This is a genomic window from Pseudomonas sp. IT-P12 (genome assembly GCF_949767465.1).
In the GTDB taxonomy this organism is placed as follows: Bacteria; Pseudomonadota; Gammaproteobacteria; order Pseudomonadales; family Pseudomonadaceae; genus Aquipseudomonas.
The window spans coordinates 168,464-282,482 of the sequence record NZ_CATKPY010000024.1 but is presented as its reverse complement, the minus strand read 5'-3'; the positions used below and the strand labels follow the sequence as shown (position 1 = coordinate 282,482).

At 61.4% G+C, this 114,019-nt stretch carries 104 protein-coding genes and 1 pseudogene (1 of these 105 only partly in view); 58 read left to right on the top strand and 47 right to left on the bottom strand.

Features of this window, described 5'->3' with window-relative positions:
* Positions 1–19: 19 nt before the first annotated feature.
* From ACM6IM_RS22195 to dadA, 8 genes are all read right to left on the bottom strand, one after another.
* On the bottom strand, positions 20–706 hold the full coding sequence (locus tag ACM6IM_RS22195; RefSeq protein ID WP_201191426.1) for a DUF2931 family protein: 687 nt from the start codon (positions 704–706) through the stop codon (positions 20–22).
* Complete coding sequence (tssI, locus tag ACM6IM_RS22190; RefSeq protein WP_414866317.1) at positions 699–4,085, bottom strand: type VI secretion system tip protein TssI/VgrG; 3,387 nt, start codon at positions 4,083–4,085, stop codon at positions 699–701. The genes ACM6IM_RS22195 and tssI overlap by 8 nt, the downstream gene beginning before the upstream one ends.
* A 291-nt stretch (positions 4,086–4,376) precedes the next feature.
* Positions 4,377–6,299, bottom strand: a complete 1,923-nt coding sequence (locus ACM6IM_RS22185) for an acetyl-CoA hydrolase/transferase C-terminal domain-containing protein (protein WP_414866316.1) — start codon at positions 6,297–6,299, stop codon at positions 4,377–4,379.
* Between the two features lie 165 nt (positions 6,300–6,464).
* The gene (locus tag ACM6IM_RS22180) at positions 6,465–6,875 is read right to left on the bottom strand and encodes a c-type cytochrome (RefSeq protein ID WP_414866433.1); all 411 of its coding nucleotides are present in this window, start codon (positions 6,873–6,875) and stop codon (positions 6,465–6,467) included.
* 181 nt (positions 6,876–7,056) lie between these two features.
* Entirely contained in the window at positions 7,057–7,605 is a 549-nt protein-coding gene (locus tag ACM6IM_RS22175) for a cupin domain-containing protein (protein WP_007947433.1), read from the bottom strand.
* Between the two features lie 129 nt (positions 7,606–7,734).
* Positions 7,735–8,808 carry an alanine racemase gene (gene alr / locus ACM6IM_RS22170; protein WP_192307104.1) on the bottom strand — a complete coding sequence of 358 codons (1,074 nt, stop codon included), beginning with the start codon at positions 8,806–8,808 and terminating at the stop codon, positions 7,735–7,737.
* 104 nt (positions 8,809–8,912) lie between these two features.
* Positions 8,913–9,266, bottom strand: a complete 354-nt coding sequence (locus tag ACM6IM_RS22165) for a RidA family protein (protein WP_192307105.1) — start codon at positions 9,264–9,266, stop codon at positions 8,913–8,915.
* Positions 9,238–10,542 (bottom strand): D-amino acid dehydrogenase, encoded by a 1,305-nt coding sequence (gene dadA / locus ACM6IM_RS22160; protein WP_192307106.1) that lies wholly within the window; start codon positions 10,540–10,542, stop codon positions 9,238–9,240. Before dadA ends, ACM6IM_RS22165 begins: the two co-directional genes overlap by 29 nt.
* 156 nt (positions 10,543–10,698) lie before the next feature.
* On the opposite strand from dadA, the gene ACM6IM_RS22155 reads away from it, so the two are divergent.
* Complete coding sequence (locus ACM6IM_RS22155; RefSeq protein ID WP_003177284.1) at positions 10,699–11,187, top strand: Lrp/AsnC ligand binding domain-containing protein; 489 nt, start codon at positions 10,699–10,701, stop codon at positions 11,185–11,187.
* 119 nt (positions 11,188–11,306) lie between these two features.
* On the opposite strand, the gene ACM6IM_RS22150 is transcribed toward ACM6IM_RS22155, so the two are convergent.
* Complete coding sequence (locus ACM6IM_RS22150) at positions 11,307–11,660, bottom strand: YkgJ family cysteine cluster protein (protein WP_414866315.1); 354 nt, start codon at positions 11,658–11,660, stop codon at positions 11,307–11,309.
* 148 nt (positions 11,661–11,808) lie between these two features.
* Here ACM6IM_RS22150 and ACM6IM_RS22145 point away from each other — a divergent pair, with 148 nt between their 5' ends.
* Positions 11,809–13,101, top strand: a complete 1,293-nt coding sequence (locus ACM6IM_RS22145; protein WP_414866314.1) for an NAD(P)/FAD-dependent oxidoreductase — start codon at positions 11,809–11,811, stop codon at positions 13,099–13,101.
* 135 nt (positions 13,102–13,236) lie between these two features.
* Here the strand turns inward: ACM6IM_RS22145 and ACM6IM_RS22140 are convergent, their stop codons facing one another.
* Positions 13,237–13,482, bottom strand: a complete 246-nt coding sequence (locus ACM6IM_RS22140) for a DUF1127 domain-containing protein (RefSeq protein ID WP_192307109.1) — start codon at positions 13,480–13,482, stop codon at positions 13,237–13,239.
* 178 nt (positions 13,483–13,660) lie between these two features.
* Here ACM6IM_RS22140 and ACM6IM_RS22135 point away from each other — a divergent pair, with 178 nt between their 5' ends.
* Together ACM6IM_RS22135 and ACM6IM_RS22130 are read left to right on the top strand one after the other, a co-directional pair.
* A complete protein-coding gene (locus ACM6IM_RS22135) occupies positions 13,661–15,094 on the top strand; it encodes a PLP-dependent aminotransferase family protein (RefSeq protein WP_192307110.1) in 1,434 nt (477 codons plus the stop codon).
* A 59-nt stretch (positions 15,095–15,153) separates the two neighbouring features.
* Positions 15,154–16,722 (top strand): phospholipase D family protein, encoded by a 1,569-nt coding sequence (locus ACM6IM_RS22130; protein ID WP_192307111.1) that lies wholly within the window; start codon positions 15,154–15,156, stop codon positions 16,720–16,722.
* Positions 16,723–16,771: 49 nt separating this feature from the next.
* On the opposite strand, the gene ACM6IM_RS22125 is transcribed toward ACM6IM_RS22130, so the two are convergent.
* Entirely contained in the window at positions 16,772–17,917 is a 1,146-nt protein-coding gene (locus ACM6IM_RS22125) for an MFS transporter (RefSeq protein WP_192307112.1), read from the bottom strand.
* A gap of 165 nt (positions 17,918–18,082) precedes the next feature.
* Positions 18,083–19,576, bottom strand: coding sequence for an aldehyde dehydrogenase (locus ACM6IM_RS22120; RefSeq protein ID WP_201191409.1), 1,494 nt, complete (start codon positions 19,574–19,576; stop codon positions 18,083–18,085).
* 236 nt (positions 19,577–19,812) lie between these two features.
* On the opposite strand from ACM6IM_RS22120, the gene ACM6IM_RS22115 reads away from it, so the two are divergent.
* Together ACM6IM_RS22115 and ACM6IM_RS22110 are read left to right on the top strand one after the other, a co-directional pair.
* Positions 19,813–20,193 carry a cupin domain-containing protein gene (locus tag ACM6IM_RS22115; RefSeq protein WP_371049718.1) on the top strand — a complete coding sequence of 127 codons (381 nt, stop codon included), beginning with the start codon at positions 19,813–19,815 and terminating at the stop codon, positions 20,191–20,193.
* Between the two features lie 90 nt (positions 20,194–20,283).
* The gene (locus ACM6IM_RS22110; protein WP_371049719.1) at positions 20,284–20,556 is read left to right on the top strand and encodes an I78 family peptidase inhibitor; all 273 of its coding nucleotides are present in this window, start codon (positions 20,284–20,286) and stop codon (positions 20,554–20,556) included.
* A gap of 93 nt (positions 20,557–20,649) precedes the next feature.
* Here the strand turns inward: ACM6IM_RS22110 and rpmG are convergent, their stop codons facing one another.
* Together rpmG and rpmB are read right to left on the bottom strand one after the other, a co-directional pair.
* Positions 20,650–20,805 (bottom strand): 50S ribosomal protein L33, encoded by a 156-nt coding sequence (rpmG, locus tag ACM6IM_RS22105; RefSeq protein ID WP_007894709.1) that lies wholly within the window; start codon positions 20,803–20,805, stop codon positions 20,650–20,652.
* Between the two features lie 11 nt (positions 20,806–20,816).
* Entirely contained in the window at positions 20,817–21,050 is a 234-nt protein-coding gene (gene rpmB, locus ACM6IM_RS22100; RefSeq protein ID WP_007894701.1) for a 50S ribosomal protein L28, read from the bottom strand.
* Positions 21,051–21,495: 445 nt separating this feature from the next.
* Between rpmB and ACM6IM_RS22095 the strand changes: the two genes are divergently transcribed.
* Entirely contained in the window at positions 21,496–23,082 is a 1,587-nt protein-coding gene (locus ACM6IM_RS22095) for an ABC transporter substrate-binding protein (RefSeq protein WP_414866313.1), read from the top strand.
* Between the two features lie 61 nt (positions 23,083–23,143).
* On the opposite strand, the gene radC is transcribed toward ACM6IM_RS22095, so the two are convergent.
* The gene (radC, locus tag ACM6IM_RS22090; RefSeq protein WP_192307116.1) at positions 23,144–23,818 is read right to left on the bottom strand and encodes a RadC family protein; all 675 of its coding nucleotides are present in this window, start codon (positions 23,816–23,818) and stop codon (positions 23,144–23,146) included.
* A 136-nt stretch (positions 23,819–23,954) separates the two neighbouring features.
* On the opposite strand from radC, the gene coaBC reads away from it, so the two are divergent.
* The 4 genes and pseudogenes from coaBC to argB all read left to right on the top strand — a co-directional run bounded on the left by coaBC (position 23,955) and on the right by argB (position 28,197).
* Positions 23,955–25,163 carry a bifunctional phosphopantothenoylcysteine decarboxylase/phosphopantothenate--cysteine ligase CoaBC gene (coaBC, locus tag ACM6IM_RS22085; RefSeq protein WP_192307374.1) on the top strand — a complete coding sequence of 403 codons (1,209 nt, stop codon included), beginning with the start codon at positions 23,955–23,957 and terminating at the stop codon, positions 25,161–25,163.
* Positions 25,164–25,167: 4 nt separating this feature from the next.
* Positions 25,168–25,623 carry a dUTP diphosphatase gene (gene dut, locus ACM6IM_RS22080; protein WP_414866312.1) on the top strand — a complete coding sequence of 152 codons (456 nt, stop codon included), beginning with the start codon at positions 25,168–25,170 and terminating at the stop codon, positions 25,621–25,623.
* Between the two features lie 277 nt (positions 25,624–25,900).
* Positions 25,901–27,274: pseudogene (locus ACM6IM_RS22075) on the top strand (phosphomannomutase/phosphoglucomutase); the annotation flags it as partial.
* Positions 27,275–27,291: 17 nt separating this feature from the next.
* The gene (gene argB, locus ACM6IM_RS22070) at positions 27,292–28,197 is read left to right on the top strand and encodes an acetylglutamate kinase (RefSeq protein ID WP_192307119.1); all 906 of its coding nucleotides are present in this window, start codon (positions 27,292–27,294) and stop codon (positions 28,195–28,197) included.
* An 87-nt stretch (positions 28,198–28,284) separates the two neighbouring features.
* Here argB and pyrE read toward each other — a convergent pair whose 3' ends face one another.
* Positions 28,285–28,929 carry an orotate phosphoribosyltransferase gene (pyrE, locus tag ACM6IM_RS22065; protein WP_192307120.1) on the bottom strand — a complete coding sequence of 215 codons (645 nt, stop codon included), beginning with the start codon at positions 28,927–28,929 and terminating at the stop codon, positions 28,285–28,287.
* 82 nt (positions 28,930–29,011) lie between these two features.
* Here pyrE and ACM6IM_RS22060 point away from each other — a divergent pair, with 82 nt between their 5' ends.
* A complete protein-coding gene (locus tag ACM6IM_RS22060) occupies positions 29,012–29,791 on the top strand; it encodes an exodeoxyribonuclease III (protein ID WP_192307121.1) in 780 nt (259 codons plus the stop codon).
* A gap of 71 nt (positions 29,792–29,862) precedes the next feature.
* Here ACM6IM_RS22060 and ACM6IM_RS22055 read toward each other — a convergent pair whose 3' ends face one another.
* Together ACM6IM_RS22055 and rph are read right to left on the bottom strand one after the other, a co-directional pair.
* Positions 29,863–30,231 carry a DUF4870 domain-containing protein gene (locus ACM6IM_RS22055; RefSeq protein WP_192307122.1) on the bottom strand — a complete coding sequence of 123 codons (369 nt, stop codon included), beginning with the start codon at positions 30,229–30,231 and terminating at the stop codon, positions 29,863–29,865.
* Between the two features lie 24 nt (positions 30,232–30,255).
* The gene (rph, locus tag ACM6IM_RS22050; RefSeq protein ID WP_150742910.1) at positions 30,256–30,978 is read right to left on the bottom strand and encodes a ribonuclease PH; all 723 of its coding nucleotides are present in this window, start codon (positions 30,976–30,978) and stop codon (positions 30,256–30,258) included.
* Positions 30,979–31,258: 280 nt separating this feature from the next.
* Here rph and ACM6IM_RS22045 point away from each other — a divergent pair, with 280 nt between their 5' ends.
* From ACM6IM_RS22045 to ACM6IM_RS22020, 6 genes are all read left to right on the top strand, one after another.
* Positions 31,259–32,122 carry a YicC/YloC family endoribonuclease gene (locus ACM6IM_RS22045; RefSeq protein ID WP_414866311.1) on the top strand — a complete coding sequence of 288 codons (864 nt, stop codon included), beginning with the start codon at positions 31,259–31,261 and terminating at the stop codon, positions 32,120–32,122.
* 12 nt (positions 32,123–32,134) lie between these two features.
* Positions 32,135–32,755 carry a guanylate kinase gene (gene gmk, locus ACM6IM_RS22040; protein ID WP_201191403.1) on the top strand — a complete coding sequence of 207 codons (621 nt, stop codon included), beginning with the start codon at positions 32,135–32,137 and terminating at the stop codon, positions 32,753–32,755.
* Between the two features lie 167 nt (positions 32,756–32,922).
* On the top strand, positions 32,923–33,186 hold the full coding sequence (gene rpoZ / locus ACM6IM_RS22035) for a DNA-directed RNA polymerase subunit omega (RefSeq protein WP_007921129.1): 264 nt from the start codon (positions 32,923–32,925) through the stop codon (positions 33,184–33,186).
* Positions 33,187–33,243: 57 nt separating this feature from the next.
* Positions 33,244–35,349, top strand: a complete 2,106-nt coding sequence (gene spoT / locus ACM6IM_RS22030; protein ID WP_192307125.1) for a bifunctional GTP diphosphokinase/guanosine-3',5'-bis pyrophosphate 3'-pyrophosphohydrolase — start codon at positions 33,244–33,246, stop codon at positions 35,347–35,349.
* Between the two features lie 36 nt (positions 35,350–35,385).
* Positions 35,386–35,766, top strand: coding sequence for a RidA family protein (locus ACM6IM_RS22025; protein ID WP_003229509.1), 381 nt, complete (start codon positions 35,386–35,388; stop codon positions 35,764–35,766).
* A gap of 69 nt (positions 35,767–35,835) precedes the next feature.
* Positions 35,836–36,576, top strand: coding sequence for a hypothetical protein (locus ACM6IM_RS22020; RefSeq protein WP_201191401.1), 741 nt, complete (start codon positions 35,836–35,838; stop codon positions 36,574–36,576).
* Positions 36,577–36,700: 124 nt separating this feature from the next.
* On the opposite strand, the gene ACM6IM_RS22015 is transcribed toward ACM6IM_RS22020, so the two are convergent.
* Positions 36,701–37,558, bottom strand: a complete 858-nt coding sequence (locus tag ACM6IM_RS22015; RefSeq protein ID WP_414866310.1) for an SDR family oxidoreductase — start codon at positions 37,556–37,558, stop codon at positions 36,701–36,703.
* A gap of 188 nt (positions 37,559–37,746) precedes the next feature.
* Between ACM6IM_RS22015 and exbB the strand changes: the two genes are divergently transcribed.
* The 6 genes from exbB to ACM6IM_RS21985 all read left to right on the top strand — a co-directional run bounded on the left by exbB (position 37,747) and on the right by ACM6IM_RS21985 (position 44,653).
* Positions 37,747–38,715: a tonB-system energizer ExbB gene (exbB, locus tag ACM6IM_RS22010; RefSeq protein WP_192307128.1), complete on the top strand. Its 969-nt coding sequence runs from the start codon at positions 37,747–37,749 to the stop codon at positions 38,713–38,715.
* Positions 38,716–38,721: 6 nt separating this feature from the next.
* The gene (exbD, locus tag ACM6IM_RS22005) at positions 38,722–39,150 is read left to right on the top strand and encodes a TonB system transport protein ExbD (protein WP_192307129.1); all 429 of its coding nucleotides are present in this window, start codon (positions 38,722–38,724) and stop codon (positions 39,148–39,150) included.
* The gene (locus ACM6IM_RS22000) at positions 39,147–39,893 is read left to right on the top strand and encodes an energy transducer TonB (protein WP_192307130.1); all 747 of its coding nucleotides are present in this window, start codon (positions 39,147–39,149) and stop codon (positions 39,891–39,893) included. Before exbD ends, ACM6IM_RS22000 begins: the two co-directional genes overlap by 4 nt.
* A 266-nt stretch (positions 39,894–40,159) precedes the next feature.
* Complete coding sequence (locus ACM6IM_RS21995; protein ID WP_192307131.1) at positions 40,160–41,089, top strand: hydrogen peroxide-inducible genes activator; 930 nt, start codon at positions 40,160–40,162, stop codon at positions 41,087–41,089.
* 9 nt (positions 41,090–41,098) lie between these two features.
* Positions 41,099–43,174: an ATP-dependent DNA helicase RecG gene (recG, locus tag ACM6IM_RS21990; protein ID WP_414866309.1), complete on the top strand. Its 2,076-nt coding sequence runs from the start codon at positions 41,099–41,101 to the stop codon at positions 43,172–43,174.
* Positions 43,175–43,252: 78 nt separating this feature from the next.
* Complete coding sequence (locus ACM6IM_RS21985) at positions 43,253–44,653, top strand: aminoacyl-tRNA deacylase and HDOD domain-containing protein (protein ID WP_192307133.1); 1,401 nt, start codon at positions 43,253–43,255, stop codon at positions 44,651–44,653.
* Between the two features lie 75 nt (positions 44,654–44,728).
* Here the strand turns inward: ACM6IM_RS21985 and ACM6IM_RS21980 are convergent, their stop codons facing one another.
* Positions 44,729–45,118, bottom strand: a complete 390-nt coding sequence (locus ACM6IM_RS21980; protein ID WP_192307135.1) for a helicase — start codon at positions 45,116–45,118, stop codon at positions 44,729–44,731.
* A 332-nt stretch (positions 45,119–45,450) separates the two neighbouring features.
* Between ACM6IM_RS21980 and ACM6IM_RS21975 the strand changes: the two genes are divergently transcribed.
* From ACM6IM_RS21975 to ACM6IM_RS21965, 3 genes are all read left to right on the top strand, one after another.
* Positions 45,451–45,849 (top strand): DUF6124 family protein, encoded by a 399-nt coding sequence (locus tag ACM6IM_RS21975; RefSeq protein ID WP_414866308.1) that lies wholly within the window; start codon positions 45,451–45,453, stop codon positions 45,847–45,849.
* 326 nt (positions 45,850–46,175) lie between these two features.
* Positions 46,176–46,556, top strand: coding sequence for a hypothetical protein (locus tag ACM6IM_RS21970; RefSeq protein ID WP_414866307.1), 381 nt, complete (start codon positions 46,176–46,178; stop codon positions 46,554–46,556).
* Between the two features lie 61 nt (positions 46,557–46,617).
* Complete coding sequence (locus tag ACM6IM_RS21965; protein ID WP_414866306.1) at positions 46,618–47,007, top strand: hypothetical protein; 390 nt, start codon at positions 46,618–46,620, stop codon at positions 47,005–47,007.
* Positions 47,008–47,215: 208 nt separating this feature from the next.
* On the opposite strand, the gene ACM6IM_RS21960 is transcribed toward ACM6IM_RS21965, so the two are convergent.
* From ACM6IM_RS21960 to ACM6IM_RS21950, 3 genes are all read right to left on the bottom strand, one after another.
* A complete protein-coding gene (locus ACM6IM_RS21960; protein ID WP_003213368.1) occupies positions 47,216–47,491 on the bottom strand; it encodes an HU family DNA-binding protein in 276 nt (91 codons plus the stop codon).
* A 192-nt stretch (positions 47,492–47,683) separates the two neighbouring features.
* Positions 47,684–48,832, bottom strand: coding sequence for an NAD(P)/FAD-dependent oxidoreductase (locus ACM6IM_RS21955; protein ID WP_414866305.1), 1,149 nt, complete (start codon positions 48,830–48,832; stop codon positions 47,684–47,686).
* A 20-nt stretch (positions 48,833–48,852) separates the two neighbouring features.
* On the bottom strand, positions 48,853–49,020 hold the full coding sequence (locus tag ACM6IM_RS21950; RefSeq protein ID WP_007954349.1) for a rubredoxin: 168 nt from the start codon (positions 49,018–49,020) through the stop codon (positions 48,853–48,855).
* 199 nt (positions 49,021–49,219) lie between these two features.
* On the opposite strand from ACM6IM_RS21950, the gene ACM6IM_RS21945 reads away from it, so the two are divergent.
* On the top strand, positions 49,220–49,771 hold the full coding sequence (locus ACM6IM_RS21945; protein ID WP_192307156.1) for a chorismate--pyruvate lyase family protein: 552 nt from the start codon (positions 49,220–49,222) through the stop codon (positions 49,769–49,771).
* A complete protein-coding gene (gene ubiA, locus ACM6IM_RS21940; protein WP_414866304.1) occupies positions 49,771–50,661 on the top strand; it encodes a 4-hydroxybenzoate octaprenyltransferase in 891 nt (296 codons plus the stop codon). The genes ACM6IM_RS21945 and ubiA overlap by 1 nt, the downstream gene beginning before the upstream one ends.
* A 144-nt stretch (positions 50,662–50,805) precedes the next feature.
* Here ubiA and ACM6IM_RS21935 read toward each other — a convergent pair whose 3' ends face one another.
* Entirely contained in the window at positions 50,806–51,198 is a 393-nt protein-coding gene (locus ACM6IM_RS21935; RefSeq protein ID WP_371049742.1) for a hypothetical protein, read from the bottom strand.
* 152 nt (positions 51,199–51,350) lie between these two features.
* On the opposite strand from ACM6IM_RS21935, the gene phoB reads away from it, so the two are divergent.
* The 3 genes from phoB to ACM6IM_RS21920 all read left to right on the top strand — a co-directional run bounded on the left by phoB (position 51,351) and on the right by ACM6IM_RS21920 (position 54,870).
* Complete coding sequence (phoB, locus tag ACM6IM_RS21930) at positions 51,351–52,040, top strand: phosphate regulon transcriptional regulator PhoB (protein ID WP_192307159.1); 690 nt, start codon at positions 51,351–51,353, stop codon at positions 52,038–52,040.
* Positions 52,041–52,120: 80 nt separating this feature from the next.
* Positions 52,121–53,407, top strand: coding sequence for a phosphate regulon sensor histidine kinase PhoR (gene phoR, locus ACM6IM_RS21925; RefSeq protein WP_263864721.1), 1,287 nt, complete (start codon positions 52,121–52,123; stop codon positions 53,405–53,407).
* 122 nt (positions 53,408–53,529) lie between these two features.
* Positions 53,530–54,870, top strand: coding sequence for a hemolysin family protein (locus ACM6IM_RS21920; RefSeq protein WP_192307161.1), 1,341 nt, complete (start codon positions 53,530–53,532; stop codon positions 54,868–54,870).
* A gap of 95 nt (positions 54,871–54,965) precedes the next feature.
* Here ACM6IM_RS21920 and ACM6IM_RS21915 read toward each other — a convergent pair whose 3' ends face one another.
* The 8 genes from ACM6IM_RS21915 to ACM6IM_RS21880 form a co-directional block, all read right to left on the bottom strand.
* A complete protein-coding gene (locus tag ACM6IM_RS21915; RefSeq protein WP_414866303.1) occupies positions 54,966–55,862 on the bottom strand; it encodes a peptidoglycan DD-metalloendopeptidase family protein in 897 nt (298 codons plus the stop codon).
* A 249-nt stretch (positions 55,863–56,111) separates the two neighbouring features.
* A complete protein-coding gene (locus ACM6IM_RS21910) occupies positions 56,112–57,050 on the bottom strand; it encodes a response regulator (protein WP_414866302.1) in 939 nt (312 codons plus the stop codon).
* A 166-nt stretch (positions 57,051–57,216) separates the two neighbouring features.
* A complete protein-coding gene (gene phoU, locus ACM6IM_RS21905) occupies positions 57,217–57,978 on the bottom strand; it encodes a phosphate signaling complex protein PhoU (protein ID WP_192307166.1) in 762 nt (253 codons plus the stop codon).
* A 72-nt stretch (positions 57,979–58,050) separates the two neighbouring features.
* Positions 58,051–58,884 (bottom strand): phosphate ABC transporter ATP-binding protein PstB, encoded by an 834-nt coding sequence (gene pstB, locus ACM6IM_RS21900; protein ID WP_414866301.1) that lies wholly within the window; start codon positions 58,882–58,884, stop codon positions 58,051–58,053.
* A 116-nt stretch (positions 58,885–59,000) separates the two neighbouring features.
* Positions 59,001–60,671, bottom strand: a complete 1,671-nt coding sequence (gene pstA / locus ACM6IM_RS21895; protein WP_192307168.1) for a phosphate ABC transporter permease PstA — start codon at positions 60,669–60,671, stop codon at positions 59,001–59,003.
* Between the two features lie 15 nt (positions 60,672–60,686).
* Complete coding sequence (locus ACM6IM_RS21890; protein WP_192307375.1) at positions 60,687–62,720, bottom strand: ABC transporter permease subunit; 2,034 nt, start codon at positions 62,718–62,720, stop codon at positions 60,687–60,689.
* A gap of 411 nt (positions 62,721–63,131) precedes the next feature.
* Entirely contained in the window at positions 63,132–64,130 is a 999-nt protein-coding gene (locus ACM6IM_RS21885) for a phosphate ABC transporter substrate-binding protein PstS family protein (protein ID WP_192307169.1), read from the bottom strand.
* Between the two features lie 143 nt (positions 64,131–64,273).
* Positions 64,274–65,572, bottom strand: a complete 1,299-nt coding sequence (locus tag ACM6IM_RS21880) for an MFS transporter (RefSeq protein ID WP_414866300.1) — start codon at positions 65,570–65,572, stop codon at positions 64,274–64,276.
* Between the two features lie 360 nt (positions 65,573–65,932).
* Here ACM6IM_RS21880 and ACM6IM_RS21875 point away from each other — a divergent pair, with 360 nt between their 5' ends.
* Positions 65,933–66,337: an acyl-CoA thioesterase gene (locus ACM6IM_RS21875; RefSeq protein WP_007896491.1), complete on the top strand. Its 405-nt coding sequence runs from the start codon at positions 65,933–65,935 to the stop codon at positions 66,335–66,337.
* A 56-nt stretch (positions 66,338–66,393) separates the two neighbouring features.
* A complete protein-coding gene (locus ACM6IM_RS21870) occupies positions 66,394–67,293 on the top strand; it encodes a D-hexose-6-phosphate mutarotase (RefSeq protein ID WP_414866299.1) in 900 nt (299 codons plus the stop codon).
* A gap of 132 nt (positions 67,294–67,425) precedes the next feature.
* Here ACM6IM_RS21870 and ACM6IM_RS21865 read toward each other — a convergent pair whose 3' ends face one another.
* The 4 genes from ACM6IM_RS21865 to purE form a co-directional block, all read right to left on the bottom strand.
* Positions 67,426–67,962: a DUF3299 domain-containing protein gene (locus tag ACM6IM_RS21865; protein WP_192307376.1), complete on the bottom strand. Its 537-nt coding sequence runs from the start codon at positions 67,960–67,962 to the stop codon at positions 67,426–67,428.
* 88 nt (positions 67,963–68,050) lie between these two features.
* A complete protein-coding gene (locus ACM6IM_RS21860; protein WP_201191337.1) occupies positions 68,051–68,296 on the bottom strand; it encodes a GlsB/YeaQ/YmgE family stress response membrane protein in 246 nt (81 codons plus the stop codon).
* Between the two features lie 108 nt (positions 68,297–68,404).
* Positions 68,405–69,487: a 5-(carboxyamino)imidazole ribonucleotide synthase gene (locus ACM6IM_RS21855; RefSeq protein WP_192307173.1), complete on the bottom strand. Its 1,083-nt coding sequence runs from the start codon at positions 69,485–69,487 to the stop codon at positions 68,405–68,407.
* Between the two features lie 11 nt (positions 69,488–69,498).
* Positions 69,499–69,990 carry a 5-(carboxyamino)imidazole ribonucleotide mutase gene (purE, locus tag ACM6IM_RS21850; RefSeq protein WP_192307174.1) on the bottom strand — a complete coding sequence of 164 codons (492 nt, stop codon included), beginning with the start codon at positions 69,988–69,990 and terminating at the stop codon, positions 69,499–69,501.
* A 412-nt stretch (positions 69,991–70,402) separates the two neighbouring features.
* Between purE and ACM6IM_RS21845 the strand changes: the two genes are divergently transcribed.
* Positions 70,403–70,993, top strand: a complete 591-nt coding sequence (locus tag ACM6IM_RS21845) for a hypothetical protein (protein ID WP_414866298.1) — start codon at positions 70,403–70,405, stop codon at positions 70,991–70,993.
* A 37-nt stretch (positions 70,994–71,030) separates the two neighbouring features.
* Here the strand turns inward: ACM6IM_RS21845 and ACM6IM_RS21840 are convergent, their stop codons facing one another.
* The gene (locus tag ACM6IM_RS21840) at positions 71,031–71,942 is read right to left on the bottom strand and encodes a LysR substrate-binding domain-containing protein (protein ID WP_414866297.1); all 912 of its coding nucleotides are present in this window, start codon (positions 71,940–71,942) and stop codon (positions 71,031–71,033) included.
* A gap of 180 nt (positions 71,943–72,122) precedes the next feature.
* Here ACM6IM_RS21840 and aspA point away from each other — a divergent pair, with 180 nt between their 5' ends.
* From aspA to ACM6IM_RS21810, 6 genes are all read left to right on the top strand, one after another.
* A complete protein-coding gene (aspA, locus tag ACM6IM_RS21835) occupies positions 72,123–73,547 on the top strand; it encodes an aspartate ammonia-lyase (protein WP_201191334.1) in 1,425 nt (474 codons plus the stop codon).
* A 385-nt stretch (positions 73,548–73,932) separates the two neighbouring features.
* Entirely contained in the window at positions 73,933–75,378 is a 1,446-nt protein-coding gene (locus ACM6IM_RS21830; RefSeq protein WP_414866296.1) for an alanine/glycine:cation symporter family protein, read from the top strand.
* Positions 75,379–75,492: 114 nt separating this feature from the next.
* The gene (locus ACM6IM_RS21825) at positions 75,493–76,497 is read left to right on the top strand and encodes an asparaginase (protein WP_414866295.1); all 1,005 of its coding nucleotides are present in this window, start codon (positions 75,493–75,495) and stop codon (positions 76,495–76,497) included.
* Between the two features lie 165 nt (positions 76,498–76,662).
* Complete coding sequence (locus ACM6IM_RS21820) at positions 76,663–77,655, top strand: AraC family transcriptional regulator (protein ID WP_201191331.1); 993 nt, start codon at positions 76,663–76,665, stop codon at positions 77,653–77,655.
* A gap of 236 nt (positions 77,656–77,891) precedes the next feature.
* Positions 77,892–78,929 (top strand): histone deacetylase family protein, encoded by a 1,038-nt coding sequence (locus ACM6IM_RS21815; RefSeq protein ID WP_414866294.1) that lies wholly within the window; start codon positions 77,892–77,894, stop codon positions 78,927–78,929.
* A 173-nt stretch (positions 78,930–79,102) separates the two neighbouring features.
* Positions 79,103–83,671 carry a hypothetical protein gene (locus ACM6IM_RS21810; RefSeq protein WP_414866293.1) on the top strand — a complete coding sequence of 1,523 codons (4,569 nt, stop codon included), beginning with the start codon at positions 79,103–79,105 and terminating at the stop codon, positions 83,669–83,671.
* Positions 83,672–83,683: 12 nt separating this feature from the next.
* Here the strand turns inward: ACM6IM_RS21810 and ACM6IM_RS21805 are convergent, their stop codons facing one another.
* Positions 83,684–85,219, bottom strand: a complete 1,536-nt coding sequence (locus tag ACM6IM_RS21805; protein ID WP_414866292.1) for a PLP-dependent aminotransferase family protein — start codon at positions 85,217–85,219, stop codon at positions 83,684–83,686.
* A 90-nt stretch (positions 85,220–85,309) separates the two neighbouring features.
* Between ACM6IM_RS21805 and ACM6IM_RS21800 the strand changes: the two genes are divergently transcribed.
* The 4 genes from ACM6IM_RS21800 (at position 85,310) to ACM6IM_RS21785 (ending at position 89,449) form a co-directional block, all read left to right on the top strand.
* Entirely contained in the window at positions 85,310–85,933 is a 624-nt protein-coding gene (locus tag ACM6IM_RS21800) for an FMN-binding negative transcriptional regulator (protein WP_414866291.1), read from the top strand.
* A gap of 9 nt (positions 85,934–85,942) precedes the next feature.
* Positions 85,943–86,389 (top strand): GNAT family N-acetyltransferase, encoded by a 447-nt coding sequence (locus tag ACM6IM_RS21795; protein WP_414866290.1) that lies wholly within the window; start codon positions 85,943–85,945, stop codon positions 86,387–86,389.
* Positions 86,390–86,406: 17 nt separating this feature from the next.
* On the top strand, positions 86,407–87,078 hold the full coding sequence (locus ACM6IM_RS21790) for a GNAT family N-acetyltransferase (protein WP_414866289.1): 672 nt from the start codon (positions 86,407–86,409) through the stop codon (positions 87,076–87,078).
* A gap of 241 nt (positions 87,079–87,319) precedes the next feature.
* The gene (locus tag ACM6IM_RS21785) at positions 87,320–89,449 is read left to right on the top strand and encodes an autotransporter domain-containing protein (RefSeq protein WP_414866288.1); all 2,130 of its coding nucleotides are present in this window, start codon (positions 87,320–87,322) and stop codon (positions 89,447–89,449) included.
* A 160-nt stretch (positions 89,450–89,609) separates the two neighbouring features.
* On the opposite strand, the gene oadA is transcribed toward ACM6IM_RS21785, so the two are convergent.
* Together oadA and ACM6IM_RS21775 are read right to left on the bottom strand one after the other, a co-directional pair.
* A complete protein-coding gene (oadA, locus tag ACM6IM_RS21780) occupies positions 89,610–91,418 on the bottom strand; it encodes a sodium-extruding oxaloacetate decarboxylase subunit alpha (RefSeq protein WP_192307188.1) in 1,809 nt (602 codons plus the stop codon).
* 11 nt (positions 91,419–91,429) lie between these two features.
* Positions 91,430–92,845: an acetyl-CoA carboxylase biotin carboxylase subunit gene (locus ACM6IM_RS21775; protein WP_096514169.1), complete on the bottom strand. Its 1,416-nt coding sequence runs from the start codon at positions 92,843–92,845 to the stop codon at positions 91,430–91,432.
* Positions 92,846–93,035: 190 nt separating this feature from the next.
* On the opposite strand from ACM6IM_RS21775, the gene ACM6IM_RS21770 reads away from it, so the two are divergent.
* Positions 93,036–93,998 carry a LysR family transcriptional regulator gene (locus ACM6IM_RS21770; protein WP_414866287.1) on the top strand — a complete coding sequence of 321 codons (963 nt, stop codon included), beginning with the start codon at positions 93,036–93,038 and terminating at the stop codon, positions 93,996–93,998.
* Here the strand turns inward: ACM6IM_RS21770 and ACM6IM_RS21765 are convergent.
* The 3 genes from ACM6IM_RS21765 to ACM6IM_RS21755 all read right to left on the bottom strand — a co-directional run bounded on the left by ACM6IM_RS21765 (position 93,940) and on the right by ACM6IM_RS21755 (position 98,259).
* The gene (locus ACM6IM_RS21765) at positions 93,940–94,149 is read right to left on the bottom strand and encodes a PA3496 family putative envelope integrity protein (RefSeq protein WP_201191322.1); all 210 of its coding nucleotides are present in this window, start codon (positions 94,147–94,149) and stop codon (positions 93,940–93,942) included. The genes ACM6IM_RS21770 and ACM6IM_RS21765 overlap by 59 nt on opposite strands.
* Before the next feature lie 170 nt (positions 94,150–94,319).
* Positions 94,320–95,186, bottom strand: a complete 867-nt coding sequence (gene hexR / locus ACM6IM_RS21760; protein ID WP_192307191.1) for a transcriptional regulator HexR — start codon at positions 95,184–95,186, stop codon at positions 94,320–94,322.
* A gap of 205 nt (positions 95,187–95,391) precedes the next feature.
* Positions 95,392–98,259 (bottom strand): EAL domain-containing protein, encoded by a 2,868-nt coding sequence (locus ACM6IM_RS21755; protein WP_414866286.1) that lies wholly within the window; start codon positions 98,257–98,259, stop codon positions 95,392–95,394.
* 257 nt (positions 98,260–98,516) lie between these two features.
* Between ACM6IM_RS21755 and uvrD the strand changes: the two genes are divergently transcribed.
* The 3 genes from uvrD (at position 98,517) to ACM6IM_RS21740 (ending at position 102,407) form a co-directional block, all read left to right on the top strand.
* Positions 98,517–100,700 carry a DNA helicase II gene (gene uvrD / locus ACM6IM_RS21750; protein ID WP_192307193.1) on the top strand — a complete coding sequence of 728 codons (2,184 nt, stop codon included), beginning with the start codon at positions 98,517–98,519 and terminating at the stop codon, positions 100,698–100,700.
* 280 nt (positions 100,701–100,980) lie between these two features.
* Complete coding sequence (locus ACM6IM_RS21745; RefSeq protein ID WP_192307194.1) at positions 100,981–101,850, top strand: Tim44 domain-containing protein; 870 nt, start codon at positions 100,981–100,983, stop codon at positions 101,848–101,850.
* A gap of 149 nt (positions 101,851–101,999) precedes the next feature.
* On the top strand, positions 102,000–102,407 hold the full coding sequence (locus tag ACM6IM_RS21740) for an SMI1/KNR4 family protein (protein ID WP_192307195.1): 408 nt from the start codon (positions 102,000–102,002) through the stop codon (positions 102,405–102,407).
* Between the two features lie 20 nt (positions 102,408–102,427).
* Here the strand turns inward: ACM6IM_RS21740 and ACM6IM_RS21735 are convergent, their stop codons facing one another.
* Positions 102,428–104,191, bottom strand: coding sequence for a cation:proton antiporter (locus ACM6IM_RS21735; protein ID WP_192307196.1), 1,764 nt, complete (start codon positions 104,189–104,191; stop codon positions 102,428–102,430).
* A 283-nt stretch (positions 104,192–104,474) separates the two neighbouring features.
* Here ACM6IM_RS21735 and ACM6IM_RS21730 point away from each other — a divergent pair, with 283 nt between their 5' ends.
* Positions 104,475–104,957, top strand: a complete 483-nt coding sequence (locus ACM6IM_RS21730; protein WP_414866285.1) for an acyl-CoA thioesterase — start codon at positions 104,475–104,477, stop codon at positions 104,955–104,957.
* Between the two features lie 111 nt (positions 104,958–105,068).
* Here ACM6IM_RS21730 and pdxY read toward each other — a convergent pair whose 3' ends face one another.
* The gene (gene pdxY / locus ACM6IM_RS21725) at positions 105,069–105,941 is read right to left on the bottom strand and encodes a pyridoxal kinase PdxY (RefSeq protein WP_192307198.1); all 873 of its coding nucleotides are present in this window, start codon (positions 105,939–105,941) and stop codon (positions 105,069–105,071) included.
* A gap of 117 nt (positions 105,942–106,058) precedes the next feature.
* Here pdxY and ACM6IM_RS21720 point away from each other — a divergent pair, with 117 nt between their 5' ends.
* A complete protein-coding gene (locus ACM6IM_RS21720; protein ID WP_414866284.1) occupies positions 106,059–106,472 on the top strand; it encodes a DUF3301 domain-containing protein in 414 nt (137 codons plus the stop codon).
* Here the strand turns inward: ACM6IM_RS21720 and ACM6IM_RS21715 are convergent.
* A complete protein-coding gene (locus ACM6IM_RS21715; RefSeq protein ID WP_414866283.1) occupies positions 106,469–107,434 on the bottom strand; it encodes a CobW family GTP-binding protein in 966 nt (321 codons plus the stop codon). The two genes, ACM6IM_RS21720 and ACM6IM_RS21715, sit on opposite strands and share 4 nt — an antisense overlap.
* A 27-nt stretch (positions 107,435–107,461) precedes the next feature.
* Here ACM6IM_RS21715 and ACM6IM_RS21710 point away from each other — a divergent pair, with 27 nt between their 5' ends.
* Entirely contained in the window at positions 107,462–107,818 is a 357-nt protein-coding gene (locus ACM6IM_RS21710; RefSeq protein WP_414866282.1) for an NADH:ubiquinone oxidoreductase, read from the top strand.
* Positions 107,819–107,842: 24 nt separating this feature from the next.
* Here the strand turns inward: ACM6IM_RS21710 and zigA are convergent, their stop codons facing one another.
* Complete coding sequence (zigA, locus tag ACM6IM_RS21705) at positions 107,843–109,051, bottom strand: zinc metallochaperone GTPase ZigA (RefSeq protein WP_414866281.1); 1,209 nt, start codon at positions 109,049–109,051, stop codon at positions 107,843–107,845.
* Positions 109,052–109,193: 142 nt separating this feature from the next.
* Between zigA and ACM6IM_RS21700 the strand changes: the two genes are divergently transcribed.
* From ACM6IM_RS21700 to ACM6IM_RS21675, 6 genes are all read left to right on the top strand, one after another.
* Positions 109,194–109,571, top strand: coding sequence for a glutamine synthetase (locus tag ACM6IM_RS21700; RefSeq protein WP_192307377.1), 378 nt, complete (start codon positions 109,194–109,196; stop codon positions 109,569–109,571).
* A gap of 190 nt (positions 109,572–109,761) precedes the next feature.
* Positions 109,762–110,658 (top strand): GTP cyclohydrolase FolE2, encoded by an 897-nt coding sequence (gene folE2 / locus ACM6IM_RS21695; protein WP_414866280.1) that lies wholly within the window; start codon positions 109,762–109,764, stop codon positions 110,656–110,658.
* The gene (locus tag ACM6IM_RS21690; protein ID WP_414866279.1) at positions 110,655–111,323 is read left to right on the top strand and encodes a metal ABC transporter ATP-binding protein; all 669 of its coding nucleotides are present in this window, start codon (positions 110,655–110,657) and stop codon (positions 111,321–111,323) included. Before folE2 ends, ACM6IM_RS21690 begins: the two co-directional genes overlap by 4 nt.
* A complete protein-coding gene (locus ACM6IM_RS21685; RefSeq protein ID WP_414866278.1) occupies positions 111,323–112,189 on the top strand; it encodes a metal ABC transporter permease in 867 nt (288 codons plus the stop codon). The genes ACM6IM_RS21690 and ACM6IM_RS21685 overlap by 1 nt, the downstream gene beginning before the upstream one ends.
* 11 nt (positions 112,190–112,200) lie before the next feature.
* The gene (locus tag ACM6IM_RS21680; protein ID WP_414866277.1) at positions 112,201–113,076 is read left to right on the top strand and encodes a metal ABC transporter substrate-binding protein; all 876 of its coding nucleotides are present in this window, start codon (positions 112,201–112,203) and stop codon (positions 113,074–113,076) included.
* Between the two features lie 149 nt (positions 113,077–113,225).
* Positions 113,226–114,019: the 5' portion of a His/Gly/Thr/Pro-type tRNA ligase C-terminal domain-containing protein gene (locus ACM6IM_RS21675; RefSeq protein ID WP_414866276.1), read on the top strand. It continues 112 nt past the right edge of the window; only the first 794 of its 906 coding nucleotides appear in the window; the start codon lies at positions 113,226–113,228; its stop codon lies beyond the right edge, outside the window.

Here is a 114,019-nt window from a genome sequence, read left to right as displayed (position 1 = left end):
TTCGGTAATGGTTCGAGAGCTACCAGGAGCCATAGGGAATACCGAACTTCTCGACGTAGGCTTTGGACTCTTCCAAAAGTGGGTAATAAGTTCCGCCTGATTGTCCCTCGTAGGGGCCTTTGGGATTGATTGTGCCCTGCACCCGAACAACCTCGGTGGACAGCAGACATTGGCCGCCCAGCCACACCTTGGCAATTCCGCCAGGTGCCAAGCCCACGATCAACATGTCCCGGTAATCCGTTATCCATTTACCATCCGCACGGCAATACGTTTTTTCACCTTGAAGCATGGTCTTGCGCGCCGATTCAGGGATCTCGATATACGCTTCATAGGTCTGCGGTTCGGCAATGGACTGCCAGCGTACATAGACCAGGCGAGGCAGGTCGGCATTCCTCACAAATCGACCTTTCCCTCCGGGATGCTCAGGCCATCCTTTTGGATCACCCTTGAAACGGGCCGGTATGCCTTTACTGAACGGCCGGGGATACATAGACGCGGGAATTCCCCTGCCCGCCCCCCGAAACACCCGCTCCTTGATATCCACGACATCCGCCGTTTCGATCCAAACATCCATGTAGTCCAGAGAAAAAAATCTGAGACTCCAATCGTCATACGGGAGTGATCGGTGGTCGGCAAAAGCGCATCCGCCCAACAGTGGGATCAGCAGCGCGAAACCTGATTTGAGTATCCATAGGCACTTACTCATTGGGGTGCACCACTCGTGCATAGTTTTCAGCGGGGCGGTCGATAAAGATGATGTCCAGGTCGCTGTTGTTCCAGCCTTTGGCAGCGTTCCAGTGGGCAGATAGATGGATGTAGCGTTCATAGAGCAACGCCTCTTCAGAGGTACTCAAGCCCGCATTGCGAGTTTCGCCCAGTGCGTAGGCCATGAGTTTTTGCGCAATGGTTCGCAGTTCCGCCGGCAACGCCAACCTAAGGTCTGCATCGTTTATAACGCGAAAAGGCACATCATTTTTTGCTGCCAGCTCACGCATGATGCGCAGATAAATCAACGCCAGATCGTTGCGCACCATGCGCCGGCTGTGGACTGCCGCGTAGACCGTTTTCGATCGGTATCGATCACCCTTGACGCTGCTGGCTGTCTCCAGCGACCAGGTTTTCACCTCCGGAGCAAGCCCGTACAGATGCAGTTGATCCCAAATTCGTCCAAGGTCGTACTGAGCCCGTCTGAAGGCGGAGGTGTCGGTAGAAGGCGTGTACAAGTCCACGTCACGGCTGCAATGCGGACGGCTGAGCAAGACCCGTTCCGTGATGTTCGGAATATAGCCGCCACCCAGGTCAGAGTGAGCACCTGGCAGCCTTATATCGGCTGCGCCGGCGCTGTTGAGCGAAAAGTTGTGGCGACGTTCGTCCTTCGCCACCAAATGCACGACCTTTTTTGCGATATCGGGCGCCAGGTACACATTGACGCCAGGGTTTATGGCGTCGTGGACGCTGAGATCACCGGCGGCAATACCCGCTACTGCGGCAGCCGTGTCGAAGATGCCGATAAAGTTGATGGACACATCCGTCTTACTGTGCCAACTAAAGCCCTCAGCGAAACCAGGAAAATCCTTCAGGGCCGAAGCCAGAACACTTTGGCCGCCCTTCATGACCTCATTCGCAAAGTGCCGTGCCGCGGCGGCTCCTCGACTGAAGCCGAAAATGTCGAACTCGATTCGCTCGATATAACGTCCCGGATTGCTTAGGCAAAATCGCTGAAGTTTGTCAGTCATTACTACGGGACTCTGCTTAACCCTCCCCAATACACCATGTTCACCCACCCCAGTCGCCTGTGAAAAAAGTGCATCCGCTTCGCCACTGCGGGTACCGATGCCATCCAGATACACCGAGATGTACCCTATGGTTTCTTCCTCAGCCAGTCGCCGCTGACTGTCATCGGTGTATAGCTCATGGAGCTTCGCCACGTTGCTCGTGTCATTGCCAAAGCTGTTATCCGGCGCACTGCCGTCACGGCCATACCCATTCTTCTCACAAAACCGCTGGATATCCTCAGCCTCTTCCACCAGATTCACATCCCGCGCATGACACCCGGCCACCATTTCACTGTTGAATCGGTTATTCCCGGTGCCATCAAAAAACACCCCGATGCGCAACGTGATGCCTTCCTGCTCGACTTCTTCCTCCTCTTCCTCCAGCTCATCCGATTCATCCGCTTTCGAGGCCAAAGGCTCAGGCGATGCAGGCGCCGGATTGGCAACGGTATTTGCGTCAGACGAGACCGGCAGTGCCTGTAGCGGCGCAACACCGGCCATTGGCGCGCCACCCTCGACGACAGGCACGCTGCTGAAAATTCCGGCGGCATTGATGACGAGGTGATGTCCCCCCGCCGTCAGCGTCAGGCTCATGCCCGCATCGATGACCACATCGGGCGCGGTGACGTGGGCCTGTTGACCGGCCTGGATCACCAGCGAGCCTGCGCAGGTGGTGCTGCTGTTGCCATCGATGGTGACCCACTCATCCGCGCCGATCACCGTGCTGCGCACGCCATGGGTGGTGTGCGACTCATCGCCCTTGATCAGGCAGTGGCTGTTATTGAGGATCAGTTGCTCGAGGTCACGTTGCGCACGCAGGTAGATTTTTTCCAGCCCGGCACGGTCTTCAATCGACAGCTCGTTGTAGCCACCGTTAGGCGGTGAACTGTGGCTGCGCAGTACCGTTCTGGTTTTGTTCTGGGGCAGTGAATGGGCAACGGGCATGACCTTGTTGGCCACGCAACCGATGATCAACGGTTGGTCAGGATCGCCTTCCTGGAAGGTCACCACCACTTCCATGCCGATGCGCGGGATCGTGACCGCGCCAAATCCGTCTCCCGCCCAGCTGGACGCCACCCGTAACCAGCAGCTGCTGTGCTCGCTGTTGTGCTCGGTCCGGTCCCAGTGAAACTCGACTTTCACGCGACCGTATTCATCGCAGTAAATCTCTTCGCCGGCCGGCCCGGTGACGCGGGCGGTCTGGCTGACCAGCGGGGGTCTTGGTACGGGCATCGGCGGCCGATAGCACACATCGCTGGGGATCGCGCTGAAACTGTTGCGGTAGCCCTGGGTAAAACCGTCGGGCGTTTTGTCGTCGCTGACAAAGGCTTCTTCCAGAGATTGGGGCTGCTTGCCGTGGTGCGTCACGCTGAGCAGCAGCCATAGATCGTTGTACGTTTTGCGCCGATGCTCGTTCAGGTCGAACAGATGACCACTGCGCAGCGTCGGTTGATTGCTTGTCCCCTCGGCCAACTCATAGTCACGGCGATGCCGCTCCAGCGCCTGGCGAACGAGCTGTTTGCCTTGCTTCTCCGTGTTCACGAGCAACAGATAGCGATAGTCCTCGAGCTCGGGGCGGAACGGCTCGGTGAAGCGATTTTCCAGCCGCCTGGTCGGGCGTTGCAGGTCGTAGTGGCGGCGCGTGACGGTGCTGGTGCGCGTTCTGAATCCTACGGCGAAACGGCTCACCACCGGATGTTCGGCGACCATGCCGGCGGCGTGTCGAAAAGGCGTGGCGCCCAGCTTCGGGAAAAACACCGGGTCTTCGGTGAACACCAGCAAATGCCCTTCAGGCGAATGCTGGTAATGCCATGCGATGCCGTCTTCGGCGCACAGGCGCTGGATGAATTCGAAGTCGCTTTCCCCGTACTGCGTGCAGTACTCGCGTTCGGCGCTGGTGCGGACATGAAAGGTAAATACATCCGTCTGCAGGCCATGCTGCTGGAGCACCTGAGTGACAATTTGCGGCACCGTCAGATGCTGAAAAATCCGTTGGTTGAAGCTGAACTGCAAATAGTGCAACGCGGGTACGAGCGCCAGGCGATAGTGGGTCAGGCGCGTGCCGGGGTCGCCTGCGACCACCTCTTCGATATGGCCATGAAGGCCTTCGCCATTCAGGCCGAATTGTAAAAACGCTGGTTGGCTGAGCAGGCTTTCCAGATCGAAATCGGGGTCTTCGCTGACCAGTTCAATGTGGATGGCATAGAGCTCACTGATGGCCTCGGTGCCTTTGAAACTCAGGACTTTGAAGTCGTGGTGAACGTTGGGGATGGTGAGTGTGAATTGGGGGGCATTGGCGGCTGCGAGCATGCGCTTATCCTTTTGCTTCTTCAGCTCATCCTTGAGCCGACAGATGAAGAGTTACGACGCTCCAGTCATGTGTAGCCTGAGCGCTTCGCAAGAGTCCGAAACGCTAGCAGCGAGGAAGGAATAATGATGTAGGAAGCGGCCCGAAGCAGCATGCGAAAGTTCTTGGATTGCTAAATGTTGCTGTAAACCGCGAAATTTGCTCCCACAGACGGTGTGTCATCCCCTGTTAATTTTGCCTGACACGCCGCCTTCGCGAGCAGGCTCGCTCCCACAGTCGTTTGGCGGTCGCCGTTATTGTGCGGTGGCCTTCAGACCCGTGAGCAACAACCGCTGAAACAGCTCCTCTTTCAGTCCTTCCGGATTCGTCAGCTGCATGCGCTGCAGATGCTGCGGATAGTGCGAGGCGTCGGGCGCATCCAGCGCAGCCTTGCCCAACTCCAGGATCTCCGTGAGTTTGAACTTGCTCTTCAGCCAGTTCAGCGCCCGCAACAGGTCCTGCTCTTCAGCCGTGAAATCGCAGCCCAGCGGATACTCCGGAAACAACCGCGGATGCCGAGTCTGAATCGCCTGCAAACGCTCCGGGGTGTTGTCGGCGAAACGCGGATCGAGGCGGAAGGTTTTTGGCAATTTGCCGGCATCCTGCGCCTGCTGGATCAGCCCGGGCTGGAACCGTGAGTCACTGATGCTCAACAAGGCCTCGATCACCGCCGCGTCGGTCTGGCCGCGCAAATCGGCAATGCCATACTCGGTGACCACGATGTCCCGCAGGTGCCGCGGGATCGTGCAATGGCCGTATTCCCAGACGATATTGGAACTGACTTCGCCGCCCGCTTCACGCCAGCTGCGCAGCAGCAGAATCGAGCGCGCACCTTCCAGTGCGTGGCCCTGGGCGACGAAGTTGTATTGCCCACCGACGCCACTGAGCACCCGCCCGTCTTCAAGCTGATCGGCCACCCCGGCGCCGAGCAGGGTCATGGTGAACACGGTGTTGATGAAGCGCGCATCGAGGCGCTGCAGGCGTTTGAGCTCCTCCTGACCGTACAACTCGTTGATATAGCTGATGCGGGTCATGTTGAATTCGAGCCGTTTACTCTGGGGTAGATCGCGCAGGCGCTCATAAAAACTGCGCGGGCCGAGGAAGAAACCACCGTGCACCGAGATGCCATCGGTTTGCGCCGATTCGTCCAGCGTGCCGGCATTGGCTTGTTGCTGTGTCGGCACGTCCGGGTAGACCTTGCGCCGCACGATGCCGGCATCGGCGAGCACCAGCAGGCCGTTGACGAACATTTCGCTGCAACCGTACAGGCCCTTGGCGAAGGGCTCCACGCCGCCCTCACGCTTGATCAGTTGCGCCCACTGGCTGAGGTTCACATCGTCCAGCAACGCCTTGTAGCCCTGGTTATCCGCCTGCCGGGCCAGCAACGCTGCGGTCAGGGCGTCACCCATGGCGCCGATGCCGATCTGCAAGGTCCCGCCATCGCGCACCAGGGTGCTGGCGTGCAGGCCGATCAAATGATCCTGAAACCCCACCGGCATGTTGGGCGTGGAGAACAGCGTGGTGCTGTCCTTCTCGTCGATCAGCAGGTCGAATGCGTCGATGCCGACCTCGGCGTCGCCGGGCATATAGGGCAAGTCGCTGTGCACCTGACCCACCAGCAACACGGTTTCCCCCGCGGCCCGGCGCTTGGCGATCATCGGCAACAGGTCGAGGGTGATGTCCGGGTTGCAGCTCAGGCTCAGGCGATCAGGGTGTTCGCCATGGCTGGCGAGCAACTGCGCCACCAGGTTCAAACCGGCGGCGTTGATATCCCGCGCGGCATGGCTGTAGTTGCTGCTCACGTAATCCTGCTGGGCCGTCTCACTGTGCAACAGGCTGCCGGGCTGCATGAAAAATTGCTGGACGCGAATGTTGGGGGGCAGGTTGTCCTTGCGCAGCCCCGCGAGAAAGTCCAGTTCCGGGTAGTCACCAAACACCCGCTCGATGAAGGGCTCAAGGAAGCGTTTCTGCAAACCGTCGCCCAGTGCAGGCCTGCCCAGGCAGAGCGCGGTGTAGATCGTCAGCTGCCGCTCGGGCAATTGCGCGACCCGTTGGTACAGCGCGTTGACGAAAGGGTTGGGTTTGCCCAGCCCCAGCGGCAGGCCCATGTGGATATGGGCCGGCAAACGTGCCAACACCTCATCGACCGCTTGCTCGATAGAACACAGCTGCACCATCTGATCCTCCCTTGGCGATTGGGCTTGGACCGAGCTTGCCGGGTCTTGGTTGCATTGAACAGCCCTGACCCGCCTGTGCGGGTACAAGCGCTCCTGCACGGGCGGTGTTGCAGCAGGCACAAAAAAGCCGCTCGAAAGCGGCTTTTTGCGCAAGAGACAGCCGTATTACAGGCCGGACATCTCTTTGATCGCGCCTTTCAGCTCGTCGTCGGAGCAGTCGGCGCAGGTGCCTTTAGGCGGCATGGCGTTGATGCCGGTAATGGCCTTGGCCAGGATGCCGTCGAGGCCGCCCTGGTGATCGGCACGCTCTTTCCAGGCGGCCTTGTCGCCGATTTTCGGCGCGCCCAGCAGGCCGGTGCCGTGGCAAGCGTTGCAGTGCTTGGCGATCACGTCTTTCGGTTCCTTGGCACCACCGCCACCCGTCGCGGCAGCGACTTCCATGCCCTTGCATTCCTGGCCTGTTACACAGACCTGGCCAACAGGCTCGATGCGCTTGGCGATGTCGTCATTGGTCGCAGCTTGAGCGCTGGCAGCCCATAGGGCCAATACGGTTGCTGGTACAGCCAGCATTTTCATAATTAGGTTCACGCGTTCACCCTCATGGTGGCTAGTCACGCCTACGGCCACGGTTCGCAGGCGGGCGCAAGTATAACGGTTAGCCCGTCGCACTGAAACAACCCCAAAGTCGAAGGGGTCTTGTTGCGCCACGGAAAAACCCATCGGGTGCCGCTGCCATGCTGGCAGGACGCCTCTTCTCTTAGAAATTCGCCGGTGTAGCTGCGCTGATTAGTCGCGCCGGTGCATCGAACGGATTACGGAAACGGTGCGGCTTGGTACTCTCAAAGTAGTAGCTATCGCCAGCTTCGAGCACAAAAGTTTCCAGGCCGACCACCAGCTCCAGCCGTCCTTCCACCAGAATGCCGGTTTCCTCGCCCTCATGGGTGAGCATCTCATCACCGGTATCGGCACCGGGTGGGTAGATTTCGTTGAGGAACGCGATGGCGCGGCTCGGGTGCGCCCGGCCGACCAGCTTCATGGTCACGGCGCCGTCGGAGATGTCGATCAGCTCGTTGGCCTTGTAGACGATCTGGGTCGGTTTTTCCTGCAGGATCTCTTCGGAAAAGAACTCGACCATGGACATGGGTATCCCGCCCAGGACCTTGCGCAGCGAACTGATCGAGGGGCTGACGCTGTTCTTCTCGATCATCGAAATGGTGCTGTTGGTGACGCCCGCGCGTTTGGCGAGTTCACGCTGCGAAAGACCTTTGAGCTTACGGATGGATTGCAGTCGTTCACCGACGTCCAAGGCTGGAGCCTCCAGGGAATCATGTTGTAGGAATATTGATCGTTATCATGGCGACAGCGTTCAGTATTTACAACACTTGGGCCCCAATCCCCTTCGGTGATACGCCTGGCATCCGGCGCTCGCTGTGCGTCAATCCCCGGAATAGAGCATCGGCACCCGGCGCAGATTGCAGAAAATCTGGTAAGGAATCGTGTCAGCCGCCGCCGCGACGTCGCTGGCCAGGATGTTTTTCCCCCACAGCTCCACGGTCGATCCCAGGCCGGCCTGCGGCACATCGGTCAAGTCGATACACAGCATGTCCATCGAGACCCGGCCGATCAGCCGGCTGCGCTGCCCGGCAACCAGCACCGGCGTGCCGGTCGGCGCCTGGCGCGGGTAGCCATCGGCGTAACCCATGGCCACCACCCCGACGCGCATCGGTTTGTCGGTGATGAATCGGGCTCCGTAGCCGATCGGCTCGCCGGCCGGCAGTTCGCGCACGCAGATCACTTTCGACTCGAGGGTCATCACCGGTTGCAGGCGCGATGCCACGGCGTTGGCTTCCTCGAACGGCGTGGCGCCGTAGAGCATGATGCCAGGACGCACCCAGTCACTGGGAATCTGCGGCCAACCGAGCACGGCCGGCGAGTTGCGCAGGCTGATCTCGGCCGCCAGGCCCTGACGCGCGGCTTCGAAAACAGCCACCTGGTCGGTGCTGGCCTGGCTGTGCAATTCATCGGCGCGGGCGAAGTGGCTCATCAGCACGATCTTCGCGACCTTGCCGCTCGCCAGCAGCCGTTGGTAACCCGCCTGATAATCCTTGGGGTGCAGACCGACCCGGTGCATGCCCGAATCGAGCTTCAACCAGACCGTAATGGGTTTGCTCAGCGCCGCTTTCTCGATGGCTTCGAGCTGCCACAGCGAATGCACCACACACCAGAAATCATGCTCGACGATCAGCGACAGCTCATCGGCTTCAAAAAAACCCTCCAGCAACAACACCGGTGCACGGATGCCCGCCGCGCGCAGCTCCAGCGCTTCTTCGATGCAGGCCACGGCAAACCCGTCCGCCTCGGCTTCCAGCGCTTGGGCGCACCGCACCGCGCCATGCCCGTAGGCATCCGCCTTGATCACAGCCAGGGCCTTGGCCCCGGTGGTTTCACGGGCGATCCGGTAGTTGTGACGCAGGGCTTGAAGGTCGATCAGGGCACGGGCTGGACGCATGGCGGCAGGCTTCTAGGCAGTCGTGGGAATAAAAACCGGCGCTGGCTGGCGGCGTTAACCGCCAACAGCACCGGGAGAGGGATCTTTGTGCGGGTTCGCAGCGTTCAGGGCAGCGCGGCGACCACGGACAGCTCGACCAGGATTTGCGGCTCGCACAGCTTCGCCTCAACGGTCGCGCGGGCCGGTGCAACACCTTTGGGCAGCCACGTGTCCCACACCGAGTTCATGCCGGCGAAGTGCGCGTCGATGTCCTTCAGGTAAATCGTCACCGAGAGCAAACGGCTTTTGTCCGTCCCGGCCAGATCGAGCATCCGCTCGATGTTGGCCAGGGTTTCGCGGGTTTGCTGCTCAATCCCGGCACTCATGTCGTCGCCGACTTGCCCTGCCAGATAAACGGTGCCGCTGTGGACAACGATCTGGCTCATGCGCTCATTGGTGAGCTGGCGCTGGATTGACATGCTTTGCGGACTCCTGGATTTTGCTGCCGTAACGGGAAATATCGAGGCCTTCGGCGCTGATCTGCGGGGTTTTCTTGGCCATCAGGTCGGCCAGCAAACGGCCGGAACCGCAGGCCATGGTCCAGCCGAGTGTGCCGTGACCGGTGTTCAGGAACAGGTTGCCGAACGGGGTCGCGCCAACGATCGGCGTGCCATCCGGGGTGGTCGGACGCAGGCCGGTCCAGAAACTGGCCTCGGCCAGATTGCCGCCCTGAGGATAAAGGTCGTTGACGATCATCTCCAGGGTTTCACGCCGACGCGGGTTAAGCGACAGGTCAAAACCGGCAATCTCCGCCATGCCGCCCACGCGGATGCGGTTGTCGAAACGGGTGATCGCGACCTTGTAGGTCTCGTCGAGAATGGTCGAGGTCGGGGCCATGGCCGGGTTGGTGATCGGCACGGTCAGCGAGTAACCCTTGAGCGGGTACACCGGCGCGCGGATGCCCAGCGGCTTGAGCAGTTGCGGCGAGTAGCTGCCCAGCGCCAGGACGTAACGGTCAGCGGTTTCCAGCTTGCCGTCGATCCACACACCGTTGATGCGATCACCGGCATAGTCGAGGCGCTGGATGTCCTGGCCGAAGCGGAACTCCACGCCCAGTTTCACCGCCATCTCGGCCAGGCGCGTGGTGAACATCTGGCAGTCGCCGGTCTGGTCGTTCGGCAGGCGCAGGGCGCCGGCGAGGATGTCGGTGACGCTGGCCAGCGCCGGTTCAACCCGGGCGATGCCTTCGCGATCGAGCAATTCGAAGGGAACGCCCGACTCTTTCAGGACGGCGATGTCTTTCGCCGCGCCATCGAGCTGGGCCTGGGTGCGGAACAATTGAGTCGTCCCGAGGCTGCGGCCTTCGTAGGCGATGCCGGTTTCGGCACGCAATTCGTCGAGGCAGTCGCGGCTGTACTCGGACAGGCGCACCATGCGCTCCTTGTTCACCGCGTAGCGGCTGGCGGTGCAGTTGCGCAGCATCTGCGCCATCCACAGGTATTGGTCGATATCGGCGGTGGCCTTGATCGCCAGCGGTGCGTGGCGCTGCAACAGCCACTTGATGGCCTTGAGCGGCACGCCCGGCGCGGCCCACGGCGAGGCATACCCCGGCGATACCTGCCCGGCGTTGGCGAAACTGGTCTCCATGGCGGCAGCCGGCTGACGGTCCACCACCACCACTTCGAACCCGGCACGCGCCAGATAGTAAGCACTGGTGGTGCCAATAACGCCGCTACCCAAGACCATAACGCGCATTTTCATATCCCTCATCGCGGCACGCCGCTGACGTTTGTTGTTCAGACCGTAGATGTGGGCAGTTTAAGAAAGATCAGCCAGTGCATTTCACTATATAAGCGCCTATATTTGGCGACAATTCTCGGCAAAAACGCTTTTTACGGAGGCGCATCCCCTATGCGTACCAACACCCAGACCAAACGCGAGCTGGACAAGATCGACCGCAACATCCTGCGGATCCTGCAGGCGGACGGGCGCATCTCCTTCACCGAGCTGGGGGAAAAGGTCGGCCTGTCGACCACGCCCTGCACCGAGCGGGTACGGCGCCTGGAACGCGAAGGGATCATCATGGGCTACAACGCCCGGCTCAATCCGCAGCACCTCAAGGGCAGCCTGCTGGTGTTCGTCGAGATCAGCCTCGACTACAAATCCGGGGATACCTTCGAAGAGTTCCGACGCGCCGTGCTGAAACTGCCCCACGTGCTGGAATGCCACCTGGTGTCAGGGGATTTCGACTACCTGGTGAAAGCACGGATTTCCGAGATGGCCTCGTACCGCAAACTGCTCGGCGACATCCTGCTCAAGCTGCCGCATGTGCGCGAGTCCAAGAGCTACATCGTGATGGAAGAGGTGAAGGAGAGCTTGAGTCTGCCGATTCCGGATTGAGGTTTGTGCGTTGCCTGTGATGGCCCCATCGCGAGCAGGCTCGCTCCCCCATTGGATGAGAGTACACCGATCAAATGTGGGAGCGAGCTTGCTCGCGAAGGCAGGCGACTCGGCTGCAGTCAGACAAGCACCTGCCGGTTCGAAGCCATGTACTCGAATACCTGCTTCTCGACCCGCGGATGAATCAGCTCCACCGGCCCTCGCCCATTCGGACATGGCAAGGTTTTGGTGGTGCCGAACAGCCGACAGATCAACGGCCGCTCGTCATACACGGTGCAGCCATTGGGGCCCAGGTGCACGCAGTTGAGTTCATCCATCGCCGCGTCCTGCTCGGCGCGCGTCTTGCGCGGCAGGCGGGCCATCTCTTCGGGCGAGGTGGTCACCGGTCCGCAACAGTCATGACAGCCGGGCACACACTCGAAAGTGGGAATCTGCTGACGCAGCGTGCGAATTTTCTGACTGTTACAACTCATCGAAGCACTGACCCCACAGCGGAATAGAGCGCGATTCTGCCGCATTGGCCACGATCCAGACAGCCATAACCGACCAATGTTGCCTGCGTCGAAAGGGCCGGCTTATGCTCCGTCAAATTTTCCAGGCACAAAAATCAGGATGACGCGCATGAATCCCCGTGCCCAGCACACAGCCTCGTACTACGCCGCCAGCAGCCTGCCGCAGCCCGATCACCCGGCGCTGGCAGGCGACGTGGTGGCCGATGTATGCGTGGTCGGCGGCGGGTTTTCCGGGCTGAACACCGCCCTCGAACTGGCCGAGCGCGGCTTCAGCGTGGTGCTGCTCGAGGCCCGCAAGGTGGGTTGGGGTGCCAGCGGGCGTAATGGCGGGCAACTGATTCGCGGCGTCGGCCATGGTCTCGACCAGTTCGCCAACGTCATCGGCACGGACGGCGTGCGTCAGATGAAACTCATGGGCCTGGAAGCGGTGGAGATCGTCCGGCAGCGCGTCGAACGGTTTCAGATCCCCTGCGACTTGACGTGGGGCTACTGCGACCTCGCCAACAAGCCCCGTGACCTGGAAGGCTTTGCCGAAGACGCCGAAGAACTGCGCGACCTCGGCTACCGCTACGAAACCCGGTTGCTGCAAGCCCATGAAATGCACACGGTGGTAGGTTCCGATCGCTATGTCGGCGGCCTGATCGACATGGGCTCCGGCCATCTGCATCCGCTGAACCTCGCACTGGGCGAAGCCGCCGCGGCGCAGCAGCTGGGTGTGAGGCTGTTCGAGCAATCGGCGGTGACCGGCATCGACTACGGCCCCGAAGTCAGGGTACGCACCGCCCAGGGCTCGGTTCGCGCCAAGACCCTGGTGCTGGGCTGCAACGCCTACCTCAACCAGCTCAACCCTGAACTCAGCGGCAAAGTCTTGCCCGCCGGCAGCTACATCATCGCCACCGAGCCCTTGAGCGAGGAGCAGGCCCACGCGCTGCTGCCGCAGAACATGGCGGTCTGCGACCAGCGAGTGGCGCTGGATTACTACCGGCTTTCGGCTGATCGGCGCTTGCTGTTCGGCGGGGCCTGCCACTATTCAGGACGCGACCCGAAGGACATCGCGGCCTACATGCGCCCGAAAATGCTCGAGGTGTTCCCACAACTGGGCACCGCGAGGATCGAATATCAATGGGGCGGGATGATCGGCATCGGCGCCAATCGCCTGCCGCAGATCGGCCGACTCGATGATCAGCCGAATGTGTATTACGCCCAGGCCTATTCCGGCCACGGCGTGAACGCCACCCACCTGGCTGGCAAGTTGCTGGCCGAGGCCATCAGCGGCCAGCACCAGGGTGGGTTTGATCTGTTTGCCAAGGTGCCACACATGACGTTTCCCGGTGGCAAGCATTTGCGCTCGCCGTTGCTGGCGCTGGGGATGCTGTGGCATCGGATGAAAGAGTGGGTCTGAACGCCTGTTTGTGCTCTTCGAACGCTATCGTCGCAATCCTGCCCGGAGCTGGCTCGTTCCCACAGAGGTCTGGTGCATACAGATCCACCGTGGGAGCGAACCTGCTCGCGATGGCCCGAAAGAACGCCACTGCTCTCAGATCCGCCAGAAAGGCTTGAGCCCCTCCTCCCGGGCCTGTTCCCGGCTCAGCCCGATATCCCTGAGCTGGTCCGGCGTCAGCTCCAGCAACGCCCTGCGCGTGTGCAGGCGATGCCAGAACAGACCCCAGAGACTCAGGCCGGACGGCGCATTGCGCTTGAGCGCCTCGCGCGCATCGTTTTTTTGCCCTGCCTCCAGTTCCTGACTGCGTAACGTCAGCCGCACATCGCTCAAGCCGTTCATTTTGAATGCTCCTGTTTACTTGGGTAGCCAGAGCTTTCATGATGCGTGGACGACGAAAAGCATTACAGATTCAATACACAGGTATTAATTCCATACAGATTTGCCGATTCCGCCACTGAATCCGCTTTTTTTACGCGATCTGTACTGGTCAACCGATTCAACTCATCGAGACTGAGCCATGACCCTTTACGTCAACCTCGCCGAATTGCTCGGCACGCGTATCGAACAGGGCTTTTATCGCCCCGGTGACCGGCTGCCGTCCGTTCGGGCCTTGAGTGTGGAGCACGGGGTCAGCCTGAGTACGGTGCAACAGGCCTATCGGATGCTGGAAGACAGCGGCCTGGCGATGCCGAAACCCAAGTCCGGCTATTTCGTTCCGGTGGGTCGCGAGCTGCCGGAGTTGCCGGCGATCGGTCGTCCGGCCCAGCGTCCGGTGGATATTTCGCAGTGGGATCAGGTGCTGGAACTGATCCGCGCCGTACCGCGCAAGGACGTGGTGCAATTGGGTCGTGGCATGCCGGACATCACCACCCCGACCATGAAACCGTTGCTGCGCAACCTGGCGCGCATCAGCCGCCGACAGGACATGCCCGGCCTGTATTACGACAACATTCACGGCACCCTTGAACTGCGCGAGCAAATCGCCCGCCTGATGCTCGATTCCGGGTGCCAGTTGACCGCCAACGATCTGGTCATTACCACCGGCTGCCATGAAGCGCTGTCCACCAGCATCCGCGCCATCTGCGAGCCGGGAGACATCGTCGCCGTCGACTCCCCGAGCTTTCACGGGGCCATGCAGACGCTCAAGGGTTTGAACATGAAGGCCCTGGAGATCCCCACCGACCCGCTCACCGGGATCAGCCTCGACGCGTTGGAACTGGCCCTGGAACAGTGGCCCATCAAGGCCATACAGTTGACGCCCAACTGCAACAACCCGCTGGGCTATATCATGCCGGAGTCGCGCAAACGTGCGCTGCTGACTTTGGCGCAACGGTTCGACGTGGCGATTCTCGAAGACGATGTGTATGGCGAACTGGCCTACAACTACCCGCGACCTCGCACCATCAAATCCTTCGACGAAGATGGCCGCGTCCTGCTGTGCAGTTCATTTTCCAAGACCCTGGCCCCGGGCCTGCGCATTGGCTGGGTCGCACCCGGCCGTTATCTGGAGCGGGTGCTGCACATGAAATACATCAGCACCGGCTCCACCGCCCCGCAACCGCAGATTGCCATTGCCGAATTCCTCAAGGCCGGGCACTTCGAACCCCATTTGCGGCGGATGCGTACGCAATACCAGCGCAATCGCGACTTGATGATCGATTGGGTCACGCGTTATTTCCCGGCCGGCACCCGGGCCAGCCGACCGCAAGGCAGTTTCATGCTCTGGGTAGAATTGCCCGATGGCTTCGACACCTTGAAACTGAACCGCGCACTGCACGACCAGGGTGTGCAGATCGCCGTGGGCAGCATCTTTTCCGCATCGGGCAAGTATCGCAATTGCCTGCGGATGAACTACGCTGCCAAACCAACACCGCAGATCGAGGAAGCGGTGCGCAAGGTGGGCGCCGCGGCCATCAAGCTGCTCGCGGAAAATGACAGTTTCATTGACTGACTTTTCAGCGTGATTCAGCGTCCATATGCCGACCCCGCCGCCATTCGGAACGATCCTACGTGAGAGCCAGACAACCCCTGCTCACTCTTCTGCTGCTCGCCTCGCTCCTGAGCGGCTGCGCAGGCATCAATGTTCAACGACAACCGACCCAGGCGTTACCCGCCAGCGGCTCGGCCTTCGGCCGTTCGATCCAGGCCCAGGCCGAGCCCCATCAGGGGCGGTCGGGGTTTCGCCTGCTGTCCAACAGCAGCGAGGCCTTCATGGCCCGGGCCGAACTGATCCGCAACGCGCAAAGCAGCCTCGACCTGCAGTACTACATCGTCCACGACGGCATCAGCACGCGAATGCTGGTGGACGAATTGCTCAAGGCAGCCGACCGCGGCGTGCGTGTCAGAATCCTCCTCGACGACACCACCAGCGACGGCCTGGACTGGATCATCGCCACACTGGCCGCACACCCGCACATCCAGATCCGCCTGTTCAATCCGCTGCACCTGGGCCGTGCGACCGGTGTCACGCGGGCCATGGGCCGGCTGTTCAACCTGTCGCAGCAGCACCGGCGCATGCACAACAAATTGTGGCTGGCGGACAACAGCGCGGCCATCGTCGGCGGCCGCAACCTGGGCGATGAATATTTCGATGCCGAACCGAACCTGAATTTCACCGACATCGACATGCTGGGCGTCGGGCCGGTCGCCGAGCAGCTTGGCCACAGTTTCGACCAGTACTGGAACAGTGCGCTGAGCAAGCCGATCGAGGAATTCCTGTCCAGCAAGCCCACGCAGAAGGACCTGCAAAACACCCGCACCCGCCTGGAAGAATCACTGGAGGAGACGCGCCGGCAGAATCACGCGCTCTATCAACAGCTGATGACCTATACCACACAGCCACGCCTGGACATCTGGCGCCGTGAGCTGATCTGGGCCTGGAACCAGGCCTTGTGGGACGCACCGAGCAAAGTCCTGTCAGACGGTGAACCCGACCCGCACTTGCTGCTGACCACGCAGTTGGCACCGGAACTCACGGGCGTCAGCAAAGAGCTGATCATGATCTCGGCGTATTTCGTGCCGGGGCAGCCGGGGCTGGTCTACCTGACAGGTCGTGCCGATGCCGGGGTCTCTGTCAGCCTGTTGACCAACTCGCTGGAAGCCACCGACGTGCCGGCGGTGCACGGCGGCTACGCGCCTTATCGCCGGGCCCTGCTGGAACATGGTGTGAAGTTGTACGAATTGCGCCGCCAACCCGGCGACAGCGGTGGCAGCGGACCGCATATTTTCTACAGCAAATCCTACCGCGGCTCCGACTCCAGCCTGCACAGCAAGGCGATGATTTTCGATCAGCAGAAGTCCTTCATCGGCTCGTTCAACTTCGATCCGCGCTCGGTGCTGTGGAACACCGAAGTCGGGGTGCTGGTCGACAGCCCCGAACTCGCGGCCCATGTGCACAAAGCGGCCCTCGAGGGCATGGCGCCGCCGCTCAGTTACCAGGTGAAACTGGAAAACGACCGGGTCGTCTGGGTCACTGAAGACGACGGCAAGCTGCACACGCTGACCCGTGAACCGGGGAGTTTCTGGCGCCGGCTCAATGCATGGATGAGCGAAGCGGTCGGGCTGGAGAAGATGCTGTAACAGGCATCCTCAAGCCCCCGCCGACAGATAAGTGGCTGGCCGTTCAGGCTCAAGCGGGCTCAGCCACCGTGCCAAACGCCCCCTGGCGCGACAACAGAATCACCAACCCCAACGCCCCGGCCGCCATGAACAACGGCAAGGCGTGGCCGCTGATCCACTGGCTGCCGGCCCCGGCGACCAGCGGCCCGATCAGGCAGCCCACACCCCACAACTGCGCAATATGCGCGTTGGCCCGCACCAGCGCATCGTCGCGATACCGTTCGCCGATCAGGATCAGCGACAAGGTGAACAACCCGCCGGCACTGGCGCCGAACAATACCCACAACGGCCAGATCAGCAATGTATCGAGCAGCAACGGGATGGCCAGGCTGGAGATCAGCAGCACCACGGCGCACCCGATGAACAAGCTGCGCCGCGACAGGCGATCCGCCAGTGCGCCAATCGGCAATTGCAGCAAGGCATCCCCGACCACCACGGTACTGACCATCGCCAGGGCGATTTCGGTGGTGAAGCCCTGGCGCAGGCAATAGACCGGCAGCAAGGTCAGGATCATCGCCTCGAACGCGGCGAACAGCGACACACCCCAGGCAATCGCCGGCAACCCCCGGCAGAACCCCCACAAGTCACCGAACGTCACGCTGCAGGCTTCGCTGCTGGGCGCGCCACTGCGACCCAGCAGCAGGAAGGGCGCCGCCATGAGCAAACCGACGCCGACCCAGAATCCGTAATCGTGCTCAGTACCCAGCACCCCCAGCAACAGCGGGCCGGCCAACTGGCTCAGTGCATAGCTGCTGCCATACAGCGCCACCAGACGCCCGCGCCATTGCTCGACCACCAATTGGTTGATCCAGCTTTCGCCGAGGATGAACACCAGGGTCAGGATCACGCCGATCATCAGGCGCAGAACCAGCCACACCGGATAACTCGGCAACAAGGCCAGCAACCCGATGGAAAACGCCCCGGCCCACAGGCACAGGCGCATCAGGTTGGCGGTGCCGAAGCGCGCTGCCAGATGACTGGAGATTTTCGCCCCCAACAGCACGCCAATCGCCGGCATCGCGGCCATGACGCCAATGGCGAACGAACCGTAGCCCCAGCCTTCCAGGCGAAACGACACCAGCGGCATGCTGACGCCCAGGGCCAGGCCAACACTCAGGACAGAGGCCAACACGGCGAAATAAGTCGCCCAACGCATGTTCCACGCTCCTGTGGATATTTATTGTTTGACGCGCCACAAAGCAAATGTGGGAGCGGGCTTGCTCGCGAATGCGGCCTGTCAGTCAACATCATCGCTGAATGACACACCGAATTCGCGAGCAAGCCCGCTCCCACAAAGGCCCGCCAGGGCCTCTTCACTGGCTTACAACTTGATCCAGGTCGCCTTCAGTTCGGTGTACTTGTCGAACGCGTGCAGCGACTTGTCGCGACCGTTGCCGGACTGCTTGAAGCCGCCGAACGGCGCGGTCATGTCGCCGCCATCGTACTGGTTGACCCATACGCTGCCGGCACGCAGTGCCCGAGCGGTCAGGTGCGCCTTCGAGATGTCCTGCGTCCACACGGCGGCCGCGAGACCGTACGGCGTGTCGTTGGCAATCGCGATGGCTTCTTCAGCGGTGTCGAACGCGATGACCGACAGGACCGGGCCAAAGATCTCTTCCTGGGCGATTTTCATCGCATTGCTGACACCGTCGAAAATCGTCGGCTCGACATAGGTACCACCGGTTTCCTGAAGCGTGCGCTTGCCGCCAGCGACCAGTTTGGCGCCGTCGGCCTGGCCGGACTCGATGTAGGACAGCACGGTATTCATCTGCTGGGTATCGACCAGCGCACCGACGTTGGTGGCCGGGTCCAGCGGGTTGCCCGGCTTCCAGGTCTTCAGCGCCTCGATCACCAGCGGCAGGAAGGTGTCCTTGATCGAACGCTCGACCAGCAGGCGCGAACCGGCAGTGCAGACCTCGCCCTGGTTGAAGGCGATCGCACCGGCCGCGGCTTCGGCGGCGGCTTGCAGGTCCGGGGCATCGGCGAACACGATGTTCGGGCTCTTGCCGCCGGCTTCGAGCCAGACGCGCTTCATGTTCGACTCGCCAGAGTAGACCAGCAGTTGCTTGGCAATCTTGGTCGAACCGGTGAACACCAGGGTGTCGACGTCGTTGTGCAGGCCCAGGGCCTTGCCGACGGTGTGACCGTAGCCTGGCAGCACGTTCAACACACCTTTCGGGATGCCTGCTTCAACGGCCAGGGCCGCGATGCGGATGGCCGTCAGTGGTGATTTTTCCGACGGTTTGAGGACCACCGAGTTACCGGTCGACAGCGCCGGGCCGAGTTTCCAGCAGGCCATCATCAGCGGGAAGTTCCAGGGCACGATGGCGCCCACCACGCCAACCGGCTCACGGGTGACCAGGCCCAACTGATCGTGCGGGGTCGCGGCGACCTCGTCGTAGATCTTGTCGATGGCTTCACCGCTCCAGCTCAAGGCTTGCGCCGCGCCAGGAACGTCGATGTACAGGGAATCACTGATCGGCTTGCCCATGTCCAGGGTTTCAAGCAGGGCCAGCTCTTCGGCATGCTGCTTGAGCAGGCCGGCGAAACGAATCATGGTGGCTTTGCGCTTGGTCGGCGCCAGACGCGACCAGACGCCGGAGTTGAACGTGGCGCGCGCGTTTTCCACGGCACGCTGGGCGTCGGCGGCGTCACAGCTGGCAATCTTGCCCAGCAGACGGCCATCGACCGGGCTGATGCACTCGAAGGTCTCGCCGGAGACCGCATCGGTGTATTCGCCATTGATGAATGCGCGGCCTTCGATCTTCAGATCGCGAGCACGCTGCTCCCAATCGGCACGAGTCAGGGTGGTCATTCGAGTGTCCTCCTCTTTTAGAATACGAGCGCTCCGCGTTTGTCGCGGACGTCCCCAGCCATTCTGCCCGGCCAACCTGCAATCGGCCCGGCGCAACCGCCACCCTAAACCAGTGACCGGGTTTGTTTCAATATATTTGACATAAGGTCGGCAAACGGCCTTGCGGTGTTCAATTTAATAAACATAGACTTTGGACCTTCCAGCCACTCGCGCCGCAATCACGGGGGATTACAACAATGAGCATCCAGAACATCGTCGACTTCAGCCAGACCAACACCGAGCCCGAGCGCTACCGGCCGGACCAGGCCAAGGTGCTCAAGGGCGACCCCGAGCAAGTGGTCTACAACCACTACAACAGCCCGTGCGGCCAGTTGAATGCGGGTGTATGGGAGGGTGCCGTGGGCCAGTGGCTGGTGAACTTCACCGAGCACGAATACTGCGAGATCGTTCAGGGTGTTTCAGTGCTGCGGGACAACGACGGCAACAGCAAGACCGTGCGTGCCGGTGATCGCTTCGTCATTCCGGCCGGGTTCAGGGGCACCTGGGAAGTATTGGAGCCGTGCCGCAAGATTTATGTGGCGTTCGAACAGAAGCCTTTTGAGACTCGCGATAAATAGTTACCGCACGCCTTCGCTAACCTTTGCCGATGCTGGCCTGGCGCCTGAAAAAGGCGCCAAACCTCATCTTACACAAGGAAGCGAATATTCATGAACACAGTCCTCACCAGCGGTTTTCTGGCAAGCCTCACCCTTGCACTGACTTTGATGCAGGCGCATGCCGAGCAACCGCAACAATGCAATGCGCAACAGGCCAGCTACCTTATCGGCCAATATCTGACACCGGCGATTGTGCAGCAGGCACGCGGGGAAGCAGGCACGACCAGGGTTGCGATCAACCCCGATACGCAAGAATTTGTACCTGATCGCCTGCGAATCGTTACTGATGCAGACATGAAAATTACTGAAATTTCGTGTGGTTAAACTTTTGCTGATTAGCTCGTGACCGGAGTAGCGATAACAAAAAAGGCCCGTATCTCGCGATACGGGCCTTTTTCGTAAGTCCGGAAAAATCAATTACTTGATTTTGCCTTCCTTGTAGATCACGTGCTTGCGAACAACCGGATCAAATTTCTTGATCTCGATTTTGTCCGGAGTAGTGCGCTTGTTCTTGTCGGTAGTGTAGAAGTGACCAGTACCGGCGCTCGAAATCAAACGAATCAATTCACGCATGATTATCTCCCTTAGATCTTGCCAGCTTTGCGGATTTCGGCCAGCACGACAGTGATGCCACGCTTGTCGATGATACGCATGCCTTTGGCAGATACGCGCAGACGCACGAAACGTTTCTCTTCTTCAACCCAGAAGCGGTGATGCTGCAGGTTCGGCAGGAAACGACGACGGGTTTTGTTGTTTGCGTGGGAAATGTTGTTCCCAGTTACCGGACCCTTACCGGTAACTTGACATACTCTAGACATGCCTCAGCCCTCTAAAACCACATGCCCAACCCGGCATGGGTTGGCCGCTTAATCTCTAGTCATTGTGGCGCCAGGCGCCGCGATTCTTTAGAGGTCTTACCGGCTACACCTACAGTGAAGGAACCGGGCCCCTAGAAAAGAGCGCTGCTTTATACCAGAAAGACTGGAGAGCAACAACATTCGCTGTGCGCTGAATCAATAAAAACCCCAATTTTCCGGCGCCGGGCGCCTTGAATAAAGGCTATCGACGCTGGCAACCGCTCGTCGCCGAGAATCGGCCGACACGCCTGTCAGGGTTTTCTACCGGTCAGCGCCGACGAAAACCAGTGCACATCGTCCTCTTAAAATGAAAAAGGGGATAGTCATTTGCAAACGAGCCCACTAGGGTAGGCCTTTTCCAGACTGCACTTGCAGATGGGCCTTCGATCTGTAAAGGAATCCGACCATGCGCCTTGCTGCCCTACCGCTGTTGCTTGCCCCGCTTCTGCTGAGTCCATTGGCCCATGCCGCCGCCCTGAGCGTGTGCACCGAGGCCAGCCCGGAAGGGTTCGACGTGGTGCAGTACAACTCGCTGACGACCACCAACGCCTCGGCCGACGTGCTGATGAACCGCCTGGTGGACTTCGACACCGCCAGCGGCAAGGTGGTCGCCGCCCTGGCGGACAGCTGGGAGGTCTCCCCCGATGGCCTGACCTACGTGTTCAAGCTCCATCCTCAGGTGAAATTCCACCGCACCGAGTATTTCAGCCCGACCCGCGAGCTGACGGCCGAGGACGTGAAATTCAGCTTCGATCGCATGCTCGACCCCGCCAACCCTTGGCACAAGGTCGCGCAGAGTGGTTTCCCGCATGCACAATCGATGCAGTTGCCCACGCTGATCAAGAAAATCGACGCGCTGGACCCACTGACCGTGCGCTTCACCCTCGACCATGCGGATTCGACGTTCCTGGCGACGCTGAGCATGGGCTTCGCCTCGATCTACTCGGCCGAATACGCCGACAAGCTGATGAAGGCCGGCACCCCGGAGAAACTCAACAGCCAGCCGATTGGCACCGGGCCGTTCGTGTTCACGCGCATCCAGAAAGACGCCTCGGTTCGCTACAAGGCCAACCCCGACTACTTTGGCGGCAAGCCGTCGGTGGACCCGCTGATCTTCGCCATCACCCCGGACGCCAACGTTCGCCTGCAGAAGTTGCGGCGCAACGAATGCCAGATCGCCCTGTCGCCCAAGCCACTGGACGTCCAGGCCGCACTGAAAGAACCGACCTTGAAAGTCGAAAAGACCGACGCCTTCATGACAGCCTTCGTCGGCATCAACAGCCAGCACCCGCCGCTGGACAAACCTGAAGTGCGCCAGGCCATCAACCTCGCGTTCGACAAGGCCAATTACCTCAAGGCCGTGTTTGAAGACACCGCCGAAGCGGCCAATGGTCCGTACCCGCCCAATACCTGGAGCTACGCGAAGAACCTGCCGGGCTACGCCCATGACGTCGAAAAGGCCAAGGCATTGATGGCCAAGGCCGGCCTCAAGGACGGTTTCCAGACCACCCTCTGGACGCGTCCGTCAGGCAGCCTGCTCAACCCCAACCCGAGCCTCGGCGCACAGCTGCTGCAATCGGATCTCGCGGAAATCGGCATTCAGGCCGAGATTCGTGTGATCGAGTGGGGCGAGCTGATTCGCCGCGCCAAGGCCGGTGAACACGACCTGCTGTTCATGGGCTGGGCCGGCGACAACGGCGACCCGGACAACTTCCTCACGCCGCAATTCTCCTGCGCTGCGGTCAAGTCCGGCACCAATTTCGCCCGCTATTGCAACCAGGACCTGGACAAGCTGATCAGCGCCGGCAAGACCACCGGCGAGCAAGGCGTGCGCACCAAACTCTATGAACAGGCCCAGGCGCAGATCCAGCAGCAGGCGCTTTGGCTGCCGCTGGCCCACCCGACCGCCTTCGCCCTGACGCGCAAGGACGTGACCGGGTATTCAGTCAGCCCGTTCGGTCGCCAGGATTACTCGAAGGTCAGCCTCAAATAACCGCACCACAAACCCTGTGGGAGCAAGCTCGCCCCACAGGGTCAACACTTCGTCCTGCCCTCTACATCCACCCATACTCCGCCATGGACAGGGGGTCGCCGTCGCCGATGATGAAGTGGTCGAGCACCCGCACGTCGATCAGGCCCAGCGCCTCTTGAAGTCGCTTGGTCAACACACGGTCTGCCTGGCTCGGGTCGGTATTGCCCGACGGGTGGTTGTGGCAGAGGATCAGCGCCGCTGCGTTGTTCGCCAACGCTCGCTTGACCACCTCTCGTGGGTGAACACTGGTGTTGTCGATGGAGCCGCGAAACAGCGTTTCGAACGTCAGCACCTGATGCTTGGAGTCCAGGAAAAGGCAGCCGAAAACCTCATGCGGCTCGTGGCGCAGCATCGATTTCAGGTATTCCCGAACCGCATGGGGGTTTTCCAGCGCCGATTTTTGACGTGCCCGTTCGGCCAGATGGCGCCGGCTCATCTCCTGAGCGGCTTGCAACTGAGCGAACTTTGCCGGACCCAGCCCCAGATGCCTGCTGAACGTTGCCAGATCGGCTTCGAGCAATGAACGCAGGTTGCCAAACTGGCTCAACAAATGCCGCGCCAAATCCACCGCGCTTTTACCCGGTACGCCGGTGCGTAAAAAAATCGCCAGCAACTCGGCGTCCGAAAGGCTCCCGGAGCCTTGCTCAAGCAATCTCTCCCGCGGCCGCTCCGCCGCCGGCCAATTGCGAATACTCATAACACCTCCCTGGTCTGTGGGCTCCGCTGTTCCGTAGCGGTCGCTGTGATATCTTAGCCCATCTTTTTTGCGGGCGATTTCACTCCTGGGGAGGGGGTATCGCCACGCAGTCATCCACGAAATGAAAGGCAGACCTATGCAGCGGCTGTATCGGAAACGCATCGTTCTGGGCGTCGGCGGCGGCATTGCTGCCTATAAAAGTGCCGACCTGGTTCGCCGCCTGATCGACCAGGGTGCCGAAGTGCGCGTGGTCATGACCCGTGGCGGCAGCGAGTTCATTACCCCGCTGACCATGCAGGCCCTGTCCGGGCACCCGGTTCACCTGGACCTGCTGGACCCTGCGGCCGAAGCGGCCATGGGCCACATCGAGCTGGCCAAGTGGGCCGATATGGTGCTGATCGCCCCCGCCACCGCCGACCTGATCGCCCGTCTGGCACAAGGCGTCGCCGACGACCTGCTGACCACGCTGGTGCTGGCCACCGATGCCGTGGTCGCCATCGCCCCGGCGATGAACCAGGCCATGTGGCGCGACCCCGCGACCCAGGCCAACCTGCAAACCCTCGAAAGCCGCGACATCAAGGCCTTCGGTCCGGCCTCCGGGAGCCAGGCCTGCGGCGACGTGGGGCTGGGGCGCATGCTCGAGGCCGTCGAGCTTGCGCAGTGCGCGGCCGACTGCTTCAAACGCCAGGCACTGACCGGCAAACACGTGCTGATCACCGCCGGTCCGACCCAGGAAAACATCGACCCGGTGCGCTACATCACCAACCACAGCTCCGGAAAAATGGGCTTTGCCCTGGCCGAAGCCGCCGTGGAAGCGGGCGCCCGCGTCACCTTGATCACCGGCCCGGTACACCTGCCGACCCCGGATCGCGTCACGCGTATCGACGTGGTCAGTGCCCGCGACATGCTCGCCGCCTGCGAAGCCGCGATCCCTTGCGACCTGTTCATCGCCTCGGCCGCAGTCGCGGACTACCGCCCGGAAGTGGTCGCCCCGCAAAAACTCAAGAAAGACCCTACGAACGGCGACGGCCTGTTGCTACAGATGGTGCGCAATCCGGACATCCTGGCCACCATCGCCACGCGCCCCGACCGTCCGTTCAGTGTCGGTTTCGCCGCCGAAACCGAACACCTGCTCGACTACGCTGCACGCAAGTTGAAAGACAAGAACCTCGATTTGATCGTCGCCAACGACGTCGCCAACCCGAGCATTGGTTTCAATAGCGAAGAAAACGCCTGCAGCGTGATCGACCGGGCGCTGCACGCCACCCTTTTCGCCCAGACCAGCAAGAGCAAAATCGCTCGCCAACTGATCACTTTTATCGCCGAACGTCTGAACCAGGTTTAATCGAATGCACGCTTTGCAAGCCAAGATCCTCGACCCACGCATCGGCAGCGAATTCCCGCTGCCCCAGTACGCCACGCCAGGCTCCGCCGGCCTCGACCTGCGCGCCATGCTGGACAAGGACACCATCATCAAGCCAGGCGAAACCCTGCTGATCCCGACCGGCCTGTCCGTCTACATCGGCGACCCGGGGTTGGCCGCGCTGATCCTGCCACGCTCCGGCATGGGTCATAAGCACGGCATCGTGCTGGGCAACCTGGTCGGCCTGATCGACTCCGATTACCAGGGCCCGTTGATGGTGTCGTGCTGGAACCGCGGCCAGAGCGATTTCAACATCGTGGTCGGCGAGCGCCTGGCCCAGTTGGTGCTGGTTCCAGTGGTGCAAGCGCACTTCGAGATGGTCGAAGAGTTCGTCGAGACCGAGCGCGGCAGCGGGGGCTTCGGTCACTCCGGTCGCCAGTGAGCGCGGATGTCGCACAGTGGGAGCCGGTCTGCTCCCACAGGTTCGAAGCTGAAAAAAGTCTACCCTGGGATCTCCAGGGTTAAGCGCTTGAAATCAGGGCATTGGCTGGCCAGATGGCGGTCGGCAGAGGTGGCATGGCCTTTTCGCACCACGAACTCTCTGCGCAAAACGCCGTCATACCCTTCAGTTTGAGCCTGCTGGCGAGTTTTTGGCGCCAGGGTCCAGCCACTTTCGAGATGGAGCATCCCTACCGATGAACACCCCCGCCCAAGTCGTCCCTACGTTCCCCGACAGCATTTTCCGCGCTTACGACATTCGTGGCACCGTGCCGGAATTCCTCAACGCTGAAACCGCGTACTGGCTCGGTCGCGCCATCGGCGCACAGAGCCTGGCCCAGGGTGAGCCGAACGTTTCGGTAGGTCGCGACGGCCGCCTGTCCGGCCCGGAGCTGGTGGCGCAACTGATCAAGGGCCTGGCCGAGGCCGGTTGCCACGTCAGCGACGTTGGCCTGGTACCCACTCCTGCGCTGTATTACGCGGCCAACGTGCTGGCCGGCAAATCCGGGGTCATGCTCACCGGTAGCCACAACCCGTCGAACTACAACGGCTTCAAGATCGTCATCGCTGGTGACACGCTGGCCAACGAACAGATCCAGGCCCTGCACGAACGCCTCAAGACCAACAATCTGACCAGCGGCAATGGCAGTGTCACGCAGGTCGAAATCCTCGACCGCTACAACACCGAAATCGTCCAGGACATCAAACTGGCCCGCCGCCTGAAAGTCGTGGTCGACTGCGGTAACGGCGCGGCCGGCGTGATCGCCCCGCAACTGATCGAAGCGCTGAACTGCGAAGTCATCCCGCTGTTCTGCGAAGTCGACGGCAACTTCCCGAACCATCACCCGGACCCGGGCAAGCCCGAGAACCTCGTGGACCTGATCGCCAAGGTCAAGGAAACCAAGGCCGACATCGGCCTGGCCTTCGACGGCGACGGCGACCGCGTCGGCGTGGTGACCAACACCGGCAGCATCGTCTATCCCGACCGCCTGTTGATGCTGTTCGCCCGCGACGTGGTGGCGCGCAACCCGGACGCGGAAATCATCTTCGACGTCAAATGCACCCGTCGACTGACGCCGCTGATCAAGGAATACGGCGGTCGGCCGCTAATGTGGAAGACAGGTCATTCGTTGATCAAAAAGAAAATGAAACAATCCGGCGCCCTGTTGGCCGGCGAAATGAGCGGACACATCTTCTTCAAGGAGCGCTGGTTCGGTTTCGACGACGGCATCTACAGCGCCGCCCGGTTGCTGGAGATCCTGAGCAAGGAGAAATCCACCGCGGAAGAGCTGTTCGCAACCTTCCCGAACGATATTTCTACGCCGGAAATCAATATCCATGTGACCGAAGAGAGCAAATTCAGCATCATTGATGCACTGCACGACGCGCAGTGGGGCACAGGCGCCGACCTGACCACCATCGACGGCGTGCGAGTCGACTATGCCAAAGGCTGGGGCCTGGTTCGCGCCTCCAACACCACGCCGGTGCTGGTGCTGCGCTTCGAGGCCGATGACGAGGCTGAATTGCAACGCATCAAGGACGTCTTCCGCGTCCAGCTGAAGCGTGTTGCACCTGATCTCCAACTACCGTTCTGATTCACCCGGAGCCCTGAATGACCCTCGAACGCGAAGCCGCCGCCAACACCGCCAAGGTCCTGTCCGAAGCGCTGCCTTACATCCGCCGCTATGTCGGCAAGACGCTGGTGATCAAATACGGCGGCAACGCGATGGAAAGCGAGGAGCTGAAAACCGGCTTCGCCCGCGACATCGTCCTGATGAAAGCCGTGGGCATCAACCCGGTGGTGGTCCACGGTGGCGGCCCGCAAATCGGTGACCTGCTCAAGCGCCTGTCGATCGAAAGCCATTTTGTCGACGGCATGCGCGTCACCGACGCGGCGACCATGGACGTGGTGGAAATGGTCCTCGGCGGCCAGGTCAACAAGGACATCGTCAACCTGATCAACCGTCATGGCGGCAGCGCCATCGGCCTGACCGGTAAAGACGCCGAGCTGATTCGCGCGAAGAAACTGACCGTCACCCGCCAGACCCCGGAGATGACCCAGCCGGAAATCATCGACATCGGCCACGTCGGCGAAGTGGTCGGGATCAACACCGACCTGCTGAACCTGCTGGTCAAGGGCGATTTCATTCCGGTCATCGCGCCGATCGGCGTGGGCGCCAACGGTGAGTCGTACAACATCAACGCCGACCTGGTGGCCGGTAAAGTGGCCGAGGCCCTGAAGGCCGAGAAACTGATGCTGCTGACCAACATCGCTGGCCTGATGGACAAGGAAGGCAAGGTGCTGACCGGCCTGAGCACCCAGCAGGTCGACGCCCTGATCGCCGACGGCACCATCTATGGCGGCATGCTGCCCAAGATCCGCTGCGCGCTGGAAGCGGTCCAGGGCGGCGTGGGCAGCTCGCTGATCATCGACGGACGCGTACCCAACGCGATCCTGCTGGAAATCTTCACCGATACCGGCGTCGGCACCCTGATCAGCAATCGCAAGCGCCCTTAAACGCTGGCAGAGACAAAAAGACCCCGCTCAGCCTGGCTGAGCGGGGTCTTTTTTTGCCACCAAACCTTCCCCCGAGGGAGCGCAATATCAGACGCCGAACTGGGCGCGGTACGCTTCCACGGCCGGCAGGTGCTGCTTGAGTTGCGGATCGTCGGCCAGGAACTCCAGCACCTGGTTCAGCGAAACGATGCTGATCACCGGAATGCCGAAGTCACGCTCCACTTCCTGGATCGCCGACAACTCGCCGTTGCCGCGCTCCTGCCGGTTCAGGGCGATCAGCACGCCCTTGGCCTTCGCGCCCTCCTGGGAGGCGATGATCTGCATCACTTCGCGGATGGCGGTGCCGGCAGTGATCACGTCATCGATGATCAGCACGTCGCCGGTCAACGGGGCGCCGACCAGGCTGCCGCCTTCACCGTGGGCCTTGGCCTCCTTGCGGTTGAAGCACCATGGCACATCACGCTCGTGGTGTTCGGCCAGGGCCACTGCAGTGGCTGCAGCCAACGGAATGCCTTTGTACGCCGGGCCGAACAGCACGTCGAACGACAGGCCGCTCTCGACGATGGCCGCCGCGTAGAAACGCCCCAACTGTGCCAGGGCGGAACCGGAGTTGAACAAGCCTGCATTGAAGAAATACGGACTGGTGCGCCCGGACTTCAGGGTGAACTCACCGAAGCGCAAAACGCCGCGATCGATGGCAAAACGAATGAAATCGCGCTGATACGCCTGCATGAAAAAAACCCCAAATACCACGGATTTAGCTAAATAGGTTGACGCCGTGTATCATACACGCACGCGATTTTTGGGGCCATTTATGCGGATCATCAGTGTGAACGTCAATGGTATTCAGGCTGCAGTCGAGCGAGGTTTGCTCAGTTGGCTGCAAGCACAGAATGCCGACGTCATCTGCCTGCAGGACACCCGCGCCTCCGCCTTTGAACTGGACGATCCAGCCTTCCAACTGGATGGCTACTTCCTTTATGCCTGCGAAGCCGAAGTTCCTGCCCAGGGTGGCGTGGCTTTGTATTCGCGGTTGCAGCCGAAGGCAGTCATCAGCGGTCTCGGCTTCGAGACAGCCGACCGCTACGGGCGCTACCTGCAAGCCGATTTCGACAAGGTCAGCATCGCGACCTTGCTGCTCCCTTCGGGGCAGAACGGCGATGAAGACTTGAACCAGAAGTTCAAGCTAATGGACGACTTCGGCCGTTATCTGGATAAACAGCGGCGCAAGCGGCGCGAGTACATTTACTGTGGCTCGCTGTACGTGGCGCAACAGAAGCTGGATATCAAGAACTGGCGTGACAGCCAGCAATCCCCGGGCTTCCTGGCACCTGAACGTGCCTGGATGGACGAGATTGTCGGCAACATGGGGTATGTCGATGCCCTGCGCGAAGTCAGTCGCGAAGGCGACCAGTACAGCTGGTGGCCGGACAACGAACAGGCCGAGATGCTCAACCTTGGCTGGCGCTTCGACTACCAGATCCTGACGCCGGGCCTGCGTCGCTTCGTCAGAAGCGCGCGTCTGCCACGTCAGCCACGGTTCTCGCAGCACGCGCCACTGATCGTGGACTACGACTGGACGCTGACCATCTAAGCAGACACAAAAAAGCCGACCTCAAGTGTCGGCTTTTTTGTGCACGCTGATTTCCGATGTGGGAGCAGTGTTTACTTGATCAACCGCCAGGTGAACGGATACCGGTAAGGCAACCCCTCATTGGCCTTCACCCCGGCAATGATGGTCAGTACCAGGGCGCCAATGGCGATCAAGCCAAACAGGAAGAACCCGATGATCACCACCATCAGCAGGAAGCAGATGGCGGAAGCGATGGCGACAGTGATCTGAAAATTCAGCGCCTCCTTGCCCTGCGCATCGACGAACGGGTCCGAGTCGCGCTTCATCTGCCACAGGATCAGCGGGCCGATCAGTGTTCCGAAGGGGATCCAGATCCCCAGCAAGGCGGACAGATGACAGAACATTGCCCACTGCCGGGCCTCCTTGCTCGGGATCGGTAGCAGCTCTTGTTCATCACTCATGATGTCCTCCTTGCTGGAGCGGTATCAGTCGGCCAGTGCGGCCTTTTGCAGTTCGAAGATTTCGGTCATGCCCTTTTTCGCCAGCTCCAGCATCGCGTTCAGGTCTTCCGGCTGGAACGGAGCGCCTTCAGCGGTGCCCTGAACCTCGATGAAGCCGCCCGTGCTGGTCATCACCACGTTCAGGTCGGTCTCGGCAGCCGAGTCTTCAAGATAGTCCAGGTCGAGCACCGGCTCACCCTGGTACATACCGACGGACACGGCACCAATCATTTGCTTGAGCGGATCGCCGCCCTTCAGGCCACCGCGCTTTTTGATCACTTTCAAGGCGTCGACCAGCGCAACCATGGCGCCGGTGATGGACGCGGTGCGGGTGCCGCCATCCGCCTGGATGACATCGCAGTCGACGTACAGGGTGACATCGCCCAGCTTGGACATGTCCAGGGCAGCCCGCAGCGAACGGCCGATCAGGCGCTGGATCTCGAGGGTACGGCCACCTTGCTTGCCCCGGCTGGCCTCACGCTGGTTACGCTCGCCCGTGGCGCGCGGCAGCATGCCGTACTCGGCGGTCAACCAGCCCTGGCCCTGACCCTTGAGGAAACGCGGCACGCCGTTTTCGACGCTGACGGTGCAGATCACCTTGGTATCACCGAACTCGACCAGTACAGATCCCTCGGCGTGTTTGGTGTAGTTGCGGGTAATGCGGATCGAGCGGAGCTGATCGGCAGCGCGACCACTTGGACGTTTCATAGGGAATACCTGTACGGGGGACGGAAAACTGCCGAGCATTATAGAGCCGTGCACCGAGCCTGGGCACTTCTAAAAAATCCGTCCGACGATTGAAGGCCCGGACTTGAGCCCGCAACAGCACTTTACCGACACCCTGCAGCGGTTTGTCGCGCCCGGCGTTTGGGCGCATCCGCCCCACTGCGCTACAATCCTGCGCCTTTGCTGCCTGTCGGCTTTAATTCACAGATACCGGATTGCGCGAAACCTTTGGTAACGCAAACCCGAATTGCGAGGTACCTCCATGGTGCACAGCATGACCGCCTTCGCCCGCGTCGAAAAAGCCGGCGCCCAAGGCACCCTGAGCTGGGAGCTGCGCTCGGTCAACAGCCGCTACCTGGAACCGCACTTGCGCCTGCCCGAGACCTTTCGCGATCTTGAGGGCGCGGCCCGCGAAGCGCTGCGCCAGGCCATCTCCCGCGGCAAGCTCGAATGCACCCTGCGCTTCACCGAGGAAAATACCGACAAACCCCTGCAAGTGGATCGTGAACGCGCCGCGCAACTGGTGGCGGCCGCCGAGACCATCGCCGGCCTGATCAAGAATCCGGCAGCGCTCAATCCACTGGAAGTACTGGCGTGGCCAGGCGTGCTGGTCGGCGATGCGGCCGACCCGCAAGCCCTGAACGCCGAGGCACTGGCGCTGTTCAATGAAGGCTTGAAGGAACTCAAGGCCGGCCGCGAGCGCGAAGGCGCGGAGTTGGCGCGGCTGATCAACGAGCGCCTGACCTCCATTGAAGAAGACGTGGTGACCTTGCGCGAGCTGGTCCCGCAGATGCTCGCCACCCAGCGCCAGAAAGTCCTCGACCGCTTCGCCGACATGAAAGCCGAGATGGACCCGCAGCGCCTGGAGCAGGAAATGGTCATGCTCGCTCAGAAGAGCGACGTTGCCGAAGAACTGGATCGCCTGAGCACCCACGTCATCGAAGTTCGCCGGGTGCTCAAGTCCGGCGGCGCAGCCGGACGGCGCCTGGACTTCCTGATGCAGGAGCTCAACCGCGAAGCCAACACACTGGGCTCCAAGGCCTTCGATCCGCGCAGCACCCAGGCAGCGGTCAACCTCAAGGTGTTGATCGAACAGATGCGCGAACAAGTGCAGAATATTGAGTAAGGCAACCCCGACATGACCCACATCACCGGCACCCTGTACATCATTTCCGCCCCTTCGGGCGCGGGCAAGAGCAGCCTGGTCAAGGCCCTGACCGACGCTGACCCGGAGATCCGCGTCTCGGTCTCCCACACCACCCGCGCCATGCGCCCCGGTGAAGTGAACGGCGTGAACTACCACTTCGTCGAACGCAGCGAGTTCGTGAAGATGATCGAACACGGCGACTTCCTCGAGCGTGCCGAAGTCTTCGGCAACCTTTACGGCACGTCGCAAAGCACCCTGCAGCAGACCCTGGACGAAGGCCACGACCTGATCCTGGAAATCGACTGGCAGGGCGCCGAACAGGTGCGCAAGCTGATGCCCCAGGCCCGGTCGATCTTCATTCTGCCGCCGTCCCTGCAGGCCCTGCACCAGCGCCTGACCAACCGCGGCCAGGACAGCGACGAGATCATCGATGGCCGCATGCGCGAAGCTGTCAGCGAGATGAGCCACTATGTCGACTACGACTACCTGATCATCAACGACGATTTCGCCCACGCCTTGCGCGATTTGCAGGCGATTTTCCGCTCCAATCAGCTCAATCAGAAGCGCCAGCAACAGCGTCACGGCAAACTTTTGGCTGAATTGCTCGACTAAACAGCACTTCCCAAAACCGCTGCAAGCGCTTTACATTGGCACTTGCAGCGCTTCGAAGGGCCTGGTCAAAAAATCAGCGCTTCCCTAATCGCTGGTGATTTTTTAAACTGTTGAGTCCGCTCGCCCAACCGGGCAGCGCGCATATTGCATTCGCTCCGAGGAATACCATGGCCCGCGTAACCGTTGAAGACTGCCTAGAACACGTGGATAACCGCTTTGAGCTGGTCATGCTCTCTACCAAGCGTGCCCGTCAACTGGCCACCGGCGGCAAAGAGCCGAAGGTAGCCTGGGAAAACGACAAGCCTACCGTCGTGGCCCTGCGTGAAATTGCTGAAGGCCTGATCGACTACGCCGCTATCGCCGAAGCCGAAATCGTTGAAGATGAACCGCTTTTTGCCGCCTTCGAGGACGAGTCCAACGAGGCCGTCTAAGCCTATGCCTGGTCGACGTAGCACGGCGCGGGATCACAGCTTGCGGCAGGAGATATCATGCCCAGCATAGACGCCCTCGCCGATCGCTTATCGACCTACCTCGGCACGGACCAGGTCAATCTGGTCCGCCGAGCGTATTTCTACGCCGAACAAGCCCACGACGGCCAACGCCGCCGCAGTGGCGAGGCGTACGTCACGCACCCTCTCGCAGTGGCGAACATTCTGGCCGACATGCACATGGACCATCAGAGCCTGATGGCGGCGATGCTGCATGACGTGATCGAAGACACCGGTATTGCCAAGGAAGCGCTGCAAGCGCAGTTCGGCGAAACCGTGGCCGAACTGGTCGACGGGGTCAGCAAACTGACCCAGATGAACTTCGAGACCAAGGCCGAAGCGCAAGCTGAAAACTTCCAGAAGATGGCCATGGCCATGGCACGCGACATTCGCGTGATCCTGGTCAAGCTGGCCGACCGCCTGCACAACATGCGCACGCTGGAAGTGCTGTCCGGCGAAAAGCGCCGGCGCATCGCCAAGGAAACCCTGGAAATCTATGCCCCCATTGCCAACCGGCTGGGGATGCACGCCATCCGCATAGAATTCGAAGACCTGGGTTTCAAGGCCATGCACCCGATGCGTTCCGCGCGGATCAACCAGGCCGTCAAGCGCGCCCGGGGCAACCGCAAGGAAATCGTCAACAAGATCGAAGAATCCCTCAGCCACTGCCTGGCCATCGATGGCATCCAGGGCGAGGTCAGCGGTCGCCAGAAACACCTCTACGGCATCTACAAGAAAATGCGCGGCAAGCGCCGGGCCTTCAACGAAATCATGGACGTCTACGCGTTCCGGATCATCGTCGACAAGGTCGATACCTGCTACCGCGTGCTGGGCGCTGTTCATAATTTGTACAAACCGTTGCCGGGTCGCTTCAAGGATTACATCGCGATCCCCAAAGCCAACGGCTATCAGTCGCTGCACACCACGCTGTTCGGCATGCACGGCGTGCCGATCGAGATCCAGATCCGCACCCGTGAAATGGAAGAAATGGCCAATAACGGCATTGCCGCCCATTGGCTGTACAAATCCAGTGGCGACGAGCAGCCCAAAGGCACCCATGCCCGCGCACGCCAGTGGGTCAAGGGCGTGCTGGAAATGCAGCAGCGTGCCGGCAACTCGCTGGAGTTCATCGAGAGCGTGAAGATCGACCTGTTCCCGGACGAGGTCTACGTGTTCACGCCCAAGGGCCGGATCATGGAGCTGCCCAAAGGCTCCACGGCGGTCGACTTCGCCTACGCGGTGCACACCGACGTGGGCAACAGCTGCATTGCCTGCCGGATCAATCGTCGTCTCGCCCCGCTGTCCGAACCGCTGCAAAGCGGCTCCACGGTCGAGATCGTCAGCGCCCCGGGCGCACGACCGAACCCGGCATGGCTCAACTTCGTCGTGACCGGCAAGGCGCGGACCCACATACGCCACGCCCTGAAACTGCAGCGCCGCTCCGAGTCCATCAGCCTTGGCGAACGCCTGCTGAACAAGGTCCTCAACGGCTTCGACAGCGCCCTGGACCAGATCCCGGCCGAGCGCGTCAAGGCGATGCTCAGCGAGTACCGCCTCGAACTGATCGAAGACCTGCTCGAAGACATCGGCCTGGGCAATCGCATGGCCTATGTGGTGGCACGCCGACTGCTCGGCGAAGGCGAACAGCTGCCCAGCCCCGAAGGTCCGCTGGCGATTCGCGGCACCGAAGGCCTGGTACTCAGCTACGCCAAGTGCTGTACACCGATTCCGGGCGACCCGATTGTCGGCCACCTGTCGGCGGGCAAGGGCATGGTCGTGCACCTGGACAACTGCCGCAACATCAGCGAAATCCGCCACAACCCGGAAAAATGCATCCAGCTCTCGTGGGCCAAGGATGTCACCGGCGAATTCAATGTCGAACTGCGCGTCGAGCTGGAACATCAGCGCGGGCTGATCGCGCTGCTGGCCAGCAGCGTCAACGCGGCCGACGGCAACATCGAAAAAATCAGCATGGACGAACGCGATGGTCGCATCAGCGTGGTCCAACTGGTGGTCAGCGTGCACGACCGCGTACACCTGGCCCGCGTGATCAAGAAACTGCGCGCATTGACCGGGGTGATTCGCATCACCCGCATGCGTGCATAGCTCGCCCCATAGCCGAACCCTTACAAGGAGTCATCAATGACCAAGACCGTTATCACCAGCGACAAGGCCCCGGCCGCCATCGGCACTTACTCCCAGGCGATCAAGGCTGGCAACACCGTCTACATGTCGGGCCAGATTCCACTGGACCCGAAAACCATGGAACTGGTCGAAGGCTTCGAAGCGCAGACCGTTCAGGTGTTCGAAAACCTGAAAGCCGTGGCCGAAGCAGCAGGTGGTTCGTTCAAGGACATCGTGAAGCTGAACATCTTCCTCACCGACCTGAGCCACTTCGCCAAGGTCAACGAGATCATGGGCAAGTACTTCGACCAGCCTTACCCTGCCCGCGCAGCCATCGGCGTAGCGGCCCTGCCAAAGGGTTCGCAGGTTGAAATGGATGCCATCCTGGTCATCGAGTAATGCCTGTGGCGCAGCCCCGGGGGCTGCGCCGCTGTGAACCGTATCAAAGCGTTTTGAAAGGATTCCACCATGCGCAAAGCGCTAGCCCTCTCGCTGGTCGCCCTGATCCTGGGCGGTTGTGCCAGCAACCCTGCCGACCGTGACATCAGCGGCACCTGGATCAACCAGGTGGCGATCGATGCAGCCTCCAAAGGCGGCCCCCTGCGCGAAGCGCTCCAGGCTTATGGCCCGAACCTGGAATGGGACGTCAACACCAAAGCCGGTCAGGCTCGCTACACCAATGGTTTCGAGAATGTCGAAGGCAAGTTGCTGGGCGAAGAGTCCGGCGCCTGGAAAATCGATTTCTACGGCAGTTCCGGCAGCGAACTGAAACGTGACGGCAAGCAACTGAGCCAGGCGGCGACCGAGAACGAAGCCGCGCAGGTCTTTGACCGCGCACTGATCCCTGTGCCGGAAGGCGCACCGATCGGCGCCAGCTTCGAGCGCGCGTTGTACTCGGCCTACATGGGCGGCGACTGGAAGATCGTCAGCGGCCCGGGTGAAGGCAATTCCGTGCAATTCCAGGCCGATGGCCAGGTGACGGGCCTGCCCAATGCCGATCGCTACGCGCTGTGCCTGGCCGGTGATTGTGCATCGATGAGCGGCGGCAACGACAACATGTGGCTGCAGCTCAACGGCCAGGGCAATACCTGGATCTTTACCCGCAAGGGCAAGGAACTGGAAATCTTCCAGGCGGTGAACACCGCTCAGGCAGATGAAATGCCGCAGTTCATGCCGGGCAACCGCACATGGATGCTGGAGAAGCAGTAAGGGACGAATGAAGGTGGGAGCGAGCCTGCTCGCGATAGCGATGGGTCAGTGACATCCATGTAGCTGAAACACCGCCATCGCGAGCAGGCTCGCTCCCACTGCTGTTTCCGGGCAACCGACCGGGTCAGCAGCGACCTTCAAGAATGGCGGCATAGCCCTCGCGGAAACTCGGGTACTTCGGCGTCCAGCCCAGGGCTTTCGCCCGGGCATTGCTGCAGCGCTTGCTGCCCGTGCGCCGCACGCTCGCATCGTCCGCCCATTCGGTCACACCCAGGTAATCGCGCAACCAGGCCACCACGTCCGCCAGTGGCGCGGGCGCGTCGTCGACACCGATGTAAACGTCATCCAGCGCGACGCCACGATGGTCCGCCTCCAGCAGAAACGCCATCAGGCCGGCCGCGTCATCGACGTGGATGCGGTTGCCATACAGTGGCGGGTCGGTCACCACTCGGTAGCCGCGACGCACCTGAGTCAGCAACCATTCCCGGCCCGGGCCGTAAATACCGGTCAAGCGCACGATACTGGCCGGAAAACCGCTGTTCAGTGCCAGTTGTTCGGCTTCAAGCATGACCTGCCCGGAATAACCGGCCGCCACCGCCGACGAGGTTTCGTCGACCCATTCGCCATTCTGCTGCCCGTACACACTGCTGCTGGAAACGAAAACCAGGCGCTTGGGTGCCTGCCCGTAGTCGTTCAACCACTCCAACACATGCTGCAGGCCCTGAATGTAAGCAGCGCGGTAGCCCGCTTCATCGTGATCGGTGGCCGCCGCGCAATACACCAGGTAATCCACGGCACCGATGGGCCAGGTCGCCGGACAATCCTTGTTGAACAAATCACCGGCTACCCCTATCACGCCTTTGGGCAGGCGTGCGACGTTACGACGCAAGCCGTGAACCTCCCACCCGAAATCCAGCAGTTGCGTGGCCAGACGACTGCCGACATCACCGCAGCCGGCGATCAAAACAGAGGGCGCGGACATTAAAAAACTCCTATTTCAAAGGCACAGACTAGCGCCAGCAATGGACGAGCGGCTAGCCATGCGGGAAAAAAAGTAACTGTATTACTTCTGTTAACAAGAATTACTTGCAATAATGCCCGCCACTTTTGTTCTCGGCCTTCGAGGCCTGGAAGAACATCTACCGTTTTTTTTCCTTAGGTCCGGCCAGCATGACACGCAATCAATTCTCCGCCTCGCCAACCAAACGACCTCGCGCCTGGAGCGCATTGGCCGCCTTGCTGCTCAGCCTGATGCTGGCGCCAACCGCCGCATTCGCCGACGCCCAGGCACCCGCCACGCCAGCCGCCGCCACCGCTCCAGCCGAACACGCTGCCGATCACGCGGCACCGGCTCCGGCAGCCACCGACGCGGCCCCCGCTGCCGACGTTCCGGTCGAAGACCTGCCTGAAGTCCTCGAAGCCGACAACACCCTGGGCATGGCCCACGACCTGTCGCCATGGGGCATGTACCAGAACGCCGATATCATCGTGAAAATCGTGATGATCGGCCTGGCCATCGCCTCGATCATCACCTGGACCATCTGGATCGCCAAAGGCTTCGAGCTGATGGGCGCCAAGCGTCGTCTGCGCGCTGAAATCGTCCACCTGAAAAAGGCCACCACCCTCAAGGAGGCCGGTGCCACCGCGACCAAGCCAGGCACCCTTGCCAACCTGCTGGTGCACGACGCCCTTGAAGAAATGCACCTGTCGACCAACGCCCGCGAAAAAGAAGGCATCAAGGAACGTGTCGCCTTCCGTCTCGAGCGCCTGGTGGCAGCCGCCGGCCGCAACATGAGCAGCGGCACCGGTGTGCTTGCCACCATCGGCTCCACTGCGCCGTTCGTCGGTCTGTTCGGCACCGTGTGGGGCATCATGAACAGCTTCATCGGCATCGCCAAAACCCAGACCACCAACCTGGCCGTTGTCGCCCCCGGCATCGCCGAGGCCCTGCTGGCCACCGCGCTGGGCCTGGTTGCCGCAATTCCGGCCGTTGTGATCTACAACGTCTTCGCCCGCTCCATCGCCGGTTACAAGGCGCAGGTGTCCGACGCATCGGCTGAAGTGCTGCTGCTGGTCAGCCGCGACCTCGACCACCAGCCTGAGCGCAGCTCGCAACCGCACATGGTGAAAGTGGGGTAATCGGCCATGGGCCTGCATTTGAAAGAAGGCGCAGACGACGATCTGGCCGAGAACCACGAAATCAACGTCACACCGTTCATCGACGTCATGCTGGTGCTGTTGATCATCTTCATGGTGGCCGCGCCGTTGGCCACCGTGGACATCAAGGTTGACCTGCCTGCCTCGACCGCCAAACCGGCACCGCGGCCGGAGAAGCCGGTGTTCCTCAGCGTCAAGGCTGACCAACGCCTGTACCTGGGTGAAGACGAAGTGAAGCCCGAAGCACTGGGCGCCACGCTGGACGCCAAAACCCAGGGCAAGAAAGACACGACCATCTTCTTCCAGGCTGATAAAGGCGTGGATTACGGCGACCTCATGAGCGTGATGGACAACCTGCGCTCGGCCGGTTACCTGAAGGTCGGTCTGGTCGGTCTCGAGACGGCAGTGAAAAAATGATCACGACGCGCCAAAAGCTGACGCGTTACAGCGGTAGCCTGGCCGTGGTGCTCGGTGTCCATGCGCTGGCCATCGCGCTGGCGCTGAACTGGACATCGCGCCCACCGATCGAGCTGCCGCCGCAGGCGATGATGGTCGAGTTGGCGCCGGTTCCGGCCCCGCCACCACCGGCACCGCCCAAGGTGATAACGCCACCACAACCACCGGCCCCGGTAGAAGAACTGCCGATTCCGAAGCTGGCTGAAGCGCCGAAGGCCGAAATTGCCGTGCCGAAACCGGCCAAGCCCAAGCCCAAGCCTCAACCGCCCAAGCCGGTGGAGAAAAAGCCGGAGCCGCCCAAGGAAAAACCTTCCGAGGAAAAACCGGCCGACACGCAACCGACTCAGGCCCCCACGGAGAAATCCGCACAGCCGGCACCGGGCCCATCGCCCGCGCAAATGGCTGCCAAGGCCAGTTGGCAGGGCACCCTGCTCGCTCACCTGGCCAAGTACAAAAAGTACCCGGCCAGTGCTCAGGCACGGGGCAAGGAAGGCTTGAACCGCCTGCGCTTTGTCGTGGATGCCGAAGGCAACGTGCTGTCGTTCGAACTGGTGGGCCGCTCCGGCAACGCCGATCTGGACCGGGCGACCCTGGAAATGATCCGACGTGCGCAGCCGCTGCCCAAGCCACCGGCCGACATGCTGAACAATGGCTCCATTGAAATTGTGGCGCCGTTTGTTTACTCGCTGGAGCGCCGGCGCTAAGTCACGGCGGGGCCCTCGGTGGGAGCGAGACCGGCTTGCCGGCGAAAGCACATCTACCCTATGTTGAAGGTGATGTCCTCTTCGCGAGCAGGCTCGCTCCCACAACGTTGTGGAGCAACCAAACCAAGGCACCCAAACGGTGCCTTTATCGTATCCGCCTGAAGCAAACCTGCATTGCACGGTGTCACTCGACACTCACAGTCTGATAACGTGCGTCTATCGATTGCAGCCGGTATGCTTGGCCCGCAACTTCATGGACGCTTGCTATGACTCTTACAGAATTACGCTACATCGTTACCCTCGCCCAAGAGCAGCACTTCGGCCACGCGGCCGAGCGTTGCCACGTCAGCCAGCCGACCCTGTCGGTGGGCGTGAAAAAGCTTGAAGACGAACTCGGTGTGCTGATTTTCGAGCGCAGCAAGAGCGCCGTGCGCCTGACCCCGGTCGGCGAAGGCATCGTGGCCCAGGCGCAGAAGGTCCTGGAGCAAGCCCAGGGCATCCGTGAACTGGCCCAGGCCGGCAAGAACCAACTGACCGCCCCGCTGAAAGTCGGCGCGATCTACACCGTCGGCCCGTACCTGTTTCCCCACCTGATTCCACAACTGCACCGGGTGGCCCCGCAGATGCCGTTGTACATCGAAGAAAACTTCACCCACGTGCTGCGCGACAAACTGCGCAACGGCGAGCTCGACGCGATCATCATCGCCTTGCCGTTCAACGAAGCCGACGTACTGACCCTGCAGCTCTACGACGAGCCCTTCTACGTCTTGATGCCGGCCCAGCACCCCTGGACGCAGAAAGAAACCATCGATGCCGGCCTGCTCAATGACAAGAGCCTGCTGCTGCTCGGCGAAGGCCACTGCTTCCGCGACCAGGTGCTCGAAGCCTGCCCGACCCTGACCAAGGGCAGCGAAGGTGCCAAGCACACCACCGTGGAATCCAGCTCGCTGGAAACCATCCGCCACATGGTCGCCTCCGGCCTCGGCATCTCGGTCCTGCCGCTGTCGGCCGTGGACAGCCACCATTACGCCCCCGGCGTGATCGAAGTGCGCCCACTGACGCCGCCCGTCCCCTTCCGCACCGTGGCCATCGCCTGGCGCGCAAGCTTTCCGCGGCCCAAGGCGATTGAAATCCTCGCCGACTCCATACGCCTGTGCTCGGTGGCCAAGCCCCCGGTGCCGGTGGTTGCAGCTTAAGTCACGAGCATGACCGAGTTGTCGCAAGTGTCGGTGACGGCCCTCAAGGGCGTTGGCGAGGCCATGGCCGAGAAACTGGCCAAGGTCGGCCTGGAGAATCTCCAGGACGTGCTGTTCCACCTGCCCCTGCGTTATCAGGATCGCACCCGCGTGGTCCCGATCGGCCATTTGCGGCCCGGCCAGGACGCCGTGGTCGAAGGCACCGTCAGCGGTGCCGACGTGGTCATGGGCCGTCGCCGCAGCCTGGTGGTGCGCTTGCAGGACGGCACTGGCGGGCTCAGCCTGCGCTTTTACCACTTCAGCAATGCACAGAAGGAAGGCCTCAAGCGTGGCACGCGGATTCGCTGCTACGGCGAAGTGCGGCCCGGTGCGTCGGGGCTCGAGATCTACCACCCGGAATACCGCGCAATCACCGGCGACGAACCGCCGCCCGTGGATGAAACCCTGACGCCGGTCTACCCGCTGACCGAAGGCCTGACCCAGCAACGCCTGCGCCAACTGTGCATGCAGACCCTGACGATGCTCGGCCCGACCAGCCTTCCAGACTGGCTGCCGCTCGAACTCGCCCGCGACTACCAACTGGCGCCGCTCGCCGACGCGATCCGCTACCTGCATAACCCGCCCGCCGATGCCGATGTCGACGAACTCGCCCTCGGTCACCACTGGGCCCAGCACCGCCTGGCGTTCGAAGAACTGCTGACCCATCAACTGTCCCAGCAGCGCTTGCGCGAGAGCCTGCGCTCCCTGCGCGCCCCCGCCATGCCCAAAGCCACCCGGCTGCCGGCCCGCTACCTGGCCAACCTGGGCTTCAAGCCAACCGGCGCGCAGCAGCGTGTCGGCAACGAAATCGCCTACGACCTCAGCCAGCACGAACCGATGCTGCGACTGATCCAAGGTGACGTGGGCGCGGGTAAAACCGTGGTGGCCGCCCTCGCCGCGCTGCAAGCGCTGGAAGCGGGTTACCAGGTGGCGCTGATGGCGCCCACCGAAATCCTCGCCGAACAGCACTTCATCACCTTCAAGCGCTGGCTCGAACCGCTGGGCATCGAAGTCGCGTGGCTGGCCGGCAAGCTCAAGGGCAAGAACCGCAGCGCCGCACTGGAACAGATCGCCAGCGGCGCGCCGATGGTGGTCGGCACCCATGCGCTGTTCCAGGATGAAGTGCAGTTCAAGAACCTGGCGCTGGTGATCATCGACGAACAACACCGTTTTGGCGTGCAGCAGCGCCTGGCGCTGCGCCAGAAAGGCGTGGGCGGCCGGATGTGCCCGCACCAGTTGATCATGACCGCCACGCCGATCCCGCGCACGCTGGCCATGAGTGCCTACGCCGACCTCGACACCTCGATCCTCGACGAACTGCCGCCCGGCCGAACCCCGGTCAACACGGTGCTGGTCACCGACACCCGGCGCGTCGAAGTCATCGAACGGGTGCGCAGCGCCTGTGCCGAAGGGCGCCAGGCGTATTGGGTGTGCACGCTGATCGAAGAGTCCGAAGAACTGACCTGCCAGGCTGCAGAGACCACCTACGAAGACCTCACCGCCGCCCTCGGCGAACTGAAGGTCGGGCTGATCCACGGGCGCATGAAGCCTGCGGAAAAAGCCGCGGTCATGGCCGAGTTCAAGTCCGGCCACCTGCAACTGCTGGTGGCCACCACCGTGATTGAAGTGGGCGTGGACGTCCCGAACGCCAGCCTGATGATCATCGAAAACCCCGAGCGCCTGGGCCTGGCGCAACTGCACCAGCTGCGTGGCCGGGTCGGTCGCGGCAGTGCCGCCAGCCACTGCGTGCTGCTCTACCACCCGCCACTGTCACAGATCGGCCGGCAGCGCCTGGGCATCATGCGCGAAACCAACGACGGGTTCGTCATCGCCGAAAAAGACCTCGAACTGCGCGGCCCGGGTGAAATGCTCGGCACGCGGCAGACAGGTCTGCTTCAATTCAAGGTCGCGGACCTGATGCGCGACGCCGATTTGTTGCCGGCGGTTCGCGACGCCGCGCAAGCCCTGCTTGAACGCTGGCCCGCCCACGTCAGCCCGCTGCTCGACCGCTGGCTGCGCCACGGGCAGCAATACGGCCAAGTGTGAGCATCGTCGCAGTTTGTGGACGATGCTTTTAGACAAGCTGGTTATACTCCTGCAACTGTTTGAATACGGATACACACCATGACTGACGCTGCCCTCGTCCCCGAAACCCCGCACGCTCCGTCTGTGATTCGGCTGCTGCTGGCCAAACTGGGCATCGCCTACGAAGAAGTCCTCGAACATCACGCATTGAACACCTCGCGCAAAGTGCAGGCCGTGTTGCTCGACGACGCCGTCGGCGCACTGATGGTGCTGTTTGCGCAGAGCCAACTGCTCGACCTCAATCGCCTCACCGAACTGACCGGTCGGCGCCTGACCGCCGTGTCCACCGAACGCCTGGAAAAAATGCTCGGCAAACACAGCCTGAGCCTGCTGCCCGGCCTTCCGGCGCTGACCAGTTCGCCATGCCTGTACGAAGAAAGCCTGCTGCGCGAACCCAAGCTGCTGATCAACTCGGGCGAGGCCGGCCTGCTGCTGGAAATCTCCCGCGAAGACTTCAAGTCGATGCTGACCAAGGCCAGCGCCGCCAGCTTCGGCGAAAACCTGAGCAGCATCCGCCCCAACCTCGACCGCCCCGACGACGACCGCGAGGAAATCACCCAGGCCGTTCAAGCGTTCACCGCGCGGCGCATCCAGCAACGCCTGGAAGCCACCATCGAAATTCCGCCGCTGGCCGAGACCGCGCAGAAAATCATCAAGCTGCGCGTCGACCCCAACGCCACCATCGACGACATCACCGGCGTCGTTGAAACCGACCCGGCCCTGGCCGCGCAAGTCGTGAGCTGGGCGGCGTCGCCGTATTACGCCTCGCCGGGCAAGATTCGTTCGGTGGAAGATGCCATCGTGCGGGTGCTGGGTTTCGACCTGGTGATCAACCTGGCGCTGGGCCTGGCGCTGGGCAAGACCCTGAGCCTGCCCAAGGACCACCCGCAACACACCACGCCGTACTGGCAGCAGTCGATCTACACCGCCGCCGTCATCGAAGGCCTGACCCGCGCCATGCCCCGCGCCCAGCGCCCGGAAGCCGGCCTGACCTACCTGGCCGGCCTGCTGCACAACTTTGGCTACCTGCTGCTGGCCCACGTATTCCCGCCGCACTTCTCGCTGATCTGCCGCCACCTGGAGGTCAACCCGCACCTGTGCCACAGCTACATCGAGCAACACCTGCTGGGCATCAGCCGCGAACAGATCGGCTCATGGCTGATGCGCTACTGGGACATGCCGGACGAACTGTCCACCGCCCTGCGCTTCCAGCACGACCCGAACTACGACGGCGCCTACGCCGAGTACCCGAACCTGGTGTGCCTGGCGGTCCGCCTGCTGCGCGCACGCGGCATCGGCTCCGGCCCGGACGAAGACATCCCCGACGCCCTGCTGGAACGCGTGGGCCTGACCCGCGACAAAGCCAACGACGTGGTCAGCAAAGTGCTCGAGGCTGAAGTGCTGCTGCGCGAACTGGCGTCGCAATTCTCCCAGGCCTGAACAACCGCCTCGCCCCACAGGATTCGTTGCCTTGTGGGGCGAGACCGACTTGCCGACGATGAGTCCGCCTCCGGTTTAAACCTTTGCCACAGCCTTCGCCTTGCGCGGCTTCAAATACTTGGTCAACCCCTGAAACCAGATCACCAACGCCGGGTTGCCCTTGATCTGGATCGACTTGTCCTGAATTCCCGTCATGAACGCCAGCTGCTTGTTCTTGGCCTGCATCGTCGCGAAGCCATAGGCGGCATCCTTGAAGGCAATCGCAAACGCTGGCTCGGCGTACTCGCCTGATTGGCTGGTAATGCGCTGATCCTTCACCCGGAAATGCCGTGCGACCTTCCCGTCCTGGGTCTGTAGCTGAAACACCAACTCCTTGTCGCCCAATTGTTGCTGAAACGCAGGATTGGTCCTACTTGCCTTGGCCATCAACACACCCAGCATCCATAAAAGAAAACGAAACTTCATGCGCACGGCCTCAAAAGGAAAAATGAACGGCTGGCGCAGTGTAGCGACTTCACGCTAGAACGCCACTATCGGATAACTTTAGAAGACGATGGCTGTATTTTTGACGCTGATGACTGCCAAGTCACAAGTTAAACAAGCCTGTTTAGATGCCACTGAATATTGCCGCTTATACGCTCCGATCCACAGGAAGTTTCCTTCAACACGCGGCGCCACTCATGAACTAGGCAGTCTTCGCCTTCACGGATAGCCTGTGTTCGTCACCGCAAAAAACGGTGACACGGACGTGCAAGTCCGGCTCCAGGTGTCAGTCTCATACTTCCAGGAGCTACACCATGACAAAACCCACGCTCAATCCTCCAGAAAAAGAAGACACCTCCCCCTACGAAAGCTTCGACTCAAAGATGCTAAACGAAGCAGCCCAACGTGCCCTCGACCATCACTTCCCTCCCAACCACGCTGAAGTCAAAAAACGCAAGAGGACACTCTTCACAGTCAGCGATGATTTAAACACCGAGACTCTGCTCGCCAATGCTTCGGAGGACATGTTGGGGATCAGCACTATCGCTGCTAGGCTCGCCGACGATGTGGACGATTCCAGCCGCTCTGTTGCCCTGACGATCAGCCGCATGGCCGACGGCGTGTACTTGTTGATTGAGCGTGCGCTGGATCATCTGGATGAGCCGGAAATGGCGGCCATTTTCGCCAAGCAAGAAGGCAAGCATCCTAAGTGATGACGTGCTCAAGAACCCCGATGGGTTTATTCATCATCGGGGTTTTGCTCCAGTGCTCAGCGCATAACTGCGAAAAAAACCAACACCGTTAAGTTTCCCACCTACAAAAAACATGTAGGAATCGTCTGGTTTTACCTGCCTGACTTGAAATGCACTTCCGCTCCAGTACTGTGCGTAAACCGACTCAACGATAAGGCGGTACGAGCATAGAAACTGCCGATGCGCGTTTATGCATTGGTGTGCGCCGCAGCCGTGGTAGCGACAGGGGCATTAGTCGACGGAACCCGAGTTGGCGAATAGTTGGGCGAAACTATACGAGGCGACAAATGAGTAAATTCGAAATTCTATTCGGCTACCTCAGCGGCCTTCTTTTTTTATCTTTGACCATCTGGTTCGCCACTGCGCTTCACATGGCTTACACCAAAATCGATGTGATCCTGGAACATCTGAAAAACAGCCCAGAAATTACGTCACACAGCGGTTTGTTGGAGGATGGACTGCGTGGCCGGCTGAAGCTGATAAGCAACATTTGCGACTACGTTACATCGCCTAATAAAGGCATAAAAAACGGCACAATCAGTGCTCAAGATATAGAAAATCTGCCTAAACCGATCAAACGAAAACTTATTATTTTACGCCGCAGCCTAGTAGTGTTTGTTTTGTCACTTGCTTTGTTGTGGTGCACCGGAACGTTCTATGGGAAATAAGCGCATAAACAAGAGTTCAATAGTCGGTGAAAGAACAGAGAGGCGATTTTGAGGTAATTGAATGAACATCAGCTTCGCAGACGCGCTCTATCTCTTTTCGGGCCTGATAATTTTTGGCGGTGGGGTGATTTGTTTGGGGGTTGGCTTATACTTAGCCCTCACAAAAGGCGAAGAATTGTCGGGATACTTCAAAAACAGCTCTTCTCTGATTACTGTATCAGCGCACCCTCAATCTGGAATTGCGGGCAAGGTCCGATTGGTTTGGTCAATAGCCAGCGTATTAACGTTCCCCAATTTTTACATTAAGCACGGCATGCTGAATCCTGAAGATTTCGCTCACTTTCCCCCAACGCTCAAGCGAAAACTTGTCGTCCTTGAATGGAGCCTGTTAGGGCTGCTGCTCGGCATGACCGTGCTAAGTCTATGGGCGATGGTGGTAAGGCCCCACTAGAAAAATAGGAGTAAGGGCGGTGGTAGCGCGCGCCCGGCAGATTTGAGTGCGCTCTGATAACCCGTCGTGTTCTTACGTTTATCGCGAGCAGGCTCGTTCCCGCTGGGTACGGCCGCACCGAATACCAAACACAAAAAATGGGCACTCAACCCTGTGTGGGTGTGCCCATTCTTCATTCGCTTCCCGCTGTGCGGGCCGGGAATACTGATTACGGATTGACGCTGTCTTTCAACGATTTGCCTGGCTTGAAGGCAACGGTGTTGCTGGCCTTGATTTTGACCGGCTCGCCGGTTTGCGGGTTTTTGCCGGTGCGGGCGCCGCGGTGGCGTTGCAGGAAGGTGCCGAAGCCGACCAGCGTCACGCTGTCCTTGCGGTGCAGGGCGCCGGTGATTTCTTCGAGAACGGCGTTGAGAACGCGGTTGGCCTGTTCTTTGGTGAGATCTGCTTTCTCCGCGATGGCTGCGGCGAGTTCTGGTTTGCGCATAAGTGAAGCCCCTTTGACGGTTTTTTGTTGTTATGTCCGTGCTGCTCTCATTGGAACAGCGCCCAAAGCGCCGCAGGTGCTCTACTCTGCGGCAGACGGGAGTGAGGATGGCACGCGCCGAGAAGCCGCGCCAGCCTGCGCGCGACGTTTGTCTCGACAAAAGAGGGGTGATTGCGACAGAACGCCCGCTATTTACGCCAGCAGCGGTGGAAGTTCTTTGTTCAGCGCCAGTTTCTCCATCACGGCGGTGCCGGTCAGGGCGTAACCCAGCAGTTTGCCGGCCGCATCGCGGCACAGCACCTTGACGTCCGCGCCCTGCCCTTCGACCGTCCAGACGCCTTCCGAACCCCGTGGCGGCGGTGAAACCACCAACGGGCAGACCGGCGTTTTGACGGTGATCGGCATCGCCCCGTAGCTCACCGCCGTCGGGTTGCCGGCGAGGGTCTTGGCCAGCGCTCTCGCACAGCTCATGAGGGGCATCACGTACAACAGGTTCAGCCCGTCGACTTCAGCGCAGTCGCCCAGGGCGTAGATGTTGGCGTGGGAGGTTTTCAGGTGGCGGTCGACGACCACGCCGCGATTGACCTGCAGACCTGCGGCAGCCGCCAGGTCGATGCGCGGGCGCAGGCCGATGGCCGAGACCACGACGTCACAGGCGATGACCTGACCGTCCGACAGGTGCGCTTCCAGGCCATCCGCCACGCGCTGCAAGCGGTTGAGCACCGGCCCGAGGTGGAAGCGCGCCCCCAGGCTTTCCAGCCCGGCCTGCACCGCTGTGGCGGCAGCCGGGTGCAGCAGCATCGGCATGACCTGCTCGCACGGCGCCACCAGTTGCACTTCATACCCGCCGAGGATCAGGTCGTTGGCGAATTCACAGCCGATCAGGCCGACACCCAGCAGCAACACCCGACGCTTGCCGGCGGCAAAGGCGCGGAAGCGTGCGTAGTCTTCGAGGTCGTTGATCGGGAACACGGCGTGCGCCGCATCGCCTTCGATGGGCACGCGCACGGTTTCGGCGCCCCAGGCCAGGATCAGGTCGCGGTAGCTCACCGCCTCTTCACCGATCCACAAGCGTTTGTGGCCAGGGTCGATGCCGCTGATGCGGGTGTGGGTGCGCACTTCGGCCTTCAACTGCTCGGCCATGGCGCCCGGTTCGGCCATGGCCAGGCCGTCGGCGTCCTTGTTTTTGCCAAAGCCGGTGGACAGCATCGGCTTGGAGTAGGAACGCCCGTCGTCGGCGGTGATCAGCAGCAGCGGGGTTTCGCCATCGAGCTTGCGAAACTCGCGGGCCAGGTTATAGCCCGCCAGGCCAGTGCCCACGATCACGACAGGTGCGTTCATTCCTTGCTCCTTGAAAGGTCTCAGTTGATTTCGATCATTTCGAAATCCATCTTGCCGACGCCACAATCCGGGCACAGCCAGTCTTCCGGCACGTCCTGCCACAGGGTGCCCGGCGCAATGCCGTCATCCGGCCAGCCGTCGGCTTCGTTGTAAATGAGCCCGCAGACCACACATTGCCACTTTTTCATTCAGCTACTTCCTCAGGTTCAGGCGCATTGCCGGCGCGGACGGTCGATGGTGCAGCGTTGCCATCCGGCTCAGGGCGTTTTGTACTGATCGTGCCTCGCAGATGCAAGCCTGTTCGACGCTCCGGGCCGCCCGATCACTCAAAATGATGAGCTGCCATGGTAAGCTCGCCGCCTCATTTGCTGCCAATAATGACTCATTGTGCAACACACAACCGCCCCGCAATGGCTGCTTCAAAGCCAACTCAACCCCCTCCCCGACGCCACTACGCTGGACTGGCTCTTCGATGAAGGCTCGCTGACCCGACGGCTGATCCGCCTGTCGAACGACGGTTTCAGCGTCACGCCGCTGTTCGAAGGCTGGCAAACGCTGCGCGCCGACGAGTGCATGGCGCTGGACCTGGCCGAAGGCAGCGAGGGCTGGGTGCGCGAGGTGTATCTGCGCGGCCACGGCGAAGCCTGGGTGTTCGCCCGCAGTGTGGCGGCACGCAGCGCGTTGCAGGGCGACGGGTTGCACATGGATGAGTTGGGCAGCCGTTCGCTGGGCGAGTTGCTGTTTTGTGATCATGCGTTTGCGCGGCGCGCCATCGAGGTCTGTCACTACCCTCAGGCCTGGCTGCCGCCGGAGTCCCGGGCACCGCAGTTGTGGGGACGCCGCTCGCGCTTCGACCGTGGCGCCTTGAGCGTGCTGGTGGCCGAAATCTTCCTGCCGACCTTGTGGCTCGCCACCCGCGCCCACCCGGAGAACTGCTGATGTACCAGAGCCTGCTCAAGTCCCTGAACCGCTTGAACCCACGGGCCTGGGATTTCATTCAGCTGACGCGCATGGACAAGCCGATCGGCATCTACCTGCTGCTGTGGCCCACCTTGTGGGCGCTGTGGATTGCCGGCGAGGGTTCGCCGTCCGTGGCCAACGTGGTGATTTTCGTGCTCGGTGTGGTGCTCACCCGTGCCGGCGGTTGCGTGATCAATGACTGGGCGGATCGCAAGGTCGATGGCCATGTGAAGCGCACCGAGCAACGGCCGCTGGTCAGCGGCAAGATCACCTCGCGCGAAGCCCTGGTGTTTTTCGCGGTGCTGATGGGCATCAGTTTCCTGCTGGTGTTGTGCACCAACGCGGCGACGGTCTGGCTGTCGTTCGGCGGCCTGGCCCTGGCGTGCACGTACCCGTTCATGAAGCGCTACACCTACTACCCGCAGGTGGTCCTGGGCATGGCGTTTTCCTGGGGGATGCCGATGGCGTTCACCGCCGAGACCGGCGAGTTGCCGGCGGTGGCGTGGTTGCTGTGGATCGCCAACCTGTTGTGGACGGTGGGCTACGACACCTACTACGCCATGACCGACCGCGACGACGACTTGAAGATCGGGGTCAAATCCACGGCAATCCTGTTTGGCGAAGCGGACCGGGTGATCATCGTGACCCTGCAAGGGTTGGCGTTGGGTTGCCTGCTGCTGGCCGGTTCGAAATTCGAGCTGGGCGTGTGGTTCCACCTGGGGTTGCTGGTAGCGGCGGGCTGTTTTGCCTGGGAGTTCTGGTACACCCGGGGCAAGGACCGCATGCGTTGCTTCAAGGCGTTCCTGCATAACCACTGGGCGGGGCTGGCGATTTTCGTCGGGATCATGCTGGATTACGCGTTGCGCTAAACCAACACGATTTCTGTAGGAGCGAGCTTGCTCGCGAAGGTCGTGCAGGCGCCGCGGGCTCTCAGTTACCCCGCGTCATCGTTGACGTCCATCGCGAGCAGGCTCGCTCCCACAGGTGATAACAGTCCGGGAGCGGAACAGTTCCTACATTTTCGGACCCGTGTTGGTGATGACGTGCCAGACGTCTTTCATCTTGTCACCGGTTTTGTCGCCCGGCGCCTTGTCCTTCATGAAGTAGTACAGCGGCTTGCCGTCGTAGGCCCACTGTTTGCTGCCGTCGTCACGGGTGATGATCGTCCATTTGCCATCGGCTTTGTCACCGGCCTTGGCCTCCAGTGGCGGCCAGTTTTCAGCGCACTGTCCGGTGCACACCGACTTGCCGCCCGTGTCCTTGTCGAACGTGTACAGGGTCATTCCCTTGTGGTCGGTCATCACTCCGCCTTGCATCATCGCAGGCTCCGCCGCGAAGGCCATTGCCGGCACAGAAAGGGCAGCGGCCAGCATCAGGGCTTTAAGGGATTGCGAGTAGTGAGTCATGGAAACCTTCTTTTGTGGTTGTCAGGATTCGGACTTAGAGAATAGTTCAGGAACGCCACAATCGCCGTGCAGCTAAAATGTTGTCACACGACTGCAATAATTCCGTTATCTAATGCGGCGCAAGACAGTTAAATGACAAGAGGGTTAATGGCATGGTTGGCAGGAACATTCTGATCGTCGACGACGAAGCGCCCATCCGCGAGATGATCGCCGTTGCGTTGGAAATGGCCGGCTATGACTGCCTGGAGGCCGAGAACTCTCAGCAGGCTCACGCCATTATCGTCGACCGCAAGCCGGACCTGATCCTGCTCGACTGGATGCTGCCCGGCACCTCCGGCATCGAACTGGCCCGCCGCCTCAAACGCGATGAGCTGACCGGGGATATCCCGATCATCATGCTTACGGCCAAGGGCGAAGAGGACAACAAGATCCAGGGCCTGGAAGTCGGCGCCGACGACTACATCACCAAACCGTTTTCCCCCCGTGAGCTGGTGGCACGTCTCAAGGCCGTGCTGCGCCGTGCCGGGCCAACCGATGGCGAGGCACCGATCGAAGTCGGCGGCCTGCTGCTGGACCCGATCAGCCACCGCGTGACCATCGACGGTAAGCCGGCCGAAATGGGCCCCACCGAATACCGCTTGCTGCAATTCTTCATGACCCATCAGGAACGCGCCTACACCCGCGGCCAGTTGCTGGATCAGGTCTGGGGCGGCAATGTCTACGTTGAAGAGCGCACCGTGGACGTGCACATTCGTCGCCTGCGCAAAGCCCTCGGTGATGCTTACGAAAATCTGGTACAAACCGTGCGCGGCACCGGCTATCGGTTCTCCACCAAAGCCTGATCCGGACCTTCCCGCCCGACAAGCTGACAAGGACGCGCGTTAACGTGAACCAAAACTGGCATGGCATCCTCATTCGCCACATGCTGCTACTGGTCACCGCTTGCCTGGTGATCGGCCTGATTACCGGCTATTACGGCTGGAGCCTCGCCGCAGGCCTGGGTCTTTACCTGGCCTGGACCCTCAAGCAATTGTTGCGTCTGCACGAGTGGCTGCGCCTGCACAAACCCGATGAAGCACCGCCCGACGGCTATGGCCTGTGGGGCGAAGTGTTCGACAGCATCTATCACCTGCAGCGTCGCGACCAACGGGTACGCGGGCGCCTGCAAGCGGTGATCGACCGGGTCCAGGAGTCCACGGCCGCTCTGAAAGACGCGGTGATCATGCTCGACACCGACGGCAACCTGGAGTGGTGGAACCGCGCGGCGGAAACCCTGCTGGGCCTCAAGACGCCGCAGGACAGCGGGCAGCCGGTGACCAACCTGGTGCGTCACCCGCGCTTCAAGGAATACTTCGAGCAGGACAACTACGCCGAGCCGCTGGAAATCCCCTCACCGACCAACGACCGCGTGCGCATTCAGCTGTACATCACCCGCTACGGCAACAACGAACACCTGATGCTGGTGCGCGACGTGACGCGCATCCATCAACTGGAACAGATGCGCAAGGACTTCATCGCCAACGTGTCCCATGAACTGCGCACACCGCTGACAGTCATCTGCGGTTACCTGGAAACCCTGCTCGACAACGTCGACGAGGTGAACCCGCGCTGGAGCCGTGCCCTGCAGCAAATGCAGCAACAAGGCGGACGCATGCAGACGCTGCTCAACGACCTGTTGCTGCTGGCCAAGCTGGAAGCCACCGATTACCCGTCGGACAACCACCCCGTGGCCGTCGAGAGCTTGTTGCAGTCGATCAAGAGCGACGCCCAGCAGTTATCCGGGCAGAAAAACCAGCGCATCACCCTGGAAGCCGACCCGACGATCAACCTCAAGGGCAGCGAGGCCGAACTGCGCAGTGCGTTTTCCAACCTGGTGTTCAACGCGGTGAAGTACACCCCGGCCGAGGGCAACATCCGCATTCGCTGGTGGGGCGACGAACAAGGCGCACACCTGAGCGTGCAGGATTCGGGCATCGGCATCGACAGCAAACACCTGCCGCGCCTGACCGAACGCTTCTACCGGGTCGATTCCAGCCGCAACTCCAACACCGGCGGCACCGGGCTTGGGCTGGCCATCGTCAAGCACGTGTTGCTGCGCCACCGCGCCCGCATGGAAATCAGCAGCGTGCCGGGCCACGGCAGTACGTTCACCTGCCATTTCGCCCCGGCACAGGTCAGCAAATCCCGGGCGATCAGCATGACCGACTGATACCGGCCAGCACGCGCCACTAGGCAATCGACAAGTCAGCCGCTACATTGGCTGACTTGTGCCTGCCTTTCAGGCATGTCATTGATCCCTTTTCGAATACACGGAACCCGCAAAACTCCATCATGGACCCTTCCCCTGGCTTGACCCTCGCGACACTCTTCGCCGATTTCGGCATGATTCTTTTTGCTTTGATCCTGGTTTTGCTCAACGGCTTTTTCGTTGCGGCGGAATTCGCCATGGTCAAGTTGCGCTCGACCCGGGTCGAAGCCATCGCCGACAAGAACGGCTGGCGCGGGCACATCCTGCGCACCGTTCACAGTCAGCTCGATGCCTACCTGTCGGCGTGCCAGCTGGGTATTACCCTCGCCTCCCTGGGCCTGGGCTGGGTCGGTGAGCCGGCCTTCGCGCACATCCTCGAACCGCTGCTGGAAACCGTGGGCGTGCAGTCGCCCGAAGTGATCAAGGGGGTGTCGTTCTTCGCCGCGTTCTTCGTCATTTCCTACCTGCACATCGTGGTCGGCGAACTGGCCCCGAAATCCTGGGCCATCCGTAAACCCGAACTGCTGTCGTTGTGGACTGCCGTCCCGCTGTACCTGTTCTATTGGGCCATGTACCCGGCGATCTACCTGCTCAACGCCAGCGCCAACACCATCCTGCGGATCGCCGGCCAGGGTGAGCCCGGTCCGCATCACGAACACCATTACAGCCGTGAAGAACTGAAACTGATCCTGCACTCCAGCCGGGGCCAGGACCCGAGCGACCAAGGCATGCGCGTGCTGGCCTCGGCGGTGGAAATGGGCGAGCTGGAAGTGGTCGACTGGGCCAACTCCCGCGAAGACCTGGTGACCCTGGAGTTCAATGCGCCGCTCAAGGAAATCCTGGCGATGTTCCGTCGCCACAAGTTCAGCCGCTACCCGGTGTACGACAGCGACCGCCAGGAGTTCGTCGGCCTGCTGCACATCAAGGACCTGCTGCTGGAACTGGCGGCCCTGGACCACATTCCCGAGTCGTTCAACCTGGCTGAACTGACCCGCCCGCTGGAACGCGTGTCGCGGCACATGCCGTTGTCGCAGTTGCTGGAGCAGTTCCGCAAGGGCGGCTCGCACTTTGCCCTGGTCGAAGAAGCCGATGGCAACATCATCGGCTACCTGACCATGGAAGACGTGCTGGAAGTGCTGGTCGGCGATATCCAGGACGAACACCGCAAGGCCGAGCGCGGAATCCTCGCCTACCAGCCGGGCAAGTTGCTGGTGCGTGGCGATACCCCGCTGTTCAAGGTCGAGCGGCTGCTGGGCATCGACCTGGATCACGTCGAAGCCGAAACCCTGGCCGGTCTGGTCTACGAATCCCTGAAACGGGTGCCGGAAGAGGAAGAAGTGCTGGAAGTCGAAGGCCTGCGGATCATCATCAAGAAGATGAAGGGGCCGAAGATCATTCTGGCGAAGGTGTTGATGCTTGATTGAGGGGTTCGGATTTACCCCGCGTCGCGTTCATCGCGAGCAGGCTCGCTCCCACCAGGGATGACGTTACTCCTGCTCGCGATAAACCAGAATCCCCCTCACTGCTTGCCGAGCGCAAAGTTCGGCAGACTCCCCATCGGCTGCTTGAACTGATAGGGAATCGAGACCAACCCCAGCCCGGTATTGCGCTGCACCACGAAATGCAGGTGCGGCCCGCTGCTGTTGCCGGTGTTGCCCGACAGCGCCAACGGGCTGCCTACCGACACCCGCTGCCCTTCGCGAACGCTGACCGAGCCTTGCTTGAGGTGCAGGTACACGCCCATCGTCCCGTCATCGTGCAGCACCCGGACGAAATTGCCCGCCGGATCGCTGCCCCGCCCGGTCTGCGCATTTTCGGTTTTCACCACCACCCCGCCGCGCGCCGCGATGATTGGCGTGCCCTCGGGCATCGCGATGTCCATGGCGTAGCGGTTCCTGGGCCCGAAGTGGCTGTATTGGCCATTGGCACCCTGACTCAGGCGAAACGGCCCGCCACGCCAGGGGTATGGGTATTGATAGGCCAGGGCAGCCCCTGAGGGGTCGCCCAGGGAATATTCGAACCTGGGCACATAGGCCAGCGGCTTCTCGGCGTTCATCGCCGTGAGCAGCGCCAGGCGAATGCTGCTGCGAGCGGGCATGACCCGGCGAATCGGCCGGCTCGGCGCACCGTTGACGTTCTGCAGCCCGGCAAAGCTCAACTCGATCTCCACCGGCGCATACAGGTCATTGCGCACGTAGACGCTGTCTGCGCCCTTTTTCTTGGTGATGACCAGGTACACCTGGCGCTCGAGGTGCTCGACCATGCGATCACGAAAGGTGAACACCTGGGCACCTTTCGAGGGGCGGTCGCTATAGGAGACCACGCCGTTGGCGTCGGTGGACTTGTAGATCGTCATGGCCGACGCCTGGGCGCAAGCCATGAAAAGACCGCAGAAAAACATCAGTCGCGCGAGCATGGGCAGAATTCTGTCGAGTAGGACCTGGGAAAGAGCCTAGCAGCTGCAATGGACCCGGGTAGTCGGCAGAGGTTGCAGTGCGAGTTGCACCGCCGACGAGCGTTGAGTTATCGGATAGGCGGAGGGTGAAACGAGGCAGGGCGGGCTGCTGGAGGACCCCTTCGCAAGGCCCGACTCGCCCCCACAAGGAAACGCATTTCCCCGTGGCAGCGAGCCGGCGCGCGAAGGCGGATTGTCAGGCGACGAGGATCATGCGCCTGGGACGAAGTGCTTCTGCGCCGTCCCACGGGCGATCAGGCGGGACAGGTAATCGAGCTTCTGCGCGTCCTTGTCGACAAAGCGGAACGTCAGTTGCAGCCATTCGCTGTCGGGTTTCTGCTCGTGGGCCACGATGGCGTGCAGGTAGCCGTTCAGGCGCGCAACTTCAGCGTTGTCGCCCTGCTCCAGGTCGAGCACGGCACTGTCGAGCACTTGTGGCAGCGCTTCGGCGCGCTTGACCACCAACAGCGCCTCCTTGAGGCTCAGGGCCTTGATCACGCATTGCTGCACGCCATTGGGCAGGCGCAACTGACCCTGGCCACGCCCGCCGTTGGCGGCGCTGGCCGCTGGCGTCGGCGCTTTCACCGGCGGGCTGTTGAGCAGACCACGGGAGGGGGCAGCGGCTGCAGCGGCCGGTGCTGGCGCCGCAGAAGGCGCCGACACAGCGGCGGCCACGGCAGGTTTGCCGCCGGTCAGTGCGTTCAGCGAATCGTTGCCAAACGCCGAATTCATTTTGGTCGGTGCGCTGTTCATCAAGGTATCGAGCTTGCCGCCCTTGTTCAGCGCCTGCTTGACCTTGGTCAGCAGTTGCTCGTTGGTGAACGGCTTGCTGACGTAACCGGAAACGCCAGCCTGGATCGCCTGGACGACGTTCTCCTTGTCCCCACGGCTGGTCACCATCACGAAGGGCATGGTCTTGAGGTTGTCCTGTTCGCGGCACCAGGTCAGCAGTTCCAGGCCGGACATTTCCGGCATTTCCCAGTCGCACAGGACCAGGTCGAACGCTTCCCGCGCCAGAAAGGCCTGGGCCTTCTTGCCGTTAATGGCGTCTTCGATGCGAATGCCCGGGAAGTAGTTACGCAGGCACTTCTTCACCAGGTCACGAATGAACGACGCATCGTCCACGACCAACACACTGACCTTACTCATCCATCACCCCTTTAAAAAATCCTGGCAAGCATACCGCTTTACTGATGGCACTTCGCCATAAACCTTCAGTCACGCCGGGACTTTTCGTTCGCGGGTGCTGCTGTCGAATCCAGCCCCGTGAACAAAAACGCCCGGCCAAAAGACCGGGCGCTTTACTAGGGCAATCTTATTTATCGTCAGCTTCGCCCGGAACATTAGCGGTTTCACCACTTGTGCCTTCAACTTCTTCCTTCATGCGCTTGAGGCCCAGGTGACGCACATCGGTGCCGCGCACCAGATAAATCACCAGCTCAGAGATATTGCGCGCGTGGTCGCCAATGCGTTCCAGCGAGCGCAGGACCCAGATAATGCTCAAGACCCGCGAGATAGAGCGTGGGTCTTCCATCATGTAGGTGGCGAGCTCACGCAGGGCGGTCTTGTATTCGCGGTCGATGATCTTGTCGTATTGCGCCACCGACAACGCCAGGTCGGCATCGAAGCGGGCAAAGGCGTCCAGGGCGTCACGCACCATGTTGCGCACCTGGTCACCGATGTGGCGCACTTCGACGTAACCGCGTGGCGCTTCGCCTTCCTCGCACAGCTGGATGGCGCGGCGGGCGATCTTGGTCGATTCGTCGCCGATGCGCTCGAGGTCGATCACCGATTTCGAAATGCTGATGATCAGACGCAAGTCGGACGCCGCCGGCTGACGACGGGCCAAAATGCGCAGGCATTCTTCGTCGATGTTGCGTTCCATCTGGTTGATCTGTTCGTCGATCTCGCGCACCTGCTGGGCCAGGCCGGAATCAGCCTCGATCAGCGCGGTGACCGCGTCATTGACCTGCTTTTCCACCAGCCCGCCCATGGCCAGGAGGTGGCTGCGCACTTCCTCGAGCTCGGCGTTGAACTGCGCGGAAATGTGATGGGTAAGGCCTTCTTTACTAATCATTGTTGGCGTCCTTGGGGCGTCCGGTAAGGTGCGGTGGACCGCAGCGTCAGTTCAGTGAGCAACCACGATGTCCTAGCCGTAGCGACCGGTGATGTAGTCTTCGGTCTGTTTCTTCGCCGGATTGGTGAACAGGGTGTCGGTGTCGCCGAACTCCACCAGTTTGCCCATGTACATGAACGCCGTGTAGTCGGAAACACGAGCAGCCTGTTGCATGTTGTGGGTCACGATGACGATGGTGAACTTCGATTTCAGCTCGTAGATCAGCTCTTCGACCTTCAGTGTGGAGATCGGGTCGAGTGCCGAGCACGGTTCGTCGAGCAGCAGCACTTCCGGTTCCACGGCGATGGTGCGCGCGATCACCAGACGTTGCTGCTGACCGCCGGACAGGCCCAGTGCCGAGTCGTGCAGGCGGTCCTTGACTTCGTCCCACAGCGCCGCGCCTTTCAACGCCCACTCGACCGCTTCGTCGAGCACGCGTTTTTTGTTGATGCCCTGGATGCGCAGGCCGTAGACCACGTTTTCGTAGATGGTTTTCGGGAACGGGTTGGGCTTCTGGAACACCATGCCGACCCGGCGACGCAGCTCGGCCACGTCCTCGCCCTTGCGGTAGATGTTGGTGCCGTAGAGGCTGATCTCGCCTTCCACGCGGCAGCCGTCGACCAGGTCGTTCATGCGGTTGAAGGTGCGCAGCAGCGTGGACTTGCCGCAGCCGGACGGGCCGATGAACGCCGTCACGCGCTGTTTCGGGATGTTCATGCTGACGTCGTACAGCGCCTGCTTGTCGCCGTAGAACAGGTTCAGGCCCGGCACTTCGATGGCCACGGTTTCCTGCGCCAGGTTCAGGCTCTGTTTGTCGCGACCCAGGGCAGACATGTTGATGCCGTGGGTATGGGTTTCGTGCTGCATGGGAGGCTCCCTGTGCTGACAAATTCGGTTCGGAACACTGCTTGTCGCAATGCTCATCAATATTCCTGCGGATGCGCTCCAGTGTGGGAACGGGCCTGCCCGCCCCCGCACAGAAATCAGCTATCCAGCGCCTTGTATTTTTCGCGCAGGTGGTTACGGATCCACACTGCCGACAGGTTCAACGTCGCAATCACCAGCACCAGCAGCAGCGCGGTGGCGTACACCAGCGGCCGTGCGGCTTCGACGTTCGGGCTCTGGAAGCCGACGTCATAAATATGGAAGCCCAGGTGCATGATTTTCTGGTCAAGGTGCAGGTACGGGTAGTTGCCGTCCAGTGGCAACGACGGCGCCAGTTTCACCACGCCCACCAGCATCAGCGGCGCCACTTCGCCGGCGGCGCGGGCCACGGCGAGGATCATGCCGGTCATCATCGCCGGGCTGGCCATGGGCAGCACGATCTTCCACAAGGTTTCCGCCTTGGTCGCGCCAAGGGCCAGCGAGCCTTCCCGCACCGTACGGGGAATCCGCGCCAGGCCTTCTTCGGTAGCCACGATCACCACCGGCACCGCCAGCAACGCCAGGGTCAGGGAGGCCCACAGCAGGCCCGGCGTACCGAAGGTCGGTGCCGGCAGCGCTTCGGGGAAGAACAAGCGGTCGACCGAGCCGCCCAGCACGTAGACGAAGAAGCCCAGGCCGAACACGCCGTAGACGATCGCCGGAACGCCCGCCAGGTTGTTCACCGCGATGCGGATCACCCGGGTCAGCGTGTTCTGTTTGGCGTACTCACGCAGGTACACCGCCGCCAGCACACCGAACGGCGTCACGATCATGGCCATGATCAGGGTCATCATCACGGTGCCGAAAATCGCCGGGAAGATCCCGCCTTCGGTGTTCGCTTCCCGCGGATCGTCGCTGAGGAACTCCCAGACCTTGCTGAAGTAGAAGCCGATCTTGGTGAACGTGCCCATGGCATTCGGCTGGTAGGCATGAACCACCTTGCCCAGGCTGATTTCCAGTTCCTTGCCGTTGGCGTCACGAGCGGTCAGCGAGTCGCGATTGAACTGCGCGTGCAGATCGGTCAGACGCGCTTCGATGTCCTGGTAACGGGCATTGAGCTCGGCGCGCTCGGATTCCATGTCCGCTTGCGCAGCCGCGCTCATGTTGCCTTCCAGCTCCAGCTTGCGACCGTGCAGGCGGATGCGTTCGAGGCCGGAGTTGATCGCGCCGATGTCGGACTTCTCAAGGGTCTTGAGCTGGGCGGCGAGCTGGTTCACCCGATCGATCCGCGCTTGCAGTTCCGGCCACGCCGCTTCGCCTTCGGCGACGACCTTGCCGCCCTCTTTGACGTTGACCAGGTAACCGTAGAAATTGCCCCACTCGCGGCGCTCGATGGCCATCAACTCGGGTGGCGTGGTCTGCTGGGTCAGCCAGTCACCGACGATCCAGGTGAAGTCATTGCCGTTCAGGTCACGGTTGCCGACCTTGATCAGCTCGCGGGTCATGAACTCGGGGCCCTGATCGGGCACTGGCAGGCCGGCACTTTTCAGGCGAGCACGCGGCACTTCCTCCTTCTGTACCACCTCGCCGACGACCAGGTGATTGCCCTGGCCCGGTACGTCATAGCTGGCGTGAATCAAATCCGCCGGCCAGAAGTGACCCAGACCGCGCACGGCGATCACCGCCAACAGGCCAATAGTCATGATGACCGCGATGGACACCGCGCCACCGCTGATCCAGACGCCAGGGGCGCCGCTCTTGAACCATCCTTTCAGGGAGTTCTGTTTCACAGACTTCTACCTTTCTTAAAGCGACGAGTATTTCTTGCGCAGACGCTGACGAATCAGTTCCGCGAGGGTGTTCATGACGAAGGTGAACAACAGCAGCACCAGCGCCGAGAGGAACAGCACGCGGTAGTGGCTGCCGCCGACTTCCGACTCGGGCATTTCCACCGCGACGTTGGCGGCCAGGGTGCGCAGGCCTTCGAACAGGTTCATTTCCATGACCGGGGTGTTACCGGTGGCCATCAGCACGATCATGGTTTCACCGACCGCGCGGCCCATGCCGATCATCAGCGCCGAGAAGATGCCCGGGCTGGCAGTGAGGATCACCACGCGGGTCATGGTCTGCCACGGTGTGGCGCCCAGGGCCAGGGAGCCCAGGGTCAGGCCACGCGGCACGCTGAACACGGCGTCTTCGGCGATGGAGTAAATGTTCGGGATCACCGCAAAGCCCATGGCCAGACCGACCACCAGGGCGTTGCGCTGGTCGTAGGTGATACCTAGGTCGTGGGAAATCCACATGCGCATGTCACCGCCAAAGAACCAGTTCTCCATGAACGGGCTCATGTACAACGAGAACCAGCCCACAAACAGGATCACCGGAATCAGCAGGGCACTTTCCCAGCCGTCCGGAACTTTCAGGCGAATCGACTCAGGCAGGCGACTGAAGCTGAAACCGGCGATCAGGATGCCGATCGGCAGCAGCATCAGCAGGCTGAAAATGCCCGGCAGGTGCCCTTCCACATACGGGGCGAGGAACAGGCCGGCGAAGAAGCCGAGGATCACGGTCGGCATCGCTTCCATCAGCTCGATCACCGGTTTGACCTTGCGGCGCATGCCCGGCGCCATGAAGTACGCCGTGTAGATGGCGGCGGCAACGGCCAGGGGTGCGGCCAGCAACATGGCATAGAACGCGGCTTTCAGGGTGCCGAAGGTGAGCGGCGACAGGCTCAGTTTCGGTTCGAAATCGGTGTTGGCCGCCGTCGATTGCCAGACGTATTTAGGCTCGTCGTAGTTCTCGTACCAGACCTTGCTCCACAGCGCGCTCCAGGACACCTCCGGGTGAGGGTTGTCGAGCAGCAGCGGTTTGATCTGCCCACCCGCTTCGACGATCACGCGGTTGGCCCGGGGCGACAGGCCGAACAGGCCCTGGCCGTCCACCACCTGGTCCACCAGCAAGGTGCGGTGCGCGGTGCTGTGGAACACGCCGAGCTTGCCGGACGCATCCAGGGCGATGAAGCCCTTGCGACGCTCTTCGGCAGTGATTTCAACGATGGGCGTGCTGCCCATCTGGAAGGTGCGGATCTGCTTCAGGCGTTGCTCGCCATCCGGGTCGCGGGCCATGAACCATTGGGCCAGGCCGCCCCTGGAATCGCCGATGATCAGCGAGATACCGCCCACCAGCTGGGTGGCGGCGGTGACTTGCGCCTCGCCGTTTTCCAGCAGCTTGTAGCGGCCGTTGAGGCTGCGGTCGCGCAGGCTGAACACGTCGGCTTGGGCACGACCGTTAATCACGTACAGCCACTGCTGACGCGGGTCGACGAAGATGTGCTTCACCGGCTCGGTCATCTGCGGCAGCTCGATACGCTTCTGCTCGCTGGTGATTTCACCGGTCATCATGTTCTCTTCGCTGGTCAGCGACAGCACATTGAGTTGCGACCCGGTGGAGCCCACCAGCATCAGCGTGGTATCGGTGGCATTGAGGCTGACATGCTCCAGCGCCCCGCCCGCCTCGTTCACCGCGATCGGCGCTTCGCCGTAGGGGTACTCGATGGCCGGGTTGATGGTTTTCTTGCCATCCGGATAACTGACTTTATAGGTGTGACGGAACACCAGCGCCTGGCCATTGGACAGCCCTACCGCCACCAATGGGTGACCGGGCTGGTCTTCGCCGATGGAGGTTACGCTGGCACCGGCCGGAACCGGCAGATCGACGCGCTTGAGCTCAGCGCCACTGTCGATGTCGAAAAACAGCACCTGGCCCTTGTCGGAAACACGCATGGCCACCTGGTTCTGCTCTTCCAGGGAGATCATCAGCGGCTTGCCGGCGTCCTGCATCCAGGCGGGGGTAATCGCGTCTTTGGCCGTCAGGCTGGCCCCCTGGAACAGGGGCGCGACGACGTAGGCCAGGAAAAAGAAAATCAGGGTGATCGCCCCCAGCACGGCGAGGCCGCCAACGAGCACATACCAACGGGTGAGGCGATCCTTGAGCGCGCGAATGCGGCGCTTGCGTTGCAACTCAGGCGTATTGAAATCAATTCGCTTGGGGGGATTTGTAGTCATGTTGGAATTGGCCAGATCATTCATTCGCACACCCTAGCGATCCTGTATGACAGAAAGATGACAGTGCAGTGACGCGACGAATCCGCCGCTGGCAGGACCAGCAGTGGATTGAGAATTCGAAATGCAGGGAGGCGGCCATTGCCGCCCCCCTGAGAGTCCTTAGGGGTTCACCCTAGACTCAGTTTGTTACTGCTTTGCGACAGAGCCGCCTTCCTGCAGACCCAGGTCAGCCAGTGCTTTTGCTGCGACCTTGGCTGGCAGTGGGATGTAGCCGTCTTTCACCACCACTTCCTGGCCCTGTTTGGACAGGACCAGCTTCACGAACTCGGCTTCCAGCGGGGCCAGAGGCTTGTTCGGGGCCTTGTTGACGTAGACGTACAGGAAACGGGACAGCGGGTACTTGCCGTTCAGGGCGTTTTCTTCGGTGTCTTCGATGAACTCGGTGCCGCCTTTCTTGGCCAGGGCCACGGTTTTCACGCTGGCCGTCTTGTAACCGATGCCCGAGTAACCGATGCCGTTCAGCGAGGAGCTGATCGACTGCACGACCGAAGCCGAGCCAGGTTGTTCGTTCACGTTAGCCTTGTAGTCGCCTTTGCACAGGGCTTCTTCCTTGAAGTAGCCGTAGGTGCCGGATACCGAGTTACGACCGAACAGTTGCACCGGCTTGTTGGCCAGGTCGCCGGTCACACCCAGGTCACCCCAGGTTTTCACATCGGTTTTGGCGCCGCACAGACGGGTGGACGAGAAGATCGCATCGACCTGTTCCATGGTCAGGTGCTGGATCGGGTTGTCCTTGTGCACGAAGACAGCCAGAGCGTCCACGGCCACCGGGATAGCGGTTGGCTTGTAGCCGTACTTCTGCTCGAAGGCCGCCAGTTCGGTGTCCTTCATCTTGCGGCTCATAGGGCCCAGGTTGGAGGTGCCTTCAGTCAGCGCAGGTGGCGCGGTGGCCGAGCCGGCGGCTTGAATCTGGATGTTGACGTTCGGGTATTCTTTTTTGTAGTTCTCGGCCCACAGGGTCATAAGGTTGGCCAGGGTATCGGAGCCGACGCTGGACAGGTTGCCCGACACACCGGTGGTCTTGGTGTAGCTCGGGATAGCAGGGTCAACAGCGGCAACCGCGTTGGCAGTCGCAACGCCAGCAGCGACAAAAGTCATTGCCGCCATCAAACGCTTCAGTTTCATGCCTTACTCCTAGCAGATAGAGTGTGTTAAGTCGGGGGCCAAGTATCGGCAGGCCGTATGAACACTCTATGGCTGAAATATGACAATTGGATGAAAGGCCATCATCGCTTCATCGCCGGCACGCCGGCGATGAAGAAGACGGATCAACGCCCCTTCTTCCAGAGGTAGGCCCCCAGCACGATCCCGACCCCACACAGCACCGCCACGTAGTACGCCGGCCCCATCGGGCTTTCCTTGAGCAGCAGGCTGACCACCATCGGCGTCAGGCCACCGAAAATGGCGTAGGCGACGTTGTAGGAGAAAGACAGGCCGCTGAAACGCACCACGGGTGGGAAGGCCTTGACCATTACGTACGGCACCGCGCCGATGGTGCCGACCAGCAGGCCGGTCAGGGCATACAGCGGGAACAGCCAGTCAGGATGGTCGGCCAGGCTGTGGTAGAAGGTCCAGGAACTGACGAGCAGGGCCGCGCAGCCAAATACGAATACCCGGCCTGCGCCGAAGCGATCCGCCAATGCCCCGGCAATGATGCAACCAAAGCTCAACATCACAATGGCCACGCTATTGGACTGCAGGGCCGTGGTCGGCGAGAAGTGGTAGACCGTCTGCAACACGGTCGGCGTCATCAGGATCAGCACCACGATGCCGGCCGACAGCAGCCAGGTCAGCAACATGGAAATAACGATCGCCCCGCGGTGGTCGCGCAACACCGCACGCAGCGGCACTTCTTCGGCCAGGGCCTTGCGCTGTTGCAGTTCGGCGAACACCGGGGTTTCGTGCAACCAACGGCGCAGGTACACCGAGAACAGACCGAACACACCGCCGAGCAGGAACGGGATCCGCCAGGCGTAATCCGACACCTCCACCGGGGTGTAAAGGCTATTGATCGCCGTGGCGACCAGCGACCCCAGGAGAATGCCCGCCGTCAGACCGCTGGTCAGGGTGCCGCAGGCGTAGCCGATATGCCGCTGCGGTACGTGTTCGGAAACGAAGACCCAGGCGCCCGGCACTTCACCGCCGATCGCCGCGCCCTGGATGACCCGCATCAGCAGCAACAGGATCGGCGCCCACAGGCCGATCTGCGCGTAGGTCGGCAGCAAGCCCATGATCAGGGTCGGCACCGCCATCATGAAAATGCTCAGGGTGAACATCTTCTTGCGCCCCAGCAGGTCACCGAAGTGCGCCATCACGATGCCGCCCAGCGGCCGCGCCAGGTAGCCCGCGGCAAAGATGCCGAAGGTCTGCATCAGGCGCAGCCACTCGGGCATGTCGGCCGGGAAGAACAGCTTGCCCACCACCGTGGCGAAGAACACGAAAATGATGAAGTCGTAGAACTCCAGCGCGCCGCCCAAGGCGGACAGCGATAAAGTCTTGTAGTCGTTGCGGGTCAGCGGTCGTGCGGGTTGGGTCGGCTGCGCGATGCTCGAAGGCGCTGTGGTCATGGCAAGGCTTCTCTTTATAGACGGATCTGCAACCTCGACAACGCTGGCCGGGGCTTGGGCAGGACCGGCACGATAACAAATTGTTCGAAAAAGCACATAGAGGTGCGTATTTGACGGTCAAAATGAGAACCGGACGGTCGTCTCGGAGTCTATCGACCGATATACTCGGGGTCTTGCGACAGTTTCAAGGGTTGCTGTGCGAAAACGCCTGCCGGGATTCAGGCGGTTTCGCAGAGTTTCCCTTCAGGCGCCTTACGAAAAACGTGACGAACAGAGTATGTTCGGGGCTGAATCGTTTTTCTTCAGACGGCTATTCACCTTGAAAGACAATGAGAGTCACGGGTCAGAGGCACCCCCGGCATGATAGAGCTCGAACAAGAAGATCCAATCCCGCAGGGCGACCTGGCCTTGCAAATCACCGCGCTGCCGCGTGAAACCAACGGTTTCGGCGATATCTTCGGCGGCTGGCTGGTGGCCCAGATGGACCTGGCGGGCACCGCAATGGCCAGCAAGGTCGCCGGCGGTCGCGTCGCCACCGTCGCCATCGACCGCATGGCGTTCCTGGTTCCGGTCGCGGTGGGCGCCCAGTTGTCCTTCTACACCCAGGCGCTGGAAATCGGCCGCAGTTCGATCCAGATGATGGTCGAGGTCTGGAGCGACGATCCACTGTCCAGCGAGTGGCGTAAAGTCACGGAAGCCGTGTTCGTGTTCGTCGCCATCGACGGCAGTGGCCGCACCCGTTCGGTGCCGCCACGCGCACGTTAAACACAGCCCCTGTTTTGCGGTCCATTGCAGTCCTGTTCCCGATAGAGAGTGGCCCCATGAGCACGCCCAACGTTGAAGCCGTGAAGCTGGATGAACTGAATTGCTGGCGCATTCGTCACGGTCAGGCCGAATTGCTGGTCGCCCAGCAAGGGGCGCACATCCTCAGTTATCAACTGGCCGGGCAACCGCCGCTGATCTGGCTCAACGACGAAGCCGTGTTCAAGACCGGCAACAATATCCGTGCTGGCGTGCCGGTGTGCTGGCCGTGGTTCGGCAACCTGTTGCGCAACCCTCAGGGTGTTCAGGCCATGCGCACCAGCAGCGAGCCGCCCACGGCCCATGGTTTTGTCCGGGCAACGGACTGGGCGTTGCGGGGCATCGAAGCCGAAGGCGAAAGCCTGAAGGTGGAATTCACTCTGCCCTACCCCGAAGGCGGCTTTTCCGGTTGGCCGCATCGGGTGGACCTGACGCTGGGCATTCGTCTGGACGAGCAACTGCACATCGACCTGACCAGCCATAACCAGGGCACCGACACGGTCACCCTCAGCCAGGCACTGCACACGTATTTCGCCGTCAGCGATGTGCGCAAGGTGCATGTCGAAGGGCTGGACGGCCTGACCTACATCGAGACACTGGAAGACTGGACAACCAAGCCACAGACCGGTGACCTGCACTTTGCCGGCGAGACCGACCGGATCTACCTCGACACCCCGCCCAAGCTGGGCATCGTCGATCCTGCCTGGGAGCGGCGCATCCAGCTGACCAGCCGAGGGTCGCGCTCGGCGGTGATCTGGAATCCGTGGGTGGACCGGGCGGCCGCCTTCAGTGACATGGCGGACGATGGCTGGCAACGCATGCTGTGCATCGAGACCGCGAACGTGATGGACGATGTGGTGACACTGGCGCCAGGGGCGAGTCATACCCTGGGTGTGAGTCTCGGCAGCAAATCTCTGTAACACCATGATCCAATGTGGGAGCGGGCTTGCTCGCGAAGAGGGCGCGTCAGTTAACGTTCATGTTGCCTGACACGCCCTCTTCGCGAGCAAGCCCGCTCCCACATTATGAGTTTTGTCTGCCTGAATGGCGGGTTACAAATCCGATTCCTTCACCACCCGCACCTTCGCCGCATCCAGCGCATAGGCCGCATCGGCCAGATCATTGTTGACCGTCTCGATCTTCAACGTGCCGGTCACCCACAACGGCGTATAGATGTCGTTGAGCTTCAAACCCTGTGGATAGCGCACCAGCACCAGCTGGTTGGGCGGCGGAGGCGGCACATGGATGCAGGCGCCGGGGTATGGCACGAGGAAAAACAGCGTACTGCGCCCCTTGGCGTCGGACTCCAGCGGCACCGGGTAACCGCCGATGCGAATGCGCTTGTCGTTCATCGAAGGCACGGTTTTGGTCGAGTACATCACCGCCGGCAGGCCTTTGCTCTGCTTCATGCCACCCTTTTGGGTAAAGGTGCCATCGGCTTCGGGTGAGTTGTGATCGATTTCGGGCATGGCCTCGAGGGCTTTCTGGTCGGACTTGGGCATCAATTCGAGCCAGTCGGTTTCCGGCAGTTCGCCAGCGTGGGCAAGGCCCGAACCCAGTAGAACAAGAGTCAACAAAAGACGGCGCATGAAGGTGCTCGGCAAGGGGGAGGACGTTACGACGCCGAGCATTCTAGCCCTCCCCGCGCATTTGTCAGAGAGGGCTTTGTCGCTTGAATCAGTTCTTTTTGATCAGGCCGTAGATCACCAGCAGGACCACCGCGCCGATCAGCGCGCCGATGAAACCGGCCCCCTGACCTGCCTGGTAGATGCCCAGGGCCTGGCCGCCATAAGTGGCTGCCAACGAACCGCCAATACCGAGCAGGATGGTCATGATCCAGCCCATGCTGTCATCGCCCGGTTTCAGGAACCGCGCAAGCAGGCCGACGATCAAGCCGATAAAGATGGTTCCAATAATTCCCATGGCACTTCCCTCTTGTTTGGTAGATAGAAGCCTAGTCAGACTTTGGCATCCTGCCATGAGAGAACGGCGGCCCCCCAATGGTTCCGCCGCTGCCACGTGAAACCGGATTTACTCGGCGATGAGCGCTTCGACCTTGAGGATCTGCGCGGCCAGCGTTTCGCGATCGGCACAACGCAGGTTGGCGTGACCGACCTTGCGTCCGGCCTTGAACGCCTTGCCGTAGTGGTGCAGATGGCAATCGGCGATGGCCAGGACTTTCTCCGCTTCCGGCACTTTACCGATGAAGTTGAGCATCGCGCTCTCGCCGACCTTGGCCGTCGAACCCAGCGGCAGGCCGGCCACGGCCCGCAGGTGGTTCTCGAACTGGCTGCATTCGGCGCCTTCGGTGGTCCAGTGCCCGGAGTTGTGCACGCGGGGCGCGATTTCGTTGGCCTTGAGACCGCCATCGACTTCGAAGAACTCGAACGCCATCACGCCGACGTAATTCAGTTGCTTGAGCACGCGGCTGGAGTAGTCCTCGGCCAGGGCTTGCAACGGGTGATCGGTGCTGGCCACGGACAGTTTGAGGATGCCGCTGTCGTGGGTGTTGTGCACCAGCGGGTAGAACTTCGTTTCGCCATCGCGAGCACGCACGGCGATCAGCGACACCTCGCCGGTGAACGGTACGAAGCCTTCCAGCAGGCAGGCGACGCTGCCCAGCTCGGCAAACGTACCGACCACGTCTTCAGGCGTACGCAGGACTTTCTGACCCTTGCCGTCGTAACCCAGGGTGCGTGTTTTCAGCACGGCGGGCAGACCGATGGACGCGACCGCAGCGTCCAGATCGGCTTGCGACTGGATGTCGGCGAACGCCGGGGTCGGAATCCCCAAGTCCTTGAACATGCTCTTCTCGAACCAGCGATCACGGGCGATGCGCAGGGCGTCGGCGCTCGGGTAGACCGGGACGAACTGCGACAGGAACGCCACGGTTTCAGCCGGCACGCTTTCGAACTCGAAGGTCACCAGATCGACTTCATCGGCGAGCTGGCGCAGGTGATCCTGATCGCCGTAGTCGGCGCGCAGGTGTTCACCCAACGCGGCGGCACAGGCATCCGGCGCGGGGTCCAGAAAAGCGAAGTTCATACCCAGCGGAGTGCCCGCCAGCGCCAACATGCGACCCAACTGGCCGCCACCGATTACACCGATCTTCATCGTCAACAACCTCAGGCGATACGTGGGTCTGGATTGTCCAGCACGCTGTCTGTCTGTTCGGTACGGAAGGTTTTCAACACCGTGTGGAACTGCGGGTGCTTGGCGCCCAGGATGCTCGCCGACAACAGCGCGGCGTTGATCGCGCCCGCCTTGCCGATGGCCAGGGTAGCAACCGGGATACCTGCGGGCATCTGCACGATGGACAGCAACGAATCGACGCCCGAGAGCATCGACGACTGCACCGGCACGCCCAGCACCGGCAGGTGGGTCTTGGCCGCACACATGCCTGGCAGGTGGGCTGCGCCACCGGCACCGGCGATGATCACCTCGATGCCACGCGCTTCGGCCTCTTCGGCGTACTGGAACAGCAGGTCCGGGGTGCGGTGGGCGGACACCACCTTCACTTCATAGGGGATGCCGAGCTTTTCCAGCATATCGGCGGTGTGGCTAAGGGTGGACCAATCGGACTTGGAGCCCATGATCACGCCAACCAATGCACTCATCGTCGTGCCTCTTCTCTCTGGCGCCCGCAGGCGCGTCAAAAACAATAAGCCACGCAAAATGCGTGGCTTGAATTGTACGAAAAATGGCCGGAAGGACCGGCCGAAGGCCGCGCAGTATACCGCAATACGGCAGATAAACAGCCCCTGTTTCGACCATCTGTCATTTGCCGCAAAAGCACCGATTATTGACTCAAAGGTCAACAGCTGAACGGCATCAACAACATCAGCGGATCCGCCGGGTGAAACTAACTTTATCAATCAACCCTTCAACTAATACCGACCATAAAACCGCACTTCGGCAATAGCCGGAAATAGACCTGCACTCGCCAAAGTTGCGCATCAGCGTTAATTTTTTCGCGCAACAAACAACTAACTTTAACCAACTGAACATATAAACCAGAATCACCTGACCATGATTAACAAGCCCATGAATAAAAACGAAATCACTATTTTCGCCCTTATCCACAATGATGTTCCACCGGACACCAGGAAGAGTATTTACCCGGATTACTTCGCCCACCTGGTCGCCGAACTTGAAGGCTTTACCGGCAGGAAAGTCAAAATTGTCCTGGGTTCCGGAGAGCCTTACAGCAGCTTCGAGTACAGAGACACAGATACGTTGAAAGTCCTGAAAAAATGGGAGAGCCTGGGTTACACCTATTTGAAGGAAGCGGAATCGAAAGGCTTTACGACCAACAGCTTGAGTCAGGTCGTCCTGCTCACCCAATTCAATATCAATGAACATACCGGGGGCGCTGCACTTATCTACCCGCCCACCAGCACTGGAAAGTTTGCCATTTCGTCGTTAAGCCGATACTTGAACGTCGGCCATGAAGTGGGTCACTTGCTGGGAGCAAAACATGACGATGCCGAAGTCCAGTACAACGGCTGGTGGTGTGAGACGTACATGATCGCCGACCCGAACAAAATCAGGTCCACCTGTTACAAGTTCAGCCAGGCCAATCGGCAAGCGATCAAAAACTACCTGGCCACCCAGGAATGATGATGTTGCGTTATTCGCGGCAGCGTCATCACATCGGTCACTGATTGGCGCTCGCCGCCCCACCCTCAAGCTTGCGCCACAACAAACGCACGTTAGCCTTGCGCACCAGTGCGCAGCGGTACAGGCGAATCTCCAGGGGCACGTGCCACTGCGACCCGCCGCAAACCACCAGCTCGCCGCGCGCCAGTTCGGCGCGCACACTCAATTGCGGCACCCAGGCGATGCCCAGACCTTCCAGGGCCATGCTCTTGAGGCTGTCGGCCATCGCAGTTTCGTAGACGGTGGTGAACCGCAGCGCCCGCTGACGCAACAGCACATTCACCGAACGGCCGAGAAACGCACCGGCGCTGTAGGCCAGCAGCGGCACGCTGCCCTCGCCTTCCAGATCGAACAATGGCTTGCCCTCGGCATCCGCCGCGCAGACCGGCAGCATCTCGGTGTGCCCCAGATGCAGCGAAGGAAAGATTTCCGGGTCCATCTGCATCGCTGCATCCGGGTCATAGAACGCCAGCATCAGGTCGCAGCCCCCCTCACGCAACGCATGCACCGCGTCACCCACGTTGGTCGCGACCAACCGCGTCGCGATGTTCAGCCCTTCATTGCGCAATTGCGCGATCCAGCGCGGGAAAAACCCCAGCGCCAGGGAGTGCGCAGCCGCGACCTGCATCACTTCGCCCTGCCCGCCTTCCAGATGATGGAGGTGACGCAACACTTCGCCGAGTTGTTCCACCACCGTTCGCGCGGTGACCAGGAACAACTGCCCCGCCGCTGTCAGTTCGATCGGCGTACGCGAGCGGTTGACCAGTTGCAGCCCCAGCGCGGCTTCGAGGCTGCGGATTCGGCGACTGAACGCCGGCTGGGTCACGAAACGACGCTCGGCCGCCTGGGAAAAGCTGCGGGTGGCGGCCAGGGCGCTGAAATCTTCCAGCCATTTACTTTCCAGATTCATCAGGTCCTCCCGGACACGCACCAATTTGGGTCGCACGCTCGCCGCAATCACGGCGTCACACCGTCATTATGCCGAATATGCATAGGGCAGTGTTTAACAGCATTGGCTCTGCATTCTCCACAAGCCTAGCATTTGCGGTGTTCCGGCACAGACCGGGTCCATATCGAGATGATTTCCGTCATGTCCTCCGCTGCATCATTCCGCACAGAAAAAGACCTGCTTGGCGTACTCGAAGTACCGGCTCAAGCGTATTACGGCATCCAGACCCTGCGAGCGGTGAACAACTTCCGTCTCTCCGGCGTCCCGATTTCGCATTACCCGAAGCTGGTGGTCGGTCTGGCCATGGTCAAACAGGCCGCTGCTGACGCCAACCGCGAGCTGGGTCACCTCAGCGAAGCCAAGCACGCAGCCATCAGCGAAGCCTGTGCCCGTCTGATTCGCGGCGATTTCCACGAAGAATTCGTGGTGGACATGATTCAGGGCGGCGCTGGCACTTCAACCAACATGAATGCCAACGAAGTCATCGCCAACATTGCACTGGAGGCCATGGGTCACCAGAAAGGCGAATATCAATACCTGCACCCGAACAACGACGTGAACATGGCGCAGTCGACCAACGACGCCTACCCGACGGCGATCCGCCTGGGCCTGCTGCTGGGTCACGACACCCTGCTGGCCAGCCTCGACAGCCTGATCCAGGCCTTCGCCGCCAAGGGTCAGGAATTCAGCCACGTGCTGAAGATGGGCCGCACCCAACTGCAAGACGCCGTGCCGATGACGCTCGGCCAGGAATTCCGTGCGTTCGCCACCACCCTGAGCGAAGACCTGGCACGCCTCAAGACCCTGGCACCGGAGCTGCTGACCGAAGTGAACCTGGGCGGTACCGCCATCGGCACCGGCATCAACGCCGACCCGCGTTATCAGCACCTGGCCGTTCAGCGCCTGGCCACCATCAGCGGTCACCCGCTGGTGCCGGCGGCCGACCTGATCGAAGCCACGTCCGACATGGGCGCCTTCGTCCTGTTCTCCGGCATGCTCAAGCGCACTGCGGTGAAGCTGTCGAAGATCTGCAACGACCTGCGCCTGCTGTCCAGCGGCCCACGCACCGGCATCAACGAAATCAACCTGCCGGCGCGTCAGCCAGGCAGCTCGATCATGCCCGGCAAGGTCAACCCGGTGATTCCGGAAGCCGTGAACCAGGTGGCCTTCCAGGTCATTGGCAACGACCTCGCGCTGACCATGGCAGCCGAAGGCGGCCAACTGCAGTTGAACGTGATGGAGCCGCTGATCGCCTTCAAAATCCTCGACTCGATCCGCCTGCTGCAACGCGCCATGGACATGCTGCGCGAGCACTGCATCACTGGCATCACCGCCAACGAAGCACGCTGCCGCGAACTGGTCGAGCACTCGATCGGCCTGGTCACCGCGCTGAATCCGTACATCGGCTATGAAAACGCCACCCGCATCGCCCGTATCGCCCTTGAAAGCGGCCGCGGCGTGCTGGAACTGGTGCGTGAAGAAGGCTTGCTCGACGACGCGATGCTCGACGACATCCTGCGCCCGGAAAACATGATTGCTCCACGTCTGGTGCCGTTGAAGGCCTGATCAGACGCAACACATGCAGTACCGCTCACCAGGTCGAGGGACTAGACACCTCTCACCTTTTCAGGGCCTGGGGATCAGTCCCCAGGCCCTTTTTTTTAAGTGTTTTAGCAAGCCCGCTCCAACCCAAAGCAACACCGCTTAAACAACTTGCACCACAAGCGTGCAGACGGGCCCCGCACTGATCGGTATAGTGCGGCCCCTTCTTCGCGTGGACGGTCGTCGGTAGCGAGACCCCAAACCAAGCGAAACCCGAACTAACAACAAACCCGCGATTTGGATCCGGGACGAACCTTCGACTCGCCTGTTTTGCCGTGCGCAAGCGGGTGTAACACGATGTTTCTGACCGACCAGCATTTGCTCACATAAAAACAGCGAGGAATACGCCATGCTCGAAGTCATCAACGACTTCCTCTCAGGGAAAGTACTGATCGTGCTCATTGTCGGGCTCGGGAGTTACTTCACGATCCGCTCGCGTTTCGTTCAACTGCGTCACTTCTTCCACATGTTCGCGGTGTTCCGCGACAGCCTCAAAAGCAGCGCCGGCCAGCTCAGTTCGTTCCAGGCCCTGATGCTCAGCCTGGCCGGCCGAGTCGGTGCGGGCAACATCGCCGGGGTCGGCATCGCCGTGACCCTGGGTGGCCCTGGCGCAGTGTTCTGGATGTGGGTAACCGCACTGGTCGGCATGTCCAGCAGCTTTTTCGAATGCGCCCTGGGCCAGCTCTACAAGCGCTGCGACTCCGAAGGCCAGTTCCGTGGCGGCCCGTCCTACTACATCGAGCACGGCCTGCAAAAACGCTGGCTGGGCATGATCATGGCGTTCCTGTTGCTGGTGACCTTCGGGTTTGCCTTCAACGGCCTGCAATCCCACGCCGTGACCCACTCGCTGAACAACGCCTTTGGCTTCGACACCACCTGGACCGGCCTGGCGCTGGCGGTGTTGCTGGGCCTGGTGTTCATTGGCGGGATCAAGCGCATCGCCAAGGTCGCCGACCTGCTGGTGCCGGTGAAAACCCTGGTGTACATCGGCGTGACCATCTACGTGATTGTGCTGCAGTTCGACCACGTACCCGCCATGCTGATGACCATCGTCAAAAGCGCGTTCGGCCTGGATCAGGCCTTTGGCGGCCTGATCGGCAGCGCCATCGTCATGGGCGTCAAGCGCGGCGTGTTCGCCAACGAAGCCGGCCTGGGCAGTGCGCCGAACGTGGCGGCCGTGGCGTCGGTCGAGCACCCGGTGGCACAAGGCGTGGTCCAGGCGTTCAGCGTGTTCCTCGACACCTTTGTGATCTGCACCTGCACAGCGCTGCTGATCCTGCTCTCGGGCTTCTACACCCCGGGCTTCGAAGGCGACGGCATTGCCCTGACCCAGAATTCGCTTGCCGCGGTCGTCGGTGACTGGGGCCGGATGTTCATCTCGGTCGCACTGGCCTTGTTCGTGTTCACTTCGATTCTCTACAACTACTACCTGGGCGAGAGCAACCTGCGTTTCCTGATCGGTGAAAACCGCAAGGCGCTGATCGGCTACCGCGCGCTGGTACTGGCGCTGATCTTCTGGGGCGCCATCGAAAACCTCGGCACCGTGTTCGCGTTCGCCGACATCACCATGACCCTGCTGGCGTTCGTGAACCTGATTGCGCTGTTCCTGTTGTTCAAGGTCGGCATGCGCATCCTGCGCGACTACGATGACCAGCGTGCTGCCGGCATCAAGACGCCCGTGTTCGATTCGAGCAAGTTCGCGGACCTGGATCTCGACCTGAACGCATGGCCGGCGAATCCACCGGCGACCGCGCCGAAGGCCGAGCCGCAAGGCGTACCCGCAGCGCAACGCTGATCGGTTAAAGTGCAAATCCCCCGATGGGAGCGGCGGTGCGACGATTCGCGAGCAAGGCGAATCGGCGCACCGCCGCTTCCACAAAAGGACGTCATTGTTCACGGAGCAGCCCCCATGAATTCCTCGACCTACCCTGCCGCCCAACACGTCATGGTGCTCTACACCGGTGGCACCATCGGCATGCAGGCCAGCGCCAACGGTCTGGCCCCGGCATCCGGTTTCGAAGCGCGGATGCGCGAGTACCTGCACGGCCAGCCTGGCCTGGTAGTGCCGCCGTGGCGCTTTCGCGAGATGTCGCCGCTGATCGACAGCGCCAACATGTCCCCGGCGTACTGGCAACAATTGCGCGAGGCCGTGGTCGACGCGGTGGACGTGCAGGGTTGTGACAGCGTGCTGATCCTGCACGGCACCGATACCCTGGCCTACAGCGCGGCGGCCATGAGTTTTCAGTTGCTCGGCTTGCAGGCCCGCGTCTGCTTTACCGGTTCGATGCTGCCGGCCGGCGTGCGTGACAGCGATGCCTGGGAGAACCTCGGCGGCGCCCTGGTTGCCCTGGGCCAGGGCCTGGCGCCGGGCGTGCACCTGCATTTCCACGGTGAAATGCTCGACCCGACCCGTTGCGCGAAGGTGCGCAGTTTCGGTCGGCACCCGTTCAAGCGCCTGGAGCGTCAGGGCGGAGGCTCGAAGGCCGCTTCCCTGCCGGCCGCGTTGAACTACAACCAGCCCAGACAGCTGGCAAAGGTCGCGGTATTGCCACTGTTTCCCGGCATTGGCGCCGAACAGCTCGATGGCGTACTGAACAGCGGCATCCAGGCCCTGGTGTTGGAATGCTACGGCAGCGGCACGGGGCCAAGCGACAACCCGGCGTTCCTCGCCGCACTGGCGCGGGCGCGCGACAACGGTGTGGTGGTGGTCGCGGTCACGCAGTGCCATGAAGGTGGCGTGGAACTGGACGTGTACGAGGCGGGCAGTCGGTTGCGCGGTGTCGGCGTGCTGTCCGGTGGCGGCATGACCCGCGAAGCGGCGTTCGGCAAGCTGCATGGGTTGCTGGGCGCCGGGCTGGATACTGCGCACGTTCGCCAACTCGTCGAACTCGACCTGTGCGGCGAATTGAGCTGATCCCACACAAAACCCGTGGGGGCGAGCCCGCTCGCGAAAGCGTTCTGGCATTCGGCAAACGGGTGGCCTGACAGGCCGCCTTCGCGAGCAGGCTCGCCGCCACAGGATCAGCGTTGGGCACATAATTTGCTCACTTTTCCAGCAAATCCAAGGCTGGAAGCCACCATGCTCCACTCCCACCTCACCACCCTCAACGCGGTCTCCCTGGTGCTCAACGCCTTCAAGGCCGACGGCTTGTCCAGCGAGGCGCTGCTGGCCGGCAGTGGCATCAGCACCGCCGACCTGAGCCGGGCCGACACGCGCATCACCACCAACCAGGAGATGCAGGTGTGTGCCAATGCGGTGGCGCTCAAGCGCGACATTGGCCTGGAACTGGGCCGGCGGATGCACGTTTCGTCCTACGGCATGCTCGGTTATGCGCTGCTCACCAGTGCCACCTTCGGTGACGCTTTGCGCCTGGCGATGCGCTATCCGGCGCTATTGGGAACAGTTTTCGAGCTGCGCCTGGAGGAAGACGACGAGCATGTCTGGTTCGCCGCCGCCGACTACCGCGAAAGCCCGGCCATGGCCGTGTTCAATGCCGAATTCTGCCTGGTGTCGTTGAAAGTCATCTGCGACGACCTGCTCGGTCATCCGCTGCCGCTGCGGGCCGCGCGCTTCGAACATGCCGCACCCGACTATCGGGCGACCTACGCCGATCACTTCGAGTGCCCGCTGAGCTTCGGCGCCCACGACAATGCCTTCGCCTTCGACAAGCGCTGGCTTGACCAACCCTTGCCGCTGGCCGACGTCATCACCCATCAGGCCATGGCCGAACGTTGCCGCAAGCAGAACACCGAGTTCACCGGACGCCAGGCGTGGCTGGGGCGGATTCGCCAACTGCTCAGCGCGCAGCTGAATGCGGCACCCGGCCTCGATGGCCTGGCCGAACAGATGAAATGCTCCACCCGAACCTTGCGCCGGCATCTCAAGGACATGGGCTGCAGCTATCAGGAATTGCTCGACGAATTGCGTTTCGAGCAAGCCAAGCAAATGCTCTGTGAGGATCAGATGCCGATCTACCGGATCGCCGAGGCGCTGGGTTTCAGCGAGACCGCGAGTTTTCGTCACGCCTTCGTGCGCTGGAGCGGGGTGGCGCCGAGTCAGTTTCGGCCCTGAAGGATCGATTGCCTGAGATGCCGTCATCGCGAGCAGGCTCGCTCCCACAGGGGCGGCGCGGTCATTGTGGGAGCGAGCCTGCTCGCGATAGTGGCCTAAAGAACGCCGAGGGAAGGGGCGAATTGCGGTCAGACGTTTTGGCCATATCCATCCCCTTTTGGCCTTTCCTGCCGTTTTCCAAACCTGCCGGCACCGCAAGACTGTGTTCAACCGAATCAGCCTGCGGAGAACAAGAAATGCTGACGATCTATTCGGATGATCATCACCTGCACCACGGCCGTTGCGAATTGATCGACGGTCAACTCAAGCCCTGCTTCGAAATGCCCTCGCGCGCCGACCACGTTCTGCAACGGGTCAGGAACCAGAACCTTGGCGCCGTCGAAGCCCCCAAGGACTTCGGGCTCGAACCGATTGCCCGCGTCCACAGCCGCGAGTACCTCGATTTCTTCAAAGGCGCCTGGGCACGCTGGACCGAGTTCAACACCGACGGCGACTTGCTGCCCTACACCTGGCCGGCCCGCACCCTGCGCGCGATCAAGCCCAAAAGCCTGCACGGCGAGCTCGGCTACTACAGCTTTGACGGTGGCGCCCCGATCACCGCCGGCACCTGGCAAGCGGCATACAGCGCAGCACAAGTGGCGCTGACTGCACAGGCACACATCCAGGGCGGCGCTCATAGTGCCTTCGCCCTGTGCCGCCCGCCGGGACATCACGCCGCCAGCGATGTGATGGGCGGTTATTGCTACCTCAACAACGCCGCCATCGCGGCCCAGGCGTTCCTCGATCAGGGCCGCCGGAAGGTTGCGATTCTCGACGTCGACTATCACCACGGCAACGGCACGCAGTCGATTTTCTATGAGCGCAACGACGTGCTCTTCACCTCGATCCACGGCCATCCGGAAGCCGAATTTCCGTTTTTCCTGGGCTTTGACGATGAGCTGGGCGACGGCGCGGGCGAAGGCTTCAACTTCAACTATCCATTGCCCGCCGGCAGCGGCTGGGACACCTGGAGCGCCGCACTGGAACAGGCCTGCAAGGAGATCGAGCGCTACGGCGCCGACGTCATCGTGGTCTCCCTGGGGGTCGATACGTTCAAGGACGATCCGATCTCGCAATTCAAACTCGACAGCCCGGATTACCTGGCCATGGGCGCGCGCATCGCCGGCCTCGGCAAGCCCACCCTGTTCGTGATGGAAGGCGGCTATGCGGTCGAGGAAATTGGGATCAATGCCGTAAACGTGCTCGAAGGCTTCGAACGCGCTCGGGGGCAGTAACCCGCTGCACCAGCCCCCACGTTCGTACCACGCGAAAACCGAAGACCCGCCCAGCCGCGGGTCTTTTTTTGCCTGCGGTATTTATCTACCGCCAGGCAGCGGTGACGGCCCGATAACGTCTCCCGACCCAGCGCTGTGCCCTCTACAGCCGCTCGCACATTCAGGAGACCCGCATGTCCGAAACCACCTTCCAGAAAGAACTGGATTTACTGACCGAACTGGTCACCGGCCCTTCGATCAGTGAAGTCGCGGCGAATGTCCTGCGCCCTGCCCTGGCCGCGTTGTATCCGCAACTCAAGATCAACCCGACGCTCGCCACCGTGGTCACCCCGACCTGGATCATTACCGAAGACCGCGTGATCCCCGGGAAAAACCAGTTCGAGACCCTGACCAACGTGCTGGTACGCGTCGCTTATTCGCAGTCGAGCGTGAACTACATCGATGGCGAACATTTCCTGACCCTGCACCCGGGAGACGAACCGATGGTGAAACTGGCGGTGAAAATCGATGCGATCGGCCACTTGATCAATTCACTTTCACCCCTGCTCTTCAACGCCTATCAACAGCAACAGCTCGATTACTGGAACCATGAGACCGGGCCCTCGACCCCGCGCTGGCATCAGCTCTCGCGGTCCCTGCAAGACATCTGGAACCTTGATCCGGCACTGACCTGGAGTGACGACGAAAAAGCCATCGCCCAGGCGGTGTTCAGCCAGCCGGATCGCGTCACCCGACGCGCCGGGGACAAATACCGGATCAAGGCCTGTCTGATCGATGTCGACGTCGTCGAAGACGGGGTGAGCAATCACTGGCGGATGATGGACCTCGCGGTGCTCGTAGGCACACTCGGCGAGCGTACCTTTGTGCTGACGCACTCCATCATCCAGGGCTTCGAACGGTATGACTCCATTGACGTGTTGGCTGAAAAACTGCAGTGCGGAGCCGACCTGCAATGGCGCCTGTATGAACCCGACGGCCATTTTTTCCACCACCAGGCCTGTGCCCTGATTGCACTGGAGATCGAAGCCATCGGTGGCTTGAATCAGGCTCAAGGCAAGTCATCGCCCAGCCTTTCGTTCGGCAAGCCTGCCCATCCCAGAAACTTCAAGGCCTCGCACGAAGCACCGTCGTCGCATTTCAGCAAGGTCCAGACCTTGTTGCCCAACTGGCTCAAAGAAGGCTCACCGGCGGACCTCACTCGCTACAGTCGGCACTTGATGGACCTCGCCAGTCTGCGTGAACAGGACGCCGGCAAAACCTTCCTCGACGGTGTGCCATCGCTGCGCGAGTTCACCTTGCAAAGCCTGCGCAAACAGATGCTCAAGGATCACCCCACCGCCACGGCCCTGAAACTCGAGGATATCGAACTGAGCATCACCAGTCTGGTCATCTACGGGACCTTCATCGTGCCCGGACAAACCCAGACCCTCACCCTGTCGCTGGTTGACCTGGCGCTGCAAAACCTGATCGGCCTGCCGACCGGCAACCGCGCGGTACGATTGACCCATGGTGAGGCGGCGCCGGACTGGATGACCCCCGCGTACCTGGAACAACTGGTGACCCAGGTGAACATCGGCGAGACCTACCCGGCGCTGATCAAACTCAAGTTGCTCAGTGACGCGCAGGAAACCGAACGCCGGCAAAACCTGTACAGCCGTCATCTGCGCATCCAGTTGCCGCTGCAAGCGCTGCAATACAAGCTCCGTAACCAGGCGGGCATCGACGAGCGTGGCTATCAGTATGTGCTCGCGGTCATGCAGGAAAACCCGGCGAACCGCTATGTCGACGGGCTGGAGATCGTCATTCGCCCGCTGGCGTTCGTCCACGGCGAAAACACCCAAAGCACGGCGGATAAAGTGGCCAACATGTTCGTGATCGGGCCGCGACTCGCGACGAAAGGCCCCTGCCTGTTATACCGACCGCTGCTCGACCACCCGTTGCTGCAATACCCGGGGGAGGCGAATCTGCTGTATGCGATCAAGCACAGCAAGACGCTGCGCCAATCGGTCCTGGCGTGGCTGCCGGACGGCGTGCGCTTCAACTATTCCCAATACGCCTTCCCCGGCGAATTGCCGTCCGTCTGGACCATCGGCCAGTGGCTGGTGGAGCCCACGTCGCTGCAGGGCAGGATGGCCAACGTGGCGTTCAGCGCGACCGCGCTGGAAAGTGAACCCCTTGCCGCACTGTTCAAGGCGAACGCCGACGCGATGATCACCCTGGCTGAACGCCAATCGGTGTCGAACGCCGAAGCGCGCTGGGCAACGCTCAAGCAAGGCGCGTGGATGCTGTTCAACATCGCCTTGCCGTTTCTCGGGCGTACCGTGGGCACCGCCGCCTGGATCTGGCAAATCATGGATGACCTGCAGCAGGCCACCGACGCCAGGGAAAATGACGACACGGAGGGCGCCTGGTCGGCCATGACCGACTTGCTGCTGACCCTCGGCATGGTGATCGCCCATCAAGCCGCCAGCGAGAAACCCTCCGCACGAACCGCCGAAGAACACCCGGCCCTGCGCCCGGAGGCCCCGGCCTTACCCCGTCCGAAATCCAGCGTGACCCGCCTGCCCGACTGGCATTCGAGCCAGCCGCCGGCTGCGCATGAGTCCACGCTGCACAGCCTCGGCGCATTACCTGCCAAAAGCCTGGGGACATTGCTCGACGCGCTGAGCATCAGCGAGCCGGTTGGCCTGAAGGCGCCATCGCTCGACGCCGGCCCCCGGCAATACCTGCGGGGCCTCGGCAGCCAGTGGTACGCGAAAGTCGGTGAGCGCTGGTTCGAAGTCATGCTCAATGACAACGAGGATGTACAGATCGTCGACTCGCGCAAAACACCGGCGATCAAAGGGCCGCTGCTGGTGCACTCGGCCAGGGGGGAATGGTTCGTTGACCTGCGACTGCGTTTGCGCGGTGGCGGTCGCCGGCAGGCGCTCGTGCGCCAGAACCAGCAGCGCAAGGCAGAGTTGAGACAGAAGCTCGAAGCGTTCGATGGGCGAAAGCAGGCGCTGGAAGAGGAACTCGAGCGTGCAGAAAAAGCCGCCACGGACGATGACTACCAGGCCCTGATCGACACCCTGGATTCACATCTGGCGGCTTACAACACCTACATCGAACAACTCAAGGCGTTCAACGCCCTCGAGCCCATTCCGAATTATCGCCCGGTCCTGGTCAGTTGCCTGGACCTGCAGCTGGCGCTGACCCGCAAGTGGTTTGCCCGGCAGGATCGCGCATTCAGCCAGCGCATGCGCCAATCCCTTGCACTGCTGGACAACGAAACGGTCGAGAGCACCCAAACGCCGCGCCAGACGCATCAATCGACCAGCGACATGACGCAGCAATTCATCGACCGGATCGAATTCGCCCAGGCCCGGATCGATGAACTGACCCGACTGGGCAAGGACGCCAGCGAAATTGGCCGGGATTACGCGACGCACCTGCCGCGCTTCAACCTGCAGGACCTGAAGCTGTTCCAGATCAGCATTGCCCAGGAGCTTTGCCTCAACGACGGCGCGGCGGTGGACCTCGCGCCTGCCCGCCAGGCCATGGAGCAACTGGTCGATGACGCCGGTCTCACCATCCAGTCGTCTCTGGACCTTGCCGCCGACGGCGAAGCACTGGAGCTGCTGGACCGCATCGACGGTTTCAACGACCTGGTGGAGCAATTCGCCAACCTCGACCAGCGAATTGCCGACCTGGGACAGGAATTCCCGGAACAGTTGCTGAGCGCGCCACTGGCACTCATGCGCGAACGAATCAAGGCGTTCAACGAACCCGCCAAGGCGCAACTCGCCGCCTTGTTGCAGGAGCGCAGATTGCTTGAACCGACGCCCGGGCCATCCCGGCCTGCGACGCCACGCCAGCGCATCATCAAGACCCGCTTCAAAGGCACCGTGTTCGGCACCCCGCGCGCGCGAGCGGCGGGCGAGGACCTGGACCTGTTTGACGTGACGTCGCCACTGACCGGCAAGGTCATCGCGACGTTTCATGAGAAAACCCCAGGCAACTGGCTGGAACATGTAGCTCCACGCCCCGCGCCGGCGACCCGCCCGCCCCTGGAAAACAGCCTTCAGCAAGGCCAGGCGCTGCTCGACCAACTGCCGGCCTTTACCCGTCGAACCGAAAGCCACGCCAACCAGGCCGGACGCATTCCCGTGGAAATCGAGGAACTGTTCAATCAACAGGCACGGCGGATGACCGAAGCGGCCGATATCATCGAACAGGCGCTGACCGACCTGAACGCCACGGACGGCGGCCCGGTGTCGGCCGTCAATCTGGCCAGGCAGCTCAACGACGGGGCAACCGCCCTTCATGAACAGGGACGCCTTGCCCGAATCAACATGATCAAACGACAACCCCCGACCGCGGCCAGGGTGCAATGGCTGCATGCTCAGGGCCTGGTCGAAATTGTCAGGATCCCTGGCCGGCAGCGGCTCAAGGGGATTAAAAAGGACTTTCTCGAGGAGTACGAAATTCGCGTGCGAGACACCGCGACCAAGCCCGGGCCCAGCAAAGGCGCGGCCCTCTGGTACGCGCACTTTCATTATCCGAAGATCGACACCCCGGTGGACGGCTACACGGCAGCCCACCTGAAAACCGCCGTGCAACGCAAGTTGGGCGGAGGGTTTGACCTGCGAAAGGCCTCGTCGAACAACGAGATCATCGAGATCTATCGCAGCGAAATCAGCCCGCCATTGGCCCGGTCGCTGTTCCTGCCTGCGCCCAAGCCTTCCACGTCGAAAAGTTGAACGGCCCGGGCATCAGCGCCAGGCTTTTTTCAACCGCTTCACGGCAGCCCTGATGTCGGCTTCCGGCACCGCCGCGAAACCCAGGACCAGCCCGGCACGCTGGTCCAACGGCGTTTGCGAGTCCGGCAACCAGTAGCTGCTCAGCGCGTTGATCTCGACATCGACGTTGGCGGCGCTTTCGACCAACGCTTGCTCGCGGGCCTGTGAATCGACGGCAACCGTCAGGTGCAGCCCGGCCACGACACTGGACAGGCTGCCGATGCCGGGTATGTCGCCTGGCCAGTCGGCCAGTAGCGCATTGCGCCGGCTCAGGGCGGCGCGGCGCATCCGGCGGATGTGCCGCTGAAAATGCCCGGCGGCCATGAACTCGGCCATCACCGCCTGGGTACTCACTTCCGAATGCCGGACATCCACCGCGCGCCGCTGTGAAAACGCATCCACCAACCCTGGCGGCAACACCAGATACCCCAGGCGCAAGGCCGGAAAGGCAACTTTGCCGAACGTGCCGACATACAGCACCCGTCCCTGCCGATCGAGGGCCGCCAACGGTGCCAGGGGTGCGCCGGTGTAGCGATACTCGCCATCGTAGTCGTCTTCGACGATCCAGCCCTGGGTGCGCTCGGCCCAGGCCAGCAGTTCCAGGCGCCGGGCCAGGCTCATGACCACGCCCGTGGGGTACTGATGCGAAGGCGTGACATAGGCCAGGCGGCAATCGCCATACGACGCCAGTTCGTGACAATCGATGCCCTCGCCGTCCACCGCCACACCATGCAGGCGTGCGCCGGCCACAGCGAAGGCATGACCGGCTGCCCGATACCCGGGATTTTCGATCGCCACTCCGTCCCCCGGCTCCACCAGCAACTGTGCACAAAGGCTGATGCCCTGCTGTGCACCACTGGTGATCACAATTTGCTCAGCCGTGCACTGCATGCCTCGGGAACTGCGCAGGTACGCGGCGATCAACTCACGCAATCGCTCGTCGCCTGCCGGATCGCCATAACACAGCTGGCGCAGATCCGGTTTGCGCCAGAAAGCCGCATTCAGCTTGGCCCACACCTCGAACGGGAACAGATCGAAGGCCGGAACGCCCACCCGAAACGCCCGTGGCGGACCGCTTGGCGGCAGCGCCAAATGGTTCTTTTCAACCCGACCCAGCGCGCCACTGTGGATAACTTTACTGGATGAAATCACAGGCAAATCAAGCCAATTTGTGGATAAGGCTGTTGATAACCTTGTTGAAAAGCCTGTGGATACTTTTGTGGATAGTTTTTTGGCCTGAGGCAGTTGCGCCACGTAAGTGCCGTCGCCGACACGGCCCTCGATGAAGCCTTCGGCGTACAGCTGATCGTAGGCCCGCACCACGCTGTTGCGCGAAATCGCCAGCGCTGCCGCCAGATCTCGACTGGCCGGCAACCGCGTGCCGCTGGCCAATCGACCGTCGAGCACCCGCATGCGTAACGCCTGATAGAGCTGACGGCTCAGGCCGTGGCGGCGGTCGAGCTCAATGCCCGCCGGGTTGAACGATAAGGAAAGCGGCGCAGTCGTCATGCTAATGGACCTATGAAATTGGTCATTAATGGCTCTTACAACAGACCAATAGCCTGCCTAGGATGCAAGCACTCGCCAAGGAATATTTCCATGTACACGCCACGCAGTTTTGCCATCGACGACTTGCAGCAGATGCAGCAGCACATGCTCGACACGCGCCTGGCCATGGTCGTCACCCACGGCGCGCAGGGCTTGCAGGCCAGCCATCTACCGCTGTTGCTACGCCCGGACGAAGGTCCCAATGGCACCCTGTATGGCCACTTCGCCCGGACCAATCCGCAGTGGAAGGAACTGCAGGAAGGCGCCGAGGCACTGGTGATCTTTGCCGGTGCCGACGCCTATGTCAGCCCGGGGTTTTATCCCAGCAAGGCAGAACACGGCAAAGTGGTTCCGACCTGGAACTACGTTGCCGTGCACGCCTACGGCACCGCACAGGTGATCACCGACGCCGAGCCGCTGCTCGATCTGGTGAGCGCCTTGACCGATCGCCATGAAGCCGGCCGTGCTCAACCCTGGAAAGTCGCCGATGCACCGGCCGACTACATCGACGGCATGCTCAAAGCCATTGTCGGTTTCGCCTTGCCGATCCAGCGCCTGGAAGGCAAGCGCAAACTCAGCCAGAACCGCAGCAGCGCAGACATGGCCGGCGTGCGCGAAGGGCTTGCCGCCAGCCCGGACGCGCAGGACCGCGCCCTTGCCCATTTGATGCCTTGAGGAACGAACATGAGTCAGATTGAAATCCGTCAGGTCAGCGCCGACGATCACGCCTCGTGGCTGCCGCTGTGGCAAGCCTACCTGCGCTTCTACAATACCGAGCTGCCCGATGCCGTCAGCCAGAGCACCTGGCAGCGCTTCCTCGATCCAAACGAGCCGACCCACGCCGCGCTGGCCTGGGCCGATGGCAAGGCGGTGGGCATGGTGCATTTCATCTACCATCGTTCCAACTGGGCCATCGAAAACGCCTGCTACCTGCAAGACTTGCTGGTAGCGCCCGACACCCGTGGCACGGGCGTCGGGCGCAGGTTGATCGAATTCTTCTACAGCACGGCCAAGGCCGACGGTTGCAACAAAGTCCACTGGCTGACTCACGAGACCAACGCCACCGCGATCCAGCTCTACGAGCGCATCGCCGAACGCCCCGGTTTCATCCAGTTTCGCAAAGCCATTTAAGGTTCAAGGAGAACAGCATGTCGACTTCACTCGCCGACTGGAAAGGCGTCCCCGCCCCCACCGTGCAAACCCTCGAGGGGCGATTCATTCGCCTGGAAAAACTCGACCCGGCGCGGCACGGCGACGCCTTGTTCAATGCCCTGCAAGGTCCCGGCGCCGACCCGAAACTCTGGGATTATCTACCCTACGGCCCGTTCCCGGAACGCAGTGCCTTCAATGATTGGCTGAACAACCACGCCGCCAACAGCGACCCCTACTTCTTCAGCGTGATCGATCGCGTCAGCGGCGACGTGCAAGGCATCCTCAGCCTGATGTCGATCGTCCCGTCCCAGGGCCGTATAGAAATCGGCCATGTGACCTTCGGCGCACCGATGCAACGCTCACCGAAAAGCACCGAGGCGGTTTATCTGCTGGCGAAAGAGTCGTTCGCCCTGGGCTACCGGCGCCTGGAGTGGAAGTGCAACAACGGCAACGCCCGCTCCAAGTACGCGGCAGAACGCCTGGGTTTCAGTTTCGAAGGGGTGTTCCGCCAGCACATGGTGGTCAAGGGCCAGAACCGCGATACCGCGTGGTATTCGATTGTGGATTCGGAGTGGCCGGCTGTGGCCGCAGGTTTCGAGCGCTGGTTGAGCGATGAGAATCAGGCAGGATCGGGACAGGTGAAGACGCTGGTGGAGTGTCGGGAATAACTCACCGATGCGCATGTGCCGAGGGCGTACCTAATACTCCCTTGGCCTTCGCTCGATCCCAGACTTTACTGTAGGCAAAAGTCCCCACGCAACATCGGCAAAAGACCTGTCCTGCCACCCCCGCCAGTGTTTTTCCCGCACATCTTCCGACGCTACGTGCGAGCCCACCGGAACGAGCTGACATCGCTCACATCGACCCCACTTTTAGAGTTCTGGCCTCCCGTAAAAGAGGCCCGTATCGATGTCCGTTCAACCTACCTACCGACTGAAACACCTTGTGCTGTCTGTCGCTCTCGCCATTGGCTACTCGGAGTTTTCTCTGGCGCAAGAGCCGGCGGCGCGCCCAGGTGCTGGCGCGAAGCCGGCGAAAGCGCGCAAGAAGACCGTAAAGCCTGTTGCCGCCCCGAACAAGATTGTTGTGGGCGTGAAGAAGCCCGGCCCGATTACCCCTCTCGCTCCCGCCAGCCCACGTCCTGAAGTGCAGAAGGTCGAGTTCGGCGATGACTTCTATGACGCCCTGGACTTTGACGTCGCGGCTGCCAAGGCATACCCGGACAGTGAAGATCCTTTCCGCGCCTTCAAGGACGCCTGGACGACTCAACATACGCTGGTCTCAGCGCCCATCGACAGCTTGCAGCTACGGGAGGTCGACGACCTGCTGGTCGTCAACAAGGGGGCTGCCTGGAAGGGCCAACTGGACGGCGGCGCCGGGCGCAACGTTCTGCTGCTCAATGCCAGAAGCGGAGGCAGCGTCGGGGAAACCCATAATTTTGGCGAGATGCGCGTCGCCCGTGGCCACTGGACACTTGATCATTCGTTCGAAGGCAAGGCACACGTCCTGGCGGGGGCTTCCTTGTTCAACCAGGGGTCGATTCACGGCGATGCCCACGTCTACCCGCGCGCCATGTATGGTGGTCCTGGCTCTGTGCGAAACCTCTATGTGGAGGGTGCACTGCTTGTGTCGAAGAACAATGCCCCGGTCATCGCGGGCGATCTGGTGCTGGACAAGGGTGCGGTCGTGACCTATGCCGTATCACCCACCGAAGGCCCATCCGCCATTTCGGTTGCGGGCACCGCGTCTTTGGGCGACGCACAGGTACACATTGCTGCAATGCCGGGAAACTACGCGACCAGGACCGAGCATGTACTGGTAAATGCAGGAAAGATCGAAGGCGAGTTTGGCGCCGTAACCAGCAACCTCGCATTCCTGACACCGACCCTGAGCCGCAACGAAACCCAAGCCTTTGTGAGCTATGGGCGCAACAGCCGAGCCATCGAAGAGACGGTCGAATCACCCAACGAAAAAGCGCTGGCCCGCAGCGTCGACACACCTGAAGCTGCTGAAGCGAACAGCTCAGTCCGTGCGTTGCTTGGCAGCAACATGGCCGATGCTTCCGCGGCCATTGAACAACTGACGGCCAGTCAACACGCCCACCTCGCCAAAGCCACCCGGGACAGTGCCAGCCCGGTCAGCGCCAGCATGCTCTCGGCGATGCGTCAGTTGAGCGGGAGTGCAATGAACAACGCACCACAGATTGCTGCCCGCAACGATAAGAGCCGCGTGTGGATTCAGGCGCTTGGCAACAGCGGCAGGGTCGAGAGCCACTTCGACGACCCGCTCAAGCATTCCACTCAGGGTCTGGTGTTGGGCGCCGATTGGCGCCTGGCTGAGCAATGGCATGTCGGCGTGCTCGGCGGCCGCTCAGAGACAAAATTCGACGCCAGACAATTCGACGGCAGGCTTGATAGTTGGCATCTGGGTGTTTATGCCGTACGCCAGGACGGCCCCTTCGCGCTGCGCCTGGGCGCAACCCATGCCAGCCACGATGCCACCACCAAGCGCCGAATGGCGTTCAACGGCTTCAGCGACCGCCTCAAAGGTCGTCACGACGCCAGTACCCAGCACGCATTTATTGAGACAGGCCTCAATGTCGGCCGTGGCAGCTTGACCGTAGAGCCATTCGCCAACCTCGGCTATCAGCGATACGAGCGCGACAGTTACACCGAGAAAGGCGGGGACGCCGCGCTGAAAGTCCGTGGGCAAAGCCAGGATAACTTCAGCAGCACCTTCGGCCTGCGTGTTGCCAAACTGAACGTCCTGGACAACGGCATGCAGCTGACACCACGTTTGAGCGCGGGTTGGAAACACACCTATGGCGACCTCCAGAGCGACACGCAACAGCAGTTGGTCAAGGGAGGCAAGCGCTTTGAAGTCTCGGCAAACGCGGGAGATCGTAGCCTGTTGGCATTGGATGCCGGCGTCGATCTGGCGCTGTCCAGCCAACAAACCGTGGGGCTGGCGCTGACCAGCGAAACAGGCAGTGACACCCGTAACTACGGCGTCATGGGGCAATGGCAGCTGGCGTTTTGATCATTGCCTGAAAGCATGTTGCCTTCGCAAGGCCCATGACCGCATCGCGAGCCGGCTCGAGCCACAGGGGATTGAGTGGGCTGGCGCCCAAACGACAGGCAAAAAAAAGGGGAGCACCCGCTCCCCCGAGGATTAAAGCGTTGTGATCGTGGCTGTTAACTCAGCCTTCGATCTCGATCAGGATTTCGCCCGGGTTGACCCGGTCGCCCTTGGCCACGTGAATGGCCGTGACTTTGCCGGCGATGGCGGCCTGGACTTCCGTTTCCATCTTCATGGCTTCGGTGATCAGCACCGCCTGGCCAGCCTTGACGGTGTCGCCTTCCTTGACCAGCACGTCGACGATGTTGCCCGGCATGGTGGTGCTGACGTGACCCGGTGCAGTGGCTTGCTTGCGCTTGCTGCTGCCACCGCCGACGAATTCGTTCAGCGGCTCGAACACCACTTCTTCCGGCATGCCGTCGATGGACAGGTAGAAGTGACGCTTGCCTTCAGCCTTGACGCCGACACCGGTGATGTCGACGCGGTAGGTTTCGCCGTGCACATCGATGACGAACTCGGTCGGCACGCCTTCGCCACCGGCGGAGGCGACCTTGCCTGCTTCCGGAATCGGCAGCAGCACTTCCGGGGTCAGGGTGCCGGCTGCGCGCTCCTCGAGGAACTTGCGCCCGATGTCCGGGAACATGGCGAAGGTCAGCACGTCTTCTTCAGACTTGGCCAACGCGCCGATGTCTTCGCGCAGCTTGGTCATTTCCGGCTTGAGCAGGTCGGCCGGACGCACGTCGATCACCTCTTCGCTGCCGATGGCCTGGCGACGCAACTTCTCGTTCACGGTGCCCGGCGCTTTACCGTAACCACCTTGCAGGTAGAGCTTCACTTCGTTGGTGATGGTCTTGTAGCGTTCGCCGGCCAGCACGTTGAAAAACGCCTGGGTGCCGACGATCTGCGAGGTCGGGGTGACCAGCGGCGGGAAGCCGAGGTCTTCGCGAACACGCGGGATTTCCGCCAGCACTTCGCCCATGCGGTTCAGGGCGCCCTGCTCCTTGAGCTGGTTGGCCAGGTTGGAAATCATCCCGCCCGGCACCTGATTGACCTGCACGCGGGTGTCGACGGCGGTGAATTCGCTTTCGAACTGGTGGTACTTCTTGCGCACGGCGTAGAAGTACAGGCCGATTTCCTGCAGCAGCTCCAGGTTCAGGCCGGTGTCGTACTCGCTGCCTTTGAGGGCGGCGACCATCGACTCGGTGCCCGGGTGGCTGGTGCCCGAAGCGAAGCTGGAGATCGCGGTGTCGATATGGTCGGCGCCGTTTTCGATCGCCTTGAGCTGACACATCGCGGCCAGGCCGGCGGTGTCGTGCGAGTGAATGAACACGGGCAACGACTGTTCGGCTTTCAATGCCTTGACCAGTTCACCGGTGGCGTACGGCGTCAGCAGGCCAGCCATGTCCTTGATCGCCACCGAGTCGCAACCCATGGCTTCCATTTGCTTGGCCTGGGCCACGAAGGCGTCGATGGTGTGCACCGGGCTGGTGGTGTAGGCGATGGTGCCCTGGGCGTGTTTACCGGCGGCTTTCACCGCTTCGATGGCCACGCGCAGGTTACGCACGTCGTTCATCGCGTCGAAGATGCGGAACACGTCAATGCCGTTGACCGCGGCCTTGGCGACGAAAGCCTTGACCACATCATCGCTGTAGTGGCGGTAACCCAGCAGATTCTGGCCACGCAACAGCATTTGCAGGCGGGTGTTCGGCAGCGCGGCACGCAGTTGGCGCAGGCGCTCCCACGGGTCTTCCTTGAGGAAGCGCACGCAGGCGTCGAATGTCGCGCCACCCCAGCATTCCAGCGACCAGTAGCCGACTTTGTCGAGCTTGTCGCAGATCGGCAGCATGTCTTCGGTGCGCATGCGGGTCGCGAGCAGCGATTGGTGGGCGTCGCGCAGGATGGTGTCGGTTACGTGAATCTTCTTGGACATTGTTTTATTCCTCACAGGCCTGCGTGGGCGGCGATGGCGGCGGCGATGGCCAGGGCCAGCTCTTCGGGTTTGCGCTTGATCGAGTAGTTGGTCAGTTCAGGGTGGCTTTCAACGAAGCTGGTGTTGAACTGGCCGCTACGGAATTCCGGGTTGCGCAGGATTTCCTGGTAATACGCGGCGGTGGTCTTGACCCCTTGCAGGCGCATGTCGTCGAGGGCGCGCAAGCCACGGTCCATCGCCTCTTCCCAGGTCAGCGCCCAGACCACCAGTTTCAGGCACATGGAGTCGTAGAATGGCGGAATGGTGTAGCCGGTGTAGATCGCCGTGTCGGTGCGCACGCCGGGACCGCCGGGCGCGTAGTAACGAGTGATCTTGCCGAAGCTGGGCAGGAAGTTGTTTTTCGGGTCCTCGGCGTTGATCCGGAACTGCAGCGCAAAGCCGCGGTGCTGGATGTCTTCCTGCTTCACCGAAAGTGGCAGGCCGGAAGCGATGCGGATCTGCTCGCGGACGATGTCGATGCCGGTGATTTCCTCGGTGATGGTGTGTTCTACCTGCACCCGGGTGTTCATTTCCATGAAGTACACCTCGCCCTCGGCGAGCAGGAACTCCACGGTGCCGGCGTTCTCGTAGCCCACGGCCTTGGCTGCACGCACCGACAGGTCGCCGATGTAGGCGCGCTGTTCAGGGGTCAGTTGCGGGCTCGGGGCGATCTCGATGAGCTTCTGGTTGCGACGCTGGATCGAGCAGTCACGCTCGAACAGGTGCACCACGTTGCCGAAGCTGTCGCCGAGGATCTGCGCTTCGATGTGTTTCGGGTTGACGATGCATTTTTCCAGGAACACTTCCGCCGAACCGAAGGCCTTGGTGGCCTCGGAAATCACCCGGGGAAACGCCTGTTCGAGTTCTTCGCGGCTGTTGCAGCGACGGATACCGCGGCCGCCACCACCGGAGGTGGCCTTGAGCATCACCGGGTAACCGATGCGGTCGCCTTCGGTCAGCGCCTCTTCGATGCCCGAGACGTTGCCTTCGGTGCCCGGGGTGACCGGTACGCCCGCCTTGATCATGCTGCGGCGCGCTTCGGTCTTGTCGCCCATGCGGCGAATGACTTCAGCCGATGGACCGATGAATTTGATTCCGCGTTCGGCGCAGATGTCCGCCAGTTCCGCGTTTTCCGAGAGGAAACCATAGCCGGGATGCAAGGCATCGCAACCGGTTTCCACCGCCAGATTCACCAGCTTGCGCGGGTTCAGGTAACCGGCCAGTGGCTCGGCGCCAATGCTGTGGGCCTCGTCCGCACGCTTCACATGCAGGGCATGACGGTCGGCGTCGGAATAAATCGCCACCGAGCGAATGCCCATTTCGGCGCAGGCTCGTACGATTCGTACGGCAATCTCACCACGGTTGGCGATCAGGATCTTTGTTATCACTTGGAGTTTCCCTTGAGCCGCTGGTACCCACGACCTCTTAGACCAGGTCGACGCGTGACCAAATGTTTCAATTTGGTCGCAGCCCCACACTAGCCCGCACAAGGGATTAACAAAAATGATTAATAATTGGGTCAGGCATAAGTAAAGGCTTATAGTTGAAACATCAGCCAGGGGCGGGAGCAGAAAAATAATGCGTAAGTCATTGATGCGTATGACATTGCGTCAGCTGCAGATTTTCAATGAAGTCTGTGATCTGCGCTCTTACAGCCGCGCCGCCGACGAAATGTCGCTCACGCAGCCGGCCGTGAGCCTGCAGATTCGCCAGCTCGAAGAGCTGATCGGGCAGCCTTTGTTCGACTACGTCGGTAAAAAGCTCTACATGACAGAAGCCGCTGAAGCGCTTCAGCGTGCAAGCCGGGATATTTTCGGCCGCCTGGAAAACCTCGACATGCAACTGTCGGACATGCAGGGATCTTTGCAAGGTCAACTGAAACTGGCCATCGAATCCAGCGCCAAATACTTCGTGCCGCACCTGTTTGCCGCGTTCAAGCGCCAGCATCCCGAGGTCAACCTGCAACTGACGGTGGTCAACCGCGGGCAGGTCATCCGCCGCCTCTCCGACAACCGCGACGACCTGGTGATCATGTCCATGGTTCCGCAGGACATGGGGCTGGAGTTCCTGCCCTTTCTCAACAACCCGATCGTGGCCGTGGCGCCGCCGGATCATCCGCTGAGCCACATGGGCGCGTTGCGCCTGCAGGACCTTGAGCCCTACACCTTGCTGCTGCGCGAGCCAGGCTCGGGCACACGCCTGGCGTGCGAGGAGTATTTCAAGGAGAAACGCGTGCACTTCAACCAGACACAGGAAGTCTCATCGGCCGAAGCCCAGCGTGAGTGCGTGCTGGCGGGTCTGGGCGTGGCGCTGATGACGCGTCACGCCCTGAACCTGGAGTTGGCGACCGGTGGCCTGATCGAATTACCGGTCGAGGAGCTGCCGCTGTTCCGCAGCTGGTGCCTGGTGCAGGCCAAGGCCAAGCGGCTGTCGCCGGTGGCCCACGCATTCCTTGCGTTCATCCGCAGCGAACGGGTGCAGATCAGCGCCCTGGTTGAGCGTTTCGACGGGAAGCTGCGGGCGCAGCCTGCCAGTAGTTGAGCTCCAGCTCTGGAAAATCACCGATCTCGGCCATCAGCTGGCGGCGCTCGCAGCGATCTTCGATGGCGCGACGGAATTCCATGCGGCGCTGGTCTTCCTGCTGACGGCGGGTTCTGACGGCGCTGTTGCGTTCTTCGTAGGGCTGGGCCATTTCGAGTCTCCCAAGGCGAGTACGGGAGTTACAGAATGGGCGCAGGGGATGACCGTTTGGCGGCGGGCGGGTTACAGACTGATGAAAGTTATCGTGGGGAGGACGTCATCGCGAGCGGGCTCACGCCACCGTTGACCGAGACCTCCCGTGGGAACGACCACGCGCCAACGTCAGTCGTCCAGCGCTTTTACTGCCTTGGGCGACAGCCGCAAACTGCGAAGGCTGCGCTTGACGCTCTTGAGGTGGTTGACCAGGCTCGGCCCACGCGCCATGGCCACGCCCATGGCCAGCACATCGATCACCACCAGGTGGGCGATGCGCGAGGTCAGGGGCGTGTAGATTTCGGTGTCTTCGTGCACGTCGATGGCCAGGTTGACGGTCGACAGCTCGGCGAGCGGCGTCTGGCTCGGGCACAGGGTGATCAGCGAGGCGCCGCTTTCGCGCACCAGGTTCGCGGTGATCAACAGGTCCTTGGAACGCCCCGACTGGGAAATGCAGATCGCCACGTCGCTGGGCTTGAGCGTCACTGCCGACATCGCTTGCATGTGCGGGTCGGAATACGCTGCCGCCGTCAGCAGCAAACGGAAGAACTTGTGCTGGGCATCCGCTGCCACCGCACCCGATGCCCCGAAGCCGTAGAACTCGACGCGCTGGGCCTGGGACATGAGTGACACCGCCCGTTGCAACTCTACCGGATCGAGCTTCTCGCGAACCTCCATCAAGGTGTGCAGGGTGGTGTCGAAGATCTTCAGGCTGTAGTCGGCGACCGAATCGTCCTCATGGATCGCAAACTGGCCAAAACTCGCCCCCGCCGCCAGGCTCTGCGCCAGCTTCAGTTTCAGGTCCTGGAACCCGGAACAACCGATGGCACGGCAGAAACGGACGATGGTCGGTTCACTGATGCCCACGCTGTGGGCGAGGTCCGCCATGGAACTGTGCATCACCGCCGCAGGGTCAAGCAGCACGTGGTCGGCGACCTTGAGCTCCGACTTGCGTAACAGGTGACGTGACTGGGCGATGTGTTGCAGCAGATTCAAGGGCCTGGACTCTTTGTTATGGGCAGGTGCCGGAGATGTAGCAAGCTTGTAGTTATACTACATGAATCGGCTTTTTGCCCGATCAAATGCGTAACTGAATCGCTGACGACCTCTTTGTTTTGGCAAGGAATGTCCGATGTAGCGCCCATGCCGAGTTGGCGCCAAACGATCCCCCACGCCTTTTGGCAATGGCGATTCCGGCCCCTTAGCGAGCGTCTTGTGCGCGCAGCAGCGACGCCAGCCCATCCGCTTCGATCGGCCGACTGATCAGGTAACCCTGCACCTCATCGCAATGCTCGGCCCGCAAGAACTCGAGCTGTTCGGCCTTCTCCACCCCCTCGGCCACCACCTTCAACGACAAGCCATGGGCCATCGCGATGATTGCCCGGGTGATCGCCGCATCCACACTGCCCTCCCCCAGACCACGAATGAACGCCTGATCGATCTTCACGTAATCCACCGGAATGCGCTTGAGGTAACTCAGGGATGAGTAGCCGGTACCAAAATCGTCAATCGCCAGTTTCACCCCGAGGTCACGCAGTTGCTGGAAGGTGGCAATGATGTGTTCGACACTGTCGAGCAAGTGGCTTTCCGTCAGTTCCAGTTCCAGGTAGTGCGGCGCCAGCCCGGTTTCTTCCAGCACCTGACGCACCAGGCTGACCAGTTTGCCCTGACGCAATTGATGCACCGACAGATTGACCGAGACCCGAATCGCCTCCAGCCCCTGACGCTGCCACTCGCAGGCCTGCCAGCAGGCCTGGCGCAGCACGAACTCACCGATAGGACCAATCAGGCCGGTTTCCTCGGCCAGGCCGATAAAGTCACCTGGCGGGACGTTGCCCATGGTCGGGTGATCCCAGCGCACCAGCGCCTCGGCAGCGTTCAGCCGCCCTGTGGCGAGGCACAGTTTTGGCTGGTAGAAGACCTTCAGCTGTTTTTCTTCGATGGCTTTGCGCAAGCGGTTTTCCAGTTGCAGCCGCTCCAGGGTGCTGGCTTGCAGGCTGTCGGTGTAGAACTGGAAATTGTTGCCGCCCAAATGCTTGGCATGCTGCATGGCCATGTTCGACTGGCTCACCAGCGCGGAGATTTCCCGCGCGTTGTCCGGCAACATGCTGATGCCCATGGATGCACTGACCACCAGTTCATGCCCTTCGACGGTCACCGGGACCCGCAGCTTGGTCGACAGGCGCGTCGCCACCCGCGCCAGGCTCGAGAGCGTGCCGTAGGCGTCGAACAGCACGGCGAACTCATCACCGGACAGCCGTGCGATGGTGTCCGCCTCCGGCAGCGCATTCACCAGGCGCCGGGCCATTTTCTGCAGCAACTGATCGGCAATTTCATGGCCGAGGCTGTCATTGAGCAACTTGAAACGGTCAAGGTTGATGTGCAGCAGCGCCAGGCTGCGGCCGCCCTGGCGCACGCGCTGGTGGGCTTCGCGCAGGCGCTCGCGGAACAGCGAACGGTTGGCCAGCCCTGTCAGTTCGTCATAGTGCGTCAGGTAGCGCATGCGCTCTTCGGATTCGCGCCGTGCCGAAAGATCGGCGAAGAAGCCTACAATATGGCTGATGTTTCCCCGCTTATCGCGCACGGTATTCAACTGTAACCATTGCGGGTACAGCTCGCCGTTCTTACGCGTCTCCACCAGTTCGCCCTGCCAGCTGCCGTGTTGCTCCAGCGCCTGGTGAATCGCCCCATAGTGCCGGCGCGCGTCGCGACTGCACGGCAGCTCCACGACGTTGCGCCCGATCATGTCGTCGAGGTCGTAGCCCGTTAAGCGGCTGAACGCCTGGTTGACGGCGATCAGGGCGTAATTCGGATCGAAAATCATGATGCCTTCGCTGGCGGCTTCGAACACCGTCGCCGCCAGTTGCAGTTGCGCTTCCAGGCCCTTGCTGGCGGTGATGTCGCGACGAGTGCCGACCATGCGGATCACCCGGCCGCTTTCGGTGCGCTCGACCGCCCGGCCACGGTCCTCGATCCACACCCAGTGGCCATCGCCGTGGCGCACGCGGTACTCAATCTGATAATCCTCGCTTCGCCCCTTCAGGTGCTCGACCAGCGCACGTTTCAGCGCCGGCAGGTCGTCAGGATGCAGGCGCGGGGTGAGGTGATCGAGCATCGCCGTGACGAACTCCGGGTCGAGGCCGAACAGTTCCTGGAGGTGCGTGTGGTGGACTTCGTCGGTTTGCAGGTTCCAGTCCCACAACCCCAACTCACTGGCTTTCAGCGCCAGCGCCAGACGTGCTTCACTTTTACTCAACGCCTGATTGGCGGCCTCCAGCTCGAGGCTGCCCTCGGCGACGCGGGTTCGCAGCCCCGACTGGATTTCACGCAACTCATCCTCGGCACGGCGGCGCTGTTCGATTTCCCTGGCCAGCTCCTGGTTCAACTGATCGCTGCGGGTTTGCGCCGCCTGCAAATGCTCGATCAAGGCCTGATTCTGGAAACGTCGCAACAAGCCGCCATCGATCAGCCGGTTGACCTGCCAGGCGACGACACTCAAGGCGCCCAACAGGATCAGCCCGAACCAGCCCCAACCCTGCCCCTGCCCGTCGCCGCCCCAGAACAGGTAGGCAATGGCGGGCAACAGGCAAGGCAAGGTAAAAGACAGGAAGGCGGGCAGGCTGACGGCGTAGGCCACGCTGGCCGACAGGGCGGCGGCGCCGATCAGGCCGAACACCCAGGCTTGCTGGATGAAATTGTCGGCGGGCACCAGCGCAATGCCGGCGCCGGCGAGCGTCAGGCCGGTCATGGCCGAGCCAAGCAGAAACATGCGGCGCCACACGGGATGGGCCTGGCGATTGGGGATTGCCGAGTCGAAGGCGGCGACCTGGATCACCCGCAAGGCTACCAGTGACAGCAACCACACCAGCCAGACGGTGATGACGAAGTAACGCTGCGGACTCCAGAGCAGTCCCGCGCACACCAGGCCATTGATCAACATGAACAGCGTCGGCAACAGCGAACCCTGATAGAGCAGGCGCGTACGCTCGACCGCCATTTCCATGGCGTACTGTTTACGGATCACCCGCGGTTCCACAGTGGGGCCCGACAGATCGGAGCTGGGGGTCATAGGCAATGTTCTTGTTCTTATAATGATGAGCTGAGCCCGAAACGTGGACGGAGCATACACAAGCCCATGACCTTACCAAACTGCTCCAGATCATAAATTCGACAAAAGTCCTCAGCCCTTTGGCCCCCGGCAAACCCTGCAGGCGAGCCCCGCCAACGCCTGCAACGGATGACTGACCGGTCGTCCCGCGCGCATCTTTCATCGGCTAAAGCACCGCGGGGTTTGCCCGGTGTGACGCGGGCCCCTAGAATGCCCCGATGCGCGATGATCTCTCCCTTCTGCTGAACTCCCTCAACGATGCCCAACGCCAGGCCGTAGCGGCCCCCGTGGGTCGTCAGTTGGTCCTGGCCGGTGCTGGCTCCGGTAAAACCCGAGTGCTGGTGCACCGTATCGCCTGGTTGATCCAGGTCGAAAATGCCTCGCCCCATTCGATCCTGTCGGTGACTTTCACCAACAAGGCCGCTGCCGAGATGCGCCATCGCATCGAGCAGTTGATGGGTATCAACCCGGCCGGCATGTGGGTCGGCACGTTCCACGGCCTGGCCCACCGCCTGTTGCGGGCGCATTGGCAGGAAGCCGGGCTGAGCCAGACCTTCCAGATTCTCGACAGCGACGACCAGCAACGGTTGGTCAAGCGCGTTATCCGCGAGTTGGGCCTGGACGAACAACGCTGGCCGGCGCGACAGGCCCAGTGGTTCATCAACGGGCAGAAAGACGAGGGCCTGCGCCCGCAACACATCCAGGCCAGTGGCGATCTGTTCCTGGCGACCATGCGCGGCATTTATGAAGCCTACGAGGCCGCATGCCTGCGTGCCGGCGTCATCGACTTCTCCGAGCTGCTGCTGCGGGCCCTCGACCTGTGGCGCGATCACCCGGGGCTGCTGGCGCATTATCAGAAGCGCTTCCGGCACATCCTGGTGGACGAGTTCCAGGACACCAACGCCGTGCAGTACGCCTGGTTGCGCCTGCTGGCCAAGGGTGGCGACAGCCTGATGGTGGTCGGCGACGACGATCAGTCGATCTACGGCTGGCGGGGCGCGAAAATCGAGAACATCTACCAGTATTCCGACGATTTCCCGGATGCCGAAGTCATTCGCCTGGAGCAGAACTACCGCTCCACCGCCGGCATCCTGAAGGCCGCCAACGCCCTGATCGCCAACAACACCGGGCGCATGGGCAAAGAGTTGTGGACCGACGGCGGCGACGGCGAAGCCATCAACCTGTACGCGGCCTTCAACGAACATGACGAAGCACGCTACGTGGTGGAAACCATCGAAAGTGCGCTGAAAACAGGCTTGGCCCGCAGCGATATCGCTATTTTGTACCGCTCTAACGCCCAATCGCGCGTTTTGGAAGAAGCCCTGCTGCGCGAGCGCATTCCGTACCGCATCTACGGCGGCCAGCGCTTCTTCGAACGCGCGGAAATCAAGAATGCCATGGCCTACCTGCGTTTGCTGGAAGGCCGTGGCAACGATGCCGCGCTGGAACGGGTGATCAACGTACCGACTCGCGGCATCGGCGAGAAAACCGTTGAAGCGATTCGAGAGCACGCACGCCACAGCGATGTGTCGATGTGGGAAGCGATGCGCCTGCTGATCGCCAATAAAGGGCTGACTGGCCGGGCGGCGGGCGCGCTGGGCGCGTTCATGGAGCTGATCGAGAACCTCGCGGCCAAGTGCATGGACATGCCGCTGCACCTGATGACCCAGACGGTCATCGAGCAATCCGGTCTCATTGCCTACCATGAGGCGGAAAAAGGCGAGAAAGGCCAGGCCCGGGTGGAAAACCTTGAGGAACTGGTCAGCGCCGCGCGCAACTTCGAAAATACCGAAGAGGACGAAGACCTGACGCCATTGGCGGCGTTCCTGGGTCACGCGTCGCTGGAGGCCGGAGACACCCAGGCCGATGAGCACGAAGACAGCATCCAGTTGATGACCTTGCACAGCGCCAAGGGCCTGGAGTTTCCCTACGTGTTCCTGGTGGGCATGGAAGAAGGCCTGTTCCCGCACAAGATGAGCCTGGAAGAACCCGGTCGTCTTGAGGAAGAGCGGCGCCTGGCGTATGTCGGCATCACCCGCGCCATGCAGAACCTGGTGATGACCTACGCTGAAACCCGACGCCTGTACGGCAGCGAAACCTACAACAAGGTCTCGCGATTCGTACGCGAAGTACCCAAGGGGCTGATCCAGGAAGTACGCCTGTCTAACAGCGTCAGCCGCCCGTTCGGCGGGGGTCAGCAACAAAGCAGCGCCAGCCTGTTTGGCGGCAGCGAGATCCCGCAGACCGGTTTCTCCCTGGGTCAGGCCGTGCGGCACTCGGTGTTCGGCGACGGCGTGATCCTGAACTTCGAGGGTGCGGGCGCGCAGGCACGGGTCCAGGTGAACTTCAGCGAAGGCAGCAAATGGCTGATGCTGGGTTACGCGAAGCTCGAAGCGATCTGACATACCGCTTTCATGTGGGAGCGAGCCTGCTCGCGATGGAAGCGCCACGGTTCTTGTGAAAGGCCGTGGAGCAGCTTTCGCGAGCAGCCTCGCTGCCACAGGACTGCATTCCTACAGAACTTATTTACCCTTCCTACACACCAAAGTTAACAAGCTGATTGCACTGACTGAAGCTGAACCCGACCTGTCAGGCAAAAGCCCGAAACACTCTGCCGCTAGCCAGTAACACTTCAGCTGTGCAACATGGCGCGCGTGCCATCCACAAATGGGAATTCCCTTTATGAAACGTTTTCTTAGCATCGCCATGGCGTTGTGCATCGGCCTGACGATGAGCCTCGACGCCAACGCCAAGCGCTTTGGTGGCGGCAAGAGCTCCGGCGCCGCGCCGACTCACCAGACCAGCCAAATGGCTCCTTCTTCTGCTGCAGGTGGCGCTGCTGCCACTGCGGGCGCGGCCGGTGCCGCTGGCGCTGCCGCCAAGGCCGGCGGTGCCTCTCGCTGGCTCGGCCCTCTGGCCGGTATCGCTGCCGGTGGCCTGCTGGCCTCCATGTTCATGGGCGGCGGCTTCCAGGGTATGCAGATCTTCGACATCCTGATCATGGCGGTCATCGCCTTCCTGGTCTTCCGTTTCATTGCCGCCCGTCGCCGCAAGCAGCAGGAGCACCTGGCTCCAGCCGGCGCGCCGATGCAGCGTGAAGTGTTCGAGCAGAAGCCATCCATGGGTTCCATCTTCGGTGGTTCGGCCGCGCCAGTTGCCGCCCGTCCGGTGATCAATGCCCCGGCCTGGTTCAATGAGCACAACTTCATTGAAGCCGCCCGCAACCACTTCCAGTCCCTGCAACAACACTGGGACGCCAACGAAATGGACAAGATCGCCGAGTTCGTGACCCCGCAGCTGCTCGAGTTCCTCAAGCGCGAGCGTGCCGACCTGGGTGACGGCTTCCAGTCCACCTACATTGATAACCTCAATGTCCAACTGGATGGCGTCGATGATCGTGCCGACAAGACGATCGCCACCCTGACCTTCAGCGGTGTGTCGAAGACGTCGCGTTTCGACCAGGGCGAAGTCTTCAGCGAGAGCTGGAACATGGAGCGTGCCCAGGGTGAGAACCAGCCTTGGCTGGTCGCAGGGATCCGCCAGAACGGCTGAACCGACCCGCAACGAATCCAATGCGACGTTACCCTGTAAAAAACCCCGGCCCAGGCCGGGGTTTTTCTATTTCGCGATTGCATCCATAGCAAGCTACTGTATAAACCGCTCCATATAAACCGCGCCATACAAGCAAGAGGATCCCGGACGTGGAAGAAATCATCGAACAACTGCGTGAAGCCAACGAACCCGTACCCGTCCCCTTGGAGCTGCCGGACGAGGACCTGCTGGTCGAAATCGAAGAGCAACTGTTCATCGATATCCCGTTTGTCTTCAGGGAGTTTTTGCTGACCGTCAGCGATGTGGTCTACGGCAGCCTGGAGCCGGTGACCGTCACCGACCCGCAATCCCACACCTACCTGCCTGACGTGGCCGCCAATGCCTGGGATGCCGGTGTTGATCGCAGCATGATCCCGATCTGCCAGGACGGTGACGACTACTACCTGGTCGAAGAAGACGGCACCGTGGTGCTGTGGCAGGCCGACGAAGAGCTGATTGCCGAGGAAACCTGGGAATCGGTGTGGCACTGGGCGCGGGACGTCTGGCTGGAAAGCTGAGACGCCCGGCACCCGCGCGCTCAATGCCCGGATGAATCCTTGTGGTTATCCAGCGTATCGAGCAGCGCCACCTGCATCCGCGTGTGCACGCGAATGAACCAGCGCCAGAGCAGCGCCGCCACGGCGGCCGCGACCACGACAATCAGCACCAGCAGTTTGTTAGTGGGCAGGATACTGGCCGACAAGGCCGCCAGCAGCAGGAAGATCACCAGCAGCGAGAGGATCGGGATCACCTCGGAGATCACCCGACGCACTCGCTGCGTGTGTCGGCCCGCCATCTCCGGCTTCACGCCCATCTCCGCCAGCAACATCGACAGCGCCTTGAGCTTGCGATATGCGGCGATCAGGAAGGGCAGCGACAAGAGCAACGCCCCGCCCCAGATCAATGCTTTCTGCCAGCTCGGGTCACTGATCCAGTCTTGCAGGTAAGGGGACATGCGCGCAGCGAAGTAGGCACCCGAGAAGAAGATCGCAATCACCAGTGCCAGGTTGACCCCCACCTGCAACAGAATCCGCCGAATCATCGACGCCAGCAGCGCGCCCTCGCCCTGCGGCTGGATATTGCGCAACCATTCGCCATACATCCCCAAGACGCGGCCCAGGCGCTGCGGCATCACGGCGGCCAGCTTGATCGACAACGGATCGGCAGCACGAATCAGGTAAGGCGTCAGCAGCGTGGTAATCACCGACACCGCGACGGCCACCGGGTAGAGGAAGTTGCTGGTGACCTGCAACGTCATGCCCAGCGCCGCGATGATGAAAGAAAACTCGCCAATTTGCGACAGCCCCATCCCCACTCGCAGTGAGGTGCGTCCGTCATTGCCGGCGATAAAGGAACCCAGGCCGCAGGACAGCATTTTGCCGAGCACGACGGCCACGGTGATCACCGCAATCGGCCACGCGTATTGCAGCAAGATCATAGGGTCCAGCATCAGCCCGATGGCGACGAAGAAGATCGCACTGAACAGGTCGCGGACCGGCTCGATCAGCCGCTCGATCTTCAGCAACTGCCGGGACTCGGCCATGATTGCGCCAATCAGGAACGCCCCCAGGACCATGCTGTACTCAAGTTTGACCACCAGCAGGCAAAAGCCGAAGCACAGGCCCAGCACGGTAATCAGCAGCATCTCGTTGCTGTCGAACCTGGCCACGTAGGCCAGCAGTCGCGGCACCAGCAGGATGCCGATCACCAGGGCGACGATCATGAACAACGACAACTTGCCGACCGTGGAAAACACTTCGCCGGAACTGACCGTGCCGCTGACTGCAATGCTCGACAACAGGGCAATGATGCCGATGCCAAGAATGTCCTCGACGATCAGCACGCCGAAGATCAGTTGCGCAAAGCGCTCGTTCTTCATCTTCAGGTCGTTGAGTGCCTTGACGATGATGGTGGTCGAAGAAATCGCCAGGATGGCCCCGAGGAACAACGAATCCATGGTGTTCCATTCGAACCAGCTGCCGATTTCGTAGCCGATCCAGATCATCAGCACGATTTCCAGGAACGCCGCGATAAACGCTGTGGCGCCGACCGCGAACAGCTTGCGCAGGCTGAACTCCAGGCCCAGGCAGAACATCAGGAAAATCACCCCGAGTTCGGCAAGGGTCTTGATGGTTTCTTCGTCGTGGATCAGGCCGAACGGTGGCGTGTGCGGGCCGATGATGAAGCCGGCGACGATATAGCCCAGCACCACCGGTTGCTTCAGGCGATGAAACAGCACAGTCACCACACCCGCGACCAACATGATCACTGCCAGATCCTGAATAAAACTGATGGCATGCATGGCGTGGGGCTCCTTGGGTGACATTGCTCAAACGCCAGGCCCGCGAAAGGTCTGGTCGAGCGGGAAAAAAATTCGCATTTCGCGTAGGAATTGCCCTCGGACCGGGCTTTTGCAGGGTAACACCGCGACTTCCGGCAGAAAGGCGGTGCAATATATGGAAACAGATAGATTTGTCGTGACGGCAATCACCCGCCCGGCGTCCCGATAACTGTGGTTCGAAAAACCGCCCAGGCACCCGTAGAGGTGCACCCTTCCGAAACCCGCCTTGACCCGTGAGAACGCTATGGAACCCGGAAACGCCCAGCTGTCGATGACGGTATTGATGACTCCCGACATGGCCAACTTCTCAGGCAATGTCCACGGTGGCACCCTGCTCAAGTACCTCGACGAAGTGGCCTACGCCTGCGCCAGCCGATACGCCGGCCGCTACGTCGTGACCCTGTCGGTGGATCAGGTGATTTTCCGCGAGCCGGTGCATGTCGGCGAACTGGTGACCTTCCTGGCCTCGGTCAACTACACCGGCAATACCTCGATGGAGGTGGGCATCAAGGTGGTGACCGAGAACATCCGTGAGCGCTCGGTGCGCCACACCAACAGTTGCTTCTTCACCATGGTCGCGGTGGACGACAACCGCAAACCGGCGCCCGTGCCGCCGCTGCAACCACAGAACGGCGAAGACAAGCGCCGCTTCATCCAGGCCCAGCAGCGTCGCCAGATTCGTCAGGAACTGGAAAAGCGCTATCAGGAAATCAAGGGTGATGCCTGAGGCGCCTATTGCGCTTTAGATAGACATCGCCGGCTGTGCGGTGAACACCGGGTTGGTGTTCACCCAAGCCCTTGCGGGAAGCGAGCCCGCTCGCGATGGGCCCTGCCCTGTTCAAAGACTGATCGCAGTCGCCTCGAACTTCACCCGTGGGTGCGCGATGCGGTCCTGCGCGCGGACCAGCTCCAGCTCGTAACTGGCGCACGCCTGGGTCTCCAGCAACACTTCATGCACCGCCGAGGCCGCGAACTCGAACGCCGCCACCAGGCTGTCGCCCAACAACACCCGCGCCAGAAACAGACCGGAAGTCAGGTCGCCGACGCCCACCGGCTGGCGCGGAAACGCCAGCAACGGGCGGCGCAGATGCCAGCTCGCTTCGGCCGTCACCAGCAACATCTCGAATGCATCCGCCGGTTTGCCGGGGTACGCCAGGTGCTTGACCAGCACCGCCTTCGGACCGCGGGCCAGCAGCGCACGCGCCATTGCCAGGCAATCGAACAGTGACTGCGGTTTGCGCCCCGAGAAGCTGTCGAGCTCCAGTTGGTTGGGGCACATGAAGTCCGCCACGGCGGCCGCTTCTTCCAGCAGGAAATCACTGACTTCAGCCGGTACGCTGCAACCCTTTTCCGGATGGCCCATCACCGGGTCGCACAAATAAAGGGCCTTGGGGTTTATCGCCTTGATCTGCTCGACGCCCTTCAGGATCGAACGCCCCTGGGCCGCACTGCCCAAATACCCGGACAACACGGCGTCGCAATTTCCCAACTCGCCAATCGCCGCAATGCCTTCGACCAGTTCGGGAATCTGCTGCGGCGACAGCACTTCACCGGTCCACTGGCCATATTGAGTGTGGTTGGAGAACTGCACAGTGTTGAGCGGCCAGACATTCACCCCGACCCGCTGCATCGGGAAAACCGCAGCGCTGTTGCCAGCGTGGCCGAACACGACGTGGGACTGAATGGCGAGCAGATGTGGCGTACGTTTCATGCCGTGAGTTCCGTCAAACGATTGAAATTCGAGCCGCGCAGTATGCGACTAAACGCAGCCTGTACGACAGACCGGCGACGCAGTTAAGCTGACATCCTATTGTTGGAGCACCCGTTGATGCTGACCCTCGGAAATATCTTCGTGTTGATGCTGCTCGCCACGGCTGGCGCCTGGCTGTGGCACAACCATGGCTTGCGCGAGCGCGCGCTGGAGCGGGTCAAGCAGCACTGCGGCAAACTCGGGATCGAGTTGCTGGACGGCAATGTCGCGTTGAAGAAAATCACCTTCATCAAGGACGCCAACGGCCGGCGGCGCCTGGCCCGTGTGTATAACTTCGAATTCACGGTGACCGGCGAAACCCGCCATAACGGCACCATCACCCAGTTCGGCGCCCACAGTGCGCAGATCGAACTGGCGCCCTACCCGATGCCGTTCGACGAAACGCCACCGGTGGCCGATGTGACGAAGCCCCGCGCCGAAGTGATTGAGCTTAGCCAGTGGCGGCAGGAACACACGAAATGGCGTCCTTAACCGGATCGACAGTGATCCAGTGAGCGCTGCAACGAGTCTACCGGCTGCGGCCCGCTGAAAATCAGTTCGATCCGCGAATCCTGGCGCCATTCGCTGGGCTGCCAGGCCAGTGTCGCGTTATCCAGCGCATTGGCCGACAGCCAGCCCCCTTCGCTGTGGATAACCAGCTTCGCCCGCCGCCAGACAAGGCTTTCAAGCCATCGGCCAAGGCGCGCCGAATCGAACCTCTGGCCTGGGTGCCAGCGCCAACCGATGCTCCAGCCATCGTCCTGCTCCTGGCTCAGGCATATCGGCCGCGCCGGGTCAGGCCATACCGCCGGCATCTGCGCCAACCCCTTGGGCGCGATGAAGTTATCCACACCCGCCACCGCTCTCGCCTCGAGACCCGGCAGCTCGCTCAGCGGCAACCCGGCTCGCTGCGTCCAGTACAGGGGCCGTGCCGGCAGCTGAGCGGCGATGCGTTGCCGATCGCGCTCATCGAGATGCTCGGCCTTGTTCAACAGCAACAACCCGGCGTAGCTCAACGCCGCCTGCTGCGTCACAGGCAAGGGCTTGCCGGCGGCGAGCGCCTGGGCATCCAGCACCAGCACACTGGGCTGAACCGCCAGTACGCCAACCCAGGGCGCTTCACCCAATTGCTTGAGCAACTGCGCTGGATGACCGAGCCCGGAAGGCTCGATGAACAACCGGTCCGGTCGCGCCTTGCGCAGCAAGCGTCCGAGACCGATCTGGAACGGCGCACCATTTATGCAACACAAACAGCCTCCGGCGACTTCACCCAGTGCGATACCATCGACGTCACGGGTCAGCAGCGCAGCATCGATACCGATCTGCCCGAACTCGTTGATCAACACCGCCCAACGCTCGTTCGCCGGTCGCTGGGCCAGCAGGTGCTTGATCAGGCTGGTCTTGCCGGCGCCCAATGGTCCGGCGATGACGTGCGTGGGAATGTTCTGCAGCATGGTCGAGGTTTTCTGAGGAGGTGGAGGATGCGGTTGATTGGCTGGACATTGCTCCTGTCGCTCATTGGCGGCGAGGCGCTGGCCCAGGCGTGCGTGGTACACAGCACGGCTGAGCGGCTCGACGTGAAGGTCTGCCAGGAGAACCGCAGCATCCCGGAAAAACTCTTCGCCGACGGGTTCTGTCAGCCGAACCTGGCCGGGCAGAAAGTCGAGGTGCAATACGTCGACCACTGCCCTGCCGGCGCCTTTGGCGTGTGCAGCAATGCGCAAGTTGCCAATATGCCTTACCAGCAGGATATTCACTATTACGGCGTGGCCACCGACGCGGCGTATCTGAAGCCGTATTGCGAAAGCCAGAGCCAGGGGCACTGGCTCCAGCCTTGATCCGCGCTCTCATTTAGTCGAGGGTTACGCGGCCACCTCTTCATACCAGGGCCCGAACGGGTCCGGCCACAATTGCCAGCCCTCGGCGCCCAGGGCCATTTCCTCATCGGTCAGCAGACAATCGTCCAGTTCAGCGCTGAGTTGTGCAAAGTCGATGTTCTGGCCGATGAACACCAGTTCCTGCCGGCAATCACCCGTGGCGGCGGTCCAGTTCGCCATGATCGCCGCGGTGCTTTCCGCGTCCTGGGGCCATTGGTCTTTCGGCACGGACCGCCACCAGCGACCGGCAAAACCATAGCGCATCAAACCACCGGCCTGGGACCAGCTGCCGGCATCCATGGGTTTGCTGGCCAGCCAGAAAAAGCCTTTGGAGCGCAACAGCTTGCCGTTGGTCCACGGGCCATCGATGAAGTTGAAAAAACGCTGGGGATGAAAGGGTCGGCGCGCCCGGTACGCGGTGGAGGCGATGCCGAATTCCTCGGTTTCCGGCACGTGCTCGCCGCGCAACTCGCGCAACCAACCCGGTGCCTGCGCGGCTTTTTCGAAGTCGAAACGACCGGTATCGAGAATTTTCGCCAAAGGGATTTCGCCCATCACCATCGGCAGGATTTCGGCCTGCGGGTTCAGCCTTTCGAGGATCGCCATCAGCTCCTGGCGTTCGCTGCTGCTGATCAGGTCGATCTTGCTGATCAGGATCACGTCGGCAAATTCGACCTGCTCGATCAGCAACTCGGTGATCAGCCGTTCGTCCTCCTCGCCCAGGGTTTCACCACGGGACGCGAGGCTCTCCGCGGCCTGGTAATCGAGCAGGAAATTCACCCCGTCGACCACGGTGACCAGGGTGTCGAGCCGCGCGACGTCAGACAGGCTGCGGCCTTCCTCGTCACGGAAGGTGAAGGTTTCGGCCACGGGCAGCGGCTCGGCGATGCCGGTGGACTCGATCAGCAGGTAGTCGAAGCGGCCATCCCTGGCGAGTTGGCCGACCTCTTCGAGCAAGTCTTCGCGCAAGGTGCAGCAGATGCAGCCGTTGCTCATTTCCACGAGCTTTTCTTCGGCGCGGTTGAGGGTGACATTACGCTGCACTTCGCTGCCATCGATGTTGATTTCACTCATGTCATTGACGATCACCGCAACCCGCAGGTCTTCGCGGTTACGCAGTACGTAATTGAGCAGCGTGCTTTTACCGGCGCCGAGAAAGCCCGACAGGACGGTGACGGGGAGACGATGGGGCATCAGGGAATCCTCACAGGAATGCCCGGTCGCAGTGTCGGGCTTATTTTTACGTTACAGTATAACAATGCAATCAAGCCACCCCCTCTTGCCGCCGATGACAAAGGGCACGATGCTGAACCCCGTCCGATCCGTGAGAAACACTCTGCGTATGGCCCTGAAAATCGCGCTGATGATCGCTTCGCTGCTGCTCACCCTGGACGCCCGGGCACAAACCCCGGGCCTGGCCAACTGCACCCGCAGCGCCAATCTGCTGGCTTGCGTGGATGCCGACGGCAATGCCTACAGCGTCAACACCGTCGGCAACACGCTCTACCTGCGCGGCTTCGAACGCGCGGGAAAACGCTACTGGGCGCAAACCAACAGCCGCTACGGACAACTCACGTTTTTCACCGGCATCGCCTCAGACGGCGAAGCCTGGGTCGGTTACAACCGGCGGGTTGGCTGGACCACCCTCAATCGCTTTTCCAGTTCCGGCGGTAGCAGTGCCAAATTCACCTGCAGCCGTATTTCCGGTTGCTAGGCCTGCGCTTTTTTTGCGCCCGTTACCCGGCGAAGCAGCTGTCGAGCTGCGGATTATTCTGGAAAGAGCGCTGTAGCCCTTCGTTGCACACGTCACGTCGGTTCACGGTGAAAACCCTCGTGAAAAAGACGTAGTCGAATTTGATGTAATAACATAACATTCAAGTTCGATTCCCACTATGGACCTGCTGATGAATGCGCTGACTCTGCCGGATATCGCCGCGCAGGCTACACGCCAAGCCCTGCCGCTCGAATGGGTGGGCATGTGCGGCATTGCCTTGCCGATCCTGTTCGATGGCCAACGCTTGAGCGCGACAGCCGACGCCGGTGTCAGCCTGGACGATGGCGAAGCGCGTGGCATTCACATGTCGCGGCTGTACCTCGCGTTGGAATTGCTTGAGCAGGAAAACCTGACCCCACACCTGATCCGACGAGTCCTGGAGCATTTCCTCGACTCCCACCAAGGCCTGTCGACCCGTGCCTACCTGAAGATCGACACCGACCTGCTGCTGAAAAGGCCTGCCCTCATCAGCCCGCTGTCCGGTTGGAAAAGCTATCCCGTCAGCATTGAAGCGCATCTGAAAAACGCGATGTTCCACGTGGAACTAAAAATCCAGCTGCCTTATTCCTCCACCTGCCCTTGTTCAGCGGCCCTGGCTCGGCAGCTGATCCAGCAGCAATTCGTCGACGACTTCGCCAACCGTTCGTTGCAACACGCAGACGTTCTGGCCTGGCTGGGTTCAACCAAAGGCATCGTTGCAACACCTCATAGCCAGCGCAGCCATGCGCAATTGCGTCTTCGCCTGGTTGAAGGTGTCGAGGCACTGCCGTTGATCGAGGTTATCGATGAGGCAGAAGCCGCCCTCGGCACTGCCGTGCAAACGGCCGTGAAACGCGCCGATGAACAAGCCTTCGCATTGGCTAACGGGCAAAACCTGATGTTCTGCGAAGACGCCGCGCGGCGTTTGCATCTGGCCATGAAACGCTCCCCGGAAATCACCGCCTTGCATGTCCGCGTGATCCACGCCGAAAGCCTTCACGCTCATGACGCCGTCGCCGAGAGCCGATGGAATTGGGAGGCCGCATGATTCGCTGCGAGGCATTACGCTGGGGAGCCGTTGGACACCCCCTCACCCCGGCCGTCAGTTTTGAACTGCCCAAAGGCAGCATGACCGCCGTAATAGGCGCCAATGGCTCAGGCAAAAGCAGCTTGCTGAAAGTCATCGCCGGCCTGCAAAAACCGCTGAGCGGCAACGTCATTCTCGCGGTTCCGCGCCAAGGCTCGCTATCGTTCCTGCCCCAGCAGCAACACCTCGACCGGCAATTCCCGATCAGCCTGCAAGCCTTGGTCGCCGCCGGTTTCTGGGGCCACAAGCAATCGGCCGAAGTCCGTCGTCAGCGCCTCGCCGCCGCCCTTGAAGACTGGTGTCTGACGGGGTTGGAACAACGCCCCTTGATGGCGCTCTCCGGCGGCGAACTGCAGCGCGCACTCCTCGCCCGCCTGAGCCTCGCCGAAGCACCGCTGCTGTTACTCGACGAACCCCACGCAGCGCTCGATGAAGAGGGGCAAGCGTTGCTGTGGAAACACCTGCATCAGTGGCACGCACAAGGGCGAACCCTGGTGGTCGTCTGTCATGACCTGGCGGCGGTACGGCACCACATGCCGCAAACTCTGTTGATCAGGAACAGTGGATGCGTACTCGGTCCGAGCACCGAGCTGATTCATCAGCAACCGCACACGCAGGTGGCCTGATGCTGACAGTCGTCCACCTGTGGCAACCCTTCCAAGAGTTCGTGTTCATGCGTCGCGCACTGCTCGGTGGACTGGTGCTGGCGTGCAGCACGGCCCCCCTCGGCGTGTTCCTGATCCTTCGGCGCATGAGCCTGATCGGTGACGCGGTCGCTCACGGCATCCTTCCCGGCGCGGCGTTGGGTTTCTGGTTCGCCGGATTGAGCCTGCCAGCGTTGACCCTGGGAGGCTTGGGCGCTGGCTTGAGCATGGCCGGGCTCGCCGCGTGGATTACCCGCCGCACCGGCCTGCGCGAAGACGCCAGTCTGGCCGCGATCTACCCGATCGCCCTCGCCAGCGGCGTGCTGATCCTCGGCATCGCCGGCAAGCGCCTGGACCTGCTGCACCTGTTGTTCGGCTCGGCACTGGCGGTCGACGGTCCAACCCTGACAGGCATGTTGTGGGTCTCGGGGCTCAGCCTGATCGCCATGGCGCTCATCTACAAACCGCTGGTGCTGGATACCCTCGACCCGCTGTTCCTGCAAACCGTCAGCCGCCTCGGCCCTCTCGCCCACGCTGTGTTCCTGACATTGGTCGTGCTGAACCTGGTGATCGGCTTCCAGGCCATCGGCGCGCTGATGGTCGTCGGCCTGATGATGCTGCCCGCTGCCGCCGCACGCTTCTGGAGCCGACGGCTGCCGGTGTTGATGGCGGTGGCCGCCCTGCTTGGCTGCGTGTCGGTGTGGCTCGGTCTGCTGCTGTCGTTCCACTACTCGCTGCCCAGCGGCCCGGCCATCGTCCTCGTGGCGGGCGGCGGGTATCTGCTGTCCGTGGTGTTCGGGCCGGTGCACGGCTTGATGCGCCGCCCGCCCCTGCTCACATCCCAATGAGGTGTTGCCCGATGCGCGCTCTACTCGTGTTGTTCAGTCTGGTGTTTTCGATGTCGCTGTCAGCGGCGGAAAAACTCAAGGTCGTCACCAGCTTCAGTATCCTCGCTGACATGACCCATCAGGTCGGCGGCGATCACATCCAGATCACCAACATGGTCGGCCCCGATGCCGATGCCCACACCTACGAACCGACACCCGACGATGCCAAGGCCCTGCTCGGCGCCAAGCTGATCATCAAGAATGGTCTCGGTTTCGAGCCGTGGCTGGATCGCCTGGTGACCAGCACCGACACCAGGGCCACGGTCATCAGTGCGAGCCACGGTGTGATTCCCCGTTCGCTGGAGGAGAACGGGGCAACCGTTCCCGACCCGCATGCCTGGCACAACCTGGCCAACGCCGAGCTGTACATCAGCAACATCACCAAGGCGCTGGTTGCCGCCGACCCGGCGCACAAAACCGATTACGAACACAACAGCCAGCTGTACCTGAAACAGATCTACACGCTGCTCGCCGAAGCCAAGACCAAGCTCGGATCACTGCCGCCAGGCAATCGCAAGATCGTCACCTCCCACGACGCCTTCGGTTATCTCGGGCAGGCCTACGGCATCGATTTCATGGCGCCGCAGGGGCTGTCCACCGAGCGCGAGCCGTCAGCGGCTGAAGTCGCTGCGCTGATCACCCAGATTCGCCAGGCCAAGGTCAAAGCGGTGTTCATGGAGAACATCAAGGACGCGCGCCTGCTCAAACAGATTGCCGATGAGAGCGACGCACACATCGGTGGCACCCTGTACTCAGACGCCCTCGCCGCGAGTGGCCCGGCCAGCACCTTCACCGGACTGTTCGAATACAACCTCAACACGCTGTACCAGGCGCTGAGCCAGCCATGATTCGTACGCCGAATCGGCGTACGTAGATAAGTCGGTTCAACCGCCGATGAGCGGGTGACCGACCAACTCGCATGGCGTGACAAATGTCTAGATGACAACTGCCCGGGTTTGGCTCTACGGTTTATGCGCGAGCACTCAAGAGCACCGACATGATCCACATCACCCTGAGCGATGGTTCATTACTTGAATACGACCAACCCGTGTCGGTGTACGAGCTCGCCGCCAGCATCAGTCCCGAGCTGGCAAAAGCCGCCGTCGCGGGCAGGGTTGACGGCGTACTGGTCGATTGTGCGTTCATGCTCCAGGCCGATTCCCGGGTCAGTATCGTCACCCCCCGCGAGCCCGATGGCCTGGAGATCCTGCGACGCTCCTGCGCACTGATGCTGTCAGTGGCCGTGAAACAGCTTTATCCAAAGGCACAGTTGCAGAGCGGATCGGTGCTGGGTGACGGCTTCTTCCATGAGTTTGAATTCGAGCGTCCTCTGAACCTCGTCGATCTGGCGGGCATCGAGGCACGCATGAAAACGCTGGCGGCGACCAACCATTCGATTCGCCGTCGAAAACCCTCATCGCCCACCGATGACCTGGAGAGACTGACGCCCTACCTGCTCGGCGACTTCGAATGCCGGTCGATCGGTCCGCACGTTCCTGCAACGAGGGTGCTGCATGCATTCGCCCTCGATCACATCAGCGGCACCGCGACTCAGCGAATCTACGGCAGTTGCTGGGCTTCACAGGAAGAACTGGACAGCTGGCGCGCCCCGCCACACGTAATGATCGTCAGCATGGACGATCGCCAGGCCGACTACGCCCAATCCGTGACTGAAACCTTGCGCCGCGGCGGCGTGCGCGCCCGTGCAGACCTGCGCAACGAGAAAATCCGCCACAAAATCCGCGAGCACAGCCAACAGGTGCCCTATCTGGTGGTGATCGGCGAAAAGGA

Excerpts from the sequence above, each read along its gene's own strand:
- ubiA (WP_414866304.1), top strand. The coding sequence starts at position 49,771 with ATGTACCAGAGCCTGCTCAAGTCCCTGAACCGCTTGAACCCACGGGCC.
- ACM6IM_RS21715 (WP_414866283.1), bottom strand. The coding sequence starts at position 107,434 with ATGCTGCAGAACATTCCCACGCACGTCATCGCCGGACCATTGGGCGCC.
- phoU (WP_192307166.1), bottom strand. The coding sequence starts at position 57,978 with ATGATTAGTAAAGAAGGCCTTACCCATCACATTTCCGCGCAGTTCAAC.
- ACM6IM_RS21730 (WP_414866285.1), top strand. The coding sequence starts at position 104,475 with ATGGAACCCGGAAACGCCCAGCTGTCGATGACGGTATTGATGACTCCC.
- radC (WP_192307116.1), bottom strand. The coding sequence starts at position 23,818 with ATGAGTATTCGCAATTGGCCGGCGGCGGAGCGGCCGCGGGAGAGATTG.
- alr (WP_192307104.1), bottom strand. The coding sequence starts at position 8,808 with ATGCGTCCAGCCCGTGCCCTGATCGACCTTCAAGCCCTGCGTCACAAC.
- phoR (WP_263864721.1), top strand. The coding sequence starts at position 52,121 with ATGCTGCTACTGGTCACCGCTTGCCTGGTGATCGGCCTGATTACCGGC.
- ACM6IM_RS21875 (WP_007896491.1), top strand. The coding sequence starts at position 65,933 with ATGATAGAGCTCGAACAAGAAGATCCAATCCCGCAGGGCGACCTGGCC.
- ACM6IM_RS22155 (WP_003177284.1), top strand. The coding sequence starts at position 10,699 with ATGCGTACCAACACCCAGACCAAACGCGAGCTGGACAAGATCGACCGC.
- ACM6IM_RS21820 (WP_201191331.1), top strand. The coding sequence starts at position 76,663 with ATGCTCCACTCCCACCTCACCACCCTCAACGCGGTCTCCCTGGTGCTC.
- ACM6IM_RS22195 (WP_201191426.1), bottom strand. The coding sequence starts at position 706 with ATGAGTAAGTGCCTATGGATACTCAAATCAGGTTTCGCGCTGCTGATC.
- pdxY (WP_192307198.1), bottom strand. The coding sequence starts at position 105,941 with ATGAAACGTACGCCACATCTGCTCGCCATTCAGTCCCACGTCGTGTTC.
- ACM6IM_RS21680 (WP_414866277.1), top strand. The coding sequence starts at position 112,201 with ATGCGCGCTCTACTCGTGTTGTTCAGTCTGGTGTTTTCGATGTCGCTG.
- ACM6IM_RS21720 (WP_414866284.1), top strand. The coding sequence starts at position 106,059 with ATGCTGACCCTCGGAAATATCTTCGTGTTGATGCTGCTCGCCACGGCT.
- ACM6IM_RS21870 (WP_414866299.1), top strand. The coding sequence starts at position 66,394 with ATGAGCACGCCCAACGTTGAAGCCGTGAAGCTGGATGAACTGAATTGC.
- ACM6IM_RS22000 (WP_192307130.1), top strand. The coding sequence starts at position 39,147 with ATGATCACGACGCGCCAAAAGCTGACGCGTTACAGCGGTAGCCTGGCC.
- ACM6IM_RS21790 (WP_414866289.1), top strand. The coding sequence starts at position 86,407 with ATGTCGACTTCACTCGCCGACTGGAAAGGCGTCCCCGCCCCCACCGTG.
- ACM6IM_RS21855 (WP_192307173.1), bottom strand. The coding sequence starts at position 69,487 with ATGAAGATCGGTGTAATCGGTGGCGGCCAGTTGGGTCGCATGTTGGCG.
- zigA (WP_414866281.1), bottom strand. The coding sequence starts at position 109,051 with ATGCCCCATCGTCTCCCCGTCACCGTCCTGTCGGGCTTTCTCGGCGCC.
- coaBC (WP_192307374.1), top strand. The coding sequence starts at position 23,955 with ATGCAGCGGCTGTATCGGAAACGCATCGTTCTGGGCGTCGGCGGCGGC.
- ACM6IM_RS21795 (WP_414866290.1), top strand. The coding sequence starts at position 85,943 with ATGAGTCAGATTGAAATCCGTCAGGTCAGCGCCGACGATCACGCCTCG.
- ACM6IM_RS22025 (WP_003229509.1), top strand. The coding sequence starts at position 35,386 with ATGACCAAGACCGTTATCACCAGCGACAAGGCCCCGGCCGCCATCGGC.
- ACM6IM_RS22180 (WP_414866433.1), bottom strand. The coding sequence starts at position 6,875 with ATGAAAATGCTGGCTGTACCAGCAACCGTATTGGCCCTATGGGCTGCC.
- ACM6IM_RS21935 (WP_371049742.1), bottom strand. The coding sequence starts at position 51,198 with ATGACTCACTACTCGCAATCCCTTAAAGCCCTGATGCTGGCCGCTGCC.
- pstB (WP_414866301.1), bottom strand. The coding sequence starts at position 58,884 with ATGCAGCACGAAACCCATACCCACGGCATCAACATGTCTGCCCTGGGT.
- ACM6IM_RS22150 (WP_414866315.1), bottom strand. The coding sequence starts at position 11,660 with ATGAGTTGTAACAGTCAGAAAATTCGCACGCTGCGTCAGCAGATTCCC.
- ACM6IM_RS21885 (WP_192307169.1), bottom strand. The coding sequence starts at position 64,130 with ATGAAACTGAAGCGTTTGATGGCGGCAATGACTTTTGTCGCTGCTGGC.
- phoB (WP_192307159.1), top strand. The coding sequence starts at position 51,351 with ATGGTTGGCAGGAACATTCTGATCGTCGACGACGAAGCGCCCATCCGC.
- ACM6IM_RS21860 (WP_201191337.1), bottom strand. The coding sequence starts at position 68,296 with ATGGGAATTATTGGAACCATCTTTATCGGCTTGATCGTCGGCCTGCTT.
- ACM6IM_RS22045 (WP_414866311.1), top strand. The coding sequence starts at position 31,259 with ATGGTGCACAGCATGACCGCCTTCGCCCGCGTCGAAAAAGCCGGCGCC.
- ACM6IM_RS21770 (WP_414866287.1), top strand. The coding sequence starts at position 93,036 with ATGCGTAAGTCATTGATGCGTATGACATTGCGTCAGCTGCAGATTTTC.
- ACM6IM_RS21980 (WP_192307135.1), bottom strand. The coding sequence starts at position 45,118 with ATGAAGTTTCGTTTTCTTTTATGGATGCTGGGTGTGTTGATGGCCAAG.
- ACM6IM_RS21865 (WP_192307376.1), bottom strand. The coding sequence starts at position 67,962 with ATGCGCCGTCTTTTGTTGACTCTTGTTCTACTGGGTTCGGGCCTTGCC.
- ACM6IM_RS21755 (WP_414866286.1), bottom strand. The coding sequence starts at position 98,259 with ATGACCCCCAGCTCCGATCTGTCGGGCCCCACTGTGGAACCGCGGGTG.
- dut (WP_414866312.1), top strand. The coding sequence starts at position 25,168 with ATGCACGCTTTGCAAGCCAAGATCCTCGACCCACGCATCGGCAGCGAA.
- ACM6IM_RS22145 (WP_414866314.1), top strand. The coding sequence starts at position 11,809 with ATGAATCCCCGTGCCCAGCACACAGCCTCGTACTACGCCGCCAGCAGC.
- ACM6IM_RS21825 (WP_414866295.1), top strand. The coding sequence starts at position 75,493 with ATGAATTCCTCGACCTACCCTGCCGCCCAACACGTCATGGTGCTCTAC.
- ACM6IM_RS21785 (WP_414866288.1), top strand. The coding sequence starts at position 87,320 with ATGTCCGTTCAACCTACCTACCGACTGAAACACCTTGTGCTGTCTGTC.
- ACM6IM_RS21915 (WP_414866303.1), bottom strand. The coding sequence starts at position 55,862 with ATGCTCGCGCGACTGATGTTTTTCTGCGGTCTTTTCATGGCTTGCGCC.
- ACM6IM_RS21965 (WP_414866306.1), top strand. The coding sequence starts at position 46,618 with ATGAACATCAGCTTCGCAGACGCGCTCTATCTCTTTTCGGGCCTGATA.
- ACM6IM_RS22015 (WP_414866310.1), bottom strand. The coding sequence starts at position 37,558 with ATGTCCGCGCCCTCTGTTTTGATCGCCGGCTGCGGTGATGTCGGCAGT.
- dadA (WP_192307106.1), bottom strand. The coding sequence starts at position 10,542 with ATGCGCGTTATGGTCTTGGGTAGCGGCGTTATTGGCACCACCAGTGCT.
- ACM6IM_RS21880 (WP_414866300.1), bottom strand. The coding sequence starts at position 65,572 with ATGACCACAGCGCCTTCGAGCATCGCGCAGCCGACCCAACCCGCACGA.
- rpmB (WP_007894701.1), bottom strand. The coding sequence starts at position 21,050 with ATGTCTAGAGTATGTCAAGTTACCGGTAAGGGTCCGGTAACTGGGAAC.
- ACM6IM_RS21960 (WP_003213368.1), bottom strand. The coding sequence starts at position 47,491 with ATGCGCAAACCAGAACTCGCCGCAGCCATCGCGGAGAAAGCAGATCTC.
- ACM6IM_RS22135 (WP_192307110.1), top strand. The coding sequence starts at position 13,661 with ATGACCCTTTACGTCAACCTCGCCGAATTGCTCGGCACGCGTATCGAA.
- ACM6IM_RS21840 (WP_414866297.1), bottom strand. The coding sequence starts at position 71,942 with ATGAATCTGGAAAGTAAATGGCTGGAAGATTTCAGCGCCCTGGCCGCC.
- ACM6IM_RS22020 (WP_201191401.1), top strand. The coding sequence starts at position 35,836 with ATGCGCAAAGCGCTAGCCCTCTCGCTGGTCGCCCTGATCCTGGGCGGT.
- exbB (WP_192307128.1), top strand. The coding sequence starts at position 37,747 with ATGACACGCAATCAATTCTCCGCCTCGCCAACCAAACGACCTCGCGCC.
- ACM6IM_RS21805 (WP_414866292.1), bottom strand. The coding sequence starts at position 85,219 with ATGACGACTGCGCCGCTTTCCTTATCGTTCAACCCGGCGGGCATTGAG.
- ACM6IM_RS21745 (WP_192307194.1), top strand. The coding sequence starts at position 100,981 with ATGAAACGTTTTCTTAGCATCGCCATGGCGTTGTGCATCGGCCTGACG.
- argB (WP_192307119.1), top strand. The coding sequence starts at position 27,292 with ATGACCCTCGAACGCGAAGCCGCCGCCAACACCGCCAAGGTCCTGTCC.
- ACM6IM_RS21985 (WP_192307133.1), top strand. The coding sequence starts at position 43,253 with ATGACTGACGCTGCCCTCGTCCCCGAAACCCCGCACGCTCCGTCTGTG.
- ACM6IM_RS21845 (WP_414866298.1), top strand. The coding sequence starts at position 70,403 with ATGATTAACAAGCCCATGAATAAAAACGAAATCACTATTTTCGCCCTT.
- ACM6IM_RS22185 (WP_414866316.1), bottom strand. The coding sequence starts at position 6,299 with ATGGTGCAGCTGTGTTCTATCGAGCAAGCGGTCGATGAGGTGTTGGCA.
- rpmG (WP_007894709.1), bottom strand. The coding sequence starts at position 20,805 with ATGCGTGAATTGATTCGTTTGATTTCGAGCGCCGGTACTGGTCACTTC.
- aspA (WP_201191334.1), top strand. The coding sequence starts at position 72,123 with ATGTCCTCCGCTGCATCATTCCGCACAGAAAAAGACCTGCTTGGCGTA.
- gmk (WP_201191403.1), top strand. The coding sequence starts at position 32,135 with ATGACCCACATCACCGGCACCCTGTACATCATTTCCGCCCCTTCGGGC.
- folE2 (WP_414866280.1), top strand. The coding sequence starts at position 109,762 with ATGAATGCGCTGACTCTGCCGGATATCGCCGCGCAGGCTACACGCCAA.
- ACM6IM_RS21910 (WP_414866302.1), bottom strand. The coding sequence starts at position 57,050 with ATGAGTAAGGTCAGTGTGTTGGTCGTGGACGATGCGTCGTTCATTCGT.
- rph (WP_150742910.1), bottom strand. The coding sequence starts at position 30,978 with ATGAAACGTCCAAGTGGTCGCGCTGCCGATCAGCTCCGCTCGATCCGC.
- exbD (WP_192307129.1), top strand. The coding sequence starts at position 38,722 with ATGGGCCTGCATTTGAAAGAAGGCGCAGACGACGATCTGGCCGAGAAC.
- ACM6IM_RS21800 (WP_414866291.1), top strand. The coding sequence starts at position 85,310 with ATGTACACGCCACGCAGTTTTGCCATCGACGACTTGCAGCAGATGCAG.
- ACM6IM_RS21690 (WP_414866279.1), top strand. The coding sequence starts at position 110,655 with ATGATTCGCTGCGAGGCATTACGCTGGGGAGCCGTTGGACACCCCCTC.
- rpoZ (WP_007921129.1), top strand. The coding sequence starts at position 32,923 with ATGGCCCGCGTAACCGTTGAAGACTGCCTAGAACACGTGGATAACCGC.
- pyrE (WP_192307120.1), bottom strand. The coding sequence starts at position 28,929 with ATGCAGGCGTATCAGCGCGATTTCATTCGTTTTGCCATCGATCGCGGC.
- tssI (WP_414866317.1), bottom strand. The coding sequence starts at position 4,085 with ATGCTCGCAGCCGCCAATGCCCCCCAATTCACACTCACCATCCCCAAC.
- ACM6IM_RS21970 (WP_414866307.1), top strand. The coding sequence starts at position 46,176 with ATGAGTAAATTCGAAATTCTATTCGGCTACCTCAGCGGCCTTCTTTTT.
- ACM6IM_RS21920 (WP_192307161.1), top strand. The coding sequence starts at position 53,530 with ATGGACCCTTCCCCTGGCTTGACCCTCGCGACACTCTTCGCCGATTTC.
- ACM6IM_RS22095 (WP_414866313.1), top strand. The coding sequence starts at position 21,496 with ATGCGCCTTGCTGCCCTACCGCTGTTGCTTGCCCCGCTTCTGCTGAGT.
- ACM6IM_RS21995 (WP_192307131.1), top strand. The coding sequence starts at position 40,160 with ATGACTCTTACAGAATTACGCTACATCGTTACCCTCGCCCAAGAGCAG.
- ACM6IM_RS22115 (WP_371049718.1), top strand. The coding sequence starts at position 19,813 with ATGAGCATCCAGAACATCGTCGACTTCAGCCAGACCAACACCGAGCCC.
- ACM6IM_RS21975 (WP_414866308.1), top strand. The coding sequence starts at position 45,451 with ATGACAAAACCCACGCTCAATCCTCCAGAAAAAGAAGACACCTCCCCC.
- ACM6IM_RS22060 (WP_192307121.1), top strand. The coding sequence starts at position 29,012 with ATGCGGATCATCAGTGTGAACGTCAATGGTATTCAGGCTGCAGTCGAG.
- ACM6IM_RS22110 (WP_371049719.1), top strand. The coding sequence starts at position 20,284 with ATGAACACAGTCCTCACCAGCGGTTTTCTGGCAAGCCTCACCCTTGCA.
- spoT (WP_192307125.1), top strand. The coding sequence starts at position 33,244 with ATGCCCAGCATAGACGCCCTCGCCGATCGCTTATCGACCTACCTCGGC.
- ACM6IM_RS21765 (WP_201191322.1), bottom strand. The coding sequence starts at position 94,149 with ATGGCCCAGCCCTACGAAGAACGCAACAGCGCCGTCAGAACCCGCCGT.
- ACM6IM_RS22120 (WP_201191409.1), bottom strand. The coding sequence starts at position 19,576 with ATGACCACCCTGACTCGTGCCGATTGGGAGCAGCGTGCTCGCGATCTG.
- ACM6IM_RS22125 (WP_192307112.1), bottom strand. The coding sequence starts at position 17,917 with ATGCGTTGGGCGACTTATTTCGCCGTGTTGGCCTCTGTCCTGAGTGTT.
- ACM6IM_RS21830 (WP_414866296.1), top strand. The coding sequence starts at position 73,933 with ATGCTCGAAGTCATCAACGACTTCCTCTCAGGGAAAGTACTGATCGTG.
- ACM6IM_RS22165 (WP_192307105.1), bottom strand. The coding sequence starts at position 9,266 with ATGTCAATCCAGCGCCAGCTCACCAATGAGCGCATGAGCCAGATCGTT.
- purE (WP_192307174.1), bottom strand. The coding sequence starts at position 69,990 with ATGAGTGCATTGGTTGGCGTGATCATGGGCTCCAAGTCCGATTGGTCC.
- ACM6IM_RS21735 (WP_192307196.1), bottom strand. The coding sequence starts at position 104,191 with ATGCATGCCATCAGTTTTATTCAGGATCTGGCAGTGATCATGTTGGTC.
- oadA (WP_192307188.1), bottom strand. The coding sequence starts at position 91,418 with ATGTCCAAGAAGATTCACGTAACCGACACCATCCTGCGCGACGCCCAC.
- ACM6IM_RS21685 (WP_414866278.1), top strand. The coding sequence starts at position 111,323 with ATGCTGACAGTCGTCCACCTGTGGCAACCCTTCCAAGAGTTCGTGTTC.
- ACM6IM_RS21710 (WP_414866282.1), top strand. The coding sequence starts at position 107,462 with ATGCGGTTGATTGGCTGGACATTGCTCCTGTCGCTCATTGGCGGCGAG.
- ACM6IM_RS21955 (WP_414866305.1), bottom strand. The coding sequence starts at position 48,832 with ATGAACGCACCTGTCGTGATCGTGGGCACTGGCCTGGCGGGCTATAAC.
- ACM6IM_RS21815 (WP_414866294.1), top strand. The coding sequence starts at position 77,892 with ATGCTGACGATCTATTCGGATGATCATCACCTGCACCACGGCCGTTGC.
- ACM6IM_RS21890 (WP_192307375.1), bottom strand. The coding sequence starts at position 62,720 with ATGCAGGACGCCGGCAAGCCGCTGATGATCTCCCTGGAAGAGCAGAAC.
- ACM6IM_RS21810 (WP_414866293.1), top strand. The coding sequence starts at position 79,103 with ATGTCCGAAACCACCTTCCAGAAAGAACTGGATTTACTGACCGAACTG.
- ACM6IM_RS22140 (WP_192307109.1), bottom strand. The coding sequence starts at position 13,482 with ATGAACGGCTTGAGCGATGTGCGGCTGACGTTACGCAGTCAGGAACTG.
- ACM6IM_RS22055 (WP_192307122.1), bottom strand. The coding sequence starts at position 30,231 with ATGAGTGATGAACAAGAGCTGCTACCGATCCCGAGCAAGGAGGCCCGG.
- recG (WP_414866309.1), top strand. The coding sequence starts at position 41,099 with ATGACCGAGTTGTCGCAAGTGTCGGTGACGGCCCTCAAGGGCGTTGGC.
- uvrD (WP_192307193.1), top strand. The coding sequence starts at position 98,517 with ATGCGCGATGATCTCTCCCTTCTGCTGAACTCCCTCAACGATGCCCAA.
- ACM6IM_RS21950 (WP_007954349.1), bottom strand. The coding sequence starts at position 49,020 with ATGAAAAAGTGGCAATGTGTGGTCTGCGGGCTCATTTACAACGAAGCC.